Origin of the sequence: Sphingomonas beigongshangi, assembly GCF_016820445.1 — a bacterium.
Taxonomy (GTDB): Bacteria; Pseudomonadota; Alphaproteobacteria; order Sphingomonadales; family Sphingomonadaceae; genus Sphingomonas; species Sphingomonas beigongshangi.
Genome location: NZ_JADHDT010000007.1, coordinates 169571 through 284913, shown reverse-complemented (window position 1 = coordinate 284913; position 115343 = coordinate 169571). Strand labels below are relative to the sequence as shown.

Annotated in this window: 102 protein-coding genes and 2 tRNA genes (2 of these 104 running past the window's edge); 49 read left to right on the top strand and 55 right to left on the bottom strand. The window is 68.2% G+C overall.

From position 1 onward, the window contains the following. Positions 1-1360, bottom strand: the 5' portion of a protein-coding gene (locus IQ292_RS14435) for a DUF885 domain-containing protein (protein WP_420853700.1). The gene continues 404 nt to the left of window position 1, outside the view; only the first 1360 of its 1764 coding nucleotides appear in the window; it begins with the start codon at positions 1358-1360; the stop codon falls past the left edge of the window. A gap of 129 nt (positions 1361-1489) precedes the next feature. On the opposite strand from IQ292_RS14435, the gene IQ292_RS14430 reads away from it, so the two are divergent. From IQ292_RS14430 to IQ292_RS14405, 6 genes are all read left to right on the top strand, one after another. Continuing rightward, positions 1490-2317, top strand: coding sequence for an alpha/beta fold hydrolase (locus IQ292_RS14430; RefSeq protein ID WP_203311001.1), 828 nt, complete (start codon positions 1490-1492; stop codon positions 2315-2317). Positions 2318-2446: 129 nt separating this feature from the next. Continuing rightward, positions 2447-4384 carry an acetate--CoA ligase gene (gene acs, locus IQ292_RS14425; protein WP_203311000.1) on the top strand — a complete coding sequence of 646 codons (1938 nt, stop codon included), beginning with the start codon at positions 2447-2449 and terminating at the stop codon, positions 4382-4384. 275 nt (positions 4385-4659) lie between these two features. Then, positions 4660-6711, top strand: a complete 2052-nt coding sequence (locus IQ292_RS14420; protein WP_203310999.1) for a carbon starvation CstA family protein — start codon at positions 4660-4662, stop codon at positions 6709-6711. 1 nt (position 6712) lies between these two features. Next, on the top strand, positions 6713-6898 hold the full coding sequence (locus IQ292_RS14415) for a YbdD/YjiX family protein (RefSeq protein WP_203310998.1): 186 nt from the start codon (positions 6713-6715) through the stop codon (positions 6896-6898). Between the two features lie 245 nt (positions 6899-7143). Beyond that, positions 7144-8229 (top strand): GAF domain-containing protein, encoded by a 1086-nt coding sequence (locus IQ292_RS14410; protein ID WP_203310997.1) that lies wholly within the window; start codon positions 7144-7146, stop codon positions 8227-8229. Next, positions 8222-8635, top strand: coding sequence for a response regulator (locus IQ292_RS14405; RefSeq protein ID WP_203310996.1), 414 nt, complete (start codon positions 8222-8224; stop codon positions 8633-8635). The genes IQ292_RS14410 and IQ292_RS14405 overlap by 8 nt, the downstream gene beginning before the upstream one ends. 7 nt (positions 8636-8642) lie before the next feature. Here IQ292_RS14405 and IQ292_RS14400 read toward each other — a convergent pair whose 3' ends face one another. After that, complete coding sequence (locus IQ292_RS14400) at positions 8643-9056, bottom strand: MerR family transcriptional regulator (RefSeq protein ID WP_203310995.1); 414 nt, start codon at positions 9054-9056, stop codon at positions 8643-8645. 23 nt (positions 9057-9079) lie between these two features. Further along, a complete protein-coding gene (locus tag IQ292_RS14395) occupies positions 9080-10774 on the bottom strand; it encodes a long-chain-fatty-acid--CoA ligase (protein ID WP_238941110.1) in 1695 nt (564 codons plus the stop codon). Between the two features lie 152 nt (positions 10775-10926). Here IQ292_RS14395 and IQ292_RS14390 point away from each other — a divergent pair, with 152 nt between their 5' ends. The 6 genes from IQ292_RS14390 to IQ292_RS14365 all read left to right on the top strand — a co-directional run bounded on the left by IQ292_RS14390 (position 10927) and on the right by IQ292_RS14365 (position 19921). Continuing rightward, positions 10927-12063 carry a thiolase family protein gene (locus IQ292_RS14390; RefSeq protein WP_203310994.1) on the top strand — a complete coding sequence of 379 codons (1137 nt, stop codon included), beginning with the start codon at positions 10927-10929 and terminating at the stop codon, positions 12061-12063. Between the two features lies 1 nt (position 12064). Then, positions 12065-14383, top strand: a complete 2319-nt coding sequence (locus IQ292_RS14385; protein WP_203310993.1) for a 3-hydroxyacyl-CoA dehydrogenase/enoyl-CoA hydratase family protein — start codon at positions 12065-12067, stop codon at positions 14381-14383. A 60-nt stretch (positions 14384-14443) separates the two neighbouring features. After that, on the top strand, positions 14444-16240 hold the full coding sequence (locus IQ292_RS14380; RefSeq protein ID WP_203310992.1) for an acyl-CoA dehydrogenase C-terminal domain-containing protein: 1797 nt from the start codon (positions 14444-14446) through the stop codon (positions 16238-16240). Between the two features lie 205 nt (positions 16241-16445). Further along, positions 16446-16874, top strand: a complete 429-nt coding sequence (locus IQ292_RS14375) for a DUF2147 domain-containing protein (RefSeq protein ID WP_203310991.1) — start codon at positions 16446-16448, stop codon at positions 16872-16874. A 39-nt stretch (positions 16875-16913) separates the two neighbouring features. Continuing rightward, the gene (locus IQ292_RS14370) at positions 16914-18218 is read left to right on the top strand and encodes an OmpP1/FadL family transporter (RefSeq protein ID WP_203310990.1); all 1305 of its coding nucleotides are present in this window, start codon (positions 16914-16916) and stop codon (positions 18216-18218) included. 155 nt (positions 18219-18373) lie between these two features. Then, on the top strand, positions 18374-19921 hold the full coding sequence (locus IQ292_RS14365) for an MDR family MFS transporter (protein ID WP_238941109.1): 1548 nt from the start codon (positions 18374-18376) through the stop codon (positions 19919-19921). Positions 19922-19975: 54 nt separating this feature from the next. Here the strand turns inward: IQ292_RS14365 and IQ292_RS14360 are convergent, their stop codons facing one another. Together IQ292_RS14360 and IQ292_RS14355 are read right to left on the bottom strand one after the other, a co-directional pair. Beyond that, positions 19976-20191, bottom strand: a complete 216-nt coding sequence (locus IQ292_RS14360; RefSeq protein ID WP_203310989.1) for a hypothetical protein — start codon at positions 20189-20191, stop codon at positions 19976-19978. A 77-nt stretch (positions 20192-20268) separates the two neighbouring features. Continuing rightward, positions 20269-21177 (bottom strand): LysR family transcriptional regulator, encoded by a 909-nt coding sequence (locus tag IQ292_RS14355; RefSeq protein WP_203310988.1) that lies wholly within the window; start codon positions 21175-21177, stop codon positions 20269-20271. Between the two features lie 95 nt (positions 21178-21272). Here IQ292_RS14355 and IQ292_RS14350 point away from each other — a divergent pair, with 95 nt between their 5' ends. The 4 genes from IQ292_RS14350 to IQ292_RS14335 all read left to right on the top strand — a co-directional run bounded on the left by IQ292_RS14350 (position 21273) and on the right by IQ292_RS14335 (position 29726). Continuing rightward, a complete protein-coding gene (locus IQ292_RS14350; RefSeq protein ID WP_203310987.1) occupies positions 21273-23345 on the top strand; it encodes a malate synthase G in 2073 nt (690 codons plus the stop codon). Positions 23346-23388: 43 nt separating this feature from the next. Continuing rightward, the gene (locus IQ292_RS14345) at positions 23389-25764 is read left to right on the top strand and encodes a DUF3772 domain-containing protein (protein WP_203310986.1); all 2376 of its coding nucleotides are present in this window, start codon (positions 23389-23391) and stop codon (positions 25762-25764) included. Between the two features lie 103 nt (positions 25765-25867). After that, the gene (locus tag IQ292_RS14340; RefSeq protein WP_203310985.1) at positions 25868-28480 is read left to right on the top strand and encodes a TonB-dependent receptor; all 2613 of its coding nucleotides are present in this window, start codon (positions 25868-25870) and stop codon (positions 28478-28480) included. A gap of 13 nt (positions 28481-28493) precedes the next feature. Next, positions 28494-29726 carry a histidine-type phosphatase gene (locus IQ292_RS14335; protein WP_203310984.1) on the top strand — a complete coding sequence of 411 codons (1233 nt, stop codon included), beginning with the start codon at positions 28494-28496 and terminating at the stop codon, positions 29724-29726. Here the strand turns inward: IQ292_RS14335 and IQ292_RS14330 are convergent. Next, on the bottom strand, positions 29723-30253 hold the full coding sequence (locus IQ292_RS14330; RefSeq protein ID WP_338057638.1) for a DUF2141 domain-containing protein: 531 nt from the start codon (positions 30251-30253) through the stop codon (positions 29723-29725). The genes IQ292_RS14335 and IQ292_RS14330 overlap by 4 nt on opposite strands. An 88-nt stretch (positions 30254-30341) precedes the next feature. Further along, on the bottom strand, positions 30342-31847 hold the full coding sequence (locus IQ292_RS14325; RefSeq protein WP_238941108.1) for a hypothetical protein: 1506 nt from the start codon (positions 31845-31847) through the stop codon (positions 30342-30344). A gap of 165 nt (positions 31848-32012) precedes the next feature. Here IQ292_RS14325 and IQ292_RS14320 point away from each other — a divergent pair, with 165 nt between their 5' ends. The 8 genes from IQ292_RS14320 to IQ292_RS14285 all read left to right on the top strand — a co-directional run bounded on the left by IQ292_RS14320 (position 32013) and on the right by IQ292_RS14285 (position 41807). Further along, positions 32013-32894, top strand: coding sequence for a glycosyltransferase family 2 protein (locus IQ292_RS14320; RefSeq protein WP_203310983.1), 882 nt, complete (start codon positions 32013-32015; stop codon positions 32892-32894). After that, positions 32869-33672, top strand: a complete 804-nt coding sequence (locus IQ292_RS14315) for a ChbG/HpnK family deacetylase (RefSeq protein WP_203310982.1) — start codon at positions 32869-32871, stop codon at positions 33670-33672. The genes IQ292_RS14320 and IQ292_RS14315 overlap by 26 nt, the downstream gene beginning before the upstream one ends. Before the next feature lie 19 nt (positions 33673-33691). Continuing rightward, positions 33692-34249 carry an RNA polymerase sigma factor gene (locus IQ292_RS14310; RefSeq protein ID WP_203310981.1) on the top strand — a complete coding sequence of 186 codons (558 nt, stop codon included), beginning with the start codon at positions 33692-33694 and terminating at the stop codon, positions 34247-34249. Further along, positions 34239-35192 (top strand): FecR family protein, encoded by a 954-nt coding sequence (locus IQ292_RS14305; RefSeq protein ID WP_338057637.1) that lies wholly within the window; start codon positions 34239-34241, stop codon positions 35190-35192. The genes IQ292_RS14310 and IQ292_RS14305 overlap by 11 nt, the downstream gene beginning before the upstream one ends. After that, positions 35143-37569: a TonB-dependent receptor gene (locus IQ292_RS14300; protein WP_338057636.1), complete on the top strand. Its 2427-nt coding sequence runs from the start codon at positions 35143-35145 to the stop codon at positions 37567-37569. The genes IQ292_RS14305 and IQ292_RS14300 overlap by 50 nt, the downstream gene beginning before the upstream one ends. Positions 37570-37623: 54 nt before the next feature. Further along, on the top strand, positions 37624-38952 hold the full coding sequence (rimO, locus tag IQ292_RS14295; RefSeq protein WP_203310979.1) for a 30S ribosomal protein S12 methylthiotransferase RimO: 1329 nt from the start codon (positions 37624-37626) through the stop codon (positions 38950-38952). A 66-nt stretch (positions 38953-39018) separates the two neighbouring features. Then, positions 39019-40416: a serine hydrolase domain-containing protein gene (locus IQ292_RS14290; protein ID WP_203310978.1), complete on the top strand. Its 1398-nt coding sequence runs from the start codon at positions 39019-39021 to the stop codon at positions 40414-40416. Beyond that, on the top strand, positions 40413-41807 hold the full coding sequence (locus tag IQ292_RS14285; RefSeq protein ID WP_203310977.1) for a leucyl aminopeptidase family protein: 1395 nt from the start codon (positions 40413-40415) through the stop codon (positions 41805-41807). Before IQ292_RS14290 ends, IQ292_RS14285 begins: the two co-directional genes overlap by 4 nt. On the opposite strand, the gene IQ292_RS17815 is transcribed toward IQ292_RS14285, so the two are convergent. Together IQ292_RS17815 and tpiA are read right to left on the bottom strand one after the other, a co-directional pair. Next, complete coding sequence (locus IQ292_RS17815; RefSeq protein ID WP_203310976.1) at positions 41782-42561, bottom strand: energy transducer TonB; 780 nt, start codon at positions 42559-42561, stop codon at positions 41782-41784. The two genes, IQ292_RS14285 and IQ292_RS17815, sit on opposite strands and share 26 nt — an antisense overlap. Before the next feature lie 62 nt (positions 42562-42623). Continuing rightward, positions 42624-43370: a triose-phosphate isomerase gene (gene tpiA, locus IQ292_RS14275; protein WP_203310975.1), complete on the bottom strand. Its 747-nt coding sequence runs from the start codon at positions 43368-43370 to the stop codon at positions 42624-42626. 119 nt (positions 43371-43489) lie between these two features. On the opposite strand from tpiA, the gene IQ292_RS14270 reads away from it, so the two are divergent. Both IQ292_RS14270 and IQ292_RS14265 read left to right on the top strand, forming a co-directional pair. Next, positions 43490-45445, top strand: a complete 1956-nt coding sequence (locus IQ292_RS14270) for a peptidylprolyl isomerase (RefSeq protein ID WP_203310974.1) — start codon at positions 43490-43492, stop codon at positions 45443-45445. A gap of 1 nt (position 45446) precedes the next feature. After that, positions 45447-46937, top strand: a complete 1491-nt coding sequence (locus IQ292_RS14265; protein ID WP_203310973.1) for a chorismate-binding protein — start codon at positions 45447-45449, stop codon at positions 46935-46937. A 4-nt stretch (positions 46938-46941) separates the two neighbouring features. Here the strand turns inward: IQ292_RS14265 and IQ292_RS14260 are convergent, their stop codons facing one another. Beyond that, positions 46942-47373: a hypothetical protein gene (locus IQ292_RS14260; RefSeq protein ID WP_203311052.1), complete on the bottom strand. Its 432-nt coding sequence runs from the start codon at positions 47371-47373 to the stop codon at positions 46942-46944. 188 nt (positions 47374-47561) lie between these two features. Here IQ292_RS14260 and IQ292_RS14255 point away from each other — a divergent pair, with 188 nt between their 5' ends. The 6 genes from IQ292_RS14255 to lexA are packed head-to-tail and all read left to right on the top strand — an operon-like array spanning position 47562 to position 52303. Continuing rightward, the gene (locus IQ292_RS14255) at positions 47562-48149 is read left to right on the top strand and encodes an anthranilate synthase component II (RefSeq protein WP_203310972.1); all 588 of its coding nucleotides are present in this window, start codon (positions 47562-47564) and stop codon (positions 48147-48149) included. Further along, positions 48146-49141: an anthranilate phosphoribosyltransferase gene (gene trpD, locus IQ292_RS14250; RefSeq protein ID WP_203310971.1), complete on the top strand. Its 996-nt coding sequence runs from the start codon at positions 48146-48148 to the stop codon at positions 49139-49141. The genes IQ292_RS14255 and trpD overlap by 4 nt, the downstream gene beginning before the upstream one ends. After that, on the top strand, positions 49138-49917 hold the full coding sequence (trpC, locus tag IQ292_RS14245) for an indole-3-glycerol phosphate synthase TrpC (protein ID WP_203310970.1): 780 nt from the start codon (positions 49138-49140) through the stop codon (positions 49915-49917). Before trpD ends, trpC begins: the two co-directional genes overlap by 4 nt. After that, positions 49914-50384, top strand: a complete 471-nt coding sequence (moaC, locus tag IQ292_RS14240) for a cyclic pyranopterin monophosphate synthase MoaC (RefSeq protein ID WP_203310969.1) — start codon at positions 49914-49916, stop codon at positions 50382-50384. Before trpC ends, moaC begins: the two co-directional genes overlap by 4 nt. Next, on the top strand, positions 50381-51562 hold the full coding sequence (locus IQ292_RS14235) for a molybdopterin molybdotransferase MoeA (protein ID WP_203310968.1): 1182 nt from the start codon (positions 50381-50383) through the stop codon (positions 51560-51562). The genes moaC and IQ292_RS14235 overlap by 4 nt, the downstream gene beginning before the upstream one ends. Before the next feature lie 57 nt (positions 51563-51619). Then, the gene (lexA, locus tag IQ292_RS14230; RefSeq protein ID WP_203310967.1) at positions 51620-52303 is read left to right on the top strand and encodes a transcriptional repressor LexA; all 684 of its coding nucleotides are present in this window, start codon (positions 51620-51622) and stop codon (positions 52301-52303) included. A 397-nt stretch (positions 52304-52700) separates the two neighbouring features. Here the strand turns inward: lexA and IQ292_RS14225 are convergent, their stop codons facing one another. Further along, positions 52701-54941: a ComEC/Rec2 family competence protein gene (locus IQ292_RS14225; protein ID WP_203310966.1), complete on the bottom strand. Its 2241-nt coding sequence runs from the start codon at positions 54939-54941 to the stop codon at positions 52701-52703. Positions 54942-54981: 40 nt separating this feature from the next. Here IQ292_RS14225 and gltX point away from each other — a divergent pair, with 40 nt between their 5' ends. The 3 genes from gltX to IQ292_RS14210 are packed head-to-tail and all read left to right on the top strand — an operon-like array spanning position 54982 to position 57908. Continuing rightward, on the top strand, positions 54982-56403 hold the full coding sequence (gene gltX / locus IQ292_RS14220; RefSeq protein ID WP_203310965.1) for a glutamate--tRNA ligase: 1422 nt from the start codon (positions 54982-54984) through the stop codon (positions 56401-56403). Positions 56404-56418: 15 nt separating this feature from the next. Next, a complete protein-coding gene (locus IQ292_RS14215) occupies positions 56419-57702 on the top strand; it encodes a citrate synthase (RefSeq protein ID WP_203310964.1) in 1284 nt (427 codons plus the stop codon). Further along, complete coding sequence (locus IQ292_RS14210; RefSeq protein ID WP_203310963.1) at positions 57702-57908, top strand: hypothetical protein; 207 nt, start codon at positions 57702-57704, stop codon at positions 57906-57908. Before IQ292_RS14215 ends, IQ292_RS14210 begins: the two co-directional genes overlap by 1 nt. Before the next feature lie 66 nt (positions 57909-57974). On the opposite strand, the gene IQ292_RS14205 is transcribed toward IQ292_RS14210, so the two are convergent. From IQ292_RS14205 to IQ292_RS14190, 4 genes are all read right to left on the bottom strand, one after another. Then, positions 57975-59330: a sensor histidine kinase gene (locus tag IQ292_RS14205; RefSeq protein ID WP_238941104.1), complete on the bottom strand. Its 1356-nt coding sequence runs from the start codon at positions 59328-59330 to the stop codon at positions 57975-57977. Next, positions 59327-60427 carry a DUF2336 domain-containing protein gene (locus tag IQ292_RS14200; RefSeq protein ID WP_203310962.1) on the bottom strand — a complete coding sequence of 367 codons (1101 nt, stop codon included), beginning with the start codon at positions 60425-60427 and terminating at the stop codon, positions 59327-59329. The genes IQ292_RS14205 and IQ292_RS14200 overlap by 4 nt, the downstream gene beginning before the upstream one ends. A gap of 36 nt (positions 60428-60463) precedes the next feature. Continuing rightward, entirely contained in the window at positions 60464-61645 is a 1182-nt protein-coding gene (locus IQ292_RS14195) for a nucleotidyltransferase family protein (RefSeq protein ID WP_203310961.1), read from the bottom strand. Between the two features lie 95 nt (positions 61646-61740). Beyond that, entirely contained in the window at positions 61741-62031 is a 291-nt protein-coding gene (locus IQ292_RS14190) for an Hpt domain-containing protein (protein ID WP_203310960.1), read from the bottom strand. A gap of 99 nt (positions 62032-62130) precedes the next feature. Here IQ292_RS14190 and IQ292_RS14185 point away from each other — a divergent pair, with 99 nt between their 5' ends. Continuing rightward, entirely contained in the window at positions 62131-64422 is a 2292-nt protein-coding gene (locus tag IQ292_RS14185; protein WP_238941103.1) for a coiled-coil domain-containing protein, read from the top strand. Positions 64423-64596: 174 nt separating this feature from the next. Here IQ292_RS14185 and IQ292_RS14180 read toward each other — a convergent pair whose 3' ends face one another. The 25 genes from IQ292_RS14180 to IQ292_RS14060 form a co-directional block, all read right to left on the bottom strand. Next, positions 64597-64881, bottom strand: coding sequence for a DUF1467 family protein (locus IQ292_RS14180; protein ID WP_203310959.1), 285 nt, complete (start codon positions 64879-64881; stop codon positions 64597-64599). Positions 64882-64904: 23 nt separating this feature from the next. Then, the gene (locus tag IQ292_RS14175) at positions 64905-66542 is read right to left on the bottom strand and encodes a ribonuclease J (RefSeq protein ID WP_203310958.1); all 1638 of its coding nucleotides are present in this window, start codon (positions 66540-66542) and stop codon (positions 64905-64907) included. Positions 66543-66597: 55 nt separating this feature from the next. Further along, the gene (locus IQ292_RS14170; RefSeq protein ID WP_203310957.1) at positions 66598-67380 is read right to left on the bottom strand and encodes a type III pantothenate kinase; all 783 of its coding nucleotides are present in this window, start codon (positions 67378-67380) and stop codon (positions 66598-66600) included. 47 nt (positions 67381-67427) lie between these two features. Next, positions 67428-68126, bottom strand: a complete 699-nt coding sequence (locus tag IQ292_RS14165) for a biotin--[acetyl-CoA-carboxylase] ligase (RefSeq protein ID WP_203310956.1) — start codon at positions 68124-68126, stop codon at positions 67428-67430. 14 nt (positions 68127-68140) lie between these two features. Further along, a complete protein-coding gene (nuoN, locus tag IQ292_RS14160) occupies positions 68141-69586 on the bottom strand; it encodes an NADH-quinone oxidoreductase subunit NuoN (protein WP_203310955.1) in 1446 nt (481 codons plus the stop codon). Beyond that, positions 69586-71115: an NADH-quinone oxidoreductase subunit M gene (locus IQ292_RS14155; RefSeq protein WP_203310954.1), complete on the bottom strand. Its 1530-nt coding sequence runs from the start codon at positions 71113-71115 to the stop codon at positions 69586-69588. Before IQ292_RS14155 ends, nuoN begins: the two co-directional genes overlap by 1 nt. Continuing rightward, positions 71112-73277 carry an NADH-quinone oxidoreductase subunit L gene (nuoL, locus tag IQ292_RS14150; RefSeq protein ID WP_203310953.1) on the bottom strand — a complete coding sequence of 722 codons (2166 nt, stop codon included), beginning with the start codon at positions 73275-73277 and terminating at the stop codon, positions 71112-71114. Before nuoL ends, IQ292_RS14155 begins: the two co-directional genes overlap by 4 nt. Positions 73278-73284: 7 nt before the next feature. Next, positions 73285-73593: an NADH-quinone oxidoreductase subunit NuoK gene (nuoK, locus tag IQ292_RS14145; protein WP_115380523.1), complete on the bottom strand. Its 309-nt coding sequence runs from the start codon at positions 73591-73593 to the stop codon at positions 73285-73287. After that, positions 73590-74201 (bottom strand): NADH-quinone oxidoreductase subunit J, encoded by a 612-nt coding sequence (locus IQ292_RS14140; RefSeq protein ID WP_203310952.1) that lies wholly within the window; start codon positions 74199-74201, stop codon positions 73590-73592. The genes nuoK and IQ292_RS14140 overlap by 4 nt, the downstream gene beginning before the upstream one ends. Positions 74202-74246: 45 nt before the next feature. Next, positions 74247-74732, bottom strand: coding sequence for an NADH-quinone oxidoreductase subunit NuoI (nuoI, locus tag IQ292_RS14135; RefSeq protein ID WP_115380527.1), 486 nt, complete (start codon positions 74730-74732; stop codon positions 74247-74249). A gap of 124 nt (positions 74733-74856) precedes the next feature. After that, entirely contained in the window at positions 74857-75876 is a 1020-nt protein-coding gene (nuoH, locus tag IQ292_RS14130) for an NADH-quinone oxidoreductase subunit NuoH (RefSeq protein WP_203311049.1), read from the bottom strand. A 26-nt stretch (positions 75877-75902) separates the two neighbouring features. Then, positions 75903-77921 (bottom strand): NADH-quinone oxidoreductase subunit NuoG, encoded by a 2019-nt coding sequence (nuoG, locus tag IQ292_RS14125; RefSeq protein WP_203310951.1) that lies wholly within the window; start codon positions 77919-77921, stop codon positions 75903-75905. Position 77922: 1 nt separating this feature from the next. Continuing rightward, positions 77923-78174, bottom strand: a complete 252-nt coding sequence (locus IQ292_RS14120; RefSeq protein WP_203310950.1) for a hypothetical protein — start codon at positions 78172-78174, stop codon at positions 77923-77925. Continuing rightward, complete coding sequence (nuoF, locus tag IQ292_RS14115; RefSeq protein ID WP_203310949.1) at positions 78171-79475, bottom strand: NADH-quinone oxidoreductase subunit NuoF; 1305 nt, start codon at positions 79473-79475, stop codon at positions 78171-78173. Before nuoF ends, IQ292_RS14120 begins: the two co-directional genes overlap by 4 nt. Then, positions 79475-80143, bottom strand: coding sequence for a complex I 24 kDa subunit family protein (locus IQ292_RS14110; protein ID WP_203310948.1), 669 nt, complete (start codon positions 80141-80143; stop codon positions 79475-79477). Before IQ292_RS14110 ends, nuoF begins: the two co-directional genes overlap by 1 nt. Next, positions 80143-81354, bottom strand: coding sequence for an NADH-quinone oxidoreductase subunit D (locus IQ292_RS14105; RefSeq protein ID WP_203311048.1), 1212 nt, complete (start codon positions 81352-81354; stop codon positions 80143-80145). The genes IQ292_RS14110 and IQ292_RS14105 overlap by 1 nt, the downstream gene beginning before the upstream one ends. 20 nt (positions 81355-81374) lie before the next feature. Beyond that, complete coding sequence (locus IQ292_RS14100; RefSeq protein WP_203310947.1) at positions 81375-82229, bottom strand: NADH-quinone oxidoreductase subunit C; 855 nt, start codon at positions 82227-82229, stop codon at positions 81375-81377. Next, positions 82226-82786 carry a NuoB/complex I 20 kDa subunit family protein gene (locus IQ292_RS14095; protein ID WP_203310946.1) on the bottom strand — a complete coding sequence of 187 codons (561 nt, stop codon included), beginning with the start codon at positions 82784-82786 and terminating at the stop codon, positions 82226-82228. Before IQ292_RS14095 ends, IQ292_RS14100 begins: the two co-directional genes overlap by 4 nt. Beyond that, entirely contained in the window at positions 82783-83157 is a 375-nt protein-coding gene (locus IQ292_RS14090; protein WP_115380546.1) for an NADH-quinone oxidoreductase subunit A, read from the bottom strand. Before IQ292_RS14090 ends, IQ292_RS14095 begins: the two co-directional genes overlap by 4 nt. A 242-nt stretch (positions 83158-83399) precedes the next feature. Then, positions 83400-84212, bottom strand: coding sequence for an inositol monophosphatase family protein (locus IQ292_RS14085; RefSeq protein WP_203310945.1), 813 nt, complete (start codon positions 84210-84212; stop codon positions 83400-83402). 140 nt (positions 84213-84352) lie between these two features. After that, on the bottom strand, positions 84353-84916 hold the full coding sequence (efp, locus tag IQ292_RS14080; RefSeq protein WP_203310944.1) for an elongation factor P: 564 nt from the start codon (positions 84914-84916) through the stop codon (positions 84353-84355). A gap of 67 nt (positions 84917-84983) precedes the next feature. Further along, on the bottom strand, positions 84984-85583 hold the full coding sequence (locus IQ292_RS14075; protein ID WP_203310943.1) for a M23 family metallopeptidase: 600 nt from the start codon (positions 85581-85583) through the stop codon (positions 84984-84986). A gap of 4 nt (positions 85584-85587) precedes the next feature. Next, positions 85588-85752 (bottom strand): hypothetical protein, encoded by a 165-nt coding sequence (locus IQ292_RS14070; protein ID WP_203310942.1) that lies wholly within the window; start codon positions 85750-85752, stop codon positions 85588-85590. A gap of 43 nt (positions 85753-85795) precedes the next feature. After that, positions 85796-86509 (bottom strand): thiamine phosphate synthase, encoded by a 714-nt coding sequence (thiE, locus tag IQ292_RS14065; protein WP_203310941.1) that lies wholly within the window; start codon positions 86507-86509, stop codon positions 85796-85798. A 126-nt stretch (positions 86510-86635) separates the two neighbouring features. Next, entirely contained in the window at positions 86636-87541 is a 906-nt protein-coding gene (locus IQ292_RS14060; RefSeq protein ID WP_203311047.1) for a fructose bisphosphate aldolase, read from the bottom strand. A 153-nt stretch (positions 87542-87694) separates the two neighbouring features. Between IQ292_RS14060 and IQ292_RS14055 the strand changes: the two genes are divergently transcribed. Then, on the top strand, positions 87695-88219 hold the full coding sequence (locus IQ292_RS14055) for a TlpA family protein disulfide reductase (protein ID WP_203310940.1): 525 nt from the start codon (positions 87695-87697) through the stop codon (positions 88217-88219). A 31-nt stretch (positions 88220-88250) separates the two neighbouring features. On the opposite strand, the gene IQ292_RS14050 is transcribed toward IQ292_RS14055, so the two are convergent. The 3 genes from IQ292_RS14050 to gap all read right to left on the bottom strand — a co-directional run bounded on the left by IQ292_RS14050 (position 88251) and on the right by gap (position 91039). Then, complete coding sequence (locus tag IQ292_RS14050) at positions 88251-89441, bottom strand: phosphoglycerate kinase (RefSeq protein ID WP_203310939.1); 1191 nt, start codon at positions 89439-89441, stop codon at positions 88251-88253. Continuing rightward, positions 89438-89929, bottom strand: coding sequence for an MOSC domain-containing protein (locus IQ292_RS14045; protein WP_203310938.1), 492 nt, complete (start codon positions 89927-89929; stop codon positions 89438-89440). The genes IQ292_RS14050 and IQ292_RS14045 overlap by 4 nt, the downstream gene beginning before the upstream one ends. 99 nt (positions 89930-90028) lie before the next feature. After that, on the bottom strand, positions 90029-91039 hold the full coding sequence (gap, locus tag IQ292_RS14040) for a type I glyceraldehyde-3-phosphate dehydrogenase (RefSeq protein WP_203310937.1): 1011 nt from the start codon (positions 91037-91039) through the stop codon (positions 90029-90031). A 253-nt stretch (positions 91040-91292) separates the two neighbouring features. On the opposite strand from gap, the gene IQ292_RS14035 reads away from it, so the two are divergent. From IQ292_RS14035 to IQ292_RS14020, 4 genes are all read left to right on the top strand, one after another. Next, the gene (locus IQ292_RS14035) at positions 91293-91475 is read left to right on the top strand and encodes a hypothetical protein (protein ID WP_203310936.1); all 183 of its coding nucleotides are present in this window, start codon (positions 91293-91295) and stop codon (positions 91473-91475) included. Continuing rightward, a complete protein-coding gene (locus IQ292_RS14030) occupies positions 91475-91783 on the top strand; it encodes a cell division protein ZapA (protein WP_203310935.1) in 309 nt (102 codons plus the stop codon). Before IQ292_RS14035 ends, IQ292_RS14030 begins: the two co-directional genes overlap by 1 nt. A 426-nt stretch (positions 91784-92209) precedes the next feature. After that, complete coding sequence (locus tag IQ292_RS14025) at positions 92210-92746, top strand: 5-formyltetrahydrofolate cyclo-ligase (protein ID WP_203310934.1); 537 nt, start codon at positions 92210-92212, stop codon at positions 92744-92746. Continuing rightward, positions 92743-92949: a DUF2842 domain-containing protein gene (locus IQ292_RS14020; protein WP_308814237.1), complete on the top strand. Its 207-nt coding sequence runs from the start codon at positions 92743-92745 to the stop codon at positions 92947-92949. The genes IQ292_RS14025 and IQ292_RS14020 overlap by 4 nt, the downstream gene beginning before the upstream one ends. A gap of 221 nt (positions 92950-93170) precedes the next feature. On the opposite strand, the gene IQ292_RS14015 is transcribed toward IQ292_RS14020, so the two are convergent. From IQ292_RS14015 to IQ292_RS14000, 4 genes are all read right to left on the bottom strand, one after another. Beyond that, a tRNA-Asp gene (locus tag IQ292_RS14015) sits at positions 93171-93247 on the bottom strand. 64 nt (positions 93248-93311) lie between these two features. Then, positions 93312-93388: transfer RNA gene (locus IQ292_RS14010), tRNA-Asp, on the bottom strand. A gap of 69 nt (positions 93389-93457) precedes the next feature. Further along, positions 93458-94693, bottom strand: coding sequence for an AI-2E family transporter (locus IQ292_RS14005; protein WP_203310933.1), 1236 nt, complete (start codon positions 94691-94693; stop codon positions 93458-93460). Between the two features lie 65 nt (positions 94694-94758). Further along, a complete protein-coding gene (locus IQ292_RS14000) occupies positions 94759-96504 on the bottom strand; it encodes a class I adenylate-forming enzyme family protein (protein ID WP_203310932.1) in 1746 nt (581 codons plus the stop codon). Between the two features lie 110 nt (positions 96505-96614). Here IQ292_RS14000 and IQ292_RS13995 point away from each other — a divergent pair, with 110 nt between their 5' ends. The 5 genes from IQ292_RS13995 to IQ292_RS13975 all read left to right on the top strand — a co-directional run bounded on the left by IQ292_RS13995 (position 96615) and on the right by IQ292_RS13975 (position 103302). Further along, entirely contained in the window at positions 96615-97841 is a 1227-nt protein-coding gene (locus IQ292_RS13995; RefSeq protein ID WP_420853697.1) for a serine hydrolase domain-containing protein, read from the top strand. Between the two features lie 25 nt (positions 97842-97866). Continuing rightward, on the top strand, positions 97867-99879 hold the full coding sequence (locus IQ292_RS13990) for a 3-hydroxyacyl-CoA dehydrogenase NAD-binding domain-containing protein (RefSeq protein WP_203310930.1): 2013 nt from the start codon (positions 97867-97869) through the stop codon (positions 99877-99879). 53 nt (positions 99880-99932) lie between these two features. Next, positions 99933-101123 carry an acyl-CoA dehydrogenase family protein gene (locus IQ292_RS13985; protein ID WP_203311045.1) on the top strand — a complete coding sequence of 397 codons (1191 nt, stop codon included), beginning with the start codon at positions 99933-99935 and terminating at the stop codon, positions 101121-101123. Between the two features lie 134 nt (positions 101124-101257). Further along, positions 101258-102385 carry an acyl-CoA dehydrogenase family protein gene (locus tag IQ292_RS13980; protein ID WP_203310929.1) on the top strand — a complete coding sequence of 376 codons (1128 nt, stop codon included), beginning with the start codon at positions 101258-101260 and terminating at the stop codon, positions 102383-102385. After that, a complete protein-coding gene (locus IQ292_RS13975; RefSeq protein WP_203310928.1) occupies positions 102385-103302 on the top strand; it encodes an acyl-CoA thioesterase in 918 nt (305 codons plus the stop codon). The genes IQ292_RS13980 and IQ292_RS13975 overlap by 1 nt, the downstream gene beginning before the upstream one ends. A gap of 10 nt (positions 103303-103312) precedes the next feature. Here IQ292_RS13975 and IQ292_RS13970 read toward each other — a convergent pair whose 3' ends face one another. The 6 genes from IQ292_RS13970 to IQ292_RS13945 all read right to left on the bottom strand — a co-directional run bounded on the left by IQ292_RS13970 (position 103313) and on the right by IQ292_RS13945 (position 109640). Continuing rightward, positions 103313-104425 (bottom strand): energy transducer TonB, encoded by a 1113-nt coding sequence (locus IQ292_RS13970; RefSeq protein WP_238941100.1) that lies wholly within the window; start codon positions 104423-104425, stop codon positions 103313-103315. Between the two features lie 36 nt (positions 104426-104461). Next, entirely contained in the window at positions 104462-105262 is an 801-nt protein-coding gene (locus IQ292_RS13965) for an SDR family NAD(P)-dependent oxidoreductase (protein ID WP_203310927.1), read from the bottom strand. Then, positions 105262-106023 carry an SDR family oxidoreductase gene (locus IQ292_RS13960; protein WP_203310926.1) on the bottom strand — a complete coding sequence of 254 codons (762 nt, stop codon included), beginning with the start codon at positions 106021-106023 and terminating at the stop codon, positions 105262-105264. The genes IQ292_RS13965 and IQ292_RS13960 overlap by 1 nt, the downstream gene beginning before the upstream one ends. An 82-nt stretch (positions 106024-106105) precedes the next feature. Continuing rightward, positions 106106-107158, bottom strand: coding sequence for a phosphotransferase family protein (locus IQ292_RS13955; protein WP_203310925.1), 1053 nt, complete (start codon positions 107156-107158; stop codon positions 106106-106108). Between the two features lie 19 nt (positions 107159-107177). Next, positions 107178-108272, bottom strand: a complete 1095-nt coding sequence (locus IQ292_RS13950) for a Zn-dependent alcohol dehydrogenase (protein ID WP_203310924.1) — start codon at positions 108270-108272, stop codon at positions 107178-107180. A 105-nt stretch (positions 108273-108377) separates the two neighbouring features. Next, the gene (locus IQ292_RS13945; protein WP_203310923.1) at positions 108378-109640 is read right to left on the bottom strand and encodes an acyl-CoA dehydrogenase family protein; all 1263 of its coding nucleotides are present in this window, start codon (positions 109638-109640) and stop codon (positions 108378-108380) included. A gap of 155 nt (positions 109641-109795) precedes the next feature. Between IQ292_RS13945 and IQ292_RS13940 the strand changes: the two genes are divergently transcribed. Continuing rightward, the gene (locus tag IQ292_RS13940; protein WP_203310922.1) at positions 109796-111049 is read left to right on the top strand and encodes a TetR/AcrR family transcriptional regulator; all 1254 of its coding nucleotides are present in this window, start codon (positions 109796-109798) and stop codon (positions 111047-111049) included. Positions 111050-111237: 188 nt separating this feature from the next. Beyond that, positions 111238-111765 (top strand): MarR family winged helix-turn-helix transcriptional regulator, encoded by a 528-nt coding sequence (locus IQ292_RS13935; RefSeq protein WP_203310921.1) that lies wholly within the window; start codon positions 111238-111240, stop codon positions 111763-111765. Positions 111766-111909: 144 nt separating this feature from the next. Here the strand turns inward: IQ292_RS13935 and IQ292_RS13930 are convergent, their stop codons facing one another. Continuing rightward, positions 111910-112977: an acyl-CoA dehydrogenase family protein gene (locus IQ292_RS13930; RefSeq protein WP_203310920.1), complete on the bottom strand. Its 1068-nt coding sequence runs from the start codon at positions 112975-112977 to the stop codon at positions 111910-111912. Positions 112978-113008: 31 nt separating this feature from the next. After that, the gene (locus IQ292_RS13925) at positions 113009-114226 is read right to left on the bottom strand and encodes an acyl-CoA dehydrogenase family protein (protein WP_203310919.1); all 1218 of its coding nucleotides are present in this window, start codon (positions 114224-114226) and stop codon (positions 113009-113011) included. 170 nt (positions 114227-114396) lie between these two features. Here IQ292_RS13925 and IQ292_RS13920 point away from each other — a divergent pair, with 170 nt between their 5' ends. Then, positions 114397-115343, top strand: partial view of an MFS transporter gene (locus IQ292_RS13920; RefSeq protein WP_203310918.1) — the 5' portion only. It continues 283 nt past the right edge of the window; 947 of the gene's 1230 nt are visible here — the first part of the coding sequence; its start codon is at positions 114397-114399; its stop codon lies off the right edge, out of view.

Genomic DNA, 115343 nt, shown 5'->3' with positions numbered 1-115343 from the left:
CCGCATAATGCGCCCAGCCCTCGGCGAAGGCATAGCCGACGAACAGCCGGCCGAAGAGCGACGGCGACCGGTTGGCGTGGAGGAACTGCACGAAATGCCCCGGCATCACCTCGTGCACGGAGGTGAAGAGCAGATCCGCCTTGCCGGGCACGAAGGCGTCCTGCGTCTTCTTGTCCCAGGCGGGATCGGGCGGCGAGATGTAATAGACCGACGGGATGCCCTTATCGAACGGTCCCGGCGGATCGATATAGGCGCTGTTCTGCCGGTTGTAGGGCGGACTCTCCTCGACCTTCGCCTCCTCGGTTCCCGGAATGGTGACGAGGTCGTTCTTGATCACGAAGGCGCGCAGCGTCGGAATCTGGCGGCGGGCCTCCGCCACCGGGCCGTCGGCCGCCTTGTTCGCCCCCATCTTGTCGATGCATTGCGGTATCGTCTGCCCCGGCGCGAACTGCGCGCAGGCGGTGGCCAGCGCCTGCTGGTTGCGCTGGAGGTCGGCACGGCCCGCCGCCTCGAGCTGCGCGAGCGGCGTGTCGACACCTTCGGTGGCCGAAATCATCCGCTGGAAGCGATCGGCACCGAGCGCGAAATTGCCCGTGGCGCTCCCCTTCTGGCTCGCCACCCAGCTACCCAGATCGCGCATCGCCTTGCTCGCATTGGCGGCTGCCTGGTCCAGCTGTTGCTGAAGGCCGGCGTCCTTGACGTCCGCGAAGGCCTTCTTCGCATCGCCGACATAATAATCGGCAAAGCCATTGAAGCCGGCCGTGCCGTAATCGACGAAGGACCGCGGCATCGGCGTCTTCAGATTGGCGCGGATGTTCGCCGCGGCGGCGGGCACGCGGGTCAGAAAGGCGATCAGCGCCTTCATCCGCGTCGGTGCGTCGGCATAAGGGCGCGCGATATAGACGTTGGGGTCGAGGCCGCCGCCGACATAATAAGCAGGATTGTTATGCGGCTGGTCGGCGTCCTCCAGCCAGAACAGCTTCCCGCGGGCGACCTGGATCAGGTAATCGCGCTCGAACCGCTCCTGCGGCTTCAAAGCGGCATCGGTGAAGCCCTTCGCCTTGTCGATCGCCTGATGAAGGAACGCCGACTGACGCTTGAGCCCCGCCGCGCTCCAGTCGGGCAGCTGGCCGTCGAAATCGTGCCGCCCCTGATACACGGCGTTGGCGGTATCGAGCTTGAACCAGCCTTCGATGAAGCCGTCGCGAAATCGCGACCAGTCGGTTTGCTGTGTCGCGCTGCCCGCAGCGGCCGGTGGCTGGGCCGCGGCCTGTTCGTTGGCCGCATCCTGTACCTTCACCTGGCACGCCGCCGTCGCCATCGCGAGCGCCGCAAGCGAAACCGCCATCCTTAGCCGCATGTCGTCTCCTGATTCGTCTTTCTTTGCGCGATGCTGGCACCGTTGGTACGCTTGCGCCAGCCCAAGACGTTGGAACGGCACCCGATCGGCCTCGTTGCATCTCCCGGCAGAAGCCATGGAGATAAAGCAATGCCTTACGTCAAGACGCGCGACGGCACGGACATCTACGTCAAGGATTGGGGACAGGGGCGTCCCGTCGTGCTGCTGCACGGCTGGCCGCTGTCGGCGGACAGCTGGGACCCGCAGATGATGGCACTTGCCGATGCCGGCTTTCGCGCCATCGCCTATGACCGCCGCGGCTTCGGCCGGTCCGGCCAGCCGTGGAGCGGCTACGACTATGACACGCTGACCGACGATCTCGCCGACGTGCTCGAAGCGACGGGCGCCACCGACGGCGTCACGCTGGTCGGCTTCTCGATGGGCGGCGGCGAGGTCGCCCGCTACATGAGCCGCCACGACGGAAAGGGCGTCTCGGCGGCCGCGCTGGTCGCCTCGGTCGTGCCCTATATGCTCAAGACCGACGACAATCCGCACGGCGTGCCGGAGGAAACCTTGCAGCAGATCGGCGCCGGCATCCAAAAGGATCGCGCGGGCTTCTTCCGCGACACCTTCTTCAAGCAGTTCTTCGGCGTCGGCTACATCACCTCGCCGGTGAGCGACGCGGTCCTCGACTGGGCCACCACGACGGCGATGATGGCGGGTCTGAAGCCGACGCTCGCCTGCGCGGAATCGTTCGGCCACACCGATTTCCGGCCCGACCTCGCCGCCTTCCGCGTGCCGACGCTGATCATTCACGGCACCTCGGACCAGACGGTGCCGATCGACACCTCCGCGCGTGCGGCGGCGGTCGGCATCGCGGACAGCCAGCTGGTCGAATATGACGGCGCGCCGCACGGCCTGTTCGCGACGGAGGGCGAGCGGCTGACGCGCGACCTGCTGACCTTCCTGGGCCGCTGAGGATCTGCCTTCCGCCACGTCGTTCCGGCTGCGGCCGGGGGCGGGGCGGAAGGCGATATTCCGCCGCTTGCCTGCCCTTCGATCCCGACTACAGTCCGCGCCGCCCCGCCCTCCCTGTACGGAAGCGTCATGACCGATCCCGAAATCTATCCGATCACCGGCGACTGGACGAACGCCAGTCTCGATCCGAAGCGGTACACCGATCTGTACGAGGCGGCGGCGAACGACCCGGGCGGCTTCTGGCTCGACCAGGCGACGAAGCGGCTCGACTGGGTCAAGGCGCCGACGATCGCGGGCGACTGGTCGTTCGCGAAGGCGGACTTCCACATCAAATGGTTCGAGGACGGCGTGCTGAACGTCGCGGCGAACTGCATCGACCGGCATCTCGATGCGCACGGTGACGACATCGCGATCATCTGGGAGCCGGACGAACCGTCGGAGGAGCCTCGGCAGATCAGCTACCGACAGCTTCATGACGAGGTCTGCCGTTTCGCCAACGTGCTGAAGGCGGAGGGCGTCGGCAAGGGCGATCGCGTCACCATCTACATGCCGATGATCCCCGAGGCGGCCTATGCGGTGCTCGCCTGCGCGCGCATCGGCGCGATCCATTCGGTGGTGTTCGGCGGCTTTTCCGCCGACGCGCTGGCCGGACGGATCGAGGATTGCGGATCACGGATCGTCGTCACCGCGGACGAGGGGCGACGCGGCGGCAAGCGGATCAAGCTGAAGGCCTGCGTCGACGAAGCCGCTGCGCGTGCGCCGACGCTGGAGCGCGTCATCGTCGTCCGCGCCACCGGCGGGGACGTGGCGATGACCGATCGTGACATCTGGTACCACGAGGCCGCGGCGAATGCCGGCACGTCCTGCGCGCCCGAGCCGATGGGCGCCGAGGACCCGCTCTTCATCCTCTATACCAGCGGCTCGACGGGCAAGCCCAAGGGGGTCCTGCACACCGGCGGCGGCTATCTGCTCTGGGCCAGCATCACGCACCAATGGGCGTTCGACTACAAGCCAGGCCAGATATTCTGGTGCGCCGCCGACATCGGCTGGGTGACGGGCCACACCTACATCCTCTACGGCCCCCTGGCGAACCGCGCGACGACGCTGATGTACGAAGGGTTGCCCAACTGGCCGGACGCCAGCCGGATCTGGCAGGTCGTCGACCGGCACAAGGTGCACGCGCTGTTCACCGCGCCCACGGCGCTGCGCGCGCTGATGAAGGAGGGGGACGATTTCGTGAAGCGGACCGATCGGTCGAGCCTGAAGGTGCTCGGCTCGGTCGGCGAGCCGATCAATCCCGAGGCGTGGCGCTGGTACCATGACGTCGTCGGCGAGGGCCGCGCGCCGATCGTCGATGCCTGGTGGCAGACGGAGACCGGCGGGATCATGATCGCCCCGCTGCCCGGCGCCGTTCCGATGAAGCCCGGATCGGCATCCAAGCCCTTGCCCGGGGTGACGCCGCAGCTCGTCGACGAAAAGGGATCGCCGCTGGTCGGCAAGGCAGAGGGCAACCTCTGCATCATCCAGAGCTGGCCGGGTCAGATGCGCACCGTCTGGGGCGATCACGCGCGCTTCTTCCAGACCTATTTCACGACCTACGAAGGCAAGTATTTCACCGGCGACGGCTGTCGGCGGGACGCCGACGGCTATTACTGGATCACCGGCCGGGTCGACGACGTGATCAACGTGTCGGGCCACCGCATGGGCACTGCGGAGGTCGAAAGCGCGCTCGTGCTGCACGACGCGGTCGCGGAGGCCGCGGTCGTCGGCATGCCCCACGACGTCAAGGGCCAGGGTATCTACGCCTATGTGACGCTGAACACGGGGCAGGAGGCGTCGGAGACGCTGCGCGGCGACCTCATCCAATGGGTTCGTCACGAGATCGGCCCCATCGCCACGCCCGACAAGCTGCAATTCGCGCCAGCCCTGCCCAAGACGCGATCGGGCAAGATCATGCGCCGCATCCTGCGCAAGATCGCCGAGGGCGACATCTCGAGTCTCGGCGACACGTCGACGCTCGCGGATCCGGCCGTGGTCGACGACCTCGTCGCCAATCGGGTCGGCTGATCCCGATCGCCGGCGGCGTCGCGAGGGGTCGGCGCCGACCTCGTCCGCCATTCCGCCATGCCGGCATGCCGGATCGGTGCGGGCACCCGATGGTTGGCAGCATCGCGTTCGCCAAATCGAAAGCCGTGAGCGCCGGGGCCGGCCGAGCGCGGCGCGCGAGGATCGTCGGTCGCACGGCGTCGATACGCTGGGTACCCGATCCCTGCCCCGCCGACATGCGTGCTTGACGCCTGCCCCCGCATCGCCTCTTTGGGGGACGACTGCGGGAGAGGGTGATGACGATCGCGAACAAGCTCGGCTGGATCGCGGTCGCGCTGATCGGCGCGGGGGCGCTCGGACTGGTGGCTCTGTCCCGCGGCGAGCAGGTCAATGCCGTGTGGATCGTCGTCGCTGCGGTCTGCGTCTATCTGATCGCCTATCGGTTCTATGCGCACTATCTGGCGAAGGTCGTCGTCGGCCTCGACCTGACGCGCCCTACCCCTGCGATCCGCCGCCCCGACGGGCTCGACTTCGTCGCCACCGACCGGCGTGTCCTGTTCGGCCACCATTTCGCCGCCATCGCGGGCGCGGGTCCGCTCGTCGGCCCCGTGCTCGCCGCGCAGATGGGCTATCTGCCCGGCATGCTGTGGATCCTGGCCGGGGTGGTGCTCGCCGGTGCGGTGCAGGACCTCATGATATTGTTCATCTCGATGCGCCGCGACGGGCGCTCGCTCGGCGAACTGATCCGCATGGAAATGGGCGCCATTCCGGGCACGGTCGCGCTCGTCGGCGCCTTCGCGATCATGGTGATCATCCTGGCGGTGCTGGCACTGATCGTGGTCCGCGCGCTCGCCAATAGCCCGTGGGGATTGTTCACCGTCGCCGCGACGATCCCCCTCGCGATACTCATGGGCCTGTACACGCGCTTCGTCCGCCCGGGAAAGATCGGCGAGGTATCGTTGCTCGGCCTGGTCGGGCTGATCCTCGCGATCGTCTATGGCCGCGATGTCGCCGCCTCGACGGTCATGGCGCCCTGGTTCACCTACACGCCCGTGCAGCTATGCTGGATCCTGATCGGCTACGGCGCAATCGCCTCGCTGCTTCCCGTGTGGCTGTTGCTGGCGCCGCGCGACTATCTGTCGACCTTCCTCAAGATCGGCGCGATCGCCGCGCTCGCGATCGGCATCCTCGTCGTGATGCCCGACATGCGGATGCCGGCGGTCACCCGCTTCATCGACGGCAGCGGTCCCGTCTGGTCGGGGTCGCTCTTTCCCTTCCTATTCATCACGATCGCCTGTGGCGCGGTGTCGGGCTTCCATGCCTTGATCGCGAGCGGCACGACCCCGAAGCTGATCGCGAGCGAGGGGGATGCGCGGTTCATCGGCTATGGCGCGATGCTGATGGAAAGCTTTGTCGCGATCATGGCGCTGATCGGCGCCTCCATCATCGATCCCGGCGTCTATTTCGTGATGAACAGTCCCGCGGCGGTGGTGGGCACGGACGCCGCCAGCGCCGCCGCGGCCGTCGGCGCGATGGGCTTTCCAATCGATGCGGCATCGATCGCGCAGACCGCACGCGACGTCGGCGAAACGACGATCATCAGCCGCGCGGGCGGCGCGCCGACGCTGGCCGTCGGCATGGCGCACATCTTCAGCCGCGTCGTCGGCGGCCAGGCGATGATGGCCTTCTGGTACCATTTCGCGATCCTGTTCGAAGCGCTCTTCATCCTGACCGCGGTCGACGCCGGCACGCGTGCGGGGCGCTTCATGCTGCAGGACCTGATCGGACTGGCCGTTCCGTCCTTCCGCAACGCGACGTCCTTCGTGCCGGGCCTGATCGGCACCGCACTCTGCGTCGCCGCCTGGGGCTTCTTCCTCTACCAGGGCGTGACCGATCCCCTGGGGGGCGTGAACACCCTGTGGCCGCTGTTCGGCATCTCCAACCAGATGCTGGCCGCGGTCGCGCTCACGCTCGCGACGGTGGTGCTGTACCGGATGAAGCGCGAACGCTTCGCCTGGGTGACGATCCTTCCGGCGATTTGGCTGGTGATCTGCACCTCCACCGCCAGCCTGCTCAAGCTGCTGTCGCCCGATCCGCGCGTCGGATTCCTCGCCCACGCCACGCGCTTCGCGGACGCCGCCGGCCGCGGCGAAATGCTGGCCCCTGCCAAGTCGCTGGCCGAGATGCGCCGGATCGTCATCAACGACCGCATCGACGCGGCGCTCTGCGCGCTGTTCCTCGCCGTGGTGGCGACGATCGTCGTCTATGGCGTACGCACCTGCCTCGGCGCGCGACGCAGCGCCACGCCAACGGTCACCGAAGTACCGCCAGCGCTGGCGGCAAGCTGACATGCGCTCCTGGCTTTCGCTGATCGCGCAGACCGCCCGCGCCATGGTCGGCGTGCCGTCCTATGCCGCCTATGTCGCGCATATGCGCTCGGCGCACCCCGAAGCCCCCGTCATGGACGAGGCGACATTCTTCCGCGAGCGGCAACAGGCCCGCTACGGCGGTCGCGGTGGCGGCAAATGCTGCTAGGCGGCTAGCCGAAGGCGAGGATCGCGGCGCAACATAGCGTCAACGCCGTTCCGCTCATCCAGCACAGCGACCGGAAACTGCACGCGCACACATGTGGATCCATCCACTCCATGGCACCTCTCCTCCCGTTCTTCGACGGCAGGGCACCAGAATATCACATCCACGATCGTGAAAAAGACAGCGCCCCTAACCCATCCGCCGCGCTCGCGCTTGAAGCGGATAGGCGCTGTCGGTACAGGAAGCGTATGTCCCCGAACGAATTGCCGGACAGGTCCGCGTCGGACGAGCCCGGTACGAGCGTTCCGCAACGCTACCTGAGATTGCTCGCGGATGTCGCCGAACGGCTGCTGGCCGCCGCCGATCCCGCCGACATGGTCGACGAGATATTCGATCTGATGCGGCGCGAGCTGCGGCTCGATGTCTTCACCAATTATCGCGTGGCGGGTGACCGGCTCGTGCTCGAGGCCCATGGCGGCCTGACCGGCGACCAGCCGGCAAAAATCGGGACGCTGGCGATGGGCGAGGCGATCTGCGGTACGGTCGCGCAGACGCGGCAGATCCATCATGCGATCTCGATAAGAACATCGGACGATCCGACCTATGCCTTCGTGCGCTCGCTCGGCCTCGACAGCTATATCTGCACGCCGCTGATGCACGGAGACGCTTTGTTGGGCACGCTGAGCTTTGGGCGGCGGTGGACGAACCGCTTTTCCGCCGACGAACTCCGCTTCCTGCGCGTCGCCTGCCATTATGTCGCGCTCGCCAAATACCGGCTGCGCGTCGAAGCGGCCCTTCGCGACGGCATGGAGGCGCGCGAGCGGCTGCTGGGCGAGCTGAAGCACCGGGTGCGCAACGCCCTTCAAGTCGCCGTCGGACTCGTCGGGGCGGAGGCGGGCGACCTCGCGTCGGCGGCACAGGCACCGCTGTATCGTGCGGTCGATCGGCTGCAGGTGCTTGCGATCGCGCATCGCCCTCTCTACGGCGACCAGCCCGCCGGTCTGGTCGACGTCACCGGCCTGATCGAAGCACTCGTGGAGGATCGCGCCATCCCCGCCGTCCTGGCGGAGACGGCCGCACTGGCACCGCTGCGGGTCGAGACGGCGGCCGCGCTCGCGCTGCTGGTGCATACGCTCACGCTGGGCGTGCCGCCGCATCGTCCGGTCGCGATCCATCTGGCCGGCTCGCAGGACGTGGTGCGCCTACGCCTGGTCGGGATCGCCGCGAACACCGAAGCGTCCCGGATCGCGCGCGGCCTGCTGCATCAACTGCGGGGGACGATCACGCCTGCAACGGATGGCATGATCCTGACGTTACCCATGGCCCATGACTGACCACCAACCCGCCCTCAAGCTTCTCGTCGTCGAGGACGAGGCCATGGTCGCGATGCTCGTCGAGGATGCGCTGACGCTGCACGGTCATGCGGTGGTCGGCGTGGCGGACACGCTGGCGATGGCGATCGAGATCGCCGATCGCGAGAACCCCGATCTGGCGCTGTGCGACGTCAAGCTGGCCCTCGGCGACGATGGAGTCGCGGTCGCGCATGCCCTCGCCGAGCGTGGCATACCCAGCATCTTCCTAAGCGGCACCTGCCCGGAGGCGGAGTCGCATGCGCTGATAATCGGCTGCGTCGCCAAGCCGTTTCACAATGCGAGCCTCGGCGACGCGGTGAATGCCGCTTACGCGATCACGCGCGGCGAAACGCCCGCGCGACTGCCGGCGATGCTGACACTCTACTGAGCCGAGATCACCCCCGTGCGGCCCGCGGTCCGTCACCATGCGCATTGACGCGGTCGAGCGCCTCCGCCTCGATCTTGGTGAGTTCGGCCAATGTGGTATCGAGCGCCTGCCGCTGCTGCTCGAGTTCGTCGATCCGCTCGCGGCAGCGGCCGGCCAACGCGCGCATCTGCTCGAGGTGCTGGGGGTCCGCATCGTAGAGATCGAGGAACTCCTCGATGTCCTTGAGCGAGAAGCCGAGCCTCTTGCCGCGCAGGATCAGTTGCATGCGGGCGATCTCGCGTCGGCGATAGACGCGCGTGGTACCGATCCGGCTCGGCTCGATAAGGCCGCGATCCTCATAGAAGCGCAGGGTCCGCGGGGTGATGCCGAGCCGCTCGGCCACCTCCTGGATTCCCTGCAGCTCCGCGCCCTCGTCCGTCATCCAATCCTCCCGTACCGGCCGGCCTATTGTCCGGCCTTGCGCATTTCCTCCTCGACCAGCTCCTTCTTCGAAAGTTTGCCGATCAGGGTCTTGGGCAGAGTGTCGCGTATCTCGACGGCGCGGGGAAGCTCGATCTTGCTGACCTTGTCGCGCAGGAAGTCCCGCAATTGCTCACCCGTCACGGAACCCGGCTCCGCCAGCGTGACGAACGCCTTGGGGCTCTGGCCGCGATAGGGGTCCGGGATGCCGATCACCACCGCCTCGGCGACGGCGGGATGCTCGTACAGCGCTTCCTCGATCACGCGGGGATAGACGTTGTAGCCACCGCACAGGATCATGTCCTTGATCCGGTCGACGATGAATAGATAGCCGTCGTCGTCGAGATAGCCGACATCGCCGGTGCGCAATGCGCCGTCGGCGAAGGCGCCCGCCGTCTCGTGCGGCTTGTGCCAATAGCCGCTCATCACCTGCGGTCCGCGGGCGCAGATCTCGCCCTTTTCCCCCTTCGGCATGATGCGCGACGGATCCTCGCGGTCGCGGATCTCGATCGTCGTCCCGGGGAACGGAAGGCCGGCCGACCCCTCCTTGTTGATCCCCTGGAAGGGATTGCAGGTGATGATCGGCGATGCTTCGGACAGGCCATAACCCTCGACCAGCTTCGCGCCGGTACGCTGCTCGAACAGGTGGCGCACCTCGATGGGCAGCGGTGCGCCCCCGGAGATGCAGACCTTGATCGAGGAGAGGTCCGGCACGTCGGCGTCGGACAGGTTTGCCAGCGCATTGTAGATGGTCGGAACGGCCGGGAAGTAGGTCGGCCGCGTCCGCTTGAGCGCCGCCAGCAGCTGCTTCATCTCGAACCGGGGCAGCAGGATCATCTCCGCACCCACCAGCGTCGAGAAGGTCAGCACGTTGGTCAACGCGAAGACGTGGAACAGCGGCAGCACACCCATCACCCGGTCCTGGTCCGGCGCCTCGCCGCCGACATGGACGAGCATCGCGTCGGTGTTGGCGACGATATTGGCATGGCTGAGCATCGCGGCCTTGGGCAGGCCCGTCGTGCCACCGGTATATTGCAGCACCGCAACCTCGTCCGGCGACACCGCGACCGCTGCCGGCACCTTACCCTTTGCCATCAGGTCCCGGTAATGGAGGTGCATGGCATCGCGGGGCGCCCGGCCGATCTCCTTGCGCTTCAGCAGCTTGTACGCGACTTTCTTGATCCCCGGCAGGACGTCGGCGATCGGGCAGCTGACCACGAGGCGGATTCCCGTCTCTCGGGAGACCTTGAGCACGCGCGCCTGAATCTCCGCGAGGTCGCAGGTGACGATGATCTCCGCCCCCGAATCGTGAATCAGGTGCGCGAGTTCGCGCTCGACGTAGAGCGGGTTGACGTTGACCACGATCCCGCCCGCCTTCAGCGTCGCGTAGAAGAGTATCGGGTAATAGGGCGTGTTCGGAAGGCACAGCGCGACGCGCGTACCCTTCACCACGCCCAGCGCCTGCAACCCCGCGGCAGCGCGATCGACCGCCTCCGCCAGCGCCCCCCAGGTGGTCGTCGCCCCGAGGAAATCGACCGCGACGCGCGTGGGGAATCGCCGGGCCGACGACTCGAGCAGAGCGCCGAGCAGCCGCGGCCGCTCATCGAGCGGCACGCCCCGCTTGATCGCCAACGGCCCCTGCTCAACGGCCTCCCCGGCGTCGCTCGGCATCCCGGTCATGTCTGTCCTCTCACGGTTCGGCGCGTCCGACGATGCTTGTCGACGCAGCCCACTTGACGTAATGGGAAGGTATCGCACCTATACGGTACTTCGCAAGTAACGTTATTTGTCAGGGCCGCCGAGGTCCACTTGCTGCCTTTCGAGAGGATATCATGACCAACGTCGTCATCGCCGGATACGCCCGCTCGCCCTTTCATCTCGCCGGCAAGGGCGCGCTCGCCCGCGTGCGGCCCGACGACCTCGCCGCACAGACGATCCGCGGGCTGATCGAGAAGACCAAGGTCGATCCGTCGGAGATCGAGGACATCATCCTGGGCTGCGCCTTCCCCGAGGGCGAACAGGGTCTGAACGTCGCGCGCATGATCGGCCTGCTTGCCGACCTGCCGCTGTCGGTCGGCGGCATGACGGTCAACCGGTTCTGCGGATCGTCGATGAGCGCGATCCACATCGCCGTCGGTCAGATCCAGATCGGCGCGGGCGAGGCGTTCATCTGCGCCGGTCTCGAGTCGATGAGCCGCGTACCGATGGGCGGCTACAATCCGCTGCCGAACCCGACGCTCGCGAAGAAGAATGCCGGCGCATACATGGGCATGGGCGACACGGCGGAGAATGTCGCGCAGAAGTATCAGATCACCCGGGCGGAGCAGGACGCCTTCGCGGTGAAGAGCCAGCAGAAGGCCGCCGCCGCGCGCGCGGACGGTCGCCTCTCGGACGAGATCGTGGCGATCCAGACCAAGGCGGGTCCTGTCGCGGAGGATGGCACCATCCGCCCCGAGACCACGGTCGAGGCGCTTGCCGGCCTGAAGCCCGCGTTCAACCAGGACGGGTCGGTGACCGCCGGCACCTCGTCGCCGTTGACCGATGGCGCGTCGGCCGTGCTGGTGACCTCCGAAGACTTTGCGCGGAAGCATGGCCTGAAGATTCTCGCACGGATCAAGTCGGTCGGCATTTCCGGCTGCGAGCCCGAGACGATGGGCCTTGGACCGATCGGCGCGTCGAAGAAGGCGCTGGAGCGTGCGGGTCTCTCCGTGGCCGACCTCGACGTCGTCGAGATCAACGAGGCGTTCGCCAGCCAGGCGATCGCCTGCATTCGCGACCTCGGCCTGAAGGACGAGACGATCAACAAGGACGGCGGCGCGATCGCGATCGGCCATCCGCTGGGCGCGACCGGCGCGCGCATCGTCGGCAAGGCCGCGGCGCTGCTGGAGCGCGAGGGCGGCCGCTATGCGCTCGCCACGCAATGCATTGGCGGCGGTCAGGGCATCGCAACGGTTCTGGAGCGCGCGTGACATGAGCGACGCCATCAAAAAGGTCTGTGTGATCGGCGCGGGCGTCATGGGCGCGGGCATCGCCGCGCAGGTCGCCAACGCCGGCGTGCCCGTGCTGCTGCTCGACATCGTGCCCAAGGACGGCACGGACCGCGACGCCGTCGCCAAGGGTGCGGTCGCCAAGATGCTCAAGACCGAGCCTGCCCCCTTCATGTCGAAGGCGGCGGCGAAGCTGGTCGAGACGGGCAACATCGACGATCACCTGGCCCGCGTTGCCGAATGCGACTGGATCGTCGAGGCGATCGTCGAGCGGCTCGACATCAAGCAGGCGCTGTACGCCAAGCTGGAACAGCTCAAGCGCCCGGGCACCGCGGTCAGCTCGAACACCTCGACGATCCCGCTCGGCCATCTGGTCGAGGGGCGCGGCGATCAGTTCAAGGCCGACTTCCTGATCACGCACTTCTTCAATCCGCCGCGCTACATGCGGCTGATCGAGATCGTGCGCGGGGCGCATACCGACCCCACCGTTGCCGGACGCGTCGAGGATTTCGTCGACCGCTTCATGGGCAAGTGCATCGTGCGGGCCAAGGACACGCCGGGCTTCATCGCCAATCGCATCGGCACCTATTGGCTGGCCGTCGCGATCAACGCGGCGATGGACCAGGGTCTGACGATCGAGGAGGCGGACCAGATCGGCGGCCGTCCGATGGGCGTGCCCAAGACCGGCATCTTCGGCCTCGTCGATCTCGTCGGCGTCGACCTGATGCCGCTGTTGTCGAAGAGCCTGTCCTCGACGCTGCCGGCGGGCGATCCCTATTTCGACACGGTGCGGCCGATGCCGCTGGTCGACAGGATGATCGGCGAGGGCTTCACGGGGCGCAAGGGCAAGGGCGGCTTCTATCGCTTCGACAAGGCAACCAAGACCAAGTTCGCGCTCGATCTGGCGACCGGCGACTATCGCCCGCAGGCGAGTCCGGAAAAGCTGCCGTCGGCGGCGGAGAAGGATCTCGCCGCGCTGATCGCGCTGCCGGGCAAGGCCGGCACCTATGCCTGGACGATCCTCGGCAGCGTGCTCTCTTATGCCGCGATGCTGGTCGGCGAGGCGGCGGACGATGTCGTCGCGATCGATGACGCGATGAAGCTCGGCTACAATTGGAAGTTCGGGCCGTTCGAGCTGATCGACCGGATCGGCGCCGCCCGCCTCGCGGAACGGCTGCGCGCCGAGGGTCGCGCCGTTCCTGCGATCCTCGATATCGCCGGCGACAGACCCTTCTACCGGATCGAGAACGGCACGCGCCAGTATCTCGGCCGCGACGGCGCCTATCATGACATCGTCCGTCCGGACGGCGTGCTCCTGCTCGAGGACGTCAAGCTGCGCGGCGAGCCGCTGCTGAAGAACGGGTCCGCCGCGCTCTGGGACGTCGGCGACGGCGTCGCCGCGCTCGAGTTCACGACCAAGATGAACGCGCTCGACGAGCAGATCATGCAGCTGATCCAGAAGGCGATCCCGCTGGTGAAGGCGCAGTTCAAGGCGTTGGTCATCTACAACGAAGGGTCGAACTTCTCGGCCGGCGCGAACCTCGGCCTCGCGATGTTCGCGGTCAACATCGCCGCCTGGGGCGAGGTGGAGAAGCTGATCGCCGCCGGCCAGGCGGCGCTGAAGGCGCTGAAATACGCCCCCTTCCCCGTCGTCGCCGCGCCTGCCGGCATGGCGCTCGGCGGCGGCTGCGAGGTCGTGCTCCACGCCGATGCGGTGCAGGCGCATGCCGAAAGCTACATCGGCCTCGTCGAATGCGGCGTCGGCCTGCTGCCCGGCTGGGGCGGCAATGGCGAATTGCTCGACCGGATGGCGAAGGCGCCGATGATGCCGAAGGGGCCGATGCCCGCCGTCGCCAAGGCGTTCGAGACGATCTCGACGGCGCAGGTTTCGAAGTCCGCCGCGCTGGCAAAGGAGATGATGTTCCTGCGCCCGAGCGATGGCATCACCATGAACCGCGACCGGCTGCTCGCGGATGCCAAGGCGAGGGCGCTGGCAATGGTCGACGGCTATGCGGCGCCCGAGAAGCCGACCTTCCGCCTGCCGGGCGAGAGCGGCCGCACGGGTATCGCGGGCGTGGTCGACGGCTTCCGCAAGAAGGGCATGGCGACACCCTATGACGCGGTCGTGTCCGATCGCCTCGCGACCGTCCTGACCGGCGGCGAGGTGGATCTGGTCGACACGGTGACCGAGGACCAGCTGCTCAAGCTCGAGCGCCAGGCCTTCATGGCCAGCGTCAAGGACCCGCGCACCCAGGCCCGCGTCGAGCACATGCTCGAAACCGGCAAGCCCTTGCGCAACTGACAGGACTATCCCTCGCCCCGGCGTGTTCCGGGGCGGCGGGATCAGAGGATCGAGACGACCATGCAAGTCTACACCGCCCCCCTGCGCGACATGCGTTTCGTGCTGCACGAGCTGTTCGCCGACGACCAGTTCGCGAACCTTCCCGCCTTCGAGGAATTCACGCCCGATCTCTTCGACGCCGTGCTCGAAGAGGCGGCGAAAATGGCGCAGGACATCCTGCTGCCCCTCAACGCCAGCGGCGATGCCGAGGGATGTCGGCTGGAAAATGGCGTCGTCCGCACGCCCGCGGGCTTCAAGGCCGCCTACGACAGCTTCCGCGATGGCGGTTGGGCGGCGCTCGCGTCCGACCCCAGCTGGGGCGGACAAGGACTGCCGGAGAGCCTCAACAAGCTGGTGGAGGAGATGATCTGCTCGGCCAATCTGTCGTTCAGCCTCTATCCCGGTCTCACGCACGGCGCGACCACCGCGATCGAGGGCCATGCCTCGGAAGATCTGAAGCGGGCCTATTTGCCCAAGATGGTGAGCGGCGAATGGTCGGGCACGATGTGTCTGACCGAGTCGCACTGCGGCACCGACCTCGGCCTGCTCCGCACCAAGGCGGTGCCGCAGGCGGACGGCAGCTACAAGGTGAGCGGCGCGAAGATCTTCATCTCCTCTGGCGACCATGACCTGACGAACAATGTCGTCCACCTCGTCCTGGCGCGCCTGCCGGACGCGCCCGCGGGCGTGCGCGGCATCAGCCTGTTCCTCGTGCCGAAATATCTGCCCAACGACGCCGGCGAGCCGGCGAGCGCGAACGGCGTCTCCGTCGCCGGGCTCGAGCACAAGATGGGTCTCAAGGCATCCGCCACCTGCCAGATGGTGTTCGAGGATTCGACCGGCTGGATCGTCGGCGAGCCGGGCAAGGGGCTGGCCGCCATGTTCACGATGATGAACACCGAGCGCGTCTCGGTCGGTATCCAGGGCCTCGGCATCAACGAGATCGCCTATCAGTCCGCCGTCGCCTACGCCAAGGACCGCCTGCAGGGCCGCGCCCTGTCCGGTCCGGCGCGTCCCGACCTCCCCGCCGATCCGATCATCGTCCATCCCGACGTGCGTCGCAGCCTGATGACGATGCGCGCCTATGCCGAAGGGTGCCGCATGCTCGGCCAATGGGCGGCGCGGGCGCTGGACGCAGAGAAGCACGCCGCCGATCCCGAGGTGAAGCAGCGCGCGGCCGATTTCGTCGCCCTGGTCACCCCGGTAGTGAAGGCGCTGTTCACTGATCTCGCCTTCGAGGCGGCGAACCACGGCGTGCAGGTCCACGGCGGCCACGGCTATATCCGCGAGACAGGCGTGGAGCAGTTCGTCCGCGACGCGCGCATCTGCCAGATCTACGAGGGGACGAACGGGGTGCAGGCGCTCGACCTCGTCGGCCGCAAGATGCCCGCACATATGGGACGCCAGATGCGCCCGTTCTTCCATGCCGTGTCCAACCTGTGCGAATCGATGGCCGGCGTTCCGGACAAGGCCCTGGCCGGGATGACCGCCGGCCTTCAGCAGGCGTTCGGCGCCCTGCAGCTGTCGACCGCGACGATCGCGCAAAAGGGTATGAAGGATGCGGAGGAAGCCGGCGCTGCGGCGACCGACTATCTGCGCCTGATGGGCCTGGTCGGCATGGGCTATTGTTTTCTCAAGGCCGCGAAGATCGCGACGGACCGGCTGGCGGAAGGCAGCGAGGACGCCGGCTTCTACCGGGCGAAGCTCGCCACCGCCGGCTTCTTCTTCGACCGCCTGCTACCGCAGGCGACCGCCGCCTTCCTGGCGATCAAGACCGGCAAGCGCTCCACCATGGCGCTGGAACTCGACGCCTTCTGAGCGTTTGAAGCTTGACAGTACGGCTGACGTGATTAGGCGGGCCTGACATGCCGTATACGGCAGCAGGCTCGCCGAAAGGTTCGTTGAATAACGAATTCGGCACGTCTCGCGGCGACCGCAAGCATGCGGCGTCTTCGCCTTCGGGCCCCTGCCCCGCCGTTCGCGCCCTTTAGCGGACGGCCCGTTCGGAGAGGAGAGTTTTCGCATGTCCCTGCTTCTCGTCGGCGCGCTGCTTGCCGCCGCCCCCATGGCACCCGCTGCCCAGGCCGCCAATGCGGATGCCGCGCTCGGCATGTGGAAGACGGAGACGCGCGGCGGCGTCGTCGAGATCCAGCGCTGCGGCGCCTCGATCTGCGGTCGCATCGTGACCTCCGAGTTGCTGCGGACGGAACCGAACCTCAAGGACAGCAAGAATCCCGACGCCAGCCTTCGCAACCGCCCGCTCAAGGGGCTGCTGATCCTCAGCGGCTTCAAGGCCGATGGCAATGCGTGGAGCGGCGGCACCATCTACAAGGCCGATGACGGCAAGACCTACAAGGCGACGGTGACGCCGATCGACGCCAACACGCTCAAGGTGCGCGGCTGCATCTTCGTCCCGCTCTGCAAGACGCAGACCTGGACCCGCGTCCGCTGATCCTCATTTTCCCGCTTATCTGTCAGTAAAGGCTTTCCCATGTCCCTGCGTACGAAATTCGCCCTTTCGGCCACCGCGCTGCTCGCCTCCGCCGGCTGGGCCGCGACCGCCCATGCCCAAGCCTTCTACCTTCAGGAACAGTCCGCGCGCGGCGCGGGTCGTGCCTTTTCGGGCGAGGGCGCCGATACGGGCGCTCAGTCGCTGTGGTGGAACCCGGCGTCGATCGGCGGCCTCGATCACGTCGATGCCGCGATCTCCGCGGCGGTGATCCTGCCCAAGGGCAAGGTCAACAACGCCGGCACGTTGATCTGCCGCCCTGGCCAGGCCTGCGCGCCGGTCGGCGGCGACCAGGTCTCGCGCGACCCGATCAACAATGGCGTGCTGCCGTCGGGAGCGATCGCGGTGCCGTTCGGCGACAAGGTCGCGGTCGGCCTCGCCGTCACGTCGCCCTACAGCTTCACGACGGACTACGCGCCGACCAGCTGGGCGCGGTACAGCGCGCTGCGCACCAAGCTGCAGACGGTCGACATCCAGCCCAGCCTCGCGATCGCGCCGACCGACTGGTTGCGTGTCGGCGGCGCGGTGAACGTCGAGCACGTCTATGCCAGCCTCGGCAACGCCCTGCCCAACGTCTCGCCGCTGCAGGCGGACGGCCGCCAGAAGCTGGAGGGTGATGGCTGGGATCTCGGCTGGAGCGCCGGTGTCCAGATGCACAATAGCTGGGCGACCGTCGGCATCAGCTACAAGTCGCGGATCAAGCACACGCTGACTGGCGACCTGACGGTCAGCGGCCTGCAGGCGCCGATCCCCACGACGCAGAACGTGACCCTGTCCGGCCTGAAGGCGCAGTTCTACACGCCGGCGCAGACGATCGTCTCGGGCCGCTTCAAGCTGGCCTCGCCGCTGACCTTCAACGCGCAGATCGTCCGGTACAACTGGAGCAAGTTCGACGCGATCCGGCTCGGCGCGCCGCTGAACACCGCGCTGCCGGAAAACTATCGTGACAGCTGGAGCCAGGCCGGCGGCTTCGACTATGCCGTCTCGCCCGCGCTGACGCTGCGCGCGGGCGTGCAGCATGCCAACACGCCGACGCAGAACGGCCTGCGCGACGCGCGCGTGCCGGACGCGGACCGTTGGAACTACGGTGCCGGCGGCACCTTCCAGCTGACGCCGCGCATCGGGATCGACTTCGCGGGCAATTACGTCGACTTCAAGGACGCGACGATCGATCGCCGCACCGCGGCCTATGCGGGCACGCCGCTCCAGACCCCGGTCCTGACCAGCGGCACGCTGACCGACGCGCGCGCGCTCGTCTTCTCGCTCGGCGCCCATATCGGCCTCTGATCGCGGACCAAGCCCCTCCCCCTGCGGGGAGGGGCATTGCCCCTCGATAAGTCACTGGTCTTTCCCTATATCGCGGCTATCGCCGCAACAGACGACGCAACTTGCCGGAGAGGTACCCGTTCGGGTCCCGTCAATTCTTGGGAAACCTCGCTCCGTTGCAACTCCACCTCCCCGCGTCGCTCGATCCCCGCCAGCTCCTTCGGCCGCGCCGCCGCGGCATCGCTTCGGTCAACGCCGAGGTGCGCGACGGCATCGTACCCGCGGGCAGCGACATCGCGCAGACGCAGGACAATGACGGCGGCGAGCAACCGACCCGCAATTACCGCACGGTCGCGCTGATCATCGCCACGGCGATGTTCATGGAAAACCTCGATGCGACCGTGCTCGCGACGGCGTTGCCGACGATGGCGCGCGACTTCGGCGTGCGCGCGCCCGAAATGAGCATCGCGCTCACGTCCTACCTTCTTGCCCTCGCCGTCTTCATCCCCGCGTCCGGCACGATGGCGGACCGGTTCGGCGCGCGCGCGGTGTTCCGGGCGGCGATCGGCCTGTTCGTTGCCGGCTCGCTGGCGTGCGGGCTCGCCCCGACGTTGCCGCTGATGGCGCTGGCACGGTTCGCGCAGGGCGTGGGCGGCGCGATGATGATGCCGGTCGGCCGGCTCGTCCTGCTCAAGTCGGTGGCGAAGCGGGACATGGTCTCGGCGATGTCCTGGCTGATCATGCCCGCGCTGATCGGCCCCATCGTCGGGCCGCCGTTGGGCGGCTTCATCGTCACCTATCTCGACTGGCGATGGATCTTCTGGCTCAACCTGCCGATCGGCGTGGTCGGCATCTGGCTCGTCGGCCGGTTCATCGCCGATATCCGCGAAGAGGCGCCGCACCCGTTCGACCCGGCCGGGTTCCTTATGTCGGGAATCGCGCTCGGCTGCCTGCTGATGGGCTTCGAAATGGCGAGCCGCAGCGGCGAAGGTCGTCTGGCCGCGATCCTCGTCGCAGTCGGCGCGGCCTTCGGCGCGCTGTACCTGCGCCACGCCAAACATATCGCCCATCCGATCCTGGACGTATCGCTGATGCGCGTGCCGACCTTCCGCCTGTCGGTGATCGGCGGCTCGCTGACCCGCATCACACAGGGCGCCCAGCCCTTCCTCCTGCCGTTGATGATGCAGCTCGCCTTCGGGCTCAGCGCGGCGCAGAGCGGCGCGATGACCGTTGCCGGGGCGATCGGATCGTTCGGGATGAAGGGCGTCGCGCGCCGGATCCTGCGCCGGTTCGGATTTCGCGCCAGCCTGGTGGTCATGGGACTGCTCGGGACCGGCGCCTATGCGACCTGCGGCCTGTTCCGCGCCGACTGGCCCCTTACCGCGGTCTTCGCGGTGCTCGTCGTGTCGGGCTTTCTGATGTCGTTCCAGTTCACCGCCTACAACACGATCGCCTATGACGAAATCGACAAGACGCGGATGAGCGCGGCGACCAGTTTCTATTCGACCTTCCAGCAGCTGATGCTGTCGCTCGGCATCTGCGCCGGCGCGACGGCATTGCATGCTTCGATGCTATGGTCCGACCGGTCGCGGCCGGGCTTCGCCGACTTCTCCGCGGCCTTCTGGACCGTGACCGCGATCTCGCTGTGCGCTGTCTTCGTCAACCTGCGCTTCGACCGGGAGGCGGGGGCCGAATTGACCGGCCGCAGCCGACCGCGCACGTGAAAGCGGCCCCGGCGGATACGCACCGGGGCCGCGCTCACTAAACTTTGCCGCGGATCAGCGCGCCTGCGCCGCCCGGGCGGCACGCGCCTTCTTCGCATAATGGTGGTGCATCGCGACGCAGCCGACCGCCGCACCCGCCATGCCATGGCCCTTGCCGACCATGTGGCCGGCGACGCCCCCCGCGACGGCACCGCGGATACAGCCCTTGGCCAGCGCGGGCTGCGCGGCGATGAGCGTCGTGCTCGCGGCGATGAGCATCAGAACCTTCATGATCGTCCCTCCTCGTGTCGATCGTCGATGAGGCGGAATAAGCCGCAACGGGCCGACCCCGTTCCATGAATTCGACGTCATCCGGCGCGTTCGGGCATCGCCCAATCCGCTTCGTCCACGACCTCGCGCAGAAAGGCGACAAAGGCCGTCACCGCGGGACCGACATGCGGCGTGGGCAGATGCACCGCATAGATGGCGGCGCTGGCGGAGCCTTCCCACGGCGCCAGGATGCGGACCAGCCGTCCCTGCGCGAGGTCGCTTGCCACGTCCCACAGCGAACGCAGCGCGATACCCGCGCCGCCGAGCGCCAGTTCTCGCACCATCTCGCTCGAATTGGTGCGGACGTGGCTCTTCTGCCGCACGATCGCAGGTCGGCCGCCGCCGGACAGGCGCCACGGCATCTGCCCCTCCGCGGCCAGCAGGCGATGTCGCGGGAGGGCCGCGATCGAATCGGGCGTGCCATGGCGGTCGAGATAGGCCGGCGCCGCGCACAACAGCCGGCGGCTCCCCGCCAGTCGGTGCGCGACGAGTCCGTCGGCGATCGCCGGGGCGATGCGGACCGCGACGTCGATCCGCGCGCCGTGCAGGTCGACGAAGCCGTCGTCCAGATCGATCGCAAGCTCGACCTCCGGATACCGGGCGATGAAGGTCGCGAGATGCGGCGCGATATGGAGACGGCCGAACGAGGTCGGCGCACTCACCGTCAATCGACCGGCGGTCTTGCCGCCGCGCCCCGCGACCCGCGCCTCCGCGGCGCGCAGCGCCGACACGATCGGCGCCAGATCGTCGCGGAACCGCTCGCCTGCGGGGGTCAGGGCCAGCCGCCGCGTCGTCCGATGGACCAGATGCGCACCGAGCCGCTGCTCGAGGGCGGCGAGCCGCTTCGACACCGCGGCAGGTGACAGGCGGAGCATGCGCGCCGCGCCCGTCAGGCTGCCCGCCTCGGCCACCGCGGCGAAGACGGCATAGTCCGGATCGAATGCCATTCTTTCCTCTTTCGAAAAACACACCGTCGATCGTATCGTCTATCGAAAGGATTATCGTCGCGATACAAGCCACGCTCGAGCGACGGAGATCCGATATGACGAGCTTCACCGAACGTGCCGGAATGCAGGTGTCGGCCGATCTGGCCGCGTTCCTCGAAACGGACGCACTGCCGGGGACCGGCGTCGATACCGCTGCCTTCTGGCAGGGGATGGCAAGGCTGTTCGAACGGTTCGCGCCCGAGAACCGCGCGCTGCTGGCGGAGCGCGATCGGCTGCAGGCGGCGATCGACGCGCGCTATGCCGCTGGCGAAGGGGTCGATGAACACTTCCTGCGCGACATAGGCTATCTGGTGCCGGAGCCGGAGCCCTTCGCGATCGCGCCGGGCCTGGTCGATGACGAGGTCGCGACCATCGCCGGGCCGCAGCTGGTCGTGCCCATCCTCAACGCCCGGTTCCTGCTCAACGCAGCGAATGCGCGCTGGGGCAGCCTCTACGACGCGCTATACGGCTCCGACGCGATTCCCGGCGCGCGCGCGCCGGGGTACGATCCTGCCCGCGGGGCGTTGGTCGTCGCCTGGGCGAAGGCGTTCCTCGACGAGGCGCTGCCGCTGGCCGCGGGTTCCTGGGGCAATCTGACCGGAGAACCGCAGCTCGCCGATCCGTCGCTGTTCGTCGGTCGCGGCGACAGGTCGCTGCTCTTTCGCCATCACGGCCTGCATATCGAGGTGGTGATCGACCGCGATCATCCCATCGGCCGCGACGACCCCGCCGGCATCGCCGATGTCGTGCTGGAGAGCGCGATCACGACGATCTGCGACCTGGAGGATTCGGTCGCCGCCGTCGACGCGGCCGACAAGGTCGCGGCCTATGCCAACTGGCTGGGCCTGATGCGCGGCGACCTGACCGAGACGTTCGAGAAGGACGGCCGCGCCCTGACGCGCCGGCTGGCGGCCGATCGCAGCTATCGCGCGGCGGACGGCAGCGAGATCGTCCTGCCCGGGCGCAGCCTACTGTTCGTGCGCAACGTCGGCCACCTGATGACGACCCCTGCCGTCCGACTGTCCGATGGCGACGAGGCGCCGGAAGGCATGCTCGACGCCATCGTCACCAGCCTGATCGCGCGGCACGATCGCGGGCGGGCCAACGGCCGGCACGGCGCGATCTACATCGTCAAGCCGAAGATGCACGGCCCCGCGGAGGCCGCCTTCACCGACCGGCTGTTCGATGCGGTCGAGGACCTGCTGTCGCTACCGCGCCATACGATAAAGGTCGGCGTGATGGACGAGGAGAGACGCACCAGCGCCAATCTCGCCGCCTGCATCGCCGCGGTCCGCAACCGGCTGGTGTTCATCAACACGGGTTTCCTCGATCGCACCGGCGACGAAATCCATACCGCGATGCGAGCCGGCCCGATGATCCGCAAGGGCGAGGTCAAGGCGAGCGGCTGGATTGCCGCCTATGAGGATCGCAACGTGCAGATCGGCCTCGCCTGCGGGCTCGCCGGACGCGCGCAGATCGGCAAGGGCATGTGGGCGGCGCCCGATCGCATGGCGGACATGCTCGACCAGAAGATCGTGCATCCGATGAGCGGCGCGACGACCGCCTGGGTCCCCTCGCCGACCGCCGCCACGCTGCACGCCACCCACTATCACCGCGTCGACGTCGCCGCGCGGCAGCGCGCCCGACAGCGCGAGGGGGTCGCGCCCCTCGCCGCCCTGCTCGCCCCGCCTCTGGCGGCGGGCCGCAACTGGTCCCCGGAGGAGGTGCGCGAGGAACTCGACAACAACGCGCAGGGTATCCTCGGCTATGTCGTGCGCTGGATCGACCAGGGAGTCGGCTGCTCGAAGGTGCCCGACATCCACGACGTCGGCCTGATGGAGGATCGCGCGACCCTGCGCATCTCGTCGCAGCACATGGCCAATTGGCTGCTGCACGGCGTGGCGACGGAACGGGAGGTCGAGGAGGCGCTCGCGCGCATGGCGGCCAAGGTCGATCGCCAGAACGCCTCCGACCCCGCCTACCGCCCCATGGCGGGCCGCGAGGCGGACAGTATCGCCTTCCAGGCCGCGCGCGCGCTGGTGTTCGAGGGCGTGGGGCAACCCAACGGCTATACCGAGCCGCTCCTGCACCGATTCCGCGCGGAGGCGAAGCGGCGCACCGGACAATAGCCGCTTGCCTCTCCGCCGCGGCGCGAGGCAAGGATGCGTCCGCATGTCGTGGATCCTACGCCTGTCGCTCGCGCTCGCGCTCCTTCTCCCGGCCGCCGGCGCGCAGGCGCAGGCCCCATCGCCGGGCGATCTCGCACGCCAGATCGACGCGGCCGAGATCGACTTGCGCAGCGTCGATCGCGCGCTCGACGGACGGGTAGCGCGCGGCGACATCAAGACGCTGCGGGGCAAGATCACCAATGCGCAGCAGGATGCGCAAGACGCGGCGGAACAGCTGCACGACCAGCTGGCCCTTGTCGATGCGCGGATCGCGCAGCTCGGCCCGGCACCGCAGGACGGCAGCGAGGCGCCCGACATCCATGCCCAACGCAGCCGGCTCGCGCAGCAGCACAGCACATTGGACGCGGCGGTCAAGCGCGGCAATCTGCTCGGTGTCGAGGCCGAGCAGCTGCTCGCGGAGATGGATCGGACGCAGGCGGAGGAGCTCAGCGAACGCATCACCGCCAGGGCGCCGTCACCGCTTTCCCCCGATTTCTGGCGCCAGATCGCCGAGAACCTGCCGCGCGACCTGCGACGCATCACCGCCTTCCTCAACCAGGGCACCGCCCAGATCGCGACCCAATGGCACGGTGGGTTGCCGTGGCATGCCATCGTCGGCGCGATCCTCGCCCTCGTTCTGCTGTTTCCAGCGCGCCTGATCGCCCGTCGGGCGGGGCAGCGCTTCCTGGTCGAGGATGCGCCGGGCCGGCGCGTGCGACGCTCCGCCAACGCCATGTGGCGCGTCGCGATCGGCACGCTGATGCCCACGCTCGCCGCCGCGTCCTTCGTCCAGGGATTGCGCTGGTCGGGCCTGCTGCCGCAGCGATGGAGCGACCTGCTCGACGCGCTGGTGATGGCGGCGGGATTCAGCGGCTTCACCATGGCGATCTTCGGCGCGCTGCTGATGCGCAACCAGGCCTCGTGGCGGATCGCGCCGATCGGCGACGAAGCGGCCGCGCGCCTGCGGCCCATGACCCAATTGCTCAGCCTGCTCGCCTTCGTCACGATCATGATCGAGGCGTTCGAGACGAGTATCGGCGCAAGCAATGCGGCGCAGGTGGCGACGCAGGCCGGCGAGGCCCTGCTCCATCTCGCGCTGATCGTCGCGACGCTGCTCGTGATCGCGACGCTTCGCGCGCGCCGCGCCGCCGAGCAGCCCGATGCGGCGAGCACGTCGGCGACCGCCTGGCTCGGCGCCGCGACGCTGCTCGCCTGGGTGGTGGTCATCGGCGCCATCGGCGCGCTGCTGCTCGGCTACGTCAGCCTCAGCCTGCTGCTGGCGCGGATGATCGGCTGGACGACGGTCGTCGGAAGCAGCGTGTATCTGTTGATGGCGGCGGTCGACGACGTGGCGACCACGCTGTTCCGTCGATCGAGCCGGCTGGGCGTGGTGCTGGTCCAGGGTCTGGGCATCCGGGGCAGCGCGGTCGACCAGTTCGGCGTGCTGTTCTCCGGCATCGTCCGCCTGGCGCTCGGCATCGCCGCGCTCGCGCTGCTGCTGAACCCATTCGGTGCGGGTGCGGGTGTCGCCGCCATCTTCGGGCGGCTGGGCGCGCTGGCGCAGGGCGTGCAGATCGGCGGCATTGCGATCTCGCCGGGCGCGATCCTGCAGGGTCTGCTCGTCCTGTTCGTGGGGCTGGCGCTCGTGCGCGCGTTCATGAGCTGGCTCGAGAACCGGTATTTGCCGACCACCGACCTCGACGGGTCTGGCCGCAATTCGGTCAGCCTCGTCGCGCGCTACGTCGGTATCGCGCTCGCGGTGATCTGGGCGCTCGCATCGCTCGGCATCGGCGTCGAGCGGATCGCGCTGCTGCTGTCAGCGCTGTCGGTCGGCATCGGTTTCGGTCTTCAGGCGATCACGCAGAACTTCGTCTCCGGCCTCATCCTGCTCGCGGAACGCCCGATCAAGATCGGCGATCTCGTTCGCGTCGGCACCGACGAGGGAGACGTCAAGCGGATCAGCGTCCGTTCGACCGAGATCGAGCTGGCCGACCATTCGACGCTGATCGTCCCGAATTCGGAACTGATCACCAAATCGGTGCTCAACAAGACGCTGAGCAACGCGCTCGGCCGCATCCAGCTGCAATTTTCCGTGCCGCTCGGCACCGACGCCGACCTCGTCCGCTCGCTCGTGTTGCAGAGCTTCACGGAAGAGCCGGCGGTGCTAGACGCGCCGGCGCCGGCCGCGTTCATCGACGGCATTGCCAACGACCGCATCCTGTTCAATTGCTTCGCGCACGTTGCCAGCGCACGCGCCGCCTATCCGACCCGCAGCGCGATCCTGCTGGTGCTGCTGCGCCGGTTCCGCGAACGCGGCATAGAGATCGGCACATTGCCGCAGAAGCTGGAAATCATCCCCCCGAATGGTCCATCGGAATGAACGTCACATTTGGTTCATTTTCGTGAAACGAGCATGAAAAGGTGATTGCCTAGCGAGGTCCCACGAACGGCACCGAAGTGCCGATTTTGGGGGACAAGCCGTCATGACATCTGCCTCGCTGCGCGCCGGCGCCTCCGCGCTCGGCCTTTTCGTGGCATCCGCCGTGCAGGCGCAGACATCGCCCGCCGCAAGCGGCGGCGCCAGCGTGACGGGCGCCGCGCCTGCCGACGTCCAGACCGAGGCGGACATCCTCGTCGTCGGCACCGCGCAGGGCGAGAAGAAGGCGATCGAGACGAAGCGGCAGGCCGACAACGTTGTCGAGGCGCTGTACGCCAATGACGTCGGCAAGCTGCCCGACCAGAATGTCGCGGAAGCAGTTCGCCGGCTGCCCGGTCTTTCTGTGGCCAACGATCAGGGCGAAGGCCGCTACGTCATCATCCGCGGCGTCAATCCGAACCTGGTCAATGTCGTCCTCAACGGTCTGACGATGCCGGCCCCGGAACCGGACGGACGGCAGGTCAAGCTGGACGATATTCCGTCGGCCCTGATCAACTCGGTGATCGTCACCAAATCGCTGACGGCGGACCAGGATGCGAACGCGATCGGCGGTGAGGTCAACATCCGCACCCTGACGGCCTTCGACCGCAAGGCGCCGCTGTTCGCGGACGCGCGGCTGCAATATGGCGCCTATCACCTCAACGGTGGCCATCCTTACGAAGGCGACGCGCAAGTCGGCGGCCGGTTCGGCGCGAACGAGCAGTTCGGTGCGGTGCTTTCGGTGAATTACTCGCGCCGGTCGATCGAGTCCGAGAATTTCCAGGGTTCGACCAACTGGCGTGCGGTAACCACCGCGGCAGGGTCGATCGCGCCGAGCGTCGTCCTGCCCGACCAGGGCGCGCTGCGCGACTACAACCTCGTGCGGACCCGCGAGGGCGTCGTCCTCAACCTCGACTGGCATCCGACGGACACGGCCAAGCTCTTTCTGCGCGGCACGCTGTCGCGGTTCGACGACAACGAGACCCGCGACCAGTTCATCATCGACAACCAGTCCGCCGTCGTCGCGACGGGGCCGACGAGCGGCACGTTCCGGGGACGCGGCAGCATCCGCGTTCGCCGGCGCGAGGAAACCGACAATACCAAGTCGGTGCAGGCCGGCGGCAACTTCCGCTTCGGCGACGCGGCACTTGAGCTAGCCGGGGCATGGACGCGGGCGCAGAAGCGCGACCCGCTGCGCTCCGAATATAACTTCCGCACGGGCGGTAGCGCGCTGACGGTCGCCTATGACGTCTCGGACACGCCCTACGTCTTCACCCCGTCGGTCCAGCCGAATGCGAACCAAAGTGCCTATGCGCTCAACAGCGTCAATTACGACACGCGCAACGCGGTGGAAACGCTGTGGCAGGGCCGCGCAGATCTGACGCTGCCGCTGGGCTTCGCGACCGACGGCAGCCTGAAGGTCGGTGCCAAATATCTCGATCGGCACAAGACCAACGCCCGCGACTATCTGACCTACGGGCTGACCGCGGGCCGTGCGTTCACGCTCGCCAGCGTATCCTATCTCGGCGACACGAGCTTCTACGACGGTCGCTACGTCTTTCCGGTGCGGATCGGCTATGACACGGCGCAGGCCTATCTCGCCGCCAATCCCGGCACCATCACCGCGAACATCGCCTCCAGCCGGACCAACAGCCTGGCCAACGACTATGACGTCGCCGAGCAGATCTGGGCCGGCTATGCGATGGTCACCGCGCATCTGGGCCCGGTCACGATCGTGCCGGGCGTCCGCGTCGAACATACGCGCGATCGGACCAAGGCGAAGCTGGTTACTGCCGCATCGCCGCTGGACTCGGATTACAACGCCTTCGGTGCGAAGAGCTATACCAACTGGTTTCCCGGCCTGAATGCGAAGTGGGAAGTGACCGACAGCCTGCTGGTCCGCGCCGCCGCGACGACGTCGCTCGGCCGGCCGAACTATCCCGATCTCGCCCCCTATGTGCTCGTCGACCAGACGGTGTCGCCGGTCAGCGTCACGCTCGGCAACCCCGCTCTCAAGCCGTACCGGGCGGTGAACCTCGACGCGGCGATCGAATATTATCTGCCGGGCCAGGGACTGCTGTCCCTCGGCTATTTCCGCAAGGTCATCGACAACCCCATCTACACCGGCGCGACGCTGGGGGTGAACGGCACGTTTGCGGGGCAGGCGCTGAACGGCGTCACCGTCGCGCAGGCGACCAATGTCGACAAGGCGGTGCTGGACGGACTGGAGGCCAATCTCCAGATACGCTTCACCTTCCTGCCCGGCGCCCTGGACGGTTTCGGCATCGCCGCCAATTACGCCCATATCACCGGCCATGGCGAAGGCGCGATCCCCGGCGGGCGGAGCGGACGTTTCCCGCTGTTCCTGCAATCCCGCGACGTCGGCACCGCGCAGCTGTTCTACGAGAAATACGGCTTTGCCATCCGCGCGGCCTACTCGTTCCGCTCCAAATATCTGGACACGTTGGGCGCGACGGCGGCGACGGATCAATATACCGACGCCAACGGTCAGCTCGACGCCAACATAAGCTACGAGGTCACGCCGCAGCTGACCTTCTTCGGTCAGGCACTGAATCTCACCGATGCACCGTGGCGGCGCTTCATCGGAACGAAGCCGCAACTGGTTGAACGAGAACGCTATGGCCACAGCTTCCGCTGGGGCGTGCAGCTGCATTTCTGACGGGGGACAGACGATGATCCGGACGACATTGGCTGCGGCCCTGACCCTGACCCTGGCCCTCGCCTCGCCGGCAGCGGCGCAGCAGCTTCCGGTCCCCACGGGGCTGAAGCTCGATCGCACCGTGGTATTGATGCGCCACGGCGTGCGGCCACCGACAAAGGCGCCGCCGATGCCGGCCGGCGTCGCGGATCGGCCCTGGCCGACATGGCCGGTCGCCCCCGGCTATCTGACGCCGCACGGCGGCGCGGCGGTCACGCAGGTCGCGGCCTTCGACCGTGGCTATTGGGTCGCCAAGGGACTGTTGCCGGCGACGGGCTGTGCCCGTATCCGTCTTGTCGCCGACAGCGACGAACGGACGATCGAGACGGCCAAAGCCTATGCCAGGGGGATCGCGCCTGGCTGCTCCGCATCGATCGAACATCGGCCGCAGGGCGAGGCCGACCCGATCTTCTCGCCCATCGATGAAAAGGCGGTGTCTTTCGACGCCGCGACGGCGCAGGCGGCGGTGCTGGCCGCTGCCGGGTCCGGCGGCATCGCCGGTCGTGAGGCGCGTGTCCGGCCGCTGTTGACTCGCCTCGACGCGATCCTGTGCGGAACGCCCAGGCCCGGATGCGGCGTCGGCGACCAAGCGAGCGATCTGGCACCGGCGCGTCCCGACCGTCGGCCGAAGCTGACCGGTGCCCTCGACCGGGCGTCGACGGCGGCGCAAATCCTTCTGCTCGAATATGCGGACGGCAAGCCGATGGCTGAGGTCGGCTGGGGCCGCGCCACCGCGGAGGATATCGCCGCGCTGGCGGCGCTGCATGCGCTCGAATTCCAGCTGCTCGCGCGGCCGGCCTATGTCGCACGCGCCAACCTGTCCCTGCTGTCGCCGCTCATCCTCGATGCGCTGCAGGGTGCGGACCGGGCGCCGGTCACGATGATCGTCGGCCACGACACCAATGTCGCGGCAATGGGTGGCCTGCTCGACCTGCACTGGCGAGTCCCCGGCCTTGCTGCCGACGACCCCTCTCCCGGCGGCGCGATCCTGTTCGAGCGGCTCACGGATGCGGAAGGCGCGCATTACGTTCGCGCGGTGTTCCGCAGCCAGACGATAGACCAGATCCGCACCCTCACGCCCCTGACGTCCGGCCGCCCGCCCTATATGGCGCTGCTGCCCATTCCGGGCTGTTCCGCGAGGGGCATCATCGGCCTTTGTACGGCAAAGGCGTTCGCGGCGAAGCTGTCGGCGACCCCGCGAGACTAGAGCGGCTGGAAGCCGCGCAGGCCGCGCAGATACTGCAGCCGGATCGTCGAGACCGTCACGCCGCTTCCGGCATCGACGACCGCCTGGGCGAACTTGGGCCTGGACCGGCCGATCGTGCCGGCACCCGGAAAGCCGACGCCGTCGCTCCAGATCGAGAACTTGTCCTTGCCCGTCCGGTTGTGGCGTAGCAGCAGGGCGTAGCGTCCCGGCCGCGGGACCGAGACGCACATGGCAAAGTCGCCGCTCGCCGGCGGCGCGGCGCGCGTGCGGCGGAACGTCTTGCCTTCCGCGACCAGCGCCGTGTCGTCCCGCAAGAAGTCGTCCTCGGAGGCGGGGTAGAGTTCCAGCCACATCTCGCCCTGCCGGTCCTTCAGCCCGGCGACGTTGACCTGGATGGCGGGGCCCCTGCCCGCGCGACAGGCGGTGGCGTCGGAACCCAGCATCTCGATAGGCATCGGCGCCGCGGCGGAGACCAGCATCAGGCCGAGCGGCAGCAGCGGCAGGAACGGGCGGAATGCGATCAGCACGACGTCATGGCTCCATTGCAGAGGGTGTCGCCCGTGTAGACGATGCCGGGCGGCACAACCCGCACCCCGCCCGCCCGGAGGCGGCGGCTTATCGCCCTGCCGACAGCCGGTCGCGCCGGACATAGGCCAGGAGGTGGCCATCCTCGCGCGGGACGGAGAGCGACAAGCGATAGTCGCGCCTAAGAGCGGCGGCGACCGCCGCCTCGCTGTCAGGGTTCCAGGGCGCGAAGGGCTCGTCCATCGTCACGATCACCGGCGGCCTGCCCGCCAGCACGCGGCGCACCTCGGCCGCCTCGTCGATCCCCGTCGCTCCGCGCTCCGCGTCATAGGCCAGCGTCGAGGGAAAGGCATAGGGCGTCGGCACGCACGCATCCGCCAGCACGTAGAGCACCGAATCGCCGGCGAAGACGAACGGGCACTGGCCGCCGTCATAGGTCCGCATCACCGCGGCCACGGCGCGCGCGGACGCCGCGTCGGTGGGTACCAGCAGCACGCGCGCCACGAAGAGCAATGCGCCATAGCCCAGCAGCGCAACGATCGCCGCCCGGTGGCGATCGAGGACCGGCGCGGCGATCATCGTCAGCGGCACCATCAGCGGCAGCGCATAATGGTCGAAGAAGGCGCCGATCATCGCGAACGCGACCAGTGCGGCGCCGAGCCAGCCGAACACGATATAGGTTTCGGGTCGGCGCGGGCGGCAACGCCATGCCGCCACCGCGCACAGGATGAAGGGCAGCAGCTGCGCGCCGGTTCCCGCCAGCCGCGCCGCGATCTTCGCGGCCGGATAACCGTGCCGCAGCGCGATCGAGGCGAAGTTGGAGAACCAGAAGGCGGCGAACACCGCCGGCCCGCGCAGCCAATAGGCAAGCACGACGATGGCGGTCGGCGCCACCCCCAGCACTGCCCAGAGCAACATGGCGCCGATCAGCATCGCGACCGATCCGCCTGCCCTGCGCAGGTACCAGCTGTGCGCCAGGCCGAAGAACGCCCCCTCCACCACGGGCGTGTATTTGGTCTGGATCGCGAGGCCGGCGAGCAGGCAGGCCGCGGCGCCGCTGGCCACGATCGCGCCCGGTCGTCGGGCGGCGGCGAGCGCCGGCAGCCGGAGCGTCAGCACGGCCGCCGCCGCCGTGAACAGATTGTAGAAGACCGGCGACTGTCCACCCCGTCCGCTCAGCAGCGACAGCCACAGCAGATAGGCGACCGCGGCCGCGAAGGCGCCGACCCGCGCCGCGCCGAGCCGGCGCGCGCCGTACATGACAAGCGCCGCCGTTCCCGCCGCGAAGAGCGTCGCGACGAGCTGGTACGCAAGGATACCGTCGCCGGGCAGCAGCCGGATCGCCGCATAGATCAGGAAGAGGCCGACCGGCTTGCGATCCCACAGGTCGATATAGGGAACGGCACCGTCCAGCATGCGGCTGCCGACGAGAAGATAATATTGCTCGTCCACGTGGATGACCGGATTGCCGAAGTCGCGGCACCGGATGGCGACGGCGATGACGACCAGGGCGAGGGCCCACGGCCACCAGGCCACGCGATGCGGACGGGACGGAACGGAGGTGTGCGGGTCGTGCGCGGATGCCGGTGAAGCCATGCCGACCGCCTAGCCCGAGCGCTCCCGGCCGCACCATAAGGATTTTTTTACCAGTCGATGTACGGACCCGCCCGATCGGCGTCGTCTGATGGGTGGGGAAGGCAAAGCGCCCTTCGTCACTGGGGGAGACGGTGACGAGGCAGCGCCCGACGAGCGAGACTGGGCATGTATCTGAGCTTCGATCAGGACGCGGGCTTCGGCGGGGAGCCGTGGAGCGTCATCGCGCCACGCGCGACGACTGCCTGGACCGTGCTGATCCCGTTCTTCAACGAGGCGGCGTTCCTGCCGGCCACGATCGCCAGCATCGCCGCGCAGCACGTGCCGGCGAAGCTCATCCTCGTCGACAACGGCTCCACGGACGGCAGCGCCGACATCGCTCGTAGCGCGGCACGCGCGCACGGCCTCGACGCTTTGGTGCTGACCGAGCGGACGCCGGGCAAGGTGGCGGCGCTGCGGACCGGCCTCGCCTGGGTGCGCACCACCTATGTCGCGACCTGCGACGCGGACACCCTGTATCCGCCGCACTATCTCGCCGAGGCGGAGCGGTTGCTGTCGCGTGACGGTTGCGTCGTCGCGGGTGCCTATTTCGTCGAGCCGGGTGCGGATCAGTCCGACCTGGACGCGGAAGCCCGGAAGATCCTCGCCGCCGCGCGCGCCCTGCCGCGCCAGTGCCATGCCGGCGGGGCCGGCCAGGCGTTCCACGTCGCCAGTCTGCGCGCCGCGGGCGGCTTCGATCCCGATCTGTGGCCATTCATCCTGGAGGATCATGAAGTGATCCATCGCACGATGGCACTGGGCGCTATGCACTATTCGCAGGACCTGTGGTGCATGCCCTCCCCGCGCGAGCGGGACCGCGACTCGATCCGCTGGACGCTCTTCGAACGTCTGGTCTATTCGGCCACCGCGCCCTGGGCCGGCAGCTGGTTCTTCTACAAGTTCCTCGGTCCCCGCTTGCAGCGGCGGCGCCTTATGAGCAACAAGATCCGCGAGCGTGCCTATCACGATTTGGAAGGGCCGGCTTTTGCCACGTCTAATTCTGTGTGCTGACGACTTCGCCTTTTCGCGTCAGACCAGCGAGACGATCGCCGCCCTGGCGCGGGCGGGCAAGCTCAACGCCACCAGCTGCATGGCCGTCATGCCCGGCTGGACGGACGACGCCGAACTGCTCCGCGACCTGCCATCCCATGTCGAGGTCGGGCTTCACCTTACGCTGACGGGCGAGGTGCCGCTCACGCACATGCCGGAAACCGCGCCGGACGGCGTGCTGCCCGATATCGATCCCTTGTGCAGGCTCGCCGCGCGGCACCTGATCGCGCTTGACGAGATCGCGCGCGAAGTCCGCGCCCAGTTCGATGCGTTCATCGGCGTGCTCGGCCGGCCGCCTGCCTTCGTTGACGGGCACCAGCACGCCCATGCGCTTCCCGGCATCCGCGAGATCGTGCTCGCCGAGACCGCACGCCGCGCGCCCGCGGCATGGGTGCGCGACTGCACCGATGGTGTGCTCGCCATGCTGTCCCGCCCATTCGTCGGCAAGGCGATCGGAAGCGCCTATCATTGTCGCGGCCTGCGCCAGGATGCGGCGCGCCACGGTCTCCGCTGCAACGAAGGTTTCGCGGGCCACTACGACTTCGCGCGCGACTACGGCACGATCCTCCCGAAATTCCTGCGCCGGCCGGGCAAGATGCATCTCGTCATGTGCCATCCGGGCGCGGGGCATCGTGACGGCGACGCGATCGCCGCGGCGCGGCCGCGGGAGGCGGCGGCCTTGCAAGCTGCCGCAATCGCGGACATGGCTGCGACAGAAGGGCTGGCATTTCCGGCCTGAAGCTTGGGATTCGGGCGGATTGGCGGAAGACGGGCTGCGCGGCATCTTCCTCGAACAGCGACCGATGCTGCTGCGCATGCTGACGGCGCGGCTGGGCAGTCGCGACGACGCGGAGGACGTGCTGCAGGACATGTGGCTGCGGCTCGACCGGTTGAGCGACGGCCCCGTCGCGCAGCCGGCCGGTTTTCTGTATCGCGTCGCCGCCAATCTGGCGACCGACCGCCGCATCGCCGGCAGTCGCCGCGTGGCCCGGGAATCGGCGTGGCTGGAGACGATGCCGGCGGCCGATGAAGTGCCGAATGCGGAACGCGCGCTGTTCGCGCGCAGCCAGCTGCGCGTGGTCGAAGCCGCGATCGCCGACATGCCGGAGCGGATGGCGACGGCGCTGCGACTATTCCGGATCGAGGGGGAGTCGCAGCGCGTCATCGCAGGCACGCTGGGGATCAGCGTCAGCGGCGTCGAAAAGCTCCTGCAAAGGGCCTATCGACAAATTCACGACAGATTGCAGCACGCCGATGAGGGTTTGGATGATCCGCGTCGTCTAGAGGATGAAAGGGGTCCCACGCGTGCAGGCTGACCGGACGATTATCGATGCGGCGATCGCCTGGCACCTGCGCCAGGATGAGATGTCGCCGCGCGAGTGGGAGGCGTTCACCCTCTGGCTCGAAGCCGACCCCGCCCATGCATCGGCCTATGATCGCGTCGCGATGGACGACCGCCTGATCGCCGCCGCTGTCTTTCCCGCGCCGCAGGCCGCCAACGACGACATGCCATTGCCTGGTCATCGTCGCGGTTGGAGCATGCGCGGCTGGGTTGCCGGGGGTGCGATGGCGGCGGCGCTGGCGGTGGTGGCCGCAACCGGCATGCTCACGTCCGCCCCTTCCGGCACCTATGTCGTCGCGACGCCGGACGGCCAGCCGCGCACCGTCACGCTGGCGGACGGCACGCGGATCGAGATGAGCGGCGGAACGCGCCTATCGCTCGACCGTGGCGACCCGCGCACCGCGTCGCTCGAAAGCGGTGAGATCACGCTGCACGTTCGTCACGATGAAAAGTCGCCCTTCACGCTGCAATCGGGCGGTCTCGCGATCCGCGATCTCGGCACCGTGTTCGACGTCGCGCGCACCGGGACGCGAACGGACGTGGCGGTCGCCGAAGGGTCCGTGATGCTCGCGCCCGCGGATGCGCGCGTCGTGATGACCGCCGGAGACGCCGCCGCGGTGGCGGACGGCCGCATCGTCCGCAGCAAGGTGACACCGGACGAGGTCGGCGGCTGGCGCCGGGGTCACCTGTCGTTCGACGCGGTCCCGCTTGGCACCGTCGCGGCGCGGATCGGCCGCCTGTACGGTTTCCGTCTCACGCTGGCGGGCGACTTGTCGAGCCGGCCCTTTACGGGCATGGTCGCGATGACGGGGACTGCCGATCGGGACGTACCGCATCTGGCCGATCTGATCGGGGCGACGTGGCGACGTGACGGAAAGGCATGGATCCTGGCGAGCGAGGCGACGACGCCGCGTTGACGCGCATGTCGCGGGCATCGTCCCGCTCCTGCTTTCGCTGGTCCTTCCCTTCCTGCCATCGCCCGCCGCTGCGGCGCCGCCGCGCGAGACGTCGATCGTATTGGCACCGTCGACGCTCGATCGCGCCCTGCTCGACCTCGGCCGACAGACCGGCATCGAGATCATCAGCACCGAACATGGCCTGAACGCGGTTCGCACCCATGCGGTTACCGGCCTGTTGCCGGTCCGCGTGGCACTCGATCGGTTGCTCGCCGGCACCGGCTTTCGCGCCGAGCCGATCCGCGGAGGCGGCTTCCGCGTGGTCCGGCAGCGGACGCCGACGCGCCGCGCCCCGGCCCGCCGCCCGGCGCCTCCGGCCGAGCGATCGCAGGGCTCGGACTCGAACGGCGCCGACATCATCGTCACCGCCAGCAAGCAGGCGATCCCCCTGCTGCGATATCCGGGCAGCATCGCCTTCTCGATCGGCACGCCGCGATTGCCCAACGGCGCGGTGGGCGAGGTGACCGACCTGTCACGCACCCTGCCGGTGATCCAGAGCACGCAACTCGGGCCGGGCCGCAACAAGCTGTTCATCCGCGGCATCGCGGACAGCAGCTTCTCGGGAACGACGCAATCCACCGCCAGCGTCTATCTCGACGATGTCCAGCTCAACGCCTCCGGTGCGGACCCCGGGCTGCGCCTCTACGACATGCGCAGCGTCGAGGTCATGGAAGGACCGCAAGGCACGCTATACGGTGCGGGCGCGATCGGCGGGGTGGTACGGCTCACCTCGAATGCGCCCGATCCACGACGCGTCGCAGGGTCCGTCACCGCGGGCGCGGTCATGACCGCGCATGGCGACAATGGCGGCGATCTCGCTGCGATGCTGAACCTGCCGGTGGCCGAGAACGCCGCCATCCGCGGCGTCGCCTATACGGCGCGCGACGGCGGCTATATCGACGATAGCCGGCGCCACCGGCGCGACACCAACGACACCTTCGTCAGCGGCGGCCGGCTGGCGGCGCGTTGGCAGACGCAGAGCGGATGGCGCGTCGACGCCAGCGGCGCCGCGCAACATATCGTCAGCCGCGACGGCCAATATGCGGAGCCCGTCGTCGGTCCACTCGCGCACGCCGCCGCCATCGCGCAACCCTTCGACAGCAGCTTCCTGTTCGGTCGCCTGGTCATCAGCCACGACTGGGCGAACGGCCTGTCCCTCGTCTCGGCGACGGGAGTCGCGCGGCTCGAAACGGTCGATACGTTCGACGCGACGCCGTACGCCCGCGTCCCGCCGCCGCCCGTCGCCTATCGCACGGACATGGACAAGCTGCTCGTGTCGCACGAAAGCCGGCTGTCGCGCAGCTTCGCCAGCGGGGCATCATGGCTGATCGGCGTGTCGTTGATCAGCGACAAGTCGATCCTCAGCCGCAAGTTCGAATATGTCGGGCGCGAGGCCGACATAATCGGCGTCAGCAACGTCACGCGGCAGGCGTCCGTCTTCGGCGAAGCCACCTTCGTGCTCGACCCCGCGCTGTCGGTGACGGCGGGGCTGCGTGCAACCGCCGCCCGCGTCGACGGCGAACCATCCTCGACGCCGCGCGGCGGCTATATTCGCGGCCGTTCGACGCAGCGGCTCGATCCGACCGTCGCCCTCTCCTACCGGCTGGGCGCCCGGCTCGCCGCCTTCGCCCGCTTCCAGACGGGCTTCAGGACCGGCGGCCTCGCGGTCGCGCAGGGGGTCGGACGCGTCGCGAACTACAAGCCCGACTCGATCCTGCTGGGCGAATTCGGACTGCGACGGCTGCGCAGCGGCGCGACCGGGCTGGCCTTCGCCGCCAGCGCGTCGACGGCCTGGTGGCGGGATATCCAGGCGGACCTGATCAATCGCCGCGGCGCGCCCTATACCGACAATATCGGCAACGCCTCGATCTATACGGTGGAAGCGACCGCGGACTGGATTCCGGTCGCGGGCCTCGACCTGACCGGGGCGCTGCTGTTCACCGAAAATCGCGTCAGCGGCCCCGTCGCGGATCAATCGAAACGCGACAACAGGCGCCTGCCCGATACGCCGCCGCTGGCGGGCAATGCGGCGATCACCTACGCCTGGAACCGGACGGCGGCGTGGCAGCCCCGCGTCGGCGCGACGATCGCCTATGTCGGGCGGTCGGTGCTGGGCACGGGCGATCTGCTCGATGTCAGCCAAGGGCGCTACTGGTCGCTGGGTGCGTCGGCGGGGGTGCGCTGGCGCAATCTGGACTGGCGGCTCGGCGTGGACAATCTGACGGACACGGCGGTCAGCCGCTTCGCCTATGGCAATCCGTTCCGGCTGGCGATGCGCGACCAGACGACGCCGCCGCGCCCGCTCAACGTCCGGCTGGGGGTAACCGCGGCCTGGTAGCCGCACGCAAGTCTGGAAAACGCCGCGTTTTGCGCCTATGTGCCGCAACCTCCCATGGCAACGAAACTCCCCTCTCCGCCCCGCGTCGGCATGGTCTCGCTCGGCTGTCCGAAAAACCTCGTCGACAGCGAGCGAATCCTCACGCAGCTGCGCTCTGACGGCTATCAGATGTCGGCCGACTATGCCGGCGCCGACGTCGTGCTCGTCAACACCTGCGGCTTTCTGGATTCCGCCAAGGAAGAAAGCCTGGAGGCGATCGGGGAGGCGATCAAGGAAAACGGGCGTGTCATCGTGACGGGGTGCATGGGCAAGGAAGCCGAAGCGATCCGCGCCCGGTTCCCCGACGTCCTCGCGGTCACGGGCGCGCATCAATATGAGCAGGTCGTCGAGGCCGTTCACGCCGCCGCGCCGGCGAACCTGTCGCCGTATCTCGACCTCGTGCCGGATGCCGGGCTGAAGCTGACGCCGCGACACTACAGTTATTTGAAGATTTCGGAAGGCTGCAATCATCGCTGCAGCTTCTGCATCATCCCCTCGCTGCGCGGCGATCTCGTCAGCCGCCGGCCCGACGCGATCCTGCGCGAGGCCGAGAAGCTCGTCGCCGCCGGGACGCGCGAGCTGCTGGTGATCAGCCAGGACACCAGCGCCTATGGCATCGACATCCGCAAGGAGCCGCGGATGTGGCAGGCGCGCGCGGTCGTGCCCCACATGACCGATCTCGCGCGCGAACTCGGCCGCATCGCACCCTGGGTCCGGCTGCACTATGTCTACCCTTATCCCCATGTCGATCAGGTCATCCCGCTGATGGCGGAGGGGCTCGTGGTGCCGTATCTCGACATTCCGTTCCAGCATGCCGCCCCGTCGGTGCTGCGAACGATGAAGCGGCCCGGCAATGACGCCAAGGTTCTCCAGCGCATTCACGAGTGGCGGAGGATTTGCCCGGACATCGCGATCCGCTCGACGTTCGTCGTGGGCTTCCCGGGCGAGACCGAGGCGGATTTCCAGTATCTGCTCGACTGGCTCGACGAGGCGCAGCTCGATCGTGTCGGCGCGTTCCGCTTCGAACCGGTCGAGGGGGCGGCCGCGAACGCGCTGCCGGATCACGTTCCCGAGGCGGTGAAGGAAGAGCGTTACGCCCGGATCATGGAGAAGACCGCGGCGATTTCGGCGGCGAAGCTCCAGGCGAAGGTCGGCCGCACTTTGCCCGTGATCATCGATGAGGTCGGCGACGAAGGGGCGACCGGCCGCAGTCAGGCGGACGCACCGGAGATCGACGGCCAGGTCTTCCTGCGCGACGCTGCACACCTGGCCGCCGGCGATATCGTGTCCGTCGTCATTGAGGATGCCGACGAGCACGACCTCTACGGCGTACCGGCGTCATAGATCTTCCTTCCAGGCCGGGCGCCGATCCCATTGCGCCTGCGCCCGCTTTCTGTTTCGGTGGCGCGCATGCTTCGTCGTCTGATCGTCGCCGCGCTGCTCGCGGCCCCCGCCCCCGCCCTCGCCCAGGCGCTGACCCCGGCCGAAAGCGCGAAGATCGATACCATCGTCGCCGATACGCTGCGCGACACGGGCGTACCGTCGGCGTCGATCGCGGTCGTACGCGACGGGCGGATCGTCCTGGCCAAGGCCTATGGGAAACAGTCTGAGACCGCGAAGATTGCCGATCCCGCAGCGCTGTACCAGATTGCCTCCATCTCCAAGCAGTTCACCGCCGCGGCGATCCTGATGCTGGCGGACGAAGGCAAGCTCAAGCTCGACGATCCCGTCAGCGAATATGTCTCCGGCGTCACCGAGGGCGACCGTATCACCATCCGCCAGTTGCTCAGCCACACGTCCGGCCTGCGCGACTATTGGCCACAGGACTATAGCTTCAAGGCGATGGCAACGCCCGTCACCCCGCGCGAGATCGTGCGCCGCTGGGGTTCCGAGAAGCTGGACTTCCCGCCCGGCACGCAGTGGCAATATTCCAACACCGGCTATGTCGTGGCGGGCATGATCGTAGAGAAAGTTGCCGGCGAGCCGCTGCTGACCTTTCTCCAGCGGCGGATCTTCCAGCCCCTGGGCATCCGTGCGATCGATCAGGACAAGGCGGTCGGCCCCGGCTTCCCCCAGGGGTACAAGCGCTATGCGCTGGGCCCCGTCCGGGTCGAGACGCCGGCGGCGCCCGGCTGGCTCTACGCGGCAGGGGAATTGGCGATGAGCGCCCAGGACCTCGCCAAATGGGACATCGCGCGCATCGATCGCGCCCTGCTGCCCGCCGCCGATTGGCAGGCGCAGGAGACCGAGATCAAGCTCGCCGACGGGTCCGGGACGGGATACGGGCTTGGCGTCGATGTCGGGACGCGCGACGGACATCCGATCGTCGAACATGGCGGCGAGGCGGTCGGCTTCCTGTCGGAGAACATCGTGTTTCCGAAGGATCGCGCCGCGGTCGTCGTGCTGACCAATGCCTGGTTTTCCGATGCGCAGAGCCGCATCGCGAACGGCGTCGCCAAGGTCATCCTGCCGCCCGCCGCCGCAACCATTCCCGGCGATGCCGAAGCGCTGACGCAGGCGCGCCGGCTGTTCGATCAGCTGCGCGGCGGTACGCTCGACCGCGCGCTTCTCACCGAAGACGCGAATTATTATTTCACACCGTCGGCGCAGGCGGACTATCGCACGAGCCTGTCCGCGCTCGGCGAACCGACCGGCTTCACGCAGGTCGGCCGGGCGAGGCTGCGGGGCGGATTCGTCTACCGCGGCTTCCGGGTCACCTATCCGGGGCGGACGCTGTCGATCGCGACCTTTGCGCTGCCGGGCATCGCGCAGCCCTTCGAACAGTTCCTGGTGAGCCCCGCACAATGACCGGGACCGATTTCGCCGCGCTGCTCCAGCCCGACCGCGGCCAACCTGCGCGCACGATCCAGGTCGTTCCGCCGGATCGCTTCGCCGCCTGGCTGACCGCGCAACCGCAACGGGTCCGTACCGCCGTCGCCGCGCATGGTCTGACCGGCAAGGCGGGGGACCGCGCCGTGCTCCCGGCGGAGGCGGCGGACGACTGGTCGATGCTGCTGGTCTGCGACGAACCGACCAGCTCGCCGTGGCGGATCGCGTCGCTCGGCGCCTCGCTGCCGCCGGGCACCTATCGTCTTGCGGACGCCGACGCCGGCGCGGCGGCACTCGGCTGGTTGCTCGCACAGCACCGGTTCGACCTGTATCGCAAAGGCGACCCTTCCGGTCCACGCGTCCTCCTGACCACCGAACCCGCGGTGATCGAGGATACCGTGCGCGTCGCGACCGCGACCGCGCGCGTCCGCGATCTCGTCAACACCGGCGCGTCGGACCTCGGCCCCGCCGAACTCGAAGACGCCGCGTCCGCACTGGCGCAGGAGCATCATGCGACGCTGTCGGTGACGCGCGGCGAGGCGCTGGCGAGCGGATATCCGATGATCCACGCGGTCGGCCAGGCCGCGGTGCGGGAGCGCGCGCCCAGGCTGATCGAGCTCGTCTGGGGCGACGCGGCGCATCCGCGCATCGCGATCGTCGGCAAGGGCGTGGTGTTCGACACCGGCGGCCTCGATCTCAAGCCCTCGACCGCCATGCGCCTGATGAAGAAGGACATGGGTGGCGCGGCCCATGCGCTGGCGCTGGCCGGGCTGGTGATGGCGGCAAAGTTACCCATTCGGCTGCATCTGCTGATCCCGGCGGTGGAAAATGCCGTCGCGGGCAATGCGTTTCGTCCGGGAGACGTGCTGCGAAGCCGTGCTGGCCTGACGGTCGAGAACACGAACACCGATGCGGAGGGGCGCCTGATCCTGGGCGACGCGCTGACCCGGGCTGGCGAAGAGGCTCCCGAGCTGATCCTCGATTTCGCGACGCTGACCGGGGCCGCGCGCGTCGCGCTGGGGCCCGACCTGCCGCCGCTGTTCAGCGACGACGAGGTGCTGGCCGCGGATCTGCTCGCAGCCGGTGCGACGGTACACGATCCGCTGTGGCGCCTGCCGCTTTGGGACGGCTATGACGAGATGCTGAAGTCGGACATCGCAGACATGGTCAATGCGCCCGACGGCGGCTTCGCCGGCGCGATCACGGCCGCCCTGTTCCTACGCCGCTTCGTTCCGAAGGGCGTGCCCTGGGCGCACATGGACGTGTTCGCCTGGCGGCCGGCGGCAAAGCCCGGGCGACCCAAGGGAGGCGACGCCTTCGCGCTGCGCGCCTGCTACCAGCTGCTCAAGACCCGCTACGCCGCGCGTTGAGTTCGGCGTCGCCGGGAATGTCCCACTCCTGATCGCGCAACACGGTCGAGGGGACGGGCCGCCCGTCGGCATCGCGCCAGGGACGATAGCGGAACCGCGTCTCGACCGCGCGACAGGTGATCGCATCGATCTCCGCGCTGCCGCTGGTGTCGACGACGCGACAGTCGCTGGCACGGCCATCGATCCCGACGCGATACCGCATGCGGACCGTGCCGTGAAAGCCCTCCTCCAATGCCCAGCGCGGGACGTCGCGACCGCGTACGTCGCCGCGGACAAGGACGGGTGTGCGCTCCAGCCCGCTGCCGTCGCCGTCGCCGTCGCCGCCCGCGCCATTGCCATTGCCGATGCCGCCGGCGCCGGTCCCCGGCCCCGGACGATCGGAGGCGCCCGACGTCGCCTGCACGCCGACATTGGGCAAGGGCGCGACGACGATCGGCGGCGGTACGGTCATGATCACCGGTACGGGTGCGGTGACCTCGGTCGCCTTGGAACGGATGTTCGGCGGGGACGCCTTGCCGCTGGGCCGCATCACCTTCCTCGGCGGCGGCACGACGCGCTCGGGCGGCGGGGGAGGATCGGGCAGGACGGTGAAGGTGTCGAGGCCCTGCTGCATCGCCGGCGGCAGGAATCCCGCCGCCAGTCCGTGCAGCAACACGAACCCCAGTCCGCCCACCATCAATGCGGTGAGCGCGGCGGCCCCTGCCCGTTCCCCGAGCCCACGCTGGTCAAAGCTTCGTCGCGGCGCGATCATCATCGATCAGATGATGCCGCACCACGCCTTTCGCAACGCTGACCGCGGCGTAAGCGGCGTTGTGCCTACAGCGCCGCCGCCGCGCGAATGATCGGCACGAACTTCGCGGCGGTCAGGCTTGCGCCGCCGACCAGCGCGCCGTCCACGTCGGGACACGAAAGGATGCCGGCCGCATTGTCGCCGGTGACCGAACCGCCATACAGGATGCGGATGCCGTCCGCCGCGTCGCCGACGAGCATGCGCAACTTGGCGCGCGCAATGGCATGGATCGACTGGATATCCTCCAGCGTCGGCGTGCGGCCCGTCCCGATGGCCCAGCGGGGTTCGTAGGCCAAAGTGAACCAGCTGCCGTCGGCATGGTCGGGCACCGATTTCTCGATCTGCGCCTGGACGACGCGCTCGGCGCGATCGGCGTTGCGTTCCGCCTCCGTCTCGCCGCAGCAGGCGATCACCGTCAGGCCATGGCGTCGCGCAGCCGCCGCTTTCGCCCAGGCATCGTGGCTGGTCTCTCCCTGGTCGGCACGCCGCTCGGAATGGCCCACGATCGCAAACCGCGCGCCCGCCTCGCGCACCATGCCGGCGGAGACGCAGCCCGTGTGCGCCCCGCTATCCGCCTCATGCACGTCTTCCGCGCCGATCATCAGGGCGGGCACGCGCTGCGCCGCCGGCGCGATCAGCGTGAAGGGTACCGCGACCGCGACGTCGACGCCGGGTGACTCGGCCGCCGCCGCGGCGATACCGTCCAACTCGTCGAGGCACGCGAGCGACCCGTTCATCTTCCAATTGCCTGCCACCAGCTTGCGCCGCGTCATCGTCTTCCCCTTGACCCATGTTCTTTTGTGGGTCCGGCGATGGCGCGGCGCGCGCTTGATGGCAAGCCGCCATCCCCGTAAAGCCCGTGCAACTCATCAAGGGACGATCGGCCTCTTTCATGCTCAGCTTCTTCCGCCGGATCATCAATTCCAAGGCCGGCGTCATCGTCACCTTCGTCGTTCTGGGCGTCATCGCGATCGCATTCGCGGCCGGCGACGTCACAGGGCTGCGTGGCGGAACCAGCGGCGGCCTCACGGGCAATTACGTCGTCAAGGTCGGGGGCGAGAAGGTCTCCGTCGCCGACCTGGAAAGCCGCATGCAGAGCGAGCTGCAGGATGCGCGGCAGCAACAGCCGACGATCACCATGGCCGACCTGATCGCCCAGGGCGGAATGCAGGCGGCGCTCGACCGCTCGGTCAACAGCCTCGCGCTCGACGAATTCGGTCATGATCAAGGCATGATCGTCTCGAAGCGTGCGGTCGACGGCCAGATCGCCAGCATTCCGGGGCTTCGCGGGCCCAACGGCCAATTCGATCCCGCCATCTATCAGCAACTGTTGCAACAGCGGCGGCTGACCGACGCGCAGGTGCGCAGCGACATCGCGCGCGGCCTGATGGCGCAGCAGCTCATCCTGCCGACGCAGGGCGCGACGCAGTTCCCGCAGAAGGTCGCGCTGCCCTATGCCAGCCTGCTTCTCGAGAAGCGCGACGGGCGGATCGGCTTCATCCCGGCACAGGCGATGGACACGGGCGCGGCGCCGAGTGATGCCGAAATCCAGGCCGCCTATCGTCGCGGTATCGCGCGCTACACCGTGCCGCAGCGGCGCACCGTCCGCTATGCGATCGTCACGCCCGACCAGGTCAAGGCGCGCGTCGCGCCGACCGACCAGGAGATCGCGCAGGTCTATAACGAGCAGAAGGTCCGCTACGCCGCGGTGCAGAAGCGCGACATCACGCAGGTCGTCGTGCTCGACCAGGCCGGCGCGAACGCCCTTGCCGCGAAGGTCAAGGGCGGCGCCGCGCTCGCCGACGCGGCCCGCGCGGCCGGGCTCGAGCCTTCGATTCAAAAGGCGATGACGAAGGACGCCTATCGGGCGGCGACCTCCGCCGCGGCCGCGGACGCCGTATTCGGTGCCGCCAAGGGCGCGGTGGTCGGGCCGGTGCGCGGCGCGCTCGGCTGGATCGTCGCGCGCGTCGACACCATCGCCGACGTCCCGGGCAAGACGCTGGAGCAGGCGCGGCCGGAGATCGTCGCGGAACTGACCAAGCAGAAGCAGGAGCAGGCGCTGCGGCAGATCCACGATGCGCTCGATGATTCGCTCGCCCGCAACACGACGTTCGACGAAGCTGTCGCCGATCAGAAGCTCACGGGGCAGCAGACGCAACCGCTTCTGACCAGCGGCATCAATCCCGATGCGCCCGGCACCCCCGCCGATCCGAAGCTTGCCCCGATCGTCGCCGCGGCCTTCCAGATGCAGGAAGGCGATGCGGCGCAGCTCGTGCCGCTGGGCCAGGACGGCGGCTTCGCGCTGGTCGCTCTCGGTCGGATCACGCCCGCGACACCCCGACCGCTGGCGCAGGTGCGCGACGCGGTCGTCGCCGACATCCGTGCCGACCGCGCCCGTGCCGCGGCGCGCACGCTGGCGGCGCAGGTCCTGGCCAAGGTCAACAAGGGCATGCCGCTGGCGCAGGCGCTGGCAGGCGCAGGGCGCGCATTGCCGCCGCCGCAGGCAATCTCCGCGGTCCGCGGCCAGCTCGCCGCCAATCCCCGCGGCGCGCAGCCTGGCCTGGTGCTGATGTTCAGCATGGTGCCGGGCAGTGCGAAGATGCTGGAAGCGCCGAACAAATCGGGCTGGCTGATCGTCGACCTCGATCGCGTCACACCCGGCGACGCGCGCGGCAACGCCCAGCTCGTCACCGGGACGCGGCAGGATCTCGCCCGGATCGTCGGACGCGAATATGTCGACCAGTTCGCACGCGCGGTCCGTAATCAGGTCGGCGTGAAGACCGACACGGGTGCCCTGGCGCGCGTGCGGGCGGAGCTCAGCGGCGCGAACCCGGCCGCCGGCAACTGACGTGCAACAGGCGATCGACGCGCTCGCCGCGGGCGGCCCCGCCTTCGTCTGGCGACGGCAGGTCGCGGATACCGACACGCCCGTCGCCGCCGCGCTGAAGCTGATCGAGCCTGGACGCGGCGACTATCTGCTGGAATCGGTCGAGGGCGGCGCGACCCGGGGGCGGTACAGCCTGATCGGGCTCGCCCCCGACCTCGTCTTCCGCGCGCGCGGCGACTCGGCCGAGATCAACCGCAACTGGTCGACCGATCGCGACGCCTTCACGCCGGCCGGCCGCCCCACGCTCGACGCTCTGCGCGCATTGGTCGGCGAGTGCCGGGGCGAGGTGCCCGTCGATCTGCCGCCCGCGCTCGCCTGCCTGGTGGGCTATTTCGGCTATGAGACGATCGGCCTGGTCGAACGGCTCGACGCGCCCGCCGCCGATCCGCTCGGCCTGCCCGACATGCTCTTCGTCCGCCCGACGACGATCCTCGTCTTCGACCGCCTTGCCGACGCGCTGTATCTGGTCGCGCCGCTGTGGCCGGGTGAGGGCGATGCCGCGGAACGGGTCGCGGCGGCCGAAGCGCGGCTCGACGATGTGGCCGCGCGGCTCGCGGGAACGCCCCTGCCGGCCCCCGTCCGCGCCTTGGCGACGGAGCCGGTCTACACCCCCGCGATCGCGCCCGCCGCCTATGAGCGGATGGTCCTGCGCGCGCAGGACTATATTCGTGCCGGCGACATCTTTCAGGTCGTGCTGGCGCAGCGTTTCTCCGCGCCCTTCGCATTGCCGCCGCTCGAACTCTATCGCAGCCTGCGGCGGATCAATCCCTCGCCGTTCCTGTACCACCTCGACCTGCCCGGCTTCGCGCTGATCGGCTCCAGTCCGGAGATCCTGGTGCGCGTGCGCGACGATGCGGTGACGATCCGTCCCATCGCAGGCACCCGCCCGCGCGGCCGCACCGCCGCAGAGGACGAGGCGAACCGGCAGAGCCTGCTCGCGGATCCCAAGGAGAGGGCAGAGCATCTGATGTTGCTTGACCTCGGTCGCAACGACGTCGGCCGTGCCGCGGCACCGGGATCGGTCAGGGTCACGGCGAGCTATGGGATCGAATTCTATAGCCACGTCATGCACATCGTATCGAACGTCGTCGGCACGCTGCATCCCGATCGCGACGCGATCGATGCGCTGTTCGCGGGTTTCCCGGCCGGTACCGTCTCCGGCGCGCCGAAGGTGCGCGCCTGCCAGATCATCGCGGAACTCGAACCGGAACGGCGCGGCGCCTATGCCGGCGGCGTCGGCTATTTCTCGCCGGACGGGTCGATGGACTCATGCATCGTGCTGCGGACGGCGATCGTGAAGGACGGCATGATCCACGCACAGGCCGGCGCCGGCGTGGTCGCCGACAGCGTGCCGGCCTACGAACAGCGGGAATGCGAAGCCAAGGCTGGTGCCATCCTCGCCGCGGCTCGCGACGCGGTCGCCCGTGCCGCGGAGGCCGGATTCGGCCAGTAGCGCGTCAGGGCACCTGTTCGGCCGCGGCGCGCTTGGCCCGTTCCTCGGCCGCCCACTGGCGGTTCGCCGCGAGGGCGCATCCGCTCTGTCCGCCGGTGCCCACCGGCGAACAGGTGTCGGGCAGTCCCCCGGCGACGCGGCCGACCTGATCCATCGTCGCGGTGCGGTTGACCCAACTCTGGTTCTGCGCCGGGATGGGTCCGCTGTCACGGAACTGCTTGGGAATGCGATAGGGCTGATCGAGCGTCGAGCAGACGACGATCTCGTTGCTGCTGCTCTGCGGGCATTTCTCGCCCCGGTTGAGCGTGACGCTACGCACGCGTTGGGGCGGCTGGCCGCTCGCCGCCTGTTCCGCCGATCCGGCCGATTCTGCGGTCTGCGCCGGAGCGACAGCGGGGAGGCCGATCAGCGCGGCAACGATCAGGGGGCGAAACATCACAACGTCTCCTTCTGCGCCAATCAACGATCAAGCACGGTTCGGGCTCCATATCGCATCGTCTGCGATACGCCATGCTCATTGCCGGCCCATGGTGCCCGAACCTGCATTGCCGGGGCCACATTGCCGGAAGATGACTCTCGGGCGACAGCCGTTGCGTGGCCTAGCCGTTGCGCTATGGCGCAGCGATGATCCTCGTCATCGACAATTATGACAGCTTCACCTGGAACCTCGTCCATTATCTGATGGAACTGGGCACGAAGGTGGAGGTGGTCCGCAACGACGCGATCTCGCCGGGGCAGGCGCTGTCGTCGGGTGCGGAGGCGTTCCTGATCTCGCCGGGCCCCTGCACGCCCAACGAGGCTGGCGTCAGCCTGGACCTGGTCGGCGCCTGTGCCGAGGCCGGTCGGCCGCTGCTCGGGGTCTGCCTGGGGCATCAGGCGATCGGTCAGTATTTCGGCGGCCGGGTCGAGAGGGGCGGCCTGATGCACGGCAAGACCTCGCCGGTCCTGCACGACGGCACCGGGCTGTTCGAGGGCCTGCCCTCGCCTTTCACCGCGACGCGTTACCATAGCCTGATCGTCAACGACGTTCCGGCGCCGCTGGTGGTCAACGCGCGCGCCGACGACGGCAACGTCATGGGCTTCCGCCACGAAAGCCTGCCGATCCACGGGGTGCAATTCCATCCCGAGAGCATCGCCACCGAACACGGCCATGCCATGCTCGCCAACTTCCTGAAGGCCGCGGGCATCGCGACGCGGGCGATCGCCGCGTGACCAGCCATTCCCTGCTGCCCGACCCGTCGACGCCGCTGTCGCGCGAAAGCGCGCGCCAGGCGTTCGCGGACATTCTCGACGCCCGAGCCTCCGAAGAGGATATCGGCGCCTTCCTGCTCGCACTGTCCGATCGCGAGGAGACCAGCCTCGAGATCGCCGAGGCGGCGCGCAGCCTGCGCGAACGCATGGTGCCCATCGCGGCACCGCCGGGCGCGATCGACGTCTGCGGCACCGGCGGCGACGGCCACCACACGCTGAATGTCTCGACCGCGGTCGCACTCGTCGTCGCCGCCTGCGGCGTGCCGGTCGCGAAGCACGGCAATCGTGCCGCATCGTCCAAGGCCGGCGCGGCCGACACGCTCGAGGCGCTCGGCCTCGACCTCGACGTGGCGGGCGCGACCGCCGAAGGCAGCCTGGCCGACCTCGGCATCGCCTTCCTGTTCGCCGCCAACCATCATCCCGCCATGAAGCGCATCACCCCGATCCGCCGCCGCATCGGCAAGCGGACGATCTTCAACCTGATGGGTCCGCTGGCCAATCCGGCGCGCGTCTCGCGCCAGCTGCTCGGCATCGCGCGCCCGGACTACACCGGCCTCTATGCCGAAGCGCTGGCACAGCTCGGCATTGAGGCTGCAGCGGTGATCGCGGGCGAAGAGGGTCTGGACGAGCTTTCCACCGCCGGCCCCAGCATCGCCGTCTGCGTCGGCACCGCCGCCCTCCCCGCGCGGATCGCGCCCGAGGACGCGGGCCTCGCCCGGCATCCGCTTGCCGCGCTGCGTGGCGGGGATCCCGCCTATAACGCCGCCGCCCTGCGGCATCTGCTGGCCGGTGAGGATGGCGCCTATCGCGATGCCGTCCTGCTCAACGCCGCGGCGGCGCTCGTCGTCGCGGGCCATGCCACTTCCCTTGCCGGGGGCGCGCGCGACGCCGCACGCGTCCTCGATGACGGCAGCGCCGGCGCGCTGCTCGACCGCTGGATCGCCTACCGATGACCACCATCCTCTCCCGCATCGTCGAAACCAAGCGCGCCGAGGTCGCCGCCCGAAAGGCGACGACCAGTCTCGCCGACCTGGACGCCCGGATCGCATCCGTGACGCGCCCGCGCGGGTTCCGCGCGGCGCTCGACGCCAAGCAGGGCCATGCGCTGATCACCGAAATCAAGAAAGCGAGCCCGTCCAAGGGATTGATCCGCGAGGATTTCGATCCGCCGGCGCACGCCCGCGCCTATGAGGCCGGCGGCGCCGCCTGCTTGTCGGTGCTGACCGACGAACAATGGTTCCGCGGCTGCGACGACGACCTCATCGCCGCGCGTGCCGCATGCAGCCTGCCGGTGATCCGCAAGGATTTCATGGTCGATCCGTGGCAGGCGACCGAGTCGCGCGCGATCGGCGCCGATGCGATCCTGATCATCGTCTCCGCCCTCGACGACGGCCAGATGGCGGAAATCGAGGCGAGCGCCCTCGACTGCGGCATGGACGTGCTGGTCGAAGTCCATGATGCGCACGAATTCGATCGCGCGCTACGGCTGAAATCGCGGCTGATCGGCGTCAACAACCGCAACCTCCATGACTTCACCGTCGATTTTCGCCGAACTTTCCAGCTGGTCGACAGGGCGCCGCCCGGGTGCACCTTCGTCGCGGAAAGCGGGCTGTCGTCACGCGCCGACCTCGACGCGCTGGCGGACCATGGCGTGCATTGCTTCCTGATCGGCGAATCGCTGATGCGCCAGCCCGACCTCACCGCCGCGACCAAGGCGTTGCTCGGATGAGCGGCCTGACCCACATCGACGCCGATGGCGCCGCCCACATGGTCGACGTCGCCGGCAAGGCGGTGACGACGCGCGAAGCGACCGCGACCGGCCATATCGCGATCGCCGCCGATGCGCTTGCCGCCATCCGCGATGGTGCGACGAGGAAGGGCGATGTCCTCGCCGTGGCACGGATCGCCGGCATCATGGCGGCGAAGCGCACCGCCGACCTCATCCCCCTGTGCCATCCGTTGCCGCTGACCCGCGTCACCCTCGACCTGGCGATCGCGGCCGACGGCATCACTGCCACCGCGACCGCGGCGACGGAGGGCAAGACCGGCGTCGAGATGGAGGCGCTCACCGCGGCGTCCGTCGCCTTGCTGACGATCTACGACATGGCCAAGGCGCTCGATCGCGGCATGACGATCAGCGGCCTGCGCCTGCTCGCCAAATCCGGTGGCGCGTCGGGCGATTGGCAGGCGGCATGAGCCTGCTGCCGATCGCGGAGGCGCAGGCGCGGCTGTTCGCGCTCGCGACGCCGGTCGCGATCGAGACCGTGCCGCTCCTCGCCGCACATGGTCGCTGGGCGACAGAAGACGTTCGGGCCCAGCGGACGCAGCCCGCACACGACCTGTCCGCCATGGACGGCTATGCGATCCGCGCCGCCGATTTGCCCGGGCCCTGGACGATGATCGGCGAGAGCGCCGCCGGACGTCCCTTCGCCGGCCGCGTCGGCGTGGGAGAGACGGTCCGTATCTTCACCGGCGCCGCGCTACCCGATGGCGCCGATACCGTGATGGTGCAGGAAGAGGTCGAGGCGACCGGAGCGACGATCCGCCTGGTCGGCGAGGGTCCGCGCCAGGCCGGACGCAACGTCCGCCGCCGCGGGCTGGATTTCACCGAAGGCGACCGATTGATCGCAGGCGGCGAGCGGATCACGCCCGCCCGCCTTGCCGTCGCCGCGACAGGCGGCGTCGGCGCGATTTCGGTGCGTCGCCGCATCCGCGTCGCCATCTGCGCGACCGGAGACGAACTGGTCGCACCCGGGACGCAGCGGACGCCGGGCGAGCTGCCCGAATCCAATCGCGCGATGCTGGCGGCGATGCTGGCGGACCTGCCGGTCGACCTGGTGGACCTAGGCATTCTCCCGGACGAGCTGCGGACACTGCGCGACGCCTTCTCCATGGTCGACGCCGACCTGCTCGTCACGACCGGCGGCGCGTCGGTCGGCGATCACGATCTGGTCCGTCCAGCGATCGAGGCGGCGGGCGGCCGCATCGACTTCTGGCGGATCGCGCTGCGCCCGGGCAAGCCGATGATGGCAGGCCGGCTCGGCGCGGCGACGCTGCTCGGTTTGCCGGGCAATCCTGTCTCCGCCTTCGTCACCGCCATGCTGTTCGTCCGGCCGATGATCGCGCACCTGGCCGGTGCCGCCGATCCCCTGCCCCGCGCGACCAGCGTCCTGCTCGGCGAGGATCTGCTCGCCAACGGCCCACGGACGGACTATCTGCGTGCGGAACTGCGGGACGGCCGGGCCTATGCGTCGACCATCCAGGACAGTTCGATGCTGCTGACGCTGGCGCGCTCGCATTGCCTCGTCGTCCGTCCGGCCGGCGCCCCCCCGGCCCGCGCCGGCGGTTCGGCCCAGGTCCTGATGATCGCTTGACGGCACGTTAGGTGTTCCCTAGAAGTTCCGCGTCTGTTCTGACGGGAAGGACCGCCCATGCTCACGCGCAAGCAGCACGAGCTTGTCTGCTTCATCAATGATCGACTGGAAGAGACCGGCATCTCCCCGTCGTTCGAGGAGATGAAGGAGGCGCTCGATCTCAAGTCAAAATCCGGCGTGCATCGGCTGATCAGCGCGCTGGAGGAACGCAACTTCATCCGCCGATTGCCCAACCGCGCGCGCGCGCTGGAAGTGCTGCGGATGCCGGAACGTCCCGAGAAGACGTCGGCCGCGGCAGCGGCGCCGGCGGCCGCACTGGCGCGCGGCAACGTTCGCCCCGCACCCACGCCCGCGAATGACGTCGTCGAGATCCCGCTGCATGGGCGGATCGCGGCGGGTGTCCCCATCGAGGCGTTCGAGGGCAGTTCGATGCTCGCCGTCCCGGCGGCGCTGCTCGGATCGGGGGAGCATTATGCGCTCGAGGTGTCGGGCGACTCGATGGTCGAGGCGGGTATCCTCGACGGCGACTATGCGCTCATCCGGCGCACCGAGACCGCGCGTGACGGCGAGATCGTCGTCGCGTTGATCGAGGACAGCGAAGCGACGCTCAAATATTTCCGGCGCGAGGGCGCGATGATCCGGCTCGACCCGGCCAATCGCGCCTATGAGCCGCAGCGCTATCGCCCCGACATCGTCCGCGTTCAGGGCAAGCTGTCTGGTATCCTGCGTCGATACGACTGACGGCTGGGAACGGGGCCGGAACGGAGACGCTCCCCGCCCCGGACGGTTCGGCGTCGGGGCGGCGGATGCGTCTGCTTATCTGCGTGGTTCGCGACGGCCGCTGTAAGCCGCGACCGCATGCGTCCATGCGAGCCGGCACACACGACCGCCGGGCGCTTCCTTCCTTCGCCGTCGCGGAGGGGGATCCGCAGCGCCATCGGGTTTCGCCCGTCCGTATCGCTATTTCCTGGAGCTCGCGACAGTTGCTGTGCCTCGCGACAGATCGCAGGATACACGAGGGCGGGAATAGCGCGGCACGCGCCTGCCCGCGATGGTTCCGCGGCGTGCCGGCGCGACGGTCAAGTCAGCGCATCGCGGCTCTCGATCGCGATACGGATCGGCCGAGCATCGGTCTTCGTCAGGGCCCTCGAACGCGCGATACCGGCCCGCGCGTCAAGCTGGCGGCAGGGGTACGGTGCGTCCATGGACTCGCAGAGAGGTCCCGATACCGAACCGCTTCGGCGGGCGTCGCATGCGGCGGCGTCACCCAGGGATGGGCATCCTCGGGCGTCCGAACGGTGACGACGCGCTGCGACGCGAGCGCGATCGAAACGCCGCCCGTGCGCCGCAAGACGCCGAGGTCGAGCCGCAGCCAGCGGGGACGGCACCGCGCGGGAAGACGACGGTCGCTGACGACGATGTCGGCATGCGCACAAGCCTGGCGCAGCGTCTCCCATGGCAGGGGATAGGCGCTCCGCGTCGCGAGGAGGCGCCAGTGCCGTCCGCCGCGGACGAGCGCGATCGCGCAGGCGTCGCGGGTACATCGTGCTTCGGGACGATCCGACACCAGCATCGGATCGTCCTGCCCGCCTCCGGTTTCGCGCAGCATGTTGCGGACATAGTCGCCGGACCTGTCGCGCAGCACGGCCAGACCGTCGCGGGTGCGCACCGCAAGGTGCCTGCCGTCGGCCGTGATGAGGATGTCGGGCGCCGGCGTGAACGCCATCCAGAGGCAACCCGCGACCAGCGGCACCCCGCCCAGCCAGCGGACCGAGGACTGCCATAGCGCCAGCCACAGGCCGCCACCGACGCACAGGGCAAAGGCCGATGCCGGCACGGTGGCGAGCGCCATGGCGGACCCCGGCAGCGCGGCGACGGATCGGGCGATCCACAGCAGCAGCGCCATGGCTTTTCCCGTCATCCACCAGAAGGGTGCTCCAAGCCCCGCCGCATCCATCAGCAGCGCGAACGCCTCAAGCGGCATGATGACGAATGTGGTCAGCGGTATCGCAACGATATTGGCGAAGGCGCCATAAATACCCGCCCTGTGGAAATGGTAGATCGCGATCGGCATCAGCGCCGCCTCGACCAGCAGGCCGGTGACCAGCAGCGACAAGAGTTCCCGCGCGACGCGGCGCACACGCGTGTCCTCCTTCGCGGCGAACAGCGACGCGATCCGGGGATGCTCGTGGAACGCGACGATCGACACGATCGCGGCGAAGGATAGCTGGAAGCTCGGCCCGACGAGCGCGTCCGGCCAACCGATCAGGACGACGAGGGCACCGCCGGCCACCAGTCGCAGCGTGATCGCCTGGCGTCCCATCGCCATTGCCGTCAGCACCATCAGCGCGGCGACGCATGATCGTATCGTGGGAATCTGGTTGCCGGTCAGCCAGGTATAGCCGATCGCCGCGGCCGCGCCCGCCATGGCGGCGACGAGGGGCAGGCGAATGCGCAGCGCGAGCCATGGCCAGAGCGCAAGCAGGCGCAGGACGACGAACATCGTCGCGCCGACCGCCGCGGTGATGTGCAACCCGCTGACCGAGAGCAGGTGGGCCAGTCCCGCGCGGCGCATGGCCTCCGCGTCGGCCTGGCTGATCGCCCCCTCGTCCCCCGTCGCCAGCGCCGCGGCGATGCCCCCCGCGCTCCCCTCGAGCTGCGCGGTGATGTGGCGCGTCAGGCGGTCGCGCAACGCGGCGCCGCCCTCGCTTCCGCTCTTCGAAACGGACAGGGGGCCGAACGCCCGTCCCGTCGCGCCGATGCCCGCGAACCAGGCGACGCGCGCATAATCATAGGCGCCGGGCACCGCCGCTTCGGGCGGCGGCAGCAATCGCGCCGACAGGCGCACCCGATCGCTTGGCGCGATCGTATCCCCGACGTTCGCGGCGTCGACGTTGACCCGTATGCGGGTCGGCAGGCCGAGCCCGGCATCGGGGCGGATCGTCAGACGCACCAGGCCGCGCGCGGTCAGGGGTTCCGCCTGTTCCACCACACCTGCGAACCGGACCACCGCCGGATGGGCGAGCACGGGTGCGGCAGCGCGCTCGGCATGCCACCAGGCGAGGGCCACGCCGATCGCCACGGCAAGCGCGCCCGTCGCGACCGCCCGCGCCAGTCGGGTTCGCCCGTCGATCGCGGCCGCTCCCAGGCCCAGGCCTGTCGCGGCGAGGATCGCCGTCCGCCACGCGCGCGGATCGGGCGACACGAACCAGATCGCGATGCCCAGGCCCAGCATGACGGGCAGCCACAAGGGCAGCTGCTCGCGTTCCGATTCCAGCCATCGCTCGATCCGCCGGAGCGACCGCCCCCCTCCCTCGGGCCACGGGATTTGAAGGCGCGGAATGCGCGTGCTAGGGGCCGCCGCGGTTGAATAGGCCATCACCTCGAACCCTAAGGAGCAGGCGCGGTTGGGCGCAACAGTGGATCACGACGCGAACGGGAACGCCGCCGCCACGGGCACGGCGATCGTCACCCGGTTCGCCCCTTCGCCGACCGGCTATCTCCATCTGGGCGGCGCGCGCACGGCGCTGTTCAACTGGCTTTTTGCCCGCCATCACGGCGGCAGGTTCCTGCTGCGCATCGAGGATACCGATCGCGCCCGCTCGACCCAGCCGGCGATCGACGCGATCCTGGCGGGATTGAAGTGGCTCGGCATCGACTGGGACGGCGATGCGGTCTTCCAGTTCGCGCGCGCCGACCGGCATGCCGAGGTCGCGCACAAGATGGTCGCGAGCGGCAACGCCTACCGCTGCTACATGACGCAGGAAGAGATCGCCGCGCAGCGCGAGGCGGCGCAGGCGGAAAAGCGTCCCTTGCGCATCCGCTCGCCCTGGCGTGACCGGACCGATCATCACGAGGGGCAACCCTATGTCGTCCGGTTGAAGGCGCCGCGCGAGGGCGCGACCACGATCGAGGATCGCGTGCAGGGATCGGTCACCGTGCAGAACGCGGAACTCGACGATCTCATCCTGCTGCGGTCGGACGGCACCCCCACCTACATGCTCGCGGTGGTCGTCGACGACCATGATATGGGCGTGACGCACGTGATCCGTGGCGACGACCATCTCAACAACGCGTTCCGGCAGCTGCCGATCTACCGCGCGATGGATTGGCCGGAGCCGGTCTACGCCCACATTCCGCTGATCCACGGCACCGACGGCGCGAAGCTGTCGAAGCGCCACGGCGCGGTCGGGATCGAGGCCTATCGCGACGAGCTCGGGATCCTGCCCGAGGCGTTCGACAACTATCTGCTTCGCCTCGGCTGGGGCCATGGCGACGACGAGATCATCAGCCGCGATCAGGCGGTGGAATGGTTCGATCTGGCCGGCGTCGGCAAGAGCCCGTCGCGTTTCGACCTCAAGAAGCTCGAGAACCTCAACGGCCACTATATCCGCGCCGCGGACGACGGGCGGCTGGCCCGCCTTGTCGCGAACATCGGTGGATACGGCGAAGACGGCATCCCGCTGCTCACCCAGGCGATGCCGTTCCTCAAGGCGCGTGCCGCCAATCTCAACGACCTGGCGGACGGCGCCCGCTTCCTCTTCGCGCAGCGTCCGCTTCCCTTGGAAGCGTCCGCCTCGGACCTGCTCACCGAGGAAGCCCGATCGTTGCTTGCGCAACTGCACACGGCGCTTGACGCAGTGCAGCAGTGGGATCAGGAGACGATCGAAGCAGCGGTACGGCAGGTCGCCGACGCCCGGGGCGCCAAGCTCGGGCAGGTCGCCCAGCCGCTCCGCGCCGCTCTCACCGGGCGCAAGACATCGCCCGGCATCTTCGACGTGCTCGCGCTTCTGGGCAAAGAGGAAAGCCTCGGCCGAATCGCGGACCAGATGGCAGTCTGACAGGAAGGACAAGACATGACCGACACCGCGAAATTCGCCCTGGACGGCAAGGAATTCGAATACCCGGTCATGTCGGGTTCGGTCGGCCCCGACGTGGTCGACATCCGCAAGCTATATGCGCAGACCGGCGCCTTCACCTACGATCCCGGCTTCACGTCGACCGCCTCGTGCCGGTCGGCCCTGACCTACATCGACGGCGACGAGGGTGTGCTTCTGCACCGCGGCTATCCGATCGGCGAGCTCGCCGAACAGTCGAGCTTCATGGAGGTCGCCTATCTGCTGCTGAACGGCGAATTGCCCTCGGCGGACGAGCTGCAGACGTTCAACACGACGATCACCCGCCATACGATGGTGCACGAGCAGCTCGCGGCCTTCTTCCGCGGGTTCCGCCGCGATGCGCATCCGATGGCGATCATGTGCGGCGTCGTCGGCGCGCTGTCGGCCTTCTATCACGATTCGACCGACATCCACGATCCGGTGCAGCGCACCATCGCCAGCCACCGCCTGATCGCGAAGATTCCGACGATCGCCGCGATGGCGCACAAGTACAGCGTCGGCCAGCCGTTCCTCTATCCGGACAACTCGCTGAGCTACACGGGCAACTTCCTGCGCATGACCTTCGGCGTGCCGGCCGAGCCATATGAGGTCAATCCGGCGGTAGAGCGCGCGATGGACCGCATCTTCATCCTGCACGCCGATCACGAGCAGAACGCATCGACCTCCACCGTCCGCCTCGCGGGTTCGTCGGGTGCCAATCCGTTCGCCTGCATCGCGGCTGGCATCGCCTGCCTATGGGGTCCGGCGCACGGCGGCGCGAACGAGGCCGCGCTCAACATGCTTCGTGAGATCGGTACGCCCGAGCGCATTCCGGAATTCATCGCGCGCGCCAAGGACAAGAACGATCCGTTCCGCCTGATGGGCTTCGGCCATCGCGTCTACAAGAACTACGATCCGCGCGCGACCGTGATGCAGAAGACGGTGCGCGAGGTGTTCGACGCGCTCAAGGTCAACGATCCCCTGTTCGAGACCGCGCTGCGGCTCGAGGAGATCGCGCTCAGCGACGATTATTTCATCGAGAAGAAGCTGTTCCCGAACGTCGACTTCTATTCGGGCGTGATCCTGTCGGCGATCGGCTTCCCGACCGAGATGTTCACCGTGCTGTTCGCGCTGGCCCGTACCGTCGGCTGGGTCGCGCAGTGGAACGAGATGATCACCGATCCCGACCAGAAGATCGGCCGTCCGCGTCAGCTCTACACCGGGCCGACGCAGCGCAGCTACGTTCCGGTGGCGGAGCGCTGATGCGCCGGCTCCGGCCGATCCTCCTCGCGGTGGGCGTCATGCTGGCGCTCACCGGCGCGCTGTGGATCGGCCAGGGTCTCGGCTACGTCCACTGGCCCGAATCAAGCTTCATGCTCGACCAGCGGATTTGGGCCGACCGCGGCAGTGCGGTCGCGGTCTTCGGTCTTTTGCTGATCCTCGTCGCACGGCGTCTGCCGCGTCGCTGACGGCCCGCGCAAGGCGCAAATCCCGCCGCCGCCGAAGCGGCCTATCCGGCCGCGGCGGACTGGCGGCTATATATCGGCGGCGGGCAGGCTGAGCGTGAACGTGGCGCCCTCGCCCGGCACGCTTTCCACCGACAGGTCGCCGCCCATCGCCCGTGCCAGCCGGCGCGCGATGTAGAGCCCCAGGCCGTTGCCCCCGGCCTCCGTCGGATCCACGCGCTCGAATTTCTCGAAGATACGCGCCTGGTCCTCGGGCGCGATGCCCTTGCCCTGGTCCGCGACGACCGCCTCGGCCATTGCTCCGACGCGTGCCGCGGTGACCGTGACGACGCCATGGGCGGGCGAATAGCGAACCGCGTTGCTGATCAGGTTGACGAGGATTTGCAGCGTGCGTCGGAAATCGCCGGACGCCGTGATGCGCACGTCGGCCAGCGGCCGCGCGATGGCGATCCCGGTGTTCGACGCCTTGACCGACAGCAGGCCCGCCGCGCGGCGCGCGACATCGGCGAGGTCGATCGTCTCCACATCCGGGCGGAAGCCGGGACGTTCGACCGCCTCGAGATCGACGAGATCGTCGACGAGGCCGAGCAGATGCCGTCCCGCATTGGCGATGTCGGACGCGTAATCCGCATAGTCGGCCTGTACCGGGCCCTCGGCGCGCGCATGGATCGTGTCGGCATGAGCGATGATACGCGCGAGCGGCGTGCGCAGCGCCCGGTCCAGCCCCTGCGTGAAGTTCGAGGAGATCGCCGGTTCCGCGGAGGCCTCGACGATGGGGTCGATCAGGCGCGCGACGCCGATCAGGCCGGCGAAGCCGCCGCTCTGGTCCTGCCGCACGCGGGCGTCGAGCGTCACCGCGCGGTCGTTGATGCGCAGGCGCGCGGGCTGCGCGGTAAAGGGGCGCCGCCGTGCCATCGCCTCGAGGATGGGCATCGCGCCCCCGCTGTCGCTTTCGAGCGAGAAGAGCGCCGTCAGCGGCTGGCCGAGCAGCGCCAGCGCATCGATGCCATATTGGCGCGCACCCTCGATGCCGACGAAGGTCAGATGCAGCGCGGCGTCGGTTTCCCAAGGCAGATCGCCGTCCTCGTGCACCGGGCTTTCGGCTGCTTCGGGAACCGGACGCGGCCTGGCCTCCCGCCATCCGGATACCGCGATGCGCACGACCTCGCCATCCGGCTGCGCGCGCACCCACAAATCCAGGTCGCTATCCCCGTCCGCGACGGTGACGCCGCGCGAAACGAGGATGCCGAGCCGCTTCGCCAGCCGCGCGATGGTGGCGAGCTGCGGAACGGCCGGGATTTCGCCGATCCCGCCGCCGGCACCCGCATTGAGCGCCAGCAACGCGGGGTCGGCCGAGGCCAACCGCCCCGCCGCGTCGATCACCGCGTGCGACACGGGTATGTCGGGCAGTCCCTCGATCCTCAACGCATGCTCTCCCGGGCCAGCGCATCGATAGCGAGGCGAAGGTCGTGATGCAGCGTCAGCGGCGCCAGCGCCGAACGCGCGGTTTCGACCGGCACCGCCGCGATGGCGTCCAGCGCGTCCGCGAACGCCTCGATGTCGCGCCGCGGATCGGCATCCGCGAGGGCAAGGGCGATACGTGCGATCGTCTCCCGGTCCAGCGCCACCGCGCGCAGCGCCAGCCAGAGCCGGTCGCCTTCGGGCTCCAGCACGATCTGCCGCGCCGCCGAGAAGTCGATGTCGACCCCGCGGGCGAGCACCGCGATGAACAGCAGCAGGCGGCGATCGCCGAGCGCATCGACCAGCAGCGGCCCGATCTCCTCGCTGCGGGCATCGATCGCGGTCGCCAGCCGCATCGCCGCCGCCTCGGGCCGCTGGCCCTCGTCGTGGGCGCCCAGATTGCGCTGTGCCGCGGCGACGATCGCGCGATCGAGCGCGGCGTCGCCGGCATCGCCGACGTTCTGCGCCTCGCGGATACATGCCGCCACCCACCAGACGAGCTGGTGGTGCCGCTCGGCCGGCAGGGCGGAATGATGCGCCCTGCCCTGTTCGATCGCGGTGCGCCGCCGCGCTTCGGCGGTCAGCAAGGCGCGGGCCGCCGCTGCAACGACGCCGTCATCGACCTCCGTCAGGCGGATCAGCAGGCTCGGCTGCTCTGCATCCGCAGAAACGGGGGCGAGCGCCTGCCCGATCTGGTCGGCACGGACCTGCGCCAGCAGCTCGTCCATCAGCTGGCGATCGCGCAGCAGGCCGGCGCGGCCGAGCCGACGCAGGACGTCGTCGGGGCCGCGCAGGATGCGCTCGGCGGCATCCGACTGCGTTCGTTCGGCAAGCACCCGGGCCGCATGATGGCGAATGTCGGTCTCGATCGCCCGTACCACCGCCTCCAGCAGCTGGCCCAGCATCGTGCGCGTGCGCTCGTCCAGCCGCGCGTCGTCGGGCAGGAAGAAATCGGCGATCGCCGCCCCCAGTCGCGAATCGGCGGCAGCACCCAGCCGCCGCGCCGCCGCGAGGCGCGCGGCGAGCGTATGGCGTTGCTGATGCTCCGGCTCGACCGACATGGTCCTCGCGCTAGTCCCTTTAGCGTTAAGGTGGTGCTAAGGCTCGCGCCGCAGACGCTCGATTGCGGCGAACGCCGTCGCCACGGCATAGACGCAGCCCGCGATCAGCGCCACCAGCGGTGCATCGACCAGCGCACCGAGCCAGACCGGCACCAGATAGGCCGGGGCGCTGCCCCACCAGCCCTTGCGCGGCGCGGGACCGACCGCACGCTCGCCGAGCGCGGCGACGAGGATGAGGCCGATGGCAAGCACCAGCGGCACGCCGTCGCGCGCCAGCACCGTCTCGTCATGACCATAGGTAAGCACGGCGAGCGCCGGCAGGACCGACGCGCCGACCTTCAGCCCCCGCGCCATGCCGGGATCGTCGCGCAGATCCGCGAGCGCACTTGCGACCAGCAAGCCCACCGTCCCCGCCATGGCCAGCAAGAGCCCGGCGATGGGATGCGACAGATACGTCAGTACCAATGCGATGAGGCCGACGACCGCGCCGCCTGCCGCCACCGCGGGCGCGGACACGCCGCGCGGCACGAGCATCGGGATCGTGGCGCGGGCGATCGGCGTGACGACGAAACGCTCGAACCAGCCGCTGCGGCCGGAAACCATCGCGGTCAGCACGCGGCGGCCGCGCGCCTCCAGCGCCTGTCCGGAATGGCCGAGCGCATGGCCGCCCCGGATCGCGCCGGCCGGCAACAGCATGTGGACGGCCTGCGCCTGTTCGGCGAGCCTGATCAGCGTCGACTGCAGGTCGTAGTCGCGGGGCAGCGCCGCGAGTTCCGCGACGCGACGCGCCTCGAGCCGGGCAACGCCGGCCCAGACCATGCCGCCGCCCACGCGCTCATATCCCGTCTGCGCCGCGTCCTGCGGCATGACCAGCAACGCATCGCCGCCACCCTGGGCGAGCGCGGCGATCGTCTCCTCGGTGGTCGTGAGACCGTCCGCGAGCATGAGCACGCGTGCCAGCGGGTGCAGCTTCTCCGCCGCCTCGGCCGCGGTGCGGACGGTGTCCACCGCGATCCCGCGGCGGCCGATGCGATTGATCGCACCGAGCAGTTCCGGCGTCAGGCGCGCGACGACGATGACGATCTGCGACGCGCCGGCGGCGACCAGCAGCCGCGCCTGATATTCGATCAGCGTCATGCCGCCGAACGGCAGCGTGGCGGTCAACATCGCGGGCCGATCGTCCGCGTCGTGCATGGCAATGAGAAGGCCCGCGAGCATCCGCCTGCTGGTAGGGGCTAGGTCCGGCGCTGGCTAGGTCGGATCGACATGGCCGGCCTCGTGATGCTTTATCCGGGGGTGGCGACGGTCGTGCGCTACAGGCGCGCGACGGTCCGCTTCAGCTTGGCGAGCGTGGGCGCGTCGTGCGGCAAGGTCGCCGCGCGATTGGCCATGGCCATCAGCCGAACCGCGCCGAAGCTCGCGGCGAGGCCCGTCAGGCGGGCGGTCGCATCGCGCCACGCGGCGCGATCCTCTGCCGCTTCCAGCGCGGCGACCGCGTTATGCGCGCTCTCGACGAACGCGACGCGCAGTTCGGCGATCAGGGCGGGTTCGTCGCCGACCGCGGCCGCGAGGGTCGCGTCGATCGCTCCGGGATCATAAGCCATCGCCGCGACTCTAGGTGCGGGAGCTTAACGCTTCGTTGCGGTTTCGCTTTGTCCGCGCGGCAAAGGCTTGTAGGTTCGCCAGGTTCAAAAGGGGGTTCCATGATCGTCGACATGCGGGCGGACGCCGGCGGCCACAGCCATGCGGAACATGTCGGCATTGCGCCGCACACCCATGACGATCATCTCGACCTTGCCGATCAGCATCCCGCGTGGACGCTGTCGGTCTCGCCCGAAGCACCGTCGCGCGCATGGGTGTTGCCCGTGGTCGCGCTTGTCGTGTCCCTCGCCTGGCTCGTCGGCATGCTGTGGCTCGTCCGCGATGATGTCGCGCTGCTGAGCCCCGTCGCGCTGGTCGAGCTGATCGCCGCGCTCGCGGTCGTGCCGGCGCTTCTGGGAATCATCTGTCTGCTGGTGATGCGTACCAGCCGCGCCGAGGCGCGCCGATTCGGCGACACGGCCCGCGCGATGCGGACGGAGGCGGCAAGTCTCGAACGGACCGTGGCGGTGCTGTCCCGGTCGCTCGACGCCAACCGTCGCGTGCTGGCCGAGCAGATCTCCAGCCTGATGACGATGGGCGACGGCGCGAACGAGCGGCTGCTGGCGGTCGGGCGCGGGCTTTCGGCCGAAGTCGCTGCGGCGGAGGCGCATGCCCGCACCCTGCGCGAAGTCGCGACCACGGCGCAGGCGAGCGTCGACGTGCTGCTCGCCACCCTGCCCCGCGCGCAGGACGAGATCGAGGCGGCGCGCGCGCAGCTGGAGGCCAGCGGGCTGACCGCCGGTCGCCATGCCGCCGCGCTCGAGGGCCAGCTGGCGGCTTTGGCCGAGCGCGGCCGCGAAGCCGATCTGATCGCGGGCGGCGCGGCGCAGCGGCTTGCCGCGCATCTCGCGCGGATGGAGGCGACCAGCGAGACTGCCGGGGCCCGGCTCGAGGCGGTGACGAGCGAGATGTCCGGCTCGGTCGACGCGTTGCTCGGCCGCACCGCCGACGCGATCGACGAGGCGCGCAAGGGCATCGCGACGCAGGGCGATGCCATGCTCGCCATGCTGCGCGCCAACCAAGCCGCGCTCGACAGCGCAGCGCGCAACAGTGCCGACGCACTCGCCGAACGGATCGGCGCGGTCGAGGACGTCATCGATCGGGTCGTCACGCGGCTCGAACGCCACCGCGCCGCGAGCGACGACATGATCGTCGTCATCGATGCGGAGATCGATCGCGTCGAAACCCGCATGGACGCGCTGCATACGCAGGGCGTGGAACGATCGCAGATGCTCGCCGCCTCGATCAGCGCGCTGGGTGGTTCGGCCGATGCGATGACCGAGGCGCTGCGTACCGGCGAGGCGATGGCGACGCGGACGATCGGCACGACCGAATCGTTGCTGATCGCGCTCGACGCCGCCGCGCGCGAGATCGACGAAACCCTGCCCGAGGCGCTCGCCCGTCTCGATGCGCGGATCGCCTCGAGCAAGCAGGTGGTCGTCGCGGCCAAGCCCGAGTTGCTCGCGCTCGTCACCGCCGCGGAAAGCACGCACGATGCGATCGAGGCGATCGCCGGCGTCATCGCCGATCAGCGCCGGACGCTCGACACGCTGTCGAACACGCTTCTCCAGACGCTCACCGAGGGACGCAGCAAGGCCGACTCGCTCGGGACCATGGTCGACGAGACGATCGAGCGGACGCATCGCTTCGCCGAGGAGGCCGCGCCGCGGCTCGTCGAGGCGCTGCTGCGGGTCCGCGACACCGCGTCGACCGCCGCCGATCGGGCGCGCGAGACGCTCGCCTCCGTCATCCCCGAGGCCGCCGCGGCACTGGAGGAGGCGAGCACCGTCGCCATGCGGCGCGCGGCGAGCGACACGGTGGAGCGGCAGGTGCGCGCGATCGGCGAAGCGACCGACGACGCGGTCGCCGCCGCGAGCCGCGCCACGGAGCGACTTTCCGCGCAGGTGCAGGAGATTCTCGACAAGACCGCATTGGTCGAAACGCGGATCGAGGATGCACGGACCGAACGCGAGGAGGCCGATCGCAACAGCTTCGCGCGGCGCGCCTCGCTGCTGATCGAGTCGCTCAACTCCGCCGCAATCGACGTCACCAAGGCGTTCGCGCCGGAAGTGTCGGACAGCGCCTGGGCCGCCTATCTGAAGGGGGACCGCGGCGTCTTTACCCGCCGCGCGGTGCGCATCCTCGAGCCCGCCGATGCGCGCGAGATCGCCCGGCTCTACGACGACGACGCGACCTTCCGCGAAACGGTCAACCGCTACATCCACGACTTCGAAGGGATGCTGCGCACGATCCTGGCGCAGCGGGACGGTTCGCCGCTCGGCGTGACGTTGCTCTCGTCGGACATGGGCAAGCTCTACGTCGCGCTCGCACAGGCGATCGAGCGCCTGCGCTAGCGCGCGATCCAGCGGAGCGCGCCGCTCTAACGCCCCCCCCTCGCGCGCGGTTGCGCCGCCGGCGGTCGGTGGACGATCAGCGGATGGACCTCGGCGCGAAGGCGGCAGGACCGCGTTCCCCTGCTAGACCGGTCCCATCGCGCGCCGACGCCGCGCGGCGGCGGACGCCGGTCCTCAGGCGTCGTTATAGATTTCGTCGGGATTGAACAGGTCGAGCATCCGCGGTGTCACCCAGCCGAACTCGTAGTTCGCAACGAACAGGCCGAACAGGATGGTCGCGACGATCGTGACCCTCAGCGCGAGCCGCCCGAGGTGGAATTCGTGCGGCGCGCTTTCGGCCTGGCCGGGTACGTGCTCTCCCCCGACCTCTCGCGTCGTCCTCACGCCCCAGGGCAACACGAGGAAGACGGAGAAAGCCCAGAACAGCACGTAAATCGCCAGCATTGACGTCCAGCGCATGGGGCCTTCCTCCGCTTGCCGGTTCAGGCCTGGACGATCAGCACGTCGACGATCGGCTTCTTGCCCGTCCAACGGGTCGCCACGCGGCGTACGGCGAGGCGGATGTCCTCGCGGCGCCGATCGACTTCGCGCTTACCGCTCATCGCCTCCTGCGCCGCGGCGACCGCATCCTCGACGAACGCCAGACGATCCTCCTCGACGGGCACGCCCTGCACGCGCACCTGCGGCGTGCCGATGCCGCGCCCGTTGCGATCGATCGCGACCGCGACCGAGATCTGGCCGTTGATCGCCAGCTTGCGGCGCTCGTTGATCGTCGATCCGTCGGCGGGCAGGATCACGTCGCCGTCCAGCACGAGCCGGCCCACGCCCGCATGGCCGATCTTCGTCGCCTGACCCGGCAACAGCCGCACGATCTCGCCGTCGCTCTGCACGATCGCCTGGGGCACGCCCTGCGCCTGCGCGTAGCGGGCATGTTCCATCATGTGCCGCATCTCGCCATGCACCGGCACGAGCAACTCTGGACGGATCCACCCATACATCTGCGCGAGCTCGGGCCGCCCCGGATGGCCGGAGACGTGGACATGCGCCTGACGCTCGGTGACCATGCGCACGCCCTTGGCGGCGAGCGTGTTCTGGATCTTGCCGATCGCGATCTCGTTCCCCGGAATCTGCTTCGACGAGAAGATGACCGTGTCGCCCTCGTCCAGCTTGATCGTGTGGCTGCCGTCCGCGACACGGGCAAGCGCGGCGCGCGGTTCGCCCTGGCCGCCGGTGGCGACGATCAGGACCTTGTTGCGGGGCAGCCGCATCGCCGTCTCCGGATCCACGGTCTCGGGAAAATCACCCAGATAGCCGCAGGCGCGCGCCACCTTCAGGATCCGGTCCAGCGAGCGGCCGGTGACGCAGAGCTTGCGTCCCGTCTCGCGCGCCACCTCGCCCAGCGTGTGCAGCCGGGCGGCATTGGAGGCGAAGGTCGTCACCAGCACGCGCCCGCGCGCCTTGGCGATCGTCTCGGCCAGCCCGCGCCGCACCGACGACTCGGAGCCGGACGCTTCCTCGTTGAAGACGTTGGTGGAATCGCAGACGAGAACGTCGATTCCCGCATCGCCGATCTTGGCGAGCGTCTCGCCGCTCGTCGGCTTGCCGATCACGGGATGGGGATCGAGCTTCCAGTCGCCGGTGTGGAAGACGCTGCCGGCGGCCGTCTCGATCACCAGCGCATTGGGCTCGGGGATCGAATGCGACAGTTCGACGAAGCGGACGTCGAACGGCCCGATCCGCTCCGCCCCGCCCGGCTGAACGACGCGCAGCTTGACGCGGTTGGCGTTGCCCTCTTCCTCCAGCTTCCCGCGGATCAGCCCGGCGGTGAACGGCGTCGCGTAGAGCGGCACGCCCAGGTCTTCGGCCAGATAGGGCAAGGCGCCGATATGGTCTTCGTGCCCGTGCGTCAGCACGATGCCGACCAGGTCCTCGCGGCGATCCTCGATGAAGGCAAGGTCCGGCAGGACGAGGTCGATGCCGGGATAGGCCGCATCGGCGAAGGTCACGCCGCAATCGACCATCAGCCATTTGCCGGCATGGCCATAGAGGTTGACGTTCATGCCGATCTCGCCCGAGCCGCCGAGCGCGCAGAAGAGCAATTCGTTATTCTTGGGGGTCATCAATATCTTTCGGAAAATCTCTCGTGCGCCCGCCAGGCCGAACGGCGCGAGCGCGTCATGGGTGGATATGGGCTCTTTCGGCCATGATCGCCAGTCCCTGTATCGTCAGGTCGGGCTCGACGACGTCGAAGGCGGCGGTATGTTGCTCGAACAGGATCGCGAGGCCGCCGGTCGCAATCACCTTCACCGGGCGGCCGACCTCGGCCCGCAGCCGCGCGACCAGGCCCTCGATCATCGCGATATAGCCCCAGAAGATGCCGATATGCATCTGGTCGACCGTATTGCGGCCGATGACGCTGGTGGAAGCCGGTGCCTCGATCGCGATCCGCGGCAGTTTCGCCGCGGCGCTGACCAGCGCGTCGAGCGACAGGTTGATCCCGGGTGCGATGATCCCGCCCTTGTAGGCGCCGCGATAGTCGCTGACGTCGAATGTCGTCGCGGTGCCGAAGTCGATCACGATCAGGTCGCCCTCGTGCAGCGCATGCGCCGCGATCGTGTTGACCGCGCGGTCCGCGCCCAGATTCTGCGGCTCGTCGACGTCGAGCGCGATACCCCATTCGACCGGCGCGCGCCCCGCGATCAGGGCCTCAGTGCGGAAGTATTTGCTCGCGAGGACCTGCAAATTGTGCAGCGCGCGGGGCACCACCGTCGCGACGATCACCGCATGGACGTCATCGCGCGCGAAGCCTTCGAGCGCGAGCAGCTGGCTGAGCCAGACGGCATATTCGTCCGCCGTCCGGCGCGGATCGGTCGCGATCCGCCAGCGGCCGCGGATTTCGCGTCCCTCGACCAGCGCGAACACGACATTGGTATTGCCGGCATCGATCGCGAGCAGCATCGCCTACGCCACCTTCCCTTGCGGCGGCCCGCGCCGCCCGATTGCCCTCACGGCAGGAATACGTCGCCGGCGTGCATGACACGCCGGGTACCGTCAGCCAAGCGCAGGACCAGCGCGCCATCGGCGTCGAGACCGTCGAACAAAGCCTCCAGCCGGGTCTCGCCATCCCGCACCGACAGGGCCGTCCCGACCGGATGCGCCGCTGCGAGCCAGGCGCGTCGAACGACATCGAACCCTTCGTCCCGCCAGCGGGTGATCCACCGCGCGAGGACGTCGGCCAGCACCTCCACCAGCGTCGCCGCGCCGATCGCGCAATCCTGCGCCGCCAGGCTGGTGGTGCGTCGGTCGGGCAAGACCGGGTGATGCGCGACATTGACACCGATACCGATCACGACCGCATCGCCGCTCCGTTCGAGCAGGATACCCGCCAGCTTCGCGCCGTCGACCATCACGTCGTTGGGCCATTTCAGCATGGCCCTGCCCGGCACATAGAGGGAAAGCGCCTCGTGCAGCGCCACCGCCGCGAGCAGCGCCAGCGACGCCGCCGGCGGGTCGCCGGCTCGCAGTCGGACGAGCGTGCTGGCGTACAGATTGCCCGCGGGCGATTCCCACACGCGCCCCTGCCGGCCCCGCCCTGCCACCTGCCGCTCGGCACGGAGCCACTCGCCCTCCCGCGCGCCGTGCGCGGCGAGGTGGAGAAGATCGGCGTTGGTCGATCCCGTCTCGACGATGGTACGGATCGACACGGGCGGTGAAACGATCAGAACAGCGCCTGTGCCGCCGCCATCGTCCACGCGCTGAGCGGTGCGATCAGCAGATAGCCGAGCGGCGAGATGAACGCCGCCGTGACGACGATCAGGCCGCCTTCGAGCTTGCTGTCGCCCGCGCCGAACGCCGGCGCCGGCTCGTCGAAGTACATCGTCTTGACGACGCGCAGGTAGTAATAGGCGCCGATGACCGAGGCGACATAGCCGATCACCGCCAGCGGGAAGAGCCCTGCCGCGATCGCCGCGTCGAACACCGCGAACTTGGCATAGAAGCCGAACAGCGGCGGAATGCCGGCGAGGCTCAGCATGAACATCATCAGCGCGAAGGCGAGGCCCGGCCGCGTCCGCGACAGGCCGCTCAGCGCGGCGATGCTCTCCACCGGCTGGCCGTCCGCGTCGCGCATCTGCAGCACGACGAGGAACGAGCCCAGAGTCATGACGACATAGATGGTCAGATAGACCAGCACGGCGGACACGCCCGTGGGAGTGCCGGCCGCCAGGCCGATCAGCGCGAAGCCGACGTTGTTGATCGACGAATAGGCGAGCAGGCGCTTGATGTTGGTCTGACCGACCGCCGCCACCGCACCCAGGATGATCGACGCGAGCGCGGCGAAGATCACGATCTGGCGCCACTGGTCGGTCGCCGGGCCCATCGCCTCCACCGCGACGCGGACCGCGAGGCCCATCGCCGCGACCTTGGGTGCGGAGGCGAAGAAGGCCGTCACCGGCGTCGGCGCACCCTCGTAGACGTCCGGCGTCCACATGTGGAACGGCACAGCCGAGATCTTGAAGGCCAGACCGGCGAAGACGAAGACCAGCCCGAAGAGCAGGCCGAGCGAGCGCGGACCGGCATAGGCCTGCGCGATGCCGTCGAACAGCGTCGTGCCCGCGAAGCCGTAGACCAGGCTGATGCCGTAGAGCAGGATGCCGCTCGCCAGCGCGCCCAGCACGAAATATTTGAGGCCCGCTTCGGCCGAGCGCGTATCGCGGCGCATGAAGCTCGCCAGCACATAGGCCGCGAGGCTCTGCAGTTCGAGGCCGACGTACAGCGTCAGCAGGTCGGCGGCCGACACCATGATGCCCATGCCCGCCGCGGAGAGCAGGATCAGCACCGGATATTCGGGACGCAGATCGTCGCCGCTGGTGCGCTGGAAGAAGCCGGGTGCCATCAGGATGGCGATCGCTGCGGCCGGGAACATCAACAGCTTGGCGAAGCCGGCGAACGCATCGGCGCGGTACAGGCCGTCGAAGGCCATGCCGCCGCCCGACGCGGGACCGGCCACGGCGACGCAGGCGCCGGCCAGGATCGCGACGGCGGCCCAGGAGATGGCACGGGTCGAGCCCTGACCGCCCCAGGCGGCGACGAGCATCAGGACGATGGCACCGACCCCGAGGATCACCTCGGGCAGCGTCATGGCGAGATTGGCGGCGTAATCCATCAGTGCGCGCCCTCGGCTGCAGCGTGAACAGGCGCGGCAGGCTTGCCGGCGGTGGGTTTGGAGTCGCTCGGCGGCGCCGCGCGGTCGATCCGGGCGAGCAGCACGCCGACATCCTTGCGCATCGGCGCCATGAAGCTCTCGGGGTACACGCCCATCCAGAGCGCCACGGCGGCGACCGGTGCAAGCAGCCAGAGCTCGCGCCCCGACAGGTCCTGCATCTCGCGGACGTCGTCCGACTTGATCTCGCCGAACACGACGCGGCGGTACAGGTACAGCATGTAGGCCGCGCCGAGGATGATGCCGGTGGTGCAGATCAGCGCCGTCCAGGTCGACACCTGGTACGTGCCCATCAGGCTGAGGAATTCGGCGACGAAGCCGCTCGTCCCCGGCAGGCCGATCGATGCCATGGTGAAGAACAGGAAGAACAGGGCGTAGCGCGGCATGTTGATCGCCAGACCGCCGTAGCGCGCGATCTCGCGGGTGTGCAGCCGGTCGTAGATGACGCCGACGCACAGGAACAGCGCGCCCGACACCAGCCCGTGGCTGAGCATCATGATCATCGCGCCCTCGATCCCCTGCCGGTTGAAGGCATAGAGGCCGATGGTCACGATCGCCATGTGCGCCACGGAGCTATAGGCGATCAGCTTCTTCATGTCCGACTGCACCAGCGCGACGAGGCTCGTGTAGACGACCGCGATGCCCGACAGGAGGAAGATCAGCCAGGTCAGCTGGCCCGACGCCTCGGGGAACATCGGCAGGCTGAAGCGCAGGAAGCCATAGCCGCCGAGCTTGAGCAGCACGCCCGCCAGGATGACGGAACCGGCCGTCGGCGCCTGCACGTGCGCGTCGGGCAGCCAGGTGTGCACCGGCCACATCGGCATCTTCACCGCGAAGGAGGCGAAGAAGGCGAGCCACAGCCATGTCTGGACATGCGCGGGGAAGTCGTACGCCATCAGCTCGGGGATGCGCGTCGTGCCCGCCGCGCGCGCCATGTAGAGCATCGCGATGAACATCACGACCGAACCGAGCAACGTGTACAGGAAGAACTTGTACGACGCGTAGATGCGGTTCACCCCGCCCCAGATGCCGATGATCAGGAACATCGGGATCAGGCCGGCTTCGAAGAAGATGTAGAACAGGAACAGGTCCTGTGCCGCAAAGGTGCCGATCATCAGCACCTCCGTGAACAGGAAGGCCGCCATATATTCGGGCACGCGGTTGGTCACCGACCGCCAGCTCGCCCCGATGCAGATCGGCATCAGGAACACGCTGAGCATGATCAGCAGCAGCGCGAAGCCGTCGATCCCCAGCGCCCAGGCGAAGCGCCCGAACACCGGCTGGTATTCGACGAACTGCCATTGCGCGCCGCCGATGTCGTAATTCGTCCACAGCAGGATGCCGAGCGCGAAGTCGATCAGCGTCGCGACCAGCGCGGTCATCCGCGCGCCCTGCGGCGACAAGAAGAGACAGGCGATGGCGGCGATCGCGGGGACCGCCAGCATCAACGACAGGATGGGAAAGCCGCTCATTTCGCGATCGCCCAGGTAACGGCCGCGGTCAGCCCGATCAGCATGACGAAGGCATAGGTATAGACATATCCGTTCTGAAGCCGGCCGGCGATCCGGCTGGAGAGCTGCACCGCCCAGGCCGAGCCGTTCGGCCCGAACCGGTCGATCGTCTTCTCGTCACCGCGATGCCACAGCAGGCGGCCGATCGCGAAGGCGGGGCGGACGAAGAGCAGGGTATACAGCTCGTCGAAATAATATTTGTGGAGCAGGAAGCGGTACAGGATCCGGAACTGGTCCGACACCGCCTTCGGGAAGCTCGGCGCCTTGATATAGGCATACCAGGCGGTGACCAAACCGAGCAGCATCGCGATCGTCGCCGACAGCTTGATGGCCACCGGCACACCGTGCATCGCGTGCATCAGATGCTCGCGGAACGCGATGTCGCCCTTCCAAAAGCCCTCGCCCGCGCTCGGCTCGATGAAGAAGCCGTGGAAGACGAAGCCCGCGGCGATCGCCCCGATCGACAGCACGATCAGCGGGATGAGCATGACCAGCGGGCTCTCGTGCGGATGGTAGCCGCCGGTCCCGGCGGGCAGGTCCTGCTGCGCGGGGCCGTGCTCGGACGGGCGGTCGCCCGCGTCTTCGGCCTGCGCCGGATTGCCGTGCGCCTCGCTCGGATGGTGGGCGTCATGACCATGCGCGTCACGCGCGTGGGCGACGTGGGCGTGGTCGGCATGGGCATGATCGTCATGGCCGTGGCCATGCGCATCGTGCAGCGCGTGCTGGATATGCTCCGACGCGGCCCAGCGCGGCTTGCCCCAGAAGGTCAGGAACATCAGGCGCCACGAATAGAAGCTGGTGATCGCCGCGACGAGCACGCCGACGAACCACACGCCCGGCTCGCCCGCCGCCCAGCTCGCCTCGATGATCGCGTCCTTCGAATGGAAGCCGGCGAAGCCGATCGCGAGCGGATTGCCGAACAGCGCGGGGATGCCGACGCCGGTGATCGCCAGCGTGCCGGCCATCATGCCCCAGAAGGTGAGCGGGATGCTTTTGCGCAGGCCGCCGTAATAGCGCATGTCCTGCTCGTGGTGCATCGCATGGATCACCGATCCCGCGCCGAGGAACAGCAGCGCCTTGAAAAAGGCGTGCGTGAACAGGTGGAACATCGCCGCGCCATAGGCGCCGACGCCGGCGGCGAAGAACATGTAGCCGAGCTGCGAACAGGTCGAATAGGCGATGACGCGCTTGATGTCGGTCTGCACCATGCCCACCGTCGCGGCGAACAGGCAGGTCGCGGCGCCGATCGTGGTGACGAAATGCAGCGCGGTCGGCGACATCTCGAACATCGGCGACAGGCGGCAGACCATGAAGACGCCCGCGGTGACCATCGTCGCCGCGTGGATCAGCGCCGACACCGGGGTCGGGCCCTCCATCGCGTCCGGCAGCCAGGTGTGCAGGCCGAGCTGCGCCGACTTGCCCATCGCGCCGACGAACAGCAGCAGGCACAGCACCGTCATCGTGTCGAAGCGATAGCCGAGGAAGCCGATCGTCGATCCCGCCATGGTCGGCGCCGCCGCCAGGATCGCCGGGATCGACACGGTGCCGAAGACGAGGAAGGTGCCGAAGATGCCGAGCATGAAGCCGAGGTCGCCGACGCGGTTGACGACGAACGCCTTGATCGCGGCGGCATTGGCGCTCGGCTTGCGGAACCAGAAGCCGATCAGCAGGTAGCTGGCGAGACCGACGCCCTCCCAGCCGAAGAACATCTGGACCAAGGTGTCCGCGGTCACCAGCATCAGCATCGCGAAGGTGAACAGCGACAGATAGGCGAAGAAGCGCGGCTGGTCCGGGTCCTCGCTCATATAGCCCCAGCTATAGAGGTGGACGAGCGCCGAGACGCTGGTGATCACGACGAGCATGATCGCGGTCAGCTGGTCGACGCGCAGGGACCAGGCGACATTCATGTCGCCGCTGACGATCCACTGGAACACCGGCACCACCGTCGCGCTGTTCGCGCCCGACAGGAAGCCGAGGAAGATCGGCCAGGACAGCAGGCACGAGACGAACAGCGCGCCCGTCGTCACCAGCTTGGCCGGGACGAAGCCGATCGCCTTGTTGCCGAGCCCGGCCACCGCCGCTGCGAGCAGCGGCAGGAAAACAATGAACAGGATGGACGTCACCTGCCGATTACCCCTTCATCCGGTTGACGTCGTCGACCGCGATCGTGCCGCGGCCACGGAAATAGATCACCAGGATCGCGAGCCCGATCGCCGCCTCGCCCGCGGCGACGGTCAGCACGAACATCGCGAACACCTGCCCCACCAGATCGTGGAGGAAGGCCGAGAACGCGACGAGGTTGATGTTCACCGCCAGCAGGATCAGCTCGATCGCCATCAGGATGACGATCAGGTTCTTCCGATTGAGGAAGATGCCGAGCACCCCCATGGTAAACAGGATGGCCGCGACGACCAGATAGTGGATGAGACCGATGGTCACAGCTGGACCCCCTCGCCGACCGGCGGCTGGACGTTGCGCGTCGCGTCCTGCGGACGGCGCGCGTTCTGGCGGCTGATGTTCTGGCCGCGCACGCCGCCACGCTGGCGATGCGTCAGCACGATCGCGCCGATCATCGCGACGAGCAGCACGAAGCCCGCGCCCTCGAACACGAACAGATAGCGCGTGTAGAGCAGATTGCCGATCGCCTGGATGTTGGGCACGTTGCCCTCGATCGGCGCGATCCGCTGCGACAGCTTGACGCCCCCCGCGCTCCACGCGCCGACCGCGATGATGATCTCCGCCGCCAGGCCGACCGCGAGCGCGAGGCCGAGCGGCAGGTAACGCGCGAATCCGGCGCGCATCTGCGCGACCTCGATGTCGAGCATCATCACCACGAACAGGAACAGCACCGCGACCGCACCGACATAGACGATGACGAGCAGCATGGCGATGAACTCCGCCCCGACCAGGACCATCAGGCCCGCGGCGTTGAAGAAGGCGAGGATCAGCCACATCACCGAATGGACCGGATTGCGCGACGATATGGTCATCGCACCCGAGCCGATCACGACGATGGCGAACAGGTAGAAGGCTAGAGCCTGGATCACGATTTGGTCGGCCCCCTTAAGCCGGGATGAGCGGTGCGGCGCGCATTAACGGTACGGCGCATCGGCGGCAAGGTTCGCCGCGATCGCGCGCTCCCAACGGTCGCCGTTGTCGAGCAGCTTCGCCTTGTCGTAGATCAGCTCTTCGCGCGTCTCGGTCGAGAATTCGTAGTTCGGCCCCTCGACGATCGCATCGACCGGGCAGGCCTCCTGGCACAGCCCGCAATAGATGCACTTGGTCATGTCGATGTCGTAACGCGTCGTGCGGCGGCTGCCGTCGTCGCGCGGCTCCGCCTCGATCGTGATCGCCTGCGCCGGGCACACCGCCTCGCACAGCTTGCACGCGATGCAGCGTTCCTCGCCGTTGGGATAGCGGCGCAGCGCATGCTCGCCGCGGAACCGCGGGCTCACAGGGTTCCGCTCGAACGGATAATTGATCGTCGCCTTGGGCTTGAAGAAATACTTCAGCGTGAGGGCGTGCGCCTTCACGAACTCCCAAAGCGTGAACGATTTGACGATCTGTGCGACGCTCACGATCCAAACCCCATAACCCGGTCGATGGCCACGACCGTCAATCCGATGATGACGCCGCCCAACGCGCGACGCCGGAGTGCGGCGGGGTCAAGCCCCGCGCGCACGATCAAGGCACTTACCCGGCTCACACCGGCACGCGCATCCACATCAGCACGCCCGACACCAGGAACACCCAGAACAGCGACAGCGGCAGGAACACCTTCCACCCCAGCCGCATCAGCTGGTCGTAGCGGTAGCGCGGCACCGTCGCCTTCACCCAGCTGAACACGAAGAAGAAGAACAGCATCTTGGCGAGCAGCCAGATAATCCCCGGCACCGCATACATCCACCCGACGTTGAGCGGCGGCAGCCAGCCGCCCCAGAACAGCGTCGCGTTGAGCGCGCACATCAGGATGACGTTGGCATATTCACCCAGCCAGAACAGCGCGAAGCTCATCGAGCTGTACTCGGTCTGATAGCCGGCGACGAGCTCGCTCTCCGCTTCGGTCAGGTCGAAGGGCGCACGCTGCGTTTCGGCGAGCGCCGAGATGAAGAACACCACCGCCATCGGGAACAGCAGCGGGTTGATCCAGAAGCCGTTGATCCAGCCCAGGCCATGGCCCTGCTGCGCCATGACGATGCCCGACAGGTTGAAGGTACCCGACCACAGCACCACCGAGATCAGCACGAAACCGATCGCGACCTCATAGCTTACCATCTGCGCCGCGGCACGCAGCGCGGAGTAGAAGGGATATTTGGAGTTGGACGCCCAGCCGGACAGGATGATGCCGTAGACGCCGAGCGACGAGGCCGCGAGCACGTAGAGCAGGCCGACGTTGATGTCGGCGACGACGACGCCGGTCTGGAATGGGATCACCGCCCAGACGATCAGCGCGACCGTGAAGGTGATGATCGGCGCGAGCAGGAACAGCACGCGGTTCGCCGCGGCCGGGACGATCGTCTCCTGCAGGAAGACCTTGAGGCCGTCGGCGAACGACTGGAGCAGGCCGAGCGGCCCCACGACGTTCGGGCCGCGGCGCAGCGCCATCGCCGCCCAGATCTTGCGATCGGCGTAGATGATCATCGCCACCGCAAGCATCAGCGGCAGCGCGATGACCAGGATGCCGACGATCGTCGCGACGAACCATGCCCAGCCATAGGACATGCCGACGGTGGTGTTGAAGAAATTGGTCACTCCGCCGCCTCCGCGAACGTCTCGCCATGGACCAGTTCGGCCGAGCAGCGCTGCATCGTCGGGGATGCGCGGCAGATGGCGTTGGTCAGATAGAAATCCTTGATCGGATAGCCCGCGAGCGTCCCCTGCCCGGCGCCGTCCAGCGCCGGCGGGTTCCATTCGTAGCCGGCGAGCTGGCCGATATTGCGCAGCGCCGGAACCTCCGCCGCCATCGCCTCACGCAGCCCGGACAGGCTGTCGAACGGCAGCGTGTGGCCGAGCACTTCCGAGAGGGCGCGGAAGATCGTCCAGTCCTCTCGCGCATCGCCCGGCGCGAACACCGCGCGCTCGCCGCGCTGCACGCGACCCTCGGTGTTGACCCAGGTGCCGGACTTCTCGGCATAGGTCGAGCCCGGCAGGATCACGTCGGCGTGATGCGCGCCCATGTCGCCATGGTGGCCGACATAGACCTTGAAGCCGCCGAACCGCGTGAAATCCACCTCGTCCGCACCCAGGAAGAAGGTCACCCCGGCGTTCGCGACATCCGCGATGCCGCCCTTCTGCGCATAGCCAAGCATCAGCCCGCCCATCCGGCTCGCCGCCATGTGCACGACGTTGAAGCCGTTCCATGCGGTGCCGTCCTCGAGCGTGCGCACCAGGTTGAACTGCCTGGCGAAGCCCAGCGCGGCGCCATGGCCACCCTTCAGCGCGCCACCACCGACGATCACCATCGGCGCCTTGGCATCGGTGAACGCCTTGGCCACCGCCTCCGGCAAACCGCCGAGCAGCGACAGTTCGCTGCCCAGCCATTCGACCTTGTAGGTCAGCTCGGTTTCCGGGCCGATGCCGTAGACCTTCGCCCCCTTCTTGATCGCCTTGCGGATGCGCGTGTTGATCAGCGGCGCTTCCCAGCGCAAATTGGTGCCGACCAGCAGGATCGCGTCCGCGCGCTCGACGCCCGCGATCGTCGTGTTGAAGTTGACCGCGCCCAGGCTGGACACGTCATAGTCCATGCCCGTCTGCCGGCCCTCGAGCTTGGTCGAACCGAGCTTCGCGAGCAGCGCCTTGGCGGCATACATCGTCTCGCAATCGACCAGGTCGCCGGCGACCGCGGCGACGTTCGAGCCGGCCGCATCGACCTTGGCCTTGATCACCGCGAACGCCTCGTCCCAGCTCACCGGCGCGAGCTTGCCGTCGCGCCGCACATAGGGACGGTCGAGACGACGGCGCACCAGGCCGTCGACATGATGGCGCGTCTTGTCGTGCGCCCATTCCTCGTTGACGTCCTCGTTGATGCGCGGGACGCAGCGCAGCACCTGGCGGCCGCGGCTGTCGAGGCGGATGTTGGTGCCGACCGCGTCCATCACGTCGATGGTCAGCGTCTTCTTCAGCTCCCAGGGCCGCGCCTCATAGGCATAGGGCTTGCTGGTCAGCGCGCCGACCGGACACAGGTCGACGACGTTGCCGCTCAGCTCGCTGGTCACCGCCTGCTCGAGATAGCTGGTGATCTGCATGTCCTCGCCGCGATAGATCGCGCCGATCTCCTCGACCCCCGCGACCTCTTCGGCGAAGCGGACGCAGCGGGTGCATTGGATGCAGCGGGTCATGATCGTCTTGACGATCGGACCCATATACTTCTCGGTCACCGCGCGCTTGTTCTCGGTATAGCGGCTGTGGCCTTTGCCATAGGCGACGGACTGGTCCTGCAGGTCGCACTCGCCGCCCTGATCGCAGATCGGGCAGTCGAGCGGATGGTTGATCAGCAGGAACTCCATCACGCCTTCGCGCGCGTTCTTCACCATCGGCGTGGTGGTGAACACTTCCTGGTTGTCGGCGGCGGGCAGCGCGCACGACGCCTGCGGCTTCGGCGGTCCGGGCTTCACCTCGACCAGGCACATGCGGCAATTGCCGGCGATCGACAGCCGCTCGTGATAGCAGAAGCGCGGAATCTCCTTGCCCGCGGCCTCGCATGCCTGGAGGACGGTGGCGCCCTGCGGTACCTCGACCTCGATCCCGTCTACTTTGAGCTTGGGCATATCAGTGTTCCGTATCCGTCAGCCCAAGCCGACGTTCGATGCGATCGACGCGATCCTTGAGATGAGCGATGTCGACCTCGACACCATGAATGGACGTGGTCACCCCATAAAGCGAGGTGATGATCCCACGCTGATGATCCTCCATCGCGAGCATCCGCGTTCCGAGCGATGCCTGTTCGCGCCGCAACAAAGCGACGTCGTTCTGGATCTTCTTCAGGATCTCCAGCATCAAGTCCGCACGCTCGTCGGTCATTCCGCCGCCTCCTGCATCGGGGCGAGCGAGCCGCCGTTGCGTTCGATGATCCGGCGCTCGATCTCCGGCCGGAAATGACGGATCAGACCCTGGATCGGCCACGCCGCGGCGTCGCCGAGCGCGCAGATCGTATGGCCCTCGACCTGCTTGGTGACCTGCTGCAGCGTGTCGATCTCGCTGATGTCGGCGTCGCCGGTGCGCAGCCGCTCCATCACGCGCCACATCCAGCCGGTGCCCTCGCGGCACGGCGTGCACTGGCCGCAGCTCTCGTGCTTGTAGAAATAGCTGATGCGGCTGATCGCGCGGACGATGTCGGTCGACTTGTCCATGACGATCACCGCCGCGGTGCCGAGGCCCGACCCGACCGCCTTCAGCCCGTCGAAGTCCATCGGCGCGTCGATGATGTCCTTGGCGGGGACCAAAGGCACCGACGATCCGCCCGGGATCACCGCGAGCAGATTGTCCCAGCCGCCGCGGATGCCGCCGCAATGCGTCTCGATCAGCTCGCGGAAGGTGATGCCCATCGCATCCTCGACCACGCAGGGCTTGTTGACGTGCCCGCTGATCTGGAAGAGCTTGGTGCCCTTGTTGTTCTCGCGCCCGAAGCTCGAGAACCAGTCCGCGCCACGACGCAGGATGGTCGGCGCGACGGCGATGCTCTCGACGTTGTTCACCGTCGTCGGGCAGCCATAGAGGCCGGCACCGGCCGGGAACGGCGGCTTGAGCCGCGGCTGGCCCTTCTTGCCCTCCAGGCTCTCGAGCATCGCGGTCTCTTCGCCGCAGATATAGGCGCCCGCACCGCGATGGACGAAGACGTCGAAGTCATAGCCGGAGCCGCAGGCGTTCTTGCCGATCAGCCCGGCGTCATAGGCCTCGGCCACCGCCGCGAACAATGTCTCGGCCTCGCGGATATATTCGCCGCGGATGTAGATATAGGCGGCGCGCGCACGCATGGCGAAGCCCGCGATCAGCGCGCCCTCGATCAGCTTGTGCGGATCGTGACGGATGATCTCGCGGTCCTTGCACGACCCCGGCTCCGATTCGTCGGCGTTGATGACGAGGAAGTTCGGCCGGTCGGGCTTGGGCTCCTTGGGCATGAACGACCATTTCGTGCCGGTCGGGAAGCCCGCGCCGCCACGGCCGCGCAGACCCGATGCCTTGATCACGTCGATGATCGCGTCCTGGCCGATGGCCATCAGCGCCTTGGTATTGTCCCAGTCGCCACGCTTCAGCGCCGCCTGCAGGTTCCAGGGCTGGAACCCGTAGACATTGGTGAAGATGCGGTCCTTGTCGGCGAGCATCAGGCCCACTCCCCGCGATAGTCATGATTGTCCTCGACCATCGCCGTCAGCGTCGTCGGGCCGCCCTCGGGGCAGCTCGTCTGGCGGCCGATCGTCGATCCGGTCTTCGGCTGCTCGCCCTTGGCCAGCGCCTCCAGCACCGCGATCGTGCGATCATAGTCCAGATCTTCGTAATTGTCGTCGTTGATCTGGACCATCGGCGCATTGGCGCAGGTACCCAGGCACTCGACCTCGGTCAGCGTGAACAGGCCGTCGGGCGTGGTCTTGCCCTTGATCAGCCCCTTGTTCTTGCAGGCCGCCAGCACGTCGTCGCTGCCACGCAGCATGCACGGCGTCGTACCGCAGACCTGCACGTGGTAGCGGCCGACCGGCGCCAGGTTGAACATCGTGTAGAAGGTCGCGACCTCGAACACGCGCATATAGGGGACGCCGATCTGGCGCGCGACGAACTCGATCACCGGCACGGGCAGCCAGCCTTGCGTCTGCGTCTCCTCGCCGACCTGCCGCTGGGCAAGATCGAGGAACGGGATCGACGCCGACTGCTCGCGACCCGCCGGGTAGCGCGCGAGGATCGCGTTCGCCTTCTTCTGGTTCTCTTCGGTCCAGGCGAAGCCGCCCCAGCGTGCGCGGGTCTCGGCCTCGTCGGGAATCTGTGCTGCTTCAGCCATTAGCGGTCACATTCACCAAAAACGATGTCCATCGCGCCCAGGATCGCGGTCGTGTCGGCCAGCATGTGGCCCTTGGACATGAAGTCCATCGCCTGCAGGTGGCTGAATGCGGTCGGGCGGATCTTGCAACGATAGGGCTTGTTCGACCCGTCGGAGACGAGGAACACGCCGAACTCGCCCTTCGGGCTCTCGGTCGCGACGTACACCTCGCCCGCGGGCACGTGATAGCCCTCGGTATAGAGCTTGAAGTGGTGGATCAGCGCTTCCATCGAGCGCTTCATCTCGGCGCGCTTGGGCGGCACCACCTTGCGGTCGGTCGAGGCGATCGGCCCCTCCGGCATGTCGCGCAGGCACTGCTTCATGATCCGCGCCGACTGGCGGACCTCCTCGACGCGCACCATGAACCGGTCGTAGCAGTCGCCGCGCGTGCCGACGGGGATGTCGAACTCCATCCGGTCGTAGACGTCGTAGGGCTGCGACTTGCGCAGGTCCCACGGGATGCCCGCCGCCCGGATCATCGGGCCGGAGAAGCCCCAGGCGATCGCATCCTCGCGGCTCACCGTCGCGATGTCGACGTTGCGCTGCTTGAAGATGCGGTTGTCGGCGACCAGGCTGATCGCGTCCTCGAACAGGCGCGGCAGGCGCGTGTCGAGCCAGTCGGCGATGTCGGTCAGCAGCTTGAGCGGCACGTCCTGGTGGACGCCGCCCGGGCGCATGTAATTGTGGTGCATGCGCGCGCCGGACGCGCGCTCGAGGAAGTTGTAGCAATCCTCGCGGATCTCGAACAGCCACAGGTTCGGCGTCATCGCGCCGACGTCCATCACGTGGCTGCCGAGGTTGAGCATGTGGTTCGAGATGCGCGTCAGCTCGGCGAAGAACACGCGCAGATATTGCGCGCGCAGCGGCACCTCGATGTCGAGCAGCTTCTCGATCGCGAGCACGAACGTGTGCTCCATGCACATCGGCGAGCAATAGTCGAGACGATCGAAATAGGGGATCGCCTGCGCATAGGTCTTGTATTCGATCAGCTTCTCGGTGCCGCGATGCAGCAGACCGACGTGCGGGTCGACTCGCTCGATGATCTCGCCGTCCAGCTCCATGACGAGGCGCAGAACGCCGTGCGCCGCGGGATGCTGCGGACCGAAGTTGATCGTGTAATTCTGGATGGTGACGTCGCCCGTCGTCGGATCGGACGCATCCTCGACACCCATCAGTTCGCTGACATAGTCGCTCACTGGTTCTGTCCCTCACCCTTGGTCGGCACGACGTCGGACTCGCCGGGCTTGCTTTCGGCCTTGTTCCCACCGTGCGGCTCGCCGGCGCCGGTCTGGCCGGCATCGGTGGTCGCCGTCTTGGCATAGGGCTCGCTGCCCGCCTTGGGCGTCGCCACCGGGGCGGTCGCCGCATCGGCCTTCTGGATCTGGTCGGCCTTCAGCGGCGTCGGCGCGCCCTTCGCCTCGGGCAGCATGCCCTTCTCGTCGCCGGGAAGGACATATTCGGCGCCCTCCCACGGGCTCTGGAAGTCAAAGTTGCGGAAGTCCTGGCTCAACTGCACCGGCTGGTAGACGACGCGCTTCTCCTCCTCCGAATAGCGCATCTCGACGAACCCGGTCATCGGGAAGTCCTTGCGCAGCGGATGGCCGCGGAAGCCATAGTCGGTCAGGATGCGACGCAGGTCGGCATTGCCGCTGAACAGCACGCCGTACAGATCGTAGATCTCGCGCTCCAGCCAGCCGGCGACCGGCCAGATCCCCGTCACCGACGGCACCGGCTTGACGTCGTCGGTGGAGACATGGACGTGCAGGCGGTGGTTGCGGGTCAGCGACAGCAGGCAGTAGACGACCTCGAACCGCTCGGGCCGATCCGGATAATCGACGCCTGCGATCTCCATCAGCTGCTGGTATTCGAGGCCGGGCGTATCACGCAGCGCGGTCAGCGCCGGGACGATCGACTCGCGATCCACGTACAGCTTGACCTCGCCGACCTCGGCGACCGCATGCTGCAGCGACGCGCCCAGCGCGCCGCGCGCGGCGTCGATCGTCGCATCGTTCAGATGCGCGGCATAGGCTGGTGCGGGCGCCCTCACCGTTCGATGCTCCCCTGGCGACGGATCTTCCGCTGCAACTGCATGATGCCGTACAGCAGCGCTTCCGCGGTCGGCGGGCAACCGGGGACGTAGATGTCCACCGGCACGACGCGGTCGCAGCCGCGCACCACCGAATAGCTGTAATGGTAATAGCCGCCGCCATTGGCGCAGCTGCCCATCGAGATGACGTACTTGGGCTCCGACATCTGGTCGTAGACCTTGCGGAGCGCGGGCGCCATCTTGTTGCACAGCGTGCCGGCGACGATCATCACGTCCGACTGACGCGGCGACGCGCGCGGCGCGGCGCCGAACCGCTCCAGGTCGTAGCGCGGCATGTTCACGTGGATCATCTCGACCGCGCAGCAGGCGAGGCCGAACGTCATCCACCACAGCGAACCCGTGCGGGCCCACTGGAACAGTTCCTCGGTCGAGGTGACCAGAAAGCCCTTGTCGGTCAGTTCACCGTTCAGGCTGTCGAAAAAGCCCTGGTCGGGCGGGATCAGCGAGCTGCTCCCTGCCGCGCGATCGAGCTCAACGGGTCCGGATGTGGGGGTCATTCCCAATCCAACGCTCCCTTCTTCCAGGCGTATACGAGTCCCAGCGCCAGCTCGCCGATGAAGATCATCATGGAGATCCAAGCGGTCCAGCCGAGCGAAAAGACGCTGACTGCCCAAGGATATAGGAAGGCCGCTTCGAGATCGAAGATGATGAACAGGATGGCGATCAGATAAAAGCGCACGTCGAACTGGCTGCGCGGATCCTCGAAGGCGGGGAAGCCGCACTCATATTCGCTGAGCTTCTGCTCGTTGGGCTTGTGGGTGCCGGTCAGCCGGGCGACCGCCATGGGCAGGAACACGAACGTGCTCGACAGCGCCAGGGCGATACCCAGGAAAATCAGGATCGGCAGATATTGCGACAGGTCGACCAAGAGGCTTCTCGCAAGTGCGAATGGATGGGGTCGCTTTAGGACGGTGACAGGAGCCGGGCAAGGCCGCGGGGCGTGAGAATGAATCGCAGGAAGCGACGGCTCGGGTTCGATCCACGTGCGTGGAAGCGGTTACCGACCCCCACCCTTTCGCGCCCACGGCGCGCCCTTCCTCTTCCATCGGGAGAAGGAAGAGGCGGCAACGCCGCCGATGGGGTGAGGATGCGTGCGGAACGCCCGCAGCGTCAGCGCAAAGCGCCCGCCACCAGCTTGTGCAGCTTGGTGTGAAGGCCGTCGTTCGCCGCGAGGAACTCGTTGCGCTCCATCGCGCGATCCGCGCCGCGGAAGTCGGTCACATAGCCGCCCGCTTCCTTGACCAGCAGCAGGCCCGCCGCCGTGTCCCAGGGCTTCAGTCCCGATTCCCAATAGCCGTCGAACCGGCCCGCCGCGACCCAGGCGAGGTCGAGCGCGGCCGAGCCGAAGCGACGGATGCCCGCGACCTCCGGGGCGATCGCACCGAAGATGCGGCTCCACTGGACGAAATCGCCATGGCCCAGGAACGGGATGCCGGTCGCGATCAGCGCTTCAGACAGGTCGCGGCGCGCCGAGACGCGCAGGCGCTGGTCGGTATGCCACGCGCCGCGCCCCTTTTCCGCCCAGAAGCTCTCGTCGGTGATCGGCTGATAGACCAGGCCGGTCGTCACCTCGCGCTTACCGTTGGGCAGCGGCTCCTCGACCGCGATCGAGATTGCGAAATGCGGGATGCCGTGAAGGAAGTTCGACGTACCGTCGAGCGGATCGATGATGAAGCGCGGCTTCGACGGATCGCCCGCCACCTCGCCGCCCTCTTCCATCAGGAAGCCCCAGTCGGGCCGCGCCTTGCGCAGTTCCTCGAACAGCGTCTGCTCGGCGCGCTTGTCGGCCATCGACACGAAGTCCGCGGGTCCCTTGCGGCTGACCTGCAGGTGCTGGACCTCGTTGAAGTCGCGACGCAGCCGCGGCGCGGCCTTGCGGGCGGCGCGTTCGATGACGGTGAAAAGGCCGGAGTGGGAAGGCATTCGATCATCTCCCCCCTCCGCTTGCGGGAGGGGTCGGGGGTGGGCAAGTCCGGGGTTATGGTCGGGGTTGACCCGCTGACCGCCATGTCGCGGCCACGGGCCAACACCCCGTCCCTCCCGCGCGCGGGAGGGGGACTTCGTCAGTCCGCCCGGCGCACATATTCCTGGTTGTACACGTCGACGACGATGCGGGTGCCGCTGGCGATGTGCGGCGGCACCATGATGCGCACGCCATTGTCGAGGATCGCGGGCTTGTAGCTGGACGAGGCGGTCTGCCCCTTCACCACCGCGTCCGCCTCGACGATCGTCGCCTCGATCGTGTCGGGCAGCTGCACGCTGATCGCTTCCTCGTCGTACAATTCCATGACGACGTCCATGCCGTCCTGCAGGAAGGCGGCGGCATCGCCGAGCAGGTCGCGCGGCAGCGTCACCTGGTCGTAGGTGTCCTTGTCCATGAAGACCAGGCCGTCGCCGTCGGCGAACAGGAACTGGAAGTCCTTGGTGTCGAGGCGCACGCGCTCCACCGTCTCGGCCGAGCGGAAGCGGACGTTGTTCTTGCGCCCGTCACGCAGGTTCTTCAGCTCCACCTGCATGTACGCGCCGCCCTTGCCGGGCTGCGTGTGCTGGATCTTCACGGCGCGCCAGATGCCGCCTTCATACTCGATGATGTTGCCGGGACGGATGTCCACGCCGCTGATCTTCATGGATCTGAACCTACTGGAAAGAGCGAGTGGGCGCCGCCACGAGGGGTCGCGCCCGGAAGGCGCGCTCTTACCGTGGCGCCGTGCCCGCGGCAAGTATCGGGTAGGGATCGACATCCTCGCCCTGCCACCAGCGCATCCCGGGCGCCATCCGCTGGACGCCGAAATGCAGGTGGTAATTGCCCGGCCCGGCATCGCCGCTGTCGCCGACGAAGGCGATGGTCTCGCCCGCGCGGACGATCCGCCCCTCGGCGATACCGGGCGCGTAGCCGGCAAGGTGCGCATAATAATAGGCGGTCCCGCCGTCGGTCGATCGCACGTACAGGGTCGTGCCGCCCCTGCCCGACTGGAACAGCTTCTCCACCCGCCCCGGTGCCGCGGCGAGCACCGCCGTGCCCGCCGCCGCCGGTATGTCGAGGCCGTGATGCGCGCGTGCGCCGCCCTCGCGCGGATCGCCCCAATTGTCCCGCAGCGCCGCGCGCGCGACACCCGCGACCGGCACGACCAGGCGACCGGGGCTCGTCGCCGGGGCCACCGCACCTGGCGACGGCGCGGCGGCATCGCGCGCCATGCGCGCCTCCGGCCGGATCGTGCCGAACCGCGTCACCGACGCGAAGCCGGCGATCACCACCACGATCGCGACCAATATGCCCCAGCCCAATCGCGTCATGCGGTCAGCCGCGCACCGTAACGTCGGTCGCGGTCGCCGTTCGCACCCCGGGCGCGTCGGCGCAATCCGGACCATGCGCCTTTGCGGGCGTGACGCCCTGCGAATGCCCCTCGGTGGCGCCGGCGATCGCGACCAGCGCGGCGGCGGCGAGGAAAGAGCGTTTGATCATGGGTCCTCCCGTCGGCCGAAGGGCCGAGCGAGGGACCAACGGCTCACCGCCGGGTTGTTTCCACCGCGGAATGATCCGTCAGCACCTCTGCGAAGGCGCGCACCGCCGCCGCCTCGTCGCCCTGCCATATCGCGCCCGACACTGCGAGGAAGTCCGCCCCGGCGCGGACCAGCGGCGCGGCGTTGGCTGGCGTGATGCCGCCGATCGCGACGCAGGGCAGTTCGAACAGCGCCGACCACCAGGAGAGGATCACCGGCTCGGGACGATGCTCGACCGTCTTGGTCGTGGTCGGATAGAAGCTGCCGAACGCGACATAGTCCGCGCCCGCCTCGCCCGCCTCCATCGCCAGATGGCGGCTGTCGTGGCAGGTGACGCCGATCTGCACCGATGGGCCCAGGATCGTGCGCGCCTCGCGCGCGTCGCCGTCGCCCTGGCCCAGATGCACGCCGTCCGCGCCCAGCCGCTTGGCCAGGCTGATGCTGTCGTTGACGATGAACGCCACCTCGCGGTCGGCACAGATGCGCTGCAGCGGCTCGGCGAGGCGCGCGGCGCCATGCTGGTCGATGTCCTTGACGCGGAACTGGAAGGCCGCGACCGGTCCGGCGTCGAGCGCGCGCGCCAGCCGGTCGGCGAAGTCCCCCGCCACGTCGAGCGGGGAGATCAGATAGAGCTGGCAGGGCGGCCGCGAGAGGTCGCGCTGGAACGCGGCGGCAAAATCGGGGTCGAGCGGACCGAGCGGATCTTCGTCTGGGGTCATGCCGGCGGCTGTATCGCGCAAGGCCGCCAAGCGAAAGCCACCCTCGCCCTTCCCCCTGCCGCCGCGCCTGGCGGGAGGGCCCGCCCCCGCAAGCGCGCCGGCAAGGGCGGGGGCGAGTTCGACCGGTCAGGCCGCTTCCGCGACCTTGTGCGTCGATGCCGCATAGATTTCGTCGATCGCCGCGCCCAGCGCCTTGTCGAATTCGGCGTCGCTCATCTGCGCGCGCAGGTCTTCAAGCAACGCGCGGCTGAAGCTCGCGATCATGCCCTTGTTCTTCGCGAGCTCGGCGCAGGCGTCGGTGCGCCCGTAACCGCCCGACAGCGCGACGACGCGCAGCACCTTGGGATGCGCGATCAGCGCGTCGTAGCTACCCGGCTGGGCGGGCAGCGACAGCTTGAGCATGACCGTCTTGTCCGCATCGAGCGCGTCCAGCGCCTTGTGCAGTTCCTCGACCAGGATCGCATCCGCCTCGGCGCGCTCGGGGCTCTTGATGTTCACCTCCGGCTCGATGATCGGCATCAGGCCGCAGGCGATCACCGCCTCGGCGACCTCGAACTGCTGGCGGACGATCGCCGCGATGCCGTCGCGATTGGCGAGATTGACGACCGACCGCTCCTTCGTCCCGAACACGCCCAGCCCGCGCGCGCGGCCGAGCAGGTCTTCGAGGCCCGGGATGGGCTTCATCAGCTGCACGCCGTTCGCCTCCTCCTCCAGGCCCTTGTCGATCTTCAGGAACGGCACGACCCCGCGATCGTGCAGCACGGTCGGCACCGGCCGTCCGTCCGCATCGCCGTCCATCGTGCGCTCGAACAGGATCGCGCCGATCACCTTGTCGCCGGTGAAGGCGGGCGAGGTGATGATGCGAACGCGCATCTGATGGATCAGGTCGAACATGCCCGCGTCGTCGGACCAGGCGCCCTCCTCGATCCCATAGCCCTTCAGCGCCTTGGGGGTGGACCCGCCCGACTGGTCGAGCGCCGCGATGAAGCCCTGTCCCTCGGCCATCTTCGCGGTCATTGCGGCGGTATCCATCATCCCCGATTCTCCTTTTTGTGCGTCTTTGCGCATACGTATGCGGGGCCGCTCGTAGCGGGCGCCGCGAGGCGCGGCAATCGCCGCGTCGCGACGATTGACCACGGCGCGCGATCATGGCTTGCTGCCGCGGACAGGGGGGACACGAACATCATGGACCGCATCCGTACATGCCTCGCCGCCGGCCTGCTCGCGGCGATCTCGACGCAGGGCAGCGGCGCCGCATCGCCACCCGACGCCCATACGTCGGCGCTGGTCGGCAAGCCCGCGCCCGATTTCGAGCTGACGCTGATCGACGGCGCCAAGGTGAAGCTGTCGGACCTGCGCGGACAGGTGGTCGTGCTCAACTTCTGGGCGACGTGGTGCGTGCCGTGCCGCACCGAACTGCCGATGCTCGACGCCTATTACCGGCTGCGTCAGAAGAACGGGCTGCGCGTGTTCGCCGCGACGACCGAGGATTCGCTGCCGATCTTCCGTCTCAAGCCGCTGTTCGGTGCGATGGCGATCACGCCGGTGCGCAAGGTGAAGGGCAATTACGCGCCGATCGGCGGCGCGATCCCGACCAACTATATCATCGATCGCGCCGGGATCGTCCGCTACGCCAAGGCCGCCGCGCTGGACGTCGACGACATGAACACGGTGCTCGTGCCGCTGCTGAACGAGCGCCCGCCGGCCTGAGCCCCCGGCCAGGCCCGGCGGAACGGGCGGATCAGCGCGACAGCGCGGCGACGCCGGGCAGTTCCTTGCCCTCCATCCATTCAAGGAAGGCGCCGCCCGCGGTCGACACGAAGGTGAAGTCGTCCGCGACGCCCGCCTGGTTGAGCGCCGCGACCGTATCGCCGCCGCCCGCCACCGATACCAGCGTCCCCTCCTGCGTCAGCGCGGCGGCGGTGCGCGCGAGGCTGACGGTGGCGACGTCGAAGGGCGGCGTCTCGAACGCTCCGAGCGGACCGTTCCACACCAGGGTACGGCAATTCTTGAGCACGTCGCCCAGCGCCTCGACCGCGTTCGGGCCGACGTCGAGGATCATCTCGTCCGCCGCGACCTCGTGGACGTTGACGGTCCGCGTCGGCGGATTGGGCTTGAACTCGGTCGCGACGACGACGTCATAGGGCAGGTGCACCGTGCAATTGGCCGCGTCCGCCGCGTCGAGGATCGCCTCGGCCGTCCCGGTCAGATCATGCTCGCACAGCGACTTGCCGACGTTGACGCCGCGCGCGGCGAGGAAGGTGTTGGCCATGCCGCCGCCGATGATCAGATGGTCGACGCGGCCCACCAGATGCTTGAGCACGTCGAGCTTGGTCGACACCTTGGCGCCGCCGACCACCGCCGCGACCGGATGCTGCGGGTTGCCCAGCGCCCGTTCCAGCGCGTCGAGCTCCGCCTCCATCGCGCGACCGGCGAACGCGGGCAGCACCTTGGCCAGCCCTTCGGTCGAGGCATGCGCGCGATGCGCGGCGGAAAAGGCGTCGTTGACATAGAAGTCGCCAAGTTCGGCAAACATCGCAACGGTTTGCGGATCGTTCTTTTCTTCACCCGCGAAGAAGCGCGTGTTCTCTAGCACGGCGATGTCGCCCGGCTGCATCTGCGCCACCGCATCGGCGGCGCCATCCCAGTCGACAAACCGCACCGGCCGGCCGAGCACCTGCGCATAGGGTTTCGTCACCATCGCGAGCGACATGTCGGCGTTGCGCTGCCCCTTGGGCCGCCCGAAATGCGCCAGCACCAGCACCTTCGCGCCGCGGTCGGCGAGCTCGGTCACCGTCGCCAGCGTCGCGCGCAAGCGGGTGTCATCGGTGACCTGCCCGTCCGCCATCGGCACGTTCAGATCCTCGCGCACCAGCACGCGCTTGCCCGCGACATCGCCCATGTCATCGAGCGTCTTGAAGGGCTTGGTCATAAAAGCTGTCCTTGTAGGGGATCGAGGATGACGACGTCATCGCCCAGCGCGATGCGGCCGCCGCGCCGGACGCGCGAACAGGCGCCGCCGCGCCAGTCGGGGGTGAGCGCGGCCTTGAGGCCGGTCGCGATCGTTTCCATGCGGCTGCACGGATCGCATTCCACGGTGATTTCCAGGACGACCTGCGCGCCGATGCCGATCAGCGTACCCGCCACCTGCGGCAGGTCGAGCCCGTCGATCAACAGGTTTGCGCGCCGTTCCTGCCACGGGATGGCATGGCCGAGCTCGGCCATCGCCGCTTCCCAGTCGCCGCGCTCGATCAGCGTCACCTGCCGCCGGCCGCGTCCGCCCGGCTTGACCGCGCCGCGGAAGTCGCCGTGCAGGCCGCCCTCGACGGTCACGTCGACATGGTCCAGCACCTCCATCGGCGCTTTCGGGAAGGCGTGGCGGGCGATGCCGGCGAGGGTGCCCACAGGCTCCTCCGTCATTGCGAGGAGCGAAGCGACGCGGCAATCCAGAGCGTCACGCGCGCGGCCCTGGATTGCTTCGCTATGCTCGCAATGACGACGTCAGGCATGGAGCATATCTTACAAGAACTTCGCCATCGCCGTGGCCGTGTCGACCATGCGGTTGGAGAAGCCCCATTCGTTATCGTACCAGCTGACGACGCGCACCAGCTTGCCGTCGATCACCGCCGTCTCCAGACTGTCGACGGTCGACGACTGCGGCGAATGCATCAGGTCGATCGAGACAAGCGGCTCGTCCGAATAGACCAGCACGCCCTTCAGCGGGCCGTCCTCGGCCGCCGCCTTGAGCAACGCGTTGACCTCGTCCTTCGTCACGTCGCGCGCGGGGGTGAAGGTCAGGTCGACGAGGCTGACGTCAGGCACCGGGACGCGGATCGCCGATCCGTCCAGCTTGCCCTTCAGCTCGGGCAGCACCTCGCCGACCGCGCGCGCCGCGCCGGTCGTGGTCGGGATCATCGACATGGCGGCCGCACGCGCGCGGCGCAGGTCCGGGTGGATCTGGTCGAGGATCTTCTGGTCGTTGGTATAGGCGTGGACCGTCGTCATCAGGCCGCGCTCGATCCCGATCGCATCGTTCAGCACCTTGGCGACCGGCGCCAGGCAGTTGGTCGTGCACGACGCGTTCGAGACGATCGTGTGCTCGCCGGTCAGCTTGTCGTGGTTGACGCCATAGACGACGGTCAGGTCGACGTTCTTGCCGGGCGCGGAGATCAACACCTTCTTGGCGCCGGCGTCGAGATGCTTCTGGCACGAGGTACGATCGGTGAAGAAGCCGGTGCATTCCAGCACCAGGTCGACGCCCAGCTCCTTGTGCGGCAGATTGGCGGGATCGCGCTCGGCGGTCACGCGGATGCGCTTGCCGTCGATCACCAGGTCGTTGCCCTCGGCGGTGACGGTGCCCGGATACTTGCCGTGCACGCTGTCGCGGCTGAACAGCCAGGCGTTGGACTTGGCATCGGCCAGGTCGTTGATCGCGACCAGTTCCAGCGCGTCGCCGCCGCGCTCGATCATCGCGCGCGCGACCAGGCGGCCGATCCGTCCGAAGCCGTTGATCGCAACCTTTACCGTCATCCTGACTCTCCTCTTGGGATGCAGCGCGACGCCGAAAGAAGGGCTCGCGCCGGACGCATGCGCCTTTGCGGGGACGGGGGTACCGCTGTCAACCGGCGCCGGCCCGTCGCGGGTCATTATGGGTCATGCGAAGGGACGGACGCTCGCGGCCGCATGCCCGACGCCTCGCATCTTCGCGCAAATCCCCCCACCCGTCGCCGCACGCGCGATTGCCCGCTTGCCGCCACCGGGAAGCGCGCCTACCTCCCTCGAAATGCCCGACGATCCTTCCGCCGTAGACCGTATCGACGCCGCCATCGCCAGGATCGAGGCGGCGATCGACGCGCGCGCGCGCGCCGGCGACGCGCTTGCCCGCCGCCATGCCGCGCTCAAGGCACGGATGGCGGAAGCGGTCAGCGCGCTCGACGAGGTGATCGCCCGGGGCACCGCCGCCTGATGGCGCAGGTCACGCTCGACATCGGCGGCCGCCAGCATGCCATCGCCTGTCGCGACGGCGAGGAGGCGCGCCTGACGCAGCTCGGCCGGATGGTCGCGGAGCTGTGGCCGGCCGGCCTGCGCGCCGCCGCGAACATCCCCGGCGAGCGCGCGATGCTGTTCGTCGCCCTGATGCTGGCTGACGCGCTCGACGAGAGCCGCAATCGCGCGCCCGAGGGCGCGGCGGTCAGCGAGGCCGCGCTCGCCCGCATCGCCGATCGTCTCGAAGCGCTTGCGGATGCCCTTGAGCAGACGCCGCCGAGCGCCTAGATAGGTGGGCGGCGGGTTCTGCCCGGTACGAGCCTTGATAATCCCTGAGGCTATTCTTCATCCACGGGGGCTGTCCCTGCCCAGGCCCTGGCCTGACGCACATGGTCCCCACCTGACGTATTGGGCGTCGGTGGATATGATGGCAAACGGCCACGGCGGTCCCGCCACCCGCCCCCTGATCCCGCACCGCGATGGCGGACATGATGCAGGCTCTTCCTCTCAGAATGAGATATCGATCCGTGTCGCCACGATCCGTGGCGCGTTACGCGCCGATCGGCGGCATCGCGGACTATGGACCGTCGCGGCGATGACGGCGCACATGCGAACGGCAGGGACAGGGTGGGCGACGCCGCGCACGGCGCACGGCAGCGGTCGCTCGGGGCCGCGTCCGGCGCGCGCGGGCGCCTCGGGCCCGACGACGCCGGCATGACCGACAAGCGAGCGCTTCGAGCCCGTCTGCGCGCCGTCCGCGACGGCTTCGCGCGGAATGGCGTCGTTTCGCCCTCGCCTGCTTTCCTGGCGCGTCTGTCGCCGGGCCTGACGCTCGCCAGCTACGTGCCGGTCGGCAGCGAGGCCAACCCCCTCCCCCTCGTCCATGCCGCTTTGGCCGCGGGTTGCGTCGTCGTGCTGCCGCATGTCGTGGATCGCATCTCCCCGATCCGGTTCCTCGCCTGGGATGCGGATTCCCCGCTCGTCGCCGGCCCGTTCGGCCTGCGCCAGCCTGCCGATTCGTCGCATGAGGGCACGCCCGACATCATCCTGACGCCCCTCGTCGGCTTCGACCGCCGCGGCAATCGCCTGGGTCAGGGCGCCGGCCACTATGATCGCGCCTTCGCCCGGCATCCGCATGCGTGGCGAATCGGCGTCGCCTGGTCCGTCCAGGAGACGGCGGCGCTGGCCCCCGACCCATGGGACGTGCCACTGCACGCCATCGTCACCGAATCGGAGTGGATAGTCCCGTGACCCCGACCTGGCGCAAGCCCGCCGGCATGTTCGCCATTCTGGCGCTGATCGCGATCTGGTGCGTCGTCATCGCCAGCCTGTCGCCGGTCGTCGGCGGCTGGGCATGGTGGCTGCAACTGCCCTTCTATCTCGTCACCGGGATCGTCTGGATCGCACCGCTCAAGCCGCTGCTGCGCTGGATGGAGACGGGCCGCTGGCGCTGACGCGCCTGTACTTTTCGCTTGATCTGTGTTAAGAGACTGCCGGGGCCGAGCGCCCTTGTTTCTCACCCCGGGCCGGGGATCTGAATAGGACGCGTCGTCATCAGGCGGACGGGCGCCCTGTATCCGCGCGGCTCCCCATGGCGACCGCGAAACGGCCAAACGTGTGCGACTTTTGTGACCTTCCGGAAACAATCCGGAAACAAACGCCCTCTTCTGGGGCGTGGCGCGAGTGACGGGGCTCGAACCCGCGACCTCCGGCGTGACAGGCCGGCGCTCTAACCAACTGAGCTACACCCGCGTGTACGACACGCGGCGCATGGCGCTATGCGTTTTCTCGGCAGATCCGGCCACCTCGTGAGAGGTGGCGCGAGTGACGGGGCTCGAACCCGCGACCTCCGGCGTGACAGGCCGGCGCTCTAACCAACTGAGCTACACCCGCTTGGAAGCGTTGAGGCGCGCCGACTAGGCGATGGTCGCAGGGGTGTCAACGGCCTATTCTTCAGGAGGCCTATTCTTCGCTAGCGTCGTCGACACGTTCGTTTCTCCGCCGCCGCGCGCGTTCCTGATGCACCAGCGTGCCATGCTCGAAGAGGAATCCGGCGATGTCGGGCTTGCCCGCCGCGCCGATCACCGTCTGGATGATGATCAGCAGCGGTACCGCCAGCAGCGCGCCTGCCGTCCCCCACACCCAGCCCCAGAAGCTGAGCGAGACGAGGATCATCAGGGGGCTGATCGTCAGCCGGTGTCCGACGATCAGCGGGGTGATTGCATTCGCCTCGACCAGGTGACAGCCGATCATGACCGCCGGCGGCAGCATCGCGACCCAGATGTCGGTGAAGGTCATCATGCCGCCCACCGCCAGCAGGAACGCCGCCAGGATCGGGCCGAAATAGGGGACGTAGTTGAGCAGGGTCACGATCCCGCCCCACATCAGCGGCGATGGCATGCCGATGAAGTAGAGCGCGGCCGCGACGACGCAGCCGAGCGTGATGTTGATCAGCGTGATCGTGCCCAGATAGGCCGATACGTCGTCGACCACGTCCTGAATGACACGTGCGGTCGCCATCGCCCCGTCGAAGCTGGTCCGCCCGGTGATCGTCCGGCGGCGCATGCGCGTCCAGCCCGACAGGAAGAAGAAGACGATCAGGACGCCGAAGAAGAACTGGATGATCACCGTCGGCGCCGAGGTCGCGGCGAGTTCCAGGATCGAACTGGGCGGCGACACCGCGGCGGTCTGCGGCTGGCGCGGCGGCGCGGAGGCGATCTGCCGGAACAGCTTGTTCACCGACTTCTCGAGCGTCGAATAGAGGTCGAGCAGAGGCGACAGATTGTGCTGGATGCGCATGATCCGGCTGGGCAGCAGCTGAAAGAAGTCGGTGGCGGGCACCACGATCGCCGCGATCGCGACGTTGGCGACCAGCAGGAAGACCAGGACGCACAGCAGCGCCGCGAGCGCCGACGGCAGGCGCCGCCGCTCCAGCCATTCCAGTACCGGCACCAGCGCGATCGCGATGACCAGCGCGGCGGTCAGCGGGAGGAAGAATTCGGCGCCGGACTTGAGCGCGAAGGGGATGCCCGCGACCAGCCCGATGCCCGCGATCAGCGTCAGCGCGGCAAGCAGCCGGTCGCGCCGCTGCGCGATCCTGCCGATCTCGTCGCGCCCCGGGACCAGCGGCGCGCCCAGCGCCGCTTCGTCCTCCGGGGAGAGGGCGGGTTGGCGGACGGGCACGGGGTCGTCGATCATGGGACTGCTCTAGCGCATTTTTCCGCTACGCAACCCTGCTTCTTGCATCGTCCGCGGCGCTCGCGTCAGGCAGCCGCGGCACGGTCGGCGAACAGCGTCTTGAGCGTGGTCTTCAGGATCTTGCCGTTGGCGTTGCGCGGCAGCGGTTCTGGCAGGAAGCGGATCGCGACCGGCACCTTGAACGCGGCGAGGCGCTCGCGCACCCAGGCCTGCAGTTCCGCCTCGGTCGCGACGCAGCCGGGACACAGATGGACCACCGCCACCGGCTCCTCGCCCAGCACGCGGTGCGGAATGCCGACCAGCGCGGCGTCGGTCACCGACGGATGGGCATAGAGGACATTCTCGACCTCGATCGAATAGATGTTCTCGCCGCCGCGGATAACCATGTCCTTCGCCCGGTCGGCGATGAACAGGAAGCCCTCTTCGTCGAGGCGGGCAAGGTCGCCGGTGCGCACCCAGCCGTCGACGAAGGTCGCCGCCGTCGCCTCGGGCTTGTTCCAATAGCCCTTCACGACCATCGGCCCGCGCGCCCACAATTCGCCGATCTCGCCCGGCGGCAGCGCGGTGACGCCGTCCTCGCCACGGATCTGCAGGTCGGCGGTCGCGACAGGGGCGCCGGCGCTGTCGGGGCGGTTGAGATAATCCTCGCCGCCGTGCTGCGTCACCGTCGCCATCGTCTCGGTCATGCCCCAGCCGTTGCCGGGCAGCGCGCCGAACTCCTCATGGATGCGCCGGACCAGTTCGGGCGCGGACGGCGCCCCGCCATAGGCGATCGTCTCGAGCGAGGAGAGATCGTATTGGCCGCGGTCGGGATGCTCGAGCAGCTGCCAGGCGATCGTCGGCACGCCGCCGGTCATCGTCACCCGCTCGCGCTCGATCAGCGCCAGCGCCTGGCCCGCGTCCCATTTGCGCATCATGACGAGCGTCGAGCCGCTGGCGACCATGCCCATCAGCCCGGCCGAGCAACCGGTGACATGGAACAGCGGGATGACGCCGAGCGAGACGCGCGGCGCGGGCTCGGGCGGCATCTCGCCCCGGCGCAGATGGCTCCGCGCCGCGGTGAAGGCGCTCGACAGGATGTTGGTCACGATGTTGCGGTGCGTGCCCAATGCCCCCTTGGGCGCTCCCGTCGTGCCGCTGGTGTAGAAGATGGTCGCGTCGTCCTCGGGGTCGATCGCCACCGGCGGCAGCACCGTCTCCGGAAGGAAAGCCCACTCGTTGGGCGAGCCGATCACCGCTTCGAGCCGCTCGACCCCGGGGGACGGTTCGCGGCTGCGGGCGACGATGACCCCGTCGAGCGCGGGCAACGCCGGATAATGGTCTGCCAGGCGGGCATGCCGCTCCGCGTCGACGATCAGCAGCTTCGTCGCCGAGTCGGCCAGCCCGTATTCGAGCTCGGCGCCCGTCCACCAGGCATTGAGCGGCACGACGATCGCGCCGATCGCTGCCGCGGCGAAGAAGGCGACCGGCCATTCGGGCAGGTTGCGCATCGCCACGGCGACGCGATCACCCTTCCCCACCCCCGCCCCGACGAGATGCTCGGCAAGTCTCGCCGTCGCGCGGTAGAAGGCCTCGAACGTCACGCGGTCGTCCTCGAGCACTAGGAAGACCCGGTCGCCGTGCGCGCGGCTGGCCTGCAGCAGCTCGCGGATCGACGCGGGCGCGTTCTTCCAGACGCGCGTGGCCAGTCCGCGGATCGGCACCGTCTCCATCTCGAACGGGGCACCGGGCGCGGTAAGCAGCGCGGCGGCGGCGTCCATCGACATCGCCGGCCACGAGGATGGAAGGGGAACGATCGGGTCGCTGGCCATCGGTTCTGCCTCTCCTGTCGCCGCTGACAATCGCGTTTCGATGCAAGGTTACTGTTGATTTGCACGGCGCTCAAGGCGATACAAGTCCAGCTTCGAAATCAGGGTATGGGATGAGGATGATCAGCGAGAGTCCAGCGACGCATGGCTTCGACCCCGCTCGGCTGGCGGCGATCGATGCCTTCATCGCTGACCGCTATCTGGCGTCCGGCCGCCTGCCCCACGCGCAGCTCCTGATCGCCCGCGATGGGGAGATCGTCCACTTCTCCCATCAGGGCGCGGCGCGGGAGGGCGGCGCGGCGGTCGACGAGGGATCGCTGTTCCGCATCGCCTCGATGACCAAGCCGATCACGTCGCTCGCCTTCATGTTGCTCGTCGAGGAAGGCAAGGTGGCGGTCGATACGCCAGTCCACCACGTCCTCCCCGAGTTCAAGACCATCGGTGTCTACAATGGCGGTGGCGGTGGCGTGCCGTTCCTAACCCGGCCGACGTGCGAGCCGATGCGCATGCTCGACCTGCTGCGTCACACTGCCGGCCTGACCTATGGGTTCCAGAACCGATCGAACATCGACGCGGCCTATCGCGAGGGACGGATCGAAAGCTGGCACGGCAATCTGGATCTCGACGGTTTCGTCGCCGCGCTGGCGAGCCTTCCGCTGGAATTCTCCCCCGGGGAAGCGTGGAACTACTCGGTCGCCACGGACGTGCTGGGTGCCGTGATCGAGCGAGTGTCGGGGCAGGCGCTCGACGCCTTCTTTCACGACAGGATCTTCGCCCCGCTCGGCATGCACGACACCTTCTTCCAGGTGCCGGACGACAAGCTAGACCGGCTGACGGATTGCTGGACGCTCGTCGAGGGCAAGGGCCGCGTGCTGCACGACCGCGGCAGCGCCAGCGCCTGGAGCCGTCGGCCGAAGCTCCTGTCGGGTGGCGGCGGCCTGGTTTCGACCGCACTGGATTACCATCGTTTCTGCCGCCTCTGCGAAAATGGCGGCACGCTGGACGGCGCCCGCCTCGTCGGCCGCAAAACGCTCGATCTCATGACGATGAATCACCTGCCGGGCGGGAAGGACCTGTCGAGCTTGTCGCGGTCGCTGTTCAGCGAGACACAGAATGCAGGCACGGGGTTCGGCCTCGGTTTCGCCGTGACGCAGGATGTCGCGCGAACGATGATGCCGGGATCGAAGGGGGAATATTACTGGGGCGGCATGTTCTCAACCGCCTTCTTCATCGACCCGGTCGAGCGGCTGCATATGGTGTTCATGACCCAGCTGAGCCCGTCCGGGCTGTACCCGATCCGGCGTGAACTCAAGACAATGATCTACGCCGCTCTCAACTGATCCAAGACCTTCTGGAGCCTTTGCCATGTCCTCGCCGATCCGCACCGAACGCCACGACGACGTCCTCCTCGTCATCTCCGACAACCCGCCGGTCAACGCACTGGGCGCTGCGGTACGACAGGGCCTGGAAGCAGCGATCAAGGAGGGCGAGGCGGACGATTCGATCACGGCGATGGTGATCCGCTGCGATGGCCGCACCTTCTTCGCCGGTGCCGACATCACCGAGTTCGGCAAGCCTCCCGTCGAGCCAATGTTGCCGGCGGTGGTCGATATGATCGAGGCATGCACCAAGCCCGTGGTCGCGGCGATCCACGGCACCGCCCTCGGCGGCGGCTGCGAGGTGGCGCTCGGCTGCCACTATCGCGTCGCGGTGCCGTCCGCGAAGCTCGGTACGCCGGAGGTGAAGCTGGGCCTGCTGCCGGGCGCAGGCGGCACGCAGCGGCTGCCTCGGCTGGCCGGCGTGCCGCTCGCGCTCGAGATGACGGCAAAGGGCGATCCGATCTCCGCGAAGAAGGCCGAAGCCGCCGGGCTGATCGACAAGATCGTCGGCGAAGACAGCCTGGAGGCGGACGCCATCGCCTTCGCCCGCGAAGTCGCCGCCAAGCGTCCGATCCCCCGCGCCTCCGACAAGAGCGCACAGGCCGATCCCGCCGCCGTCGAAGCGTTTCGTAAGGACAATGCCCGGCGCTTCCGCGGCTTCGAGGCGCCTGCCGCCAATATCGCCTGTGTCGTCAAGGCGACCGAAGTCCCGTTTTCCGAAGGCATCGCATTTGAACGCGCCGAGTTCATGAAGCTGATGATGGGTACGCAGTCCGCCGCGCAGCGCCACATCTTCTTCGCGGAGCGCCAGGCGGCCAAGATCGACGACATCTCCGCCGATATCGTACTGCGCCCGATCAATCGCGTCGGGGTCATCGGCGCGGGGACGATGGGCGGCGGTATCGCGATGAACTTCCTGTCGGCCGGCATCCCCGTGACCATCGTCGAAATGGCACAGGAGGCGCTTGACCGCGGCACCGGCGTCATCCGCAAGAACTACGAAGCCACCGCCGCCAAAGGGCGCATGAAGCCGGAGCAGGTCGACGGCGCCATGAACGCGTTGTCGCCGACGCTCGACTTCGAGACCTTGCGCGAGTGCGACCTGATCATCGAGGCCGTGTACGAGAATATGGACGTGAAGAAGGACATTTTCGCGCGGCTCGACGGCATCGCCAAGAATGGCGCGATCCTGGCATCCAACACCTCCTACCTCGACATCGACGAGATCGCGGCCTGCACCAAGCGCCCCGGAGATGTGGTGGGCATGCACTTCTTCTCGCCTGCCAACGTCATGAAGCTGCTCGAGGTGGTGCGCGGCGCCAAGACGGCGCCCGATGTGCTGGCCACGGTCATGGCCCTGGCCAAAAAGATCAGGAAAGTCGCGGTGGTCGCCGGCGTCACCTATGGATTCATCGGCAACCGCATGCTGATGCCGCGGCAGGTCGAGGCGAACAAGCTGCTGCTGGAGGGCGCGACTCCCGAGCAGATCGACCGCGTCCATGTCGCTTTCGGCATGCCGATGGGGCCGTTCCAGATGGCGGATCTGGCGGGTGTCGACATCGGCTGGCACCGCGATCCCAACCGTATCGAGAATATCCGCGACGCGCTGGCGGCGGAAGGCCGTTGGGGTCAGAAGAAGCAGGCCGGATTCTACGACTATGACGAGAAGCGGAACCCGACCCCCTCGCCCCGTGTCGCCGAAATCATCCAGGAGTGGCGCGACAAGACGGGGACACCGCAGCATGAGGTCACGGACGAGGAGATCGTCGAGCGGACGCTGTACCCGATGGTCAACGAAGGCGCACTGATCCTTGAAGAAGGTAAGGCACAGCGCGCGTCGGACGTCGATGTCGTCTGGATCTATGGCTACGGCTGGCCCGTCTACCGCGGCGGACCGATGTTCTGGGCCAAGACCGAGGGCTATGAAAAGGTCGTCGCGGGCCTGGAAAAGCATGGCTTCGCCGTGGCGCAGAGCCTGAAGAGCGGCACCATCAAGTAAGCCAATCACGTGCCCGTCACTTGCCTAGAGCAGAGTTGGCGAAAGGGAACAGGATCATGACCGACCTCGAGACTTTCCGTACCGAAACGCGCGCATGGCTGGATGCGAACTGCCCTCCCGAGATGCGCGAGGCCATCCGTTCCGATGCCGACGTCTGCTGGGGCGGCCGGCGCTACGATCCCTCGGTCAATCCCGCGCAGGCTAAATGGCTGAAGGTCATGGCGGACCGTGGCTGGACCGTTCCGGATTGGCCCAAGGAATATGGCGGCGGCGGCCTTACGGCGGCCGAGACCAAGGTGCTGCGGGAGGAGATGGCGGCGATACGGGCGCGCATTCCGCTCAGTTCGTTCGGGATTTCGATGCTCGGGCCGGCGCTGCTGAAATATGGCAGCGAGGCCCAGAAACTGGAGCATCTACCGAAGATCGCGCGCGGCGAGATCCGCTGGTGCCAGGGCTATTCCGAACCCAATGCGGGCAGCGACCTCGCCGGTCTCGCGACAAGCGCGGAGGATGCCGGCGATCATTATGTGGTCAACGGGCAGAAGGTATGGACCAGCTACGCCGACAAGGCCGACTGGATCTTCTGCCTGGTGCGCACCAGCAAGGCATCCAAGCAGGGCGGCATCAGCTTCGTTCTGTTCGACATGGAAACGCCGGGAGTTTCGACCAAGCCGATCCTGCTGATCAGCGGCTATTCGCCCTTCTGCGAGACCTTCTTCGACAATGTGAAGGTGCCCAAGGCGAATCGCGTGCATGGGGAGAACAAGGGCTGGGATGTTGCCAAATACCTGCTCGGGCACGAGCGGGAGATGATCAGTGGCATGGGACTGGCAAGCGGGGGCCGCAACCCGCTGATCGAGGGCGCAATTGCGACCGTTGGTCTCGACCATGACGGGCGGCTGGCGGATCCCGTGCTGCGGAGCCAGATCGCCTTGTTTGAGGTCCGCGCCCGCGCCTTCGGATCGATGAGCGAGCGGTTCATTGACGAACTAAAGGCCGGCCGTGCGCATCCCGCGCAGCCGAGCATGATGAAATACGTCGGGACGGAGCTCAACAAGGATCGCCACGAGCTGATGATGGCGGCGGGTGGATCGGACGCGCTCGAATGGGAAAGCGAGGCCTCCAACCACGGCGCGGGCGCCCGCGCCTGGCTGCGCACCAAGGCCAATTCCATCGAGGGCGGGACTAGCGAGATCCAGCTCAACATCATCGCCAAGCGCATCCTGGAGTTGCCGGGCGCGTAACGACGCCCCCCTTCGGGACCCAATGGACAGAAGCCGCGCAGCGGCGAACGGCTGAGGGCGGGGTCGCGATCTACCCGCGTCGACCCGCCCTCACCCACCCCCCTCCCGGCGAGGAGGGGGCCAAGGAGAAGACGATGCCTCTCTATCTCAACGACGAACAGACGATGCTGCGCGATACGGCCAGGGAGTTCGTCGCCGAACACGCTCCCGTCTCGCATCTGCGATCCCTGCGCGACGCGGACGATCCCACGGGCTTCTCTCGCGACCTGTGGAAGCAATTCGCGGAGATGGGTTTCACCGGCATCCTCGTCGGCGAAGATCATGGCGGCATGGGCCTCGGTCATGTCGAGGCAGGAGTCGTGCTGGAGGAGATCGGCCGCAACCTGTCGCCATCGCCGTTCCTCGCCACCGCAGTCGCCGCGGTCGAGGCATTGAAGGGCAGCGCGCAGGCGAATGCATGGTTACCGCGTATCGTCGCGGGCGATACCGTCGCGGCATTGGCGATCGATGAGGGTCCCAAGCATCGTTCCTCGATCGCGATGAAGGCGGAGCGGGCGGGCAATGGTTTCCGCTTGTCGGGCACCAAGCAGTTCGTCGCGCATGGCCATGTCGCGGACTTGCTGATCGTGGCGGCCCGCACGTCTGGACGTGCCGACGACGAAGGCGGCGTCACCATGTTTGCCGTGCCGCGCGACGCCGCCGGCCTTTCCGCCACGCCCGAACGACTGACCGATGCCAGCCTTGCGGCGCGGCTGACGTTCGATGGCGTGATGGTGGATGCCGACGCCGTCATCGGCGAGGTCGATGCGGGCCGCGACCCCTTGAACCGTTTGCTCCGGGCGGGACGGACGGGCGCCGCGGCGGAGCTGATCGGCGTCGGTGGCGGTGCCATGGACATGACCATAGGCTACCTCAAGCAGCGCAAGCAGTTCGGCGTGCCGATCGGCGGCTTCCAGGCGCTCCAGCACCGCGCAGCCCACCTCTACAGCGAGATGGAGGTCGCGCGGGCCGCCGTGCTCAAGGCGCAGCAGCTGCTCGATGCCGGCAGCGACGCTGCGGATGAAGCGGTGTCGGTAGCCAAGGCGATGAGTGGGATGGCGACGACGCTCTCCGTTCAGGAGGCGGTGCAGATGCATGGTGGCATCGGCATGACGGATGAGTATGACGTCGGCTTCTACATGAAGCGGGCCCGCGTGCTCGCTGAGATGTTCGGCGACATCGGCTTCCATGCCGACCGCCTGGCAAGGAATGCGGGATATTGATGAAAGAAGACCCCCTCTCTTCCGATCTCGGGCCGCCCCAGAAGTCGCCTGAGGAACTCGCAGCGATGCTGGTGGCGCTGCTCGATGTCGAGGAGATCGACACCGATCTGTATCGTGGCGCGCGCCAGCCGGGCGGCCGCGGTCGCGTCTTTGGCGGACAGGTCATCGCCCAAGCCTTGCAGGCGGCGCAGCGGTCGGTGGCGGGCAAGGACGCGCACTCCCTCCACGCCTATTTCATGCGGCCCGGGGATGAGGACTTCCCGATCATCTTTCGCGTCATCCGCGACTTCGAGGGACGCAGCTTCGCCACCCGCCGGGTGGTCGCCTTGCAGAAGGGGCAGCCGATCCTCAATCTCGCCGCGTCGTTCCAGGTGCAGGAAGATGGCTTGCATCACCAGGACGCAATGCCCGACGTGCCCCCGCCCGAGGCGCTCAAGTCCGAACGCGAGCTGCGCCTCGCCATCGCCGACCAGGTGCCGGAGAAGATTCGCGCCTTCTTCCTGCGCCGCCAAAACGCGATCGAGATGCGTCCGCTCTATCCGCGCAGCTGGTTCCAGCCGGAAAAGCGGGAGCCGACCAATGCGGCGTGGTTCCGCGTCGCCGCGCCGATCGGCGACGATCCGACGCTTCATCGTGCCGCGCTGGCCTATGCGTCGGACATGGCCTTGATGGCGACGTCGATGATGCCGCACGGCGTCAACTGGCTGATGCCGGACATGCAATGCGCCAGCCTGGATCATGCGCTATGGCTGCACGAACCGTTCCGCGCCGACGACTGGCTGCTCTACGTCACCGACAGCCCCTGGGCTGGGCATGCGCGCGGCATGAACCGAGGCAGTATCTTAACACGCGATGGCCGGCTGGTCGCCAGCGTCGCGCAGGAGGGGCTGATCCGCCAGCGCAGCCCGAAGGGTTGAGCGAGGCCGGTCAGTCGGGCGGCGGCAACCGATCTGTCCCGGTCAGCAGCACGGCCTCGCCATGCTCGCCGGACCGGCCCATCCGGTAACGCACCCGCTCGGTGCAGCCGACATAGCCCGGTCCCGGTCGGAAGGTCGCGGCGCGCAGCATATTTTCGGCGGCAGTGCCGAAGTCCGCGGTCGGCTCCGCGACCTTCGCATGGACGTTGCCGATCTCACCCCAGGGGGCAACATCGTAGGTCACGATCGCCCATCCCTCGATGCTGCGCGCCTGATAATTCGGCGGATAGGCGAAACGCGGTGCCCGATCCCAGACATGGTCCTTCGGACAGGTCGCCGCCGCCGGCCGCCAGTCCTCCTCCATCGGCGGGGCTGGCGCGGGCAGGATCGCTGGCCCCTTGAAGTAGCCATAGGTACAGCCGGTGTGGGCCCCCTTTTCGAAGCGGGAGCGCGCCACGGCGGCGCGTCCGGCGGTGTCGAGCGCGGACGCACCATCGCCACCGATCGTCCGGACCCGGCGAGGCTTGCCACCTGGTGACAGGTCGAACCCTATCATCGTCCAGCTGTGGTATCCGGGCTGATCGGGCAACCGCTTGAAATCCGGGAAGGCGCGCAGCAGCGCGGCGGGGGCGGGATCGCCGCAATCGCCACCGGCGTGGATGCGATCCCACAAGCTGCGCGGAGGATTGCTGCGCGGCGTCATGAAGGTCGCCATGACATCGCCAAGGGGGGCGCTCGACACCGGGATGAGATCCGGCGTGAAGGTCAGAACGCAGCCGCGCCGTTTATGGCCGGGCACAAACCGCGCGGCGGCGAGTGCGGGCGCCAGATCGTCGGCATCGGGAATGAAGTCCTTGTTCCGCCTGGTAATGGAAAGCGGCCGACCGGCGGCATCGATCCGGAAGTCGATCGTCAGGGACAGGCGATTGCCGGAGTAATAGACGGTGGTGCGGCGCGGCTCCGCAGCCCGCGCTGGCGCCTGGGGTCCGCCTTCCTTGCACAATACCGGACTTGCGACCCAGTCGAGCAGCCACTCTCCCCTAAGTGGCACCGGCGGCGCGGGCGGCGCGGAAGCGGCGGACTGCACGGCGGCCGCGATGGCAGCGACGAGGATTATGGTCATCACAGCATCCTGCGCGCCGATGGTGACGGCATCAAGTCAAACGGCGGTCTTGCCATACTCCTGCCGGGTCACCGGATGGCTGGTCGAAAGCCCCCCGTCTACGACGAGCGCATGGCCGTTGACGTAGCTCGCGGCATCCGAGGCGAGAAAGGCGATGGCCTCCGCCAATTCTTCGGGCTGAGCCCCGCGGCGCAGCGGATTGAGCCGGCCCACGCGGTCGAGCTTGCCTGCGTCACGGGCATAGTCGAACGTCGGCTGCGTCATGCCCGTCTCCGTCAGTCCGGGACAGACCGCATTGACCCGGACGTTGCTGCCCGACAGCTGCTGTGCCGATACCTGCGCCAGATTGATGACGCCCGCCTTGGAGGCGGAATAGGCGGGAGAGCCGGCACCCGAACGGAGCCCGGCGACGCTGGCGGTCAGGACGATCGCACCGCCGCCACGCTCGGCGATCCGCGGCGCGGCATGCTTGACGGCAAGAAACGGTCCGATCAGGTTAACGCGGAGCACCTCCGTGATCAGCGCGACGTCGGTATCGAAGAGGTTGGCGAGGCCGCCGGAAATGCCGGCATTGGCGACCATGACGTCCAGGCCGCCGAACCGGTCGCAGGCCAGCGCGATCGCGCGGATCACGTCCTCCTCGCGCCCGGCGTCGATCCGGATCGCCTGCGCCGCGCCGCCAGCCTCCGCGATCAGGGCGGCGGTCTCCTCCGCGCCGTCGGTCATGTCGGCGACGACGACCCGAGCTCCCTCGGCGGCGAAGAGGCGTGCGGCCGCGCGGCCGATCCCGGAGCCGGCGCCGGTGACGACGATCGACTTGTCATGAAAGCGCGCCATCAGATCGTCACCCCACCGTCGACGACGAGCGCCTGCCCGGTCATGTAGCGACTGGCGTCCGAGGCGAGATAGACGATCGCACCCGCGATATCGATGGGATCGCCAAGGCGGCGGAGCGGTGTGTGCCGGCTGGAGCGTGCCTCCGCCTCCGGCGTATCCCAGAGCGCGCGGGCGAAGTCGGTCTTGATCAGGCCCGGCGCGACGCAGTTCACCCGGACATTGTCGGGACCGTATTCCACCGCATAGTTGCGGGCGAGCTGGAAGTCGGCCGCCTTGGAGACGTTATAGGCGCCGATCACGTCCGAGCCCCTGAGCCCGCCGATCGACGAGACGATGACGATCGAGCCTGCGCGACGCTCCCGCATCTCAGGTGCGACCATCTGGATCAGCCAGTGGTTGGAGAGGATGTTGTTGTCGAGGATCTTGCGAAACTGGTCGTCGGCGATGCCGGCGAGCGGCCCGTAATAGGGGTTGGACGCGGCGTTGCAGACCAGTACGTCGATCCGCCCCCAGGCGGCGCGGGTGCGGTCGACCAGCGTCTGGAGCGCGCCCTTGTCGGAGATGCTGGCGGCGATGGCGACGGCGCGGCCCGGACCGAATTCCGCCTCGATCTCCGCCACCACGGCCTCGCAGGCATCCTGCTTGCGACTGGAGATGACCACCCGCGCGCCCTGGCGGACGAGCTCGATGGCGCTGGCCTTGCCGATGCCGCGGCTGGAGCCGGTGACGATGGCGACCTTGTCGGTCAGGTCGAACAACATAGAGCTTGACTTTCCTGAAAGGTCACAAAGGTCACGGTGTTTACAACGAATCCCACCTAAGACATGGTGGTAGAAATGCCCATCAAGCGCCCGCCTGCTCAGCAAAATGCCAACTTGCCGCCGCGAGACGGTAGACCTGCGCCGCGGAGCGTTCCGCCTGAGCGCTGGACGCGGTGCCGTCGACGATCCGCTTCTTGATCCCCTGCACGATGCCGGTGAGGCGGAAGAGGTTATAGGCGAAATACCAATTCAGGTCGGGGACGCCGTCACGTCCCGTCGCCGTGCAATAGCGCGCGACCATGTCTTCGATCGTGGGGATGCCGGTTTCCGGACCGGTCTGTCCCTTCACCCCCGAACGCCCCTCCGGCTCGGTCACCCAGCTCATGAGGAAATAGGAGAAGTCCGCGAGCGGATCGCCGAGCGTCGACAATTCCCAGTCCAGCACCGCGACCACCCGCGGCTCCGTCGCGTGGAAAATCATGTTGTCGATGCGATAGTCGCCGTGCACGATCGACGTGCGCGTCTGGTCGGGCACGGTCAGGGGCAGCCACGCGATCAGCCGCTCGACCTCCGGCATGGTCTCCGTCTCGCTGGCGCGGTATTGCCGCGTCCACCGTTCGACCTGGCGGGCGAAGTAATTGCCGGGCTTGCCATAGTCGCCGAGGCCCGCCGTCTGGAAATCGGTGGTGTGGAGCGCGGCGAGCGTATCGACCATCGCATTGTAGACGCCGGTGCGCTGATCCGGCGTATAGCCCGGCAGCGTCCCGTCCCATAGATTGCGCCCCTCCACCAGCGCCATGACGTAGAAGACCGCGCCGATGACGTCTTCGTCCTCGCACAGGGCATAAGGGCGGGCGACAGGGAAGCCGGTGGGGTACAAGCCCGCGATCAGGCGATATTCGCGGTCCACCGCATGGGCGGAGGGCAGCAGCTTGCCGAAGGGCTTGCGACGCAGGACATAGGCGCCCGACGGGCTGTCGAGCCGATAGGTCGGATTGGACTGGCCGCCAGCGAACTTGGCGTAGCGAAGCGGGCCGGTGAAGCCGGCGACGTTCGCCTCCATCCACGCGGACAGTCGGTCGAGGTCGAGGCGATCCTTGTCCGCCACGGGGATGATGCTGGGTGCTTCGGTCATACGTCGGGTCCGGGGCGGGTCAGTCGAAGACGATGACGCTGCGCGTCGCGTCGCCGCGGCGCAGTTCGTCGAAGGCATGGTTAATGCGGTTGAGCGGCAGGCGATCGGCGATGATCGTGTCGAGGTCGAGCAGCCCGCGCTGATAGAAATCCACCAGCCGGGGGATGTCGACGGGGAAACGGTTGTAGCCCATGAAGCCGCCCTGCAGCGTCTTGCCCGACAGGAGATCGATCGCAGACAGTCCAACGGATTCCGTCGGCGGCAGCATGCCGAGGATCGTCGCGGTACCGCCACGCCGAAGCACCTTGACCGCCGTGGCGGCCGACTGCGGGCGGCCGACGGCCTCGATGGCGTGATGGACGCCGCCCTTCGTGATCGCGACGACCTCGTCCGCCGCGGTATCGCTCGTCGCGTCGATCGTGTGCGTCGCGCCGAGCGTCTCGGCAACCGCGCGCTTTTCCGCGACGGGGTCGAGCGCGATGATCTTGCCGGCGCCCGCGATCTTCGCGGCGTTGACGGCGGCAAGGCCGATGCCGCCGCAGCCGACGATGCACACCGTTTCCCCCGGCGTCACGTCGGCGACATTGAACACCGCGCCCGCCCCCGTCGTCACCGCGCAGCCGATCAGCGCGGCGCGGTCGAGCGGCATGTCGCGATCGATCGCGACACAGGCATGTTCGTGCACCAGCATCATCTCGGCATAAGCGGACAGATTGAGCATCTGCGCGATCGGCCGTGCATCCTGGCCGGCGCCGAGCATCAGCCGGGGCGGCGCCCCCTTCGGGCGGCGGACGCTGCTGTCGACGCACAGGAACATGCGGCCGGTGACGCAGAATTCGCAATGGCCGCAAAAGGCCGAGAGACAGGTGACGACATGGTCACCGACCCGCACCGTGCGCACCTCGTCACCCACCGCCTCGACGACGCCGGCCGCCTCATGGCCGGGAATGGTGGGCAGCGGATGCGGATAGGTGCCGTCGACGAAATGCAGGTCCGATCGGCAAACCCCGACCGCGTGCGTGCGGATCAGCACCTCGTGCGGGCCCGGCTTGTCGATCGTGACGTCCTCGATGACGAGCGGCGTCCTGGCTTCGTGGAGCACGGCGGCTTTCATGACGATCCCTTTCGCATGGTCGCTTCCCCCCTCACCCTCCCCTTTTACCGTCTTCGGCGGGAGGGGGCGGCTCGGCCGCCCCGGGGTGAGGCACGCTGTCTTCGCCTACCGGCCGGGCCTTTCCAGCGCGATATCGGCGTAGCGCCCGAATTCGTGGCGCGCGATGGCACGGTTGTGCACCTCGTCCGGTCCGTCCGCGAAGCGCAGCGTGCGCACCGCAGCCCAGTCGTGCGCCAGCTTGAAGTCCTGGCTGACGCCGCCGCCGCCATGCGCCTGGATCGCATCGTCGAGGATCTGCAGCGCCATCGTCGGCGCCTGGACCTTGATCATCGCAATCTCGAGCTGCGCGGCCTTGTTGCCCGCCTTGTCCATCATGTCCGCGGCCTTGAGGCAGAGCAGCCGGGTCATCTCGATATCGATGCGCGCGCGGGCGATCCGCTGCTCCCAGACCGAATGGTCGGCGATCCGCTTGCCGAAGGCGACGCGGGTCAGCAGGCGCTTCGCCATCGCCTCGATCGCCTCTTCGGCCACGCCGATCGTGCGCATGCAGTGATGGATGCGCCCCGGGCCGAGCCGGCCCTGCGCGATCTCGAAGCCGCGTCCTTCGCCCAGCAGCATGTTCTCGACGGGCACGCGGACATTGTCGAGCCGGACCTGACCATGGCCGTGCGGCGCATGGTCATAGCCGTAGACGGTCAGCATTCGCTCGATCGTCACGCCGGGCGCATCCATCGGCACCAGGATCATGCTCTGCTGCTGGTGCCGCTTCGCCTCCGTATCGGTCTTGCCCATGACGATCGCGACCTTGCAGCGCGGATCGCCGACGCCGCTCGACCACCATTTGGTGCCGGAGATGACGTAATGGTCGCCGTCGCGCACCATCCGCGTCTCGATATTGGTCGCGTCGGACGAGGCGACGGCGGGCTCGGTCATCAGGAAGGCGGAGCGGATGTCGCCCTGCATCAGCGGGCGCAGCCATGCGTCCTTCTGTGCGCGGGTGCCATAGCGGTGCAGCACCTCCATGTTGCCCGTGTCGGGAGCCGAGCAGTTGAAGCATTCCGAGGCCCAGCCGATCCGCCCCATCTCCTCCGCGCAGAGCGCATATTCGAGGTTGGTGAGCTGTTCGCCCTCGAACGCGAAACTGTCGTCGACCGGCGGCATGCCCGAGTGCGGCGGCATGAAGAAGTTCCACAGACCGGCGGCCTTGGCCTTCGCCTTCACCTCCTCGATCACCGGGATCACCTTCCAGCGGTCGCCGTCATGCTCCTGCGCGTGATAGTCCGCCTGCCGGGGCCGGATCTCCGCCTGGATGAAGGCGCGTACCCGATCCCGGAAATACGTCTCGCGCTCGTTGAGGGTGAAATCCATGAGGCTCCTCGTCCCGCTATCGTTTGGGCAGGCTTATGCCATACCGCATATTCGGTAAAGCCTCCCGCCAGCTACGTGCGCGAGAAATTACGCAGCGTCTCGCCGCCGGCCAAAAAACACTGTTTCTTCGAAAGCTCGGTTGATACAGTTGCGCGATGACGGACGCGGGGGCGCCCACGCAGGTGGGGATCGGTGAGGAGGAAACGGGCACCAAGCGGTTCCGCGCGAAGCGCGACGCCATATTGGCCGCCGCTGCGGAAGCGATCAACGAACAGAGTGCGAAGGGCATGACCTTCGCCGACGTGGCGCGCCGCGTCGGGCTGAACACCACCAGCGTGACCTATTATTTCAAGCGCAAGGAGGATCTGGCGGCGGCGGCGTTCGAGCACACGCTCGATCTGCTGCTCGCGATGCTGGACGACGCGGCCGCCGAAGCGTCGCCGCAGGCGCGGGTGCGCCGGTTCCTGGCGCTCAACATGGCGCGCCTCGCGCGCGTGCAGCGCGGCGAGGAACGCGCCATGGCGGTGCTGTCGGACCTGCGCGCGTCGGAAGAGCCAAACCGCACGCGCCTGCTCAATCGCTGGCGCGAGGTCTTTCGGCGCACCCGCGCCCTGTGGGGGCCGGCAGCGAGCCGCGCACATACCGACCTGTTCGGCGCCCGGGCGCACGTGCTGCTGGAGAATATCTTCTGGTTGCCGGCGTGGCTCGACCGGTACGAGCCAGACCAGTTCGACCGTGTCGAGGCGCGACTGATGGACGTTTTCGCGGGCGGCATCGCCCAGCCCGACGCCCGCTGGTCGCCGGCGCCGATCGACCTGGCGCATGCCGAGACCGAACCGGGACGCGCGGCCTTCTTGCTCGCCGCGACCCGGCTGATCAACGAGCTCGGCTATCGCGGCGCGTCGGTACAGCGGATCGCGGCGGAGCTGAACGTCACCAAGGGCAGCTTCTACCACCATCTGGATGCCAAGGACGATCTGGTCATCGCCTGCTACCGACGCAGCTTCGACACGATCTCCGATGCCCAGCGGCTGGCCGACGCGGCTGGCGGCAGCCACTGGCAGCGGCTGTCGAGCACGATCGCGACGCTGCTGGACGTGCAGTTCGCCGAGCGCGCGCCCTTGCTGCGCACGACCGCGCTCAGCGGCCTGCCCGCCGACGTGCGCAGCGCGATGGTCGACCGGTCGAACCGTATCGCCCGCCGCTTCGCGGGCACGATGATGGACGGCATCGCCGAAGGATCGATGTGCGCGGTCGATGCGCTGATCGCCGCACAGGCATTGATGGCGCTGCAGAATGCGGCGTTCGACATGCGCAAATGGGCCGCGGCGATGCCGCGCGATCGCGCGATCGGCGTCTATGCGTCGACAATCCTGTTCGGCATGTTCGACGACCGCGCGATCGACTGACCCAGCCCCGGACCGGGCGTTGCAGGCGCCTGAAGCCGTGGCAGGCGCTCCATGTCGCTCAAATGTCGATTTTGTTCCCGCCTGTCGAAGATTTTATACGTTTAGGGTGCGGATGTTGTCCTTCGGCGTCGTCATGACGTCATGGGACGACGCTGGCGTCGTTCCTGCTAGGAGACGAGACGCGAGGCATGTCCGACACGATCAAACCGCCCCCCGCCCAATTCCTGCGCGACGACGTCATTCGCGGCGGGATGGACCTGTTGCTGTTCGCCCATAAGTCGCACCTGCGCCATTCGGACGCCGAACTCGCGGCGCTCGGGCTGGGGCGCGCCCATCATCGCTGCCTCTATTTTATCGGGCGGCAACCGAACCTCTCGGTTGGCGACCTGCTGTCGCTGCTCGGCGTGACCAAGCAGTCGCTGGGCCGCGTGCTCGGCGCGCTGATCGAACGCGGGCTGGTCGAGCAGCGGACGGGCGAGACGGACCGTCGCCAGCGGCTGCTGCGGCTGACGGCGGCCGGCGATGCGCTGGAGCGCCGTCTCTTCTCGGGCCTGCACCAGAACATGAGCCGCGCCTATGCCGCATCGGGCGAGGAAGCGGTCACCGGCTTCTGGACGATGATGCAGAACCTGATGAGCGACGAGGCGCAGCGTCAGTTCGCCGCCTTCCACGCCGTGCCGGGCCGTACCGGCGAGATGATGGCCGCGGCCCACTGATCAAAGGCCGGACGGCGCACGGCCGGGGGGACCGGCGCCGCCCATGCGCACCATGCGCCGCCTGATAGCCGGCCCTTGCCTGTCTCGACCGGTCGTGCGGTCAGCGCGACGGCGCGCCGCCGCGCACGAAGCACGGCTGCTGCATCAATAGCCCGCCAGCCGGCCGAAGCGGTCGCGGTGCCATGCGGCATTGCCCCACATCGCCTCGAGCACGGCGGCGCGCTTCAGGTAGAAACCGGCGTGATGCTCGTCGGTCATGCCGATGCCGCCATGCAGCTGCACCATCTCCCGACTGACGAGCTTCGTGGTCTCGCCGCCGACCGCCTTGGCAAGGCTGACCGCCTGCGCGACGTCGGATCGGCCCGCGTCGATCGCCTCCAGCGCGCCCTCGACCACCGAGCGCATCAATTCGAGCTCGGTGAACATCTTGGCCATGCGATGCTGCAGCGCCTGGAAGGTGCTGAGCGGCTGACCGAACTGGACGCGCGTCTTGAGATAGGCGTTGGTGTCGTCGAACGCCTGACCGGCGAGGCCGAGCATCTCGGCGGTGACGAGCGCGGCAGCCCGGTCGCAGATCGCGGCCGTCAGCGCCTTGTCGCCGAGCCGCACGGCCGGCGCCGCGTCGAAGCGGACGTCGGCGTGACTGCGGCTGTCGGCCATCCGGCGCGGCGTTCTGGAGACCGCCGCATCGCCGGCGACGAGATAGAGGCCGTCCGCCGCCGCGACGACGAAGGCTTGCGCCCCGTCCCCCTCCGCGACGAACATCTTCGTGCCCGTCAGCCGCCCGTCCGCGACGACCGTGTCGAGTGCGTCCGGATCGTGCAGCGGTCCCTCGTCGACCGCCAGCGCGACGATCGCCTCGCCGGCCGCGATACGGGGCAGCCATGCCGCCCTCGCCTCGGCATCCTCGCCCATCGCGATCGCGCTCGCCGCGGCGGCGGTCGCGGCGAGCGGCGTCGCGGTCAGCGTCCGGCCGAGCTGTTCGAGCACGAGCCCCAGCGACAGATACCCCATGCCGGCGCCGCCATCCGCCTCCGGCACGACGATACCGGGCCAGCCCATCTGGCCGACCTCCGCCCAGACGGCGGGATCGAAGCCGGCGGGCGGCGCAGCGTCGCGCACCGCGCGGAACGCGGCGACGGGCGATTCCTTGTCGGTCCAGCTCTGCGCCATGTCGCGCAGCATCGTCTGGTCTTCGGTCAGCACGGCCATGTCTGTTGCTCCGTTCTCCGCGGCGCGGCGATCACTGGTGGTCGAGCATCCCGAGGATGCGCTTGGCGACGATGTTGTTCTGGATCTCGGTCGAGCCGCCGTAGATCGAGACGGCCTTGCCCCACAGCCAGGTGCGGGTCTGGGTCAGTTCCTCTTCGCTGAAGCCCTCGCCCTCCCAGCCGAGGCCGCTCATGCCCATGATCTCGATGGCGAGTTCGGCGCGCTCCTGCGTGATCCGGGCGCCGACGTTCTTCATGATCGACGAGGTCGCGGACGGACCCTGGCTCGCCTTCGCCTCCAGCGCGGCGCGGCGCAACGTCAAGCCGAAGGCGCGCACGTCCATGTCGTGGCGGATCAGCCGCGCGCGCAGATCCGCGTCCGCGAGCCGGCCCTCGGCGTCGACGCCGCGATAGCGCTTGGCGATCTCGCCGAGCGGTGTCCCGGCGAGCAGACGCCCGGTCGAGCCGCCGCCCGACAGGCTGGAACGTTCGTGCTGGAGCAGGCGCTTGCCGATCGTCCAGCCCTCCCCCTCGCGGCCGACGAGATTCTCCTTGGGCACCTTCACGTCCGTGAAAAACGTCTCGCAGAAGGGCGAGGCGCCGGAAATGAGGCGGATCGGCTTCACCTCGACGCCCGGCGCGTCCATGTCGATCAGCAGGAAGCTGATCCCCTCGTGCTTGCGCGTCCGATCGGTGCGGACGAGCGCGAAGCACTTGTCCGCCCACTGGCCGCCGCTGGTCCAGGTCTTCTGGCCGTTGACAAGATAGTGGTCGCCGCAATCCTCGGCGAACGTCTGCAGATTGGCGAGGTCGGAGCCGGCGCCCGGTTCGGAATAGCCCTGGCACCAGCGGATCTCGCCGCGGGCGATCGGGGGAATGTGCTCGCGCTTCTGCGCCTCGCTGCCATATTCGAGCAGCGTGGGGCCGAACATCATCACGCCCATGCCGCCGATCGGGTTCCACGCACCGATCCGCGCCATCTCCTCCGCCAGCACGCGCGCCTCCGCACGCGACAGGCCGCCGCCGCCATAGTCGCGCGGCCAGGTCGGCACGCCCCAGCCTTTCGCGCCCATTGCCTCGCGCCAGCGGCGCTGGTCGTCCGTCTCCTCACCCGGCCCCTCCACCGCGGACATCGCATTGTCCTTGTGCGCCAGCGCGGAAGGGAAGTTCGCGGCCAGCCACGCGCGCGCCTCCGCGCGGAAGGCGTCAAGCGGATCGGCGGGGGCGTCGGGCGCGGCAAGCGTGGCCATCGGCATCTCTCCTCAGCCCGATTCAGAAGATCGGGTATGCTGGACGGGCATCGCACGGATGCGCCCCCGATGCAAATGCATCGAACCTGCGGATTGGCGCAGGAGCACCGTCGGTCTACACCGGCGCGAAGGGCGGCAAGGCGGCCCATCGGACGGCAAGGGGAAGAAGCATGCGATTCGAGCATCGGGCGATCCCGATCGTCCTCGCGGCCGTCGTCGTCGACGTGATCGGTCTGGGCATCGTCATGCCCGTGCTGCCGGCGCTGGTGACGCATCTGGGCCGGATGGATCTGGCGCAGGCCACGCGCGTGTCCGGCTGGCTGCTCGCCGTGTTCGCGATCGGCCAGTTCGTCGCCGGTCCGATCCTCGGCAATCTGGGCGACCGCTTCGGGCGACGGCCGGTGTTGATGGCCTCGATGGTCGCCTTCAGCCTCGATTATCTGCTGATGGCGGCGGCGCCGACGCTCGCATGGCTGTTCGTCGGGCGCGCGATCGCGGGCGTCGCCGGCGCGACGTTCGGGCCGGCGGGCGCGGTGATCGCTGACACGACGCCCGCCGACCGGCGTGGCCCGATCTTCGGCCTGCTGGGCGCGGCATTCGGCGTCGGCTTCATCCTCGGCCCGGCGCTGGGCGGTATCGCCGCCGGCTGGGGCACCCGCGCGCCCTTCGTCGTCGCCGCGGCGCTCGCCGCGCTCAACGCCGTCGCGATGGCGCTCTTCCTTCCCGAGACGCTCGCACCGCAAAACCGCCGGCCCTTCCGGCTGCGTGACGCACATGTCGTCGACGCGTTCAAGCCGCTGTTCGCCGCCGGCAATGCGACGCCGCTGCTGGTCGCCTGGTTCCTGTGGCAATTGGGCAATACCGTCTACCCCGCGACCTGGTCGTTCTGGGCGGCGATCCGGTTCGGCTGGAACGCCACGGCGATCGGCTGGAGCCTCGCCTGGGTCGGCTTCCTCAGCGTGGTCGTCCAAGTGGGGCTGACGCGGCGCGTGCTCGCGCGGGTCGGCGAGCGCAACGCGGCGGTCATCGGCCTGTTCAGCGCCACTGCGACGCTGATCGCCTATGCGTTCACGACGCAGGGATGGCAGGTCTATGCGTTCTTCCTGCTCGGCTGCCT

Coding starts and splice junctions, on each gene's coding strand:
- lexA (WP_203310967.1), top strand. CDS start 51,620: ATGCTCACGCGCAAGCAGCACGAGCTTGTCTGCTTCATCAATGATCGA.
- IQ292_RS13960 (WP_203310926.1), bottom strand. CDS start 106,023: ATGTTGTTCGACCTGACCGACAAGGTCGCCATCGTCACCGGCTCCAGC.
- IQ292_RS13945 (WP_203310923.1), bottom strand. CDS start 109,640: ATGGATTTCACCCTCAACGAGCGCGAGACGTATTTCCGGGATCGGGTA.
- nuoN (WP_203310955.1), bottom strand. CDS start 69,586: ATGGATTACGCCGCCAATCTCGCCATGACGCTGCCCGAGGTGATCCTC.
- IQ292_RS14195 (WP_203310961.1), bottom strand. CDS start 61,645: ATGCTCGCGGGCCTTCTCATTGCCATGCACGACGCGGACGATCGGCCC.
- IQ292_RS14035 (WP_203310936.1), top strand. CDS start 91,293: ATGCCCGACGATCCTTCCGCCGTAGACCGTATCGACGCCGCCATCGCC.
- IQ292_RS14025 (WP_203310934.1), top strand. CDS start 92,210: ATGACCGACAAGCGAGCGCTTCGAGCCCGTCTGCGCGCCGTCCGCGAC.
- IQ292_RS17815 (WP_203310976.1), bottom strand. CDS start 42,561: ATGATGATCGCGCCGCGACGAAGCTTTGACCAGCGTGGGCTCGGGGAA.
- IQ292_RS14340 (WP_203310985.1), top strand. CDS start 25,868: ATGACATCTGCCTCGCTGCGCGCCGGCGCCTCCGCGCTCGGCCTTTTC.
- IQ292_RS14105 (WP_203311048.1), bottom strand. CDS start 81,354: ATGGGTGTCGAGGATGCGTCCGATCCGACGACGGGCGACGTCACCATC.
- IQ292_RS14395 (WP_238941110.1), bottom strand. CDS start 10,774: ATGACCGGGATGCCGAGCGACGCCGGGGAGGCCGTTGAGCAGGGGCCG.
- IQ292_RS13995 (WP_420853697.1), top strand. CDS start 96,615: ATGAGGATGATCAGCGAGAGTCCAGCGACGCATGGCTTCGACCCCGCT.
- IQ292_RS13955 (WP_203310925.1), bottom strand. CDS start 107,158: ATGACCGAAGCACCCAGCATCATCCCCGTGGCGGACAAGGATCGCCTC.
- IQ292_RS13935 (WP_203310921.1), top strand. CDS start 111,238: ATGTCCGACACGATCAAACCGCCCCCCGCCCAATTCCTGCGCGACGAC.
- IQ292_RS14270 (WP_203310974.1), top strand. CDS start 43,490: ATGCTCAGCTTCTTCCGCCGGATCATCAATTCCAAGGCCGGCGTCATC.
- IQ292_RS14045 (WP_203310938.1), bottom strand. CDS start 89,929: ATGACGGAGGAGCCTGTGGGCACCCTCGCCGGCATCGCCCGCCACGCC.
- IQ292_RS14370 (WP_203310990.1), top strand. CDS start 16,914: ATGTCCCTGCGTACGAAATTCGCCCTTTCGGCCACCGCGCTGCTCGCC.
- acs (WP_203311000.1), top strand. CDS start 2,447: ATGACCGATCCCGAAATCTATCCGATCACCGGCGACTGGACGAACGCC.
- IQ292_RS14255 (WP_203310972.1), top strand. CDS start 47,562: ATGATCCTCGTCATCGACAATTATGACAGCTTCACCTGGAACCTCGTC.
- IQ292_RS13950 (WP_203310924.1), bottom strand. CDS start 108,272: ATGAAAGCCGCCGTGCTCCACGAAGCCAGGACGCCGCTCGTCATCGAG.
- IQ292_RS14285 (WP_203310977.1), top strand. CDS start 40,413: ATGACCGGGACCGATTTCGCCGCGCTGCTCCAGCCCGACCGCGGCCAA.
- IQ292_RS14175 (WP_203310958.1), bottom strand. CDS start 66,542: ATGACCCCCAAGAATAACGAATTGCTCTTCTGCGCGCTCGGCGGCTCG.
- IQ292_RS14185 (WP_238941103.1), top strand. CDS start 62,131: ATGATCGTCGACATGCGGGCGGACGCCGGCGGCCACAGCCATGCGGAA.
- IQ292_RS14235 (WP_203310968.1), top strand. CDS start 50,381: ATGAGCCTGCTGCCGATCGCGGAGGCGCAGGCGCGGCTGTTCGCGCTC.
- IQ292_RS14380 (WP_203310992.1), top strand. CDS start 14,444: ATGCAAGTCTACACCGCCCCCCTGCGCGACATGCGTTTCGTGCTGCAC.
- IQ292_RS14390 (WP_203310994.1), top strand. CDS start 10,927: ATGACCAACGTCGTCATCGCCGGATACGCCCGCTCGCCCTTTCATCTC.
- IQ292_RS14095 (WP_203310946.1), bottom strand. CDS start 82,786: ATGACCCCCACATCCGGACCCGTTGAGCTCGATCGCGCGGCAGGGAGC.
- rimO (WP_203310979.1), top strand. CDS start 37,624: ATGGCAACGAAACTCCCCTCTCCGCCCCGCGTCGGCATGGTCTCGCTC.
- IQ292_RS14290 (WP_203310978.1), top strand. CDS start 39,019: ATGCTTCGTCGTCTGATCGTCGCCGCGCTGCTCGCGGCCCCCGCCCCC.
- IQ292_RS14325 (WP_238941108.1), bottom strand. CDS start 31,847: ATGGCTTCACCGGCATCCGCGCACGACCCGCACACCTCCGTTCCGTCC.
- IQ292_RS14420 (WP_203310999.1), top strand. CDS start 4,660: ATGACGATCGCGAACAAGCTCGGCTGGATCGCGGTCGCGCTGATCGGC.
- IQ292_RS14415 (WP_203310998.1), top strand. CDS start 6,713: ATGCGCTCCTGGCTTTCGCTGATCGCGCAGACCGCCCGCGCCATGGTC.
- IQ292_RS14215 (WP_203310964.1), top strand. CDS start 56,419: ATGACCGACACCGCGAAATTCGCCCTGGACGGCAAGGAATTCGAATAC.
- IQ292_RS14085 (WP_203310945.1), bottom strand. CDS start 84,212: ATGCCTTCCCACTCCGGCCTTTTCACCGTCATCGAACGCGCCGCCCGC.
- IQ292_RS14030 (WP_203310935.1), top strand. CDS start 91,475: ATGGCGCAGGTCACGCTCGACATCGGCGGCCGCCAGCATGCCATCGCC.
- nuoH (WP_203311049.1), bottom strand. CDS start 75,876: ATGTCCTATGGCTGGGCATGGTTCGTCGCGACGATCGTCGGCATCCTG.
- IQ292_RS14110 (WP_203310948.1), bottom strand. CDS start 80,143: ATGGCTGAAGCAGCACAGATTCCCGACGAGGCCGAGACCCGCGCACGC.
- IQ292_RS14055 (WP_203310940.1), top strand. CDS start 87,695: ATGGACCGCATCCGTACATGCCTCGCCGCCGGCCTGCTCGCGGCGATC.
- IQ292_RS14410 (WP_203310997.1), top strand. CDS start 7,144: ATGTCCCCGAACGAATTGCCGGACAGGTCCGCGTCGGACGAGCCCGGT.
- tpiA (WP_203310975.1), bottom strand. CDS start 43,370: ATGACGCGGCGCAAGCTGGTGGCAGGCAATTGGAAGATGAACGGGTCG.
- IQ292_RS14070 (WP_203310942.1), bottom strand. CDS start 85,752: ATGATCAAACGCTCTTTCCTCGCCGCCGCCGCGCTGGTCGCGATCGCC.
- IQ292_RS14375 (WP_203310991.1), top strand. CDS start 16,446: ATGTCCCTGCTTCTCGTCGGCGCGCTGCTTGCCGCCGCCCCCATGGCA.
- IQ292_RS13925 (WP_203310919.1), bottom strand. CDS start 114,226: ATGGCCACGCTTGCCGCGCCCGACGCCCCCGCCGATCCGCTTGACGCC.
- IQ292_RS14200 (WP_203310962.1), bottom strand. CDS start 60,427: ATGTCGGTCGAGCCGGAGCATCAGCAACGCCATACGCTCGCCGCGCGC.
- IQ292_RS14210 (WP_203310963.1), top strand. CDS start 57,702: ATGCGCCGGCTCCGGCCGATCCTCCTCGCGGTGGGCGTCATGCTGGCG.
- IQ292_RS14000 (WP_203310932.1), bottom strand. CDS start 96,504: ATGGCCAGCGACCCGATCGTTCCCCTTCCATCCTCGTGGCCGGCGATG.
- IQ292_RS14170 (WP_203310957.1), bottom strand. CDS start 67,380: ATGCTGCTCGCGATCGATGCCGGCAATACCAATGTCGTGTTCGCGCTG.
- efp (WP_203310944.1), bottom strand. CDS start 84,916: ATGAAGATCAGCGGCGTGGACATCCGTCCCGGCAACATCATCGAGTAT.
- moaC (WP_203310969.1), top strand. CDS start 49,914: ATGAGCGGCCTGACCCACATCGACGCCGATGGCGCCGCCCACATGGTC.
- IQ292_RS14260 (WP_203311052.1), bottom strand. CDS start 47,373: ATGTTTCGCCCCCTGATCGTTGCCGCGCTGATCGGCCTCCCCGCTGTC.
- nuoG (WP_203310951.1), bottom strand. CDS start 77,921: ATGCCCAAGCTCAAAGTAGACGGGATCGAGGTCGAGGTACCGCAGGGC.
- IQ292_RS13990 (WP_203310930.1), top strand. CDS start 97,867: ATGTCCTCGCCGATCCGCACCGAACGCCACGACGACGTCCTCCTCGTC.
- IQ292_RS14320 (WP_203310983.1), top strand. CDS start 32,013: ATGTATCTGAGCTTCGATCAGGACGCGGGCTTCGGCGGGGAGCCGTGG.
- IQ292_RS14335 (WP_203310984.1), top strand. CDS start 28,494: ATGATCCGGACGACATTGGCTGCGGCCCTGACCCTGACCCTGGCCCTC.
- gap (WP_203310937.1), bottom strand. CDS start 91,039: ATGACGGTAAAGGTTGCGATCAACGGCTTCGGACGGATCGGCCGCCTG.
- IQ292_RS14120 (WP_203310950.1), bottom strand. CDS start 78,174: ATGACCGACGAGCGTGCGGACTTGATGCTGGAGATCCTGAAGAAGATC.
- IQ292_RS13975 (WP_203310928.1), top strand. CDS start 102,385: ATGAAAGAAGACCCCCTCTCTTCCGATCTCGGGCCGCCCCAGAAGTCG.
- IQ292_RS14385 (WP_203310993.1), top strand. CDS start 12,065: ATGAGCGACGCCATCAAAAAGGTCTGTGTGATCGGCGCGGGCGTCATG.
- nuoF (WP_203310949.1), bottom strand. CDS start 79,475: ATGCTCGCCGACAAGGACCGCATCTTCACCAATGTCTACGGGTTCCAG.
- IQ292_RS14060 (WP_203311047.1), bottom strand. CDS start 87,541: ATGGATACCGCCGCAATGACCGCGAAGATGGCCGAGGGACAGGGCTTC.
- trpC (WP_203310970.1), top strand. CDS start 49,138: ATGACCACCATCCTCTCCCGCATCGTCGAAACCAAGCGCGCCGAGGTC.
- IQ292_RS14225 (WP_203310966.1), bottom strand. CDS start 54,941: ATGGCCTATTCAACCGCGGCGGCCCCTAGCACGCGCATTCCGCGCCTT.
- IQ292_RS14075 (WP_203310943.1), bottom strand. CDS start 85,583: ATGACGCGATTGGGCTGGGGCATATTGGTCGCGATCGTGGTGGTGATC.
- IQ292_RS13965 (WP_203310927.1), bottom strand. CDS start 105,262: ATGGCGCGCTTTCATGACAAGTCGATCGTCGTCACCGGCGCCGGCTCC.
- IQ292_RS14430 (WP_203311001.1), top strand. CDS start 1,490: ATGCCTTACGTCAAGACGCGCGACGGCACGGACATCTACGTCAAGGAT.
- IQ292_RS14350 (WP_203310987.1), top strand. CDS start 21,273: ATGACGAGCTTCACCGAACGTGCCGGAATGCAGGTGTCGGCCGATCTG.
- IQ292_RS13980 (WP_203310929.1), top strand. CDS start 101,258: ATGCCTCTCTATCTCAACGACGAACAGACGATGCTGCGCGATACGGCC.
- IQ292_RS13940 (WP_203310922.1), top strand. CDS start 109,796: ATGACGGACGCGGGGGCGCCCACGCAGGTGGGGATCGGTGAGGAGGAA.
- IQ292_RS14190 (WP_203310960.1), bottom strand. CDS start 62,031: ATGGCTTATGATCCCGGAGCGATCGACGCGACCCTCGCGGCCGCGGTC.
- IQ292_RS14360 (WP_203310989.1), bottom strand. CDS start 20,191: ATGAAGGTTCTGATGCTCATCGCCGCGAGCACGACGCTCATCGCCGCG.
- thiE (WP_203310941.1), bottom strand. CDS start 86,509: ATGACCCCAGACGAAGATCCGCTCGGTCCGCTCGACCCCGATTTTGCC.
- IQ292_RS14180 (WP_203310959.1), bottom strand. CDS start 64,881: ATGCGCTGGACGTCAATGCTGGCGATTTACGTGCTGTTCTGGGCTTTC.
- IQ292_RS13970 (WP_238941100.1), bottom strand. CDS start 104,425: ATGACCATAATCCTCGTCGCTGCCATCGCGGCCGCCGTGCAGTCCGCC.
- IQ292_RS14355 (WP_203310988.1), bottom strand. CDS start 21,177: ATGGCATTCGATCCGGACTATGCCGTCTTCGCCGCGGTGGCCGAGGCG.
- IQ292_RS13930 (WP_203310920.1), bottom strand. CDS start 112,977: ATGGCCGTGCTGACCGAAGACCAGACGATGCTGCGCGACATGGCGCAG.
- IQ292_RS14345 (WP_203310986.1), top strand. CDS start 23,389: ATGTCGTGGATCCTACGCCTGTCGCTCGCGCTCGCGCTCCTTCTCCCG.
- IQ292_RS14405 (WP_203310996.1), top strand. CDS start 8,222: ATGACTGACCACCAACCCGCCCTCAAGCTTCTCGTCGTCGAGGACGAG.
- IQ292_RS14005 (WP_203310933.1), bottom strand. CDS start 94,693: ATGATCGACGACCCCGTGCCCGTCCGCCAACCCGCCCTCTCCCCGGAG.
- IQ292_RS14400 (WP_203310995.1), bottom strand. CDS start 9,056: ATGACGGACGAGGGCGCGGAGCTGCAGGGAATCCAGGAGGTGGCCGAG.
- IQ292_RS14155 (WP_203310954.1), bottom strand. CDS start 71,115: ATGAGCGGCTTTCCCATCCTGTCGTTGATGCTGGCGGTCCCCGCGATC.
- IQ292_RS14050 (WP_203310939.1), bottom strand. CDS start 89,441: ATGACCAAGCCCTTCAAGACGCTCGATGACATGGGCGATGTCGCGGGC.